The following is a 115,343-nucleotide window of genomic DNA, read 5'->3' as shown; positions in this document are numbered from 1 at the left end:
TTAATTCAACACTGTTCATTGCTATCTCTTCTTTGTTTATTGAAATGACACTTGTACTTTTATTTTATCTACATCAGCTAAAGGGAACCAAGTGGCCTCTTTTGCTATGATTTTTCTGTGTTTTACGGTTTTTTCCGTCAGGATTTCCACCGCATCATCTGTATGAGAAACTAAGGTTCCTTCTACGTTTTCTGGGTCTTTATTTTTCATCCAAACCTTCACCTTCCGGCCTGTATTCTTCTGAAATTGCCAGCCTTGACTTAAAGGAAAGTCTAAACCTGGCGAAGACACTTCTAAATTATACGCTTCCTCGATCAACACATTCTCCTCAATGAAATGAGCTAATTTGCGACTCATTAAGGCACATTGATCGATGGTTACTCCCTCTAGGGTATCCACTAGAATCGTAATTAAGGTTCTTTTAGCTCCTGGTGTAAATGAAAAATCGACTAACAACAAAGGGCCTTCGCCTATGTATTCTAGTGTCCAATCTTTCAGTTTACTCGATAAATCCATTTTAATCAGGGTTCCTTTAGGGCTATTAAAACAAAAAGAGGGATCAAAACCCCTCTTCTTTTCCTTAAATTCTTCACAAAGATACGCATAAATTTAAAAAAAACAAGATGAGGGCGCATTATAGAATGACTGAGCTAAATCAGATTGCGTTTTTTTTCGTTAATTGCGACGCAAAATGACAAAACCTAGCCCACTTGAAATTAGCGTCACTCCTTCTTTTGATTTCATTGCATTGCTTTGCAGGCGATCGCCTACCTGTGCCGCCTGAATCACCTATTCGACTATTTTTTATCCAACGAAGTACGAACATTAACGTGGCAGTGTATGATGCGAATTTGATGGGCGGAAAATTAAATCCAAAAGACCCGGTAAAAACCTATTGGTATAAATTCAACGAAAAACCACCGATTGAAGAATTAACAGCTATTCAAAGAACGCTAGCCTACGGTTTATATACCTCAGCCATCGCAGGCACTATAAATACCTACGAAGGACATTTTTTAGCCTACAGAAAACGCAAATTTATAGTAAAGCAAGATCCAACCGGAAACCCCATTGCACTATTTCAGATTAATGGTAAAATGCAGATTTTGAAACGGGTGTATGTCAAAGTTGATGAAACTAAATTTCTGACCACGGTGGACTACATTGAGCTTTTTGGCAAAGATCCGGTGACGGGCAGAGATGTGTATGAAAAATTCAAGCCATAAAGTAGAATAGAGATTAGAGAGTATAGAGAAGAGATAAAAATCTAATCTCTACTCTATAATCTATACTCTCTACTCTAAAAATTTCCCATAAGGGAAATTTGTCCGTTCCTCGGCTGCCCACTATACCCCGTAATCTCCGTAATTTCTTGATTCAGCGCATTTTTTAACATGGCTGAAATCGTCCATTTTTGATTGATTTGGTATTTTAGAGATACATCTGTCCAAAGATAAGCCTCCATCGGATTGGCCTTTACAGAATAACTGGATTCGTCGTAGAAGTAATCCGTTCTTTGGCCTACATACTGATTAGAAAAGCCTAATGACCACTTTTTAGACAGATTAGCTCTCAAATTCAGGTTCCAGCCATTCGCAGGTCGACGAATTAAGGAGGAATAAGTGGAATCGCGATCGATCATCTCCCCTTTTAGGTAGGTATAATTGAAATCGGCTTGAAATTTTTTGGACTGAAAACTAATCTCAAATTCAATTCCCTGCGTTTTTTGTTGTGTCACATTTTGGTATTTACCATAAGGTTCGACATCAATCGATTGAAATACTATACCCTGATTAACCTCGTTTTGAAAAGAAACTACACGCATTTTCCAGGATTTAATCTGTTTTTCAAATCCAAATTCGATCGTTTTACCTTGCTCCGGCTGCAAATCGAGATTGCCGTAAGGAGAGGCTAACTGGTAAATAGATGGGGTTTTGAAACTCGTATAATAATTCCCAAAAAGCTTCGCCGTCTGCGAAATAGCCCAGTAAGGGTTCAAATTATAGGTGAAATAATTTCCAAAAGTCGATTGCGCATTCCATCTCGCTCCTAGCTCATAGCCAAATTTCCCCCAGCTCTGCTGAAATGTAGCATAGGTTCCCATAATCTGTTGGGACTTTTGCTTTTCTGTTAAATCAGGGGACGAATAAGGTCCATAGTCACTGATGGAAAGGTCGGACTGTTCCGTTTTTTGGCGTCTATATTCAGAACCAACTAAAAGAGTACCATTCTCTTTCACCGGAATCTTTAAGAATACCTCGAGACCTTGATTCAATCCTGCATAAGTCGAGAGACTATATTTCGACCAGGCATTCGCCGCAATATTGGAGGAATCATTCAAAAATTCGCGGTGAATCAAATCCTGAAAAGCGCGAACCGTCCAATTTTTGACCTGGTATTGCGCCCTGAAAGAATGACTAGAAGCCTTAGAAGTATAATCACGATCATCGACAAATGGTCCATTATCTAAGTTTCCTTGATATAATTGGGTGGCATACGAAAAATCAACATAACCGTATTTCCCAAAATCGTGACCCCACTTGCCTCCCCAATTTTGTTGCTTAAATCCATCAGCCTCCGCCTTTCCTTGCGCAATTTTAGCGGAGGAAAAGCCATCTGTAGCCGAATTTTGGACCTGAATTTGAAGTCTATTATTGCCTTTCATTGTGGACCAAGAAATTTGCTCTTGATGTGTGCCTAAGCCTCCACCCTGAAGTAAAACTTGTACTCCTTTGGCATTTTTCTTAGTGACTAAATTGATGACAGCCACCATCGCATCAGAACCATACAAGGTCGATTGACCACCTTTTAAGATCTCAATTCGTTCAATAGTAGCTAAATTAATGAGGTTCCAATCCATGACCGACGTGATGTTAGACGGATCATTTACAGGAAATCCATCAATTAAAAGTAGCACGTGACCCGTATTCGCCCCCCGAACATAAATTTCCTGGTTTGTACCCGGCGCGCTGCGCGCGCCTACAACCGCGACACCTACACTTTGCTGGAGTAATTCTCCTAGACTTTTCCCCAGATTGGCCTGGATCATTTCGGCCGAAATGACCGAAACTACTTTCCCTGAGCGTGCCAATTTCTCCGGGTATTTAGGCGCGGAGATGGTGACCTCGGCGAGCGTGGAATCCCTTTCGAGAGTAGAGAGAGGAGATTGTAGAGTAGAGATAAGAGAGTATAGAGAGGAGATTTTTCCCTGACTACTGTTTACTGTATACTGACCACTGTCAAATGGTGAATGGTAAATGGTAAATGGTTCCTCCGGACTCTTTCCCTCCGGACTACTGTCTACTGTATACTGACTACTGTCTACTTTATACTGACTACTGTCTACTGTATACTGACTACTAGCGACTGCTGCAAAGCAGCAACTCGCTAAAAATACTAGCTTTAACATGTTTTTTTGCCCTTTCAGGCCTGTGAAATAAAAAGGTAATCGAACGCTCGACCTCGGATTATCCTCCGTAACGCAAGGTCAAGAATAGTAAAAGGCAGGTCTCCTGACTCATTTCCCTTGCTTTTCGGCCTTCCCAGCGACGCCAGTGACCCTAGATTGAAAAGCTTTTTGAAAATTTACAGTTGCGGGGACAGTTTCGGATTTACACCAAATTCCCTATTAATCAACGCCGTTCGAAGCGGCGCAGAACCTTTCGCTGAGACAAAGGTAACTCTATTTCTATTTTATCAATTTGTTGGGCCAAAGATTCGAAATATATTCTCCTATTTTGTAAAAAGAAACCCGAATAATGGACACAAAAATACGCTGCCGCTGGTGTGGTTCAGACGAATTATACCAAACCTACCACGACCTAGAATGGGGAATTCCCGAACACCGAGATGAAGCGCTTTTTGAGCTCCTCATCCTGGAAGGCTTCCAAGCAGGCCTCTCCTGGATCACTATTTTGAAGCGACGCGAAGCCTTCAGAGAAGCCTTTGCGCAATTCGACTATCATGTCCTTTCAAACTGGACCAATACTCAACTCGAAGCCCAAATGCAAAACGAGCAAATCATCCGAAATCGCTTAAAAATCAGCTCCGTTTGCACGAATGCTTTGGCTTTTATTAAAATTCAGGAAAAATTTGGTAGCTTTAACCAATATATTTGGGAGTTTGTGGGCCATGCGCCTATCCTAAACAAGTTTGCCCATCATGGAGAATTACCCGCTAGTACAGAAATTTCTGAATTACTGAGCAAATCTCTGAAGAAGAATGGTTTCCGATTTGTCGGACCTACCATTTGTTATGCCTTGATGCAAGCGGCTGGATTAGTAAACGATCACACAACCGAATGCTTTCGCCATCCTAACAATAGCTAAATGAACAAAAGGATAGTCATTATCCCCACTTTCAATGAGATTGAAAACATCGAAGCCATCCTGCAAAAGGTATTGAGCTTGGATCCGATTTTCGATGTCTTGATCGTAGATGATGGTTCTCCGGATGGGACAGCTCAGAAAGTAAAAGAGATCCAAAAACAAAATGCAGGTCGCGTCCATTTGCTAGAGAGAAAAGGCAAATTAGGATTAGGAACTGCCTATATTGAAGGATTTCACATCGCATTAGACAAGGGATACGATTTCATTTTTGAGATGGATGCGGACTTTTCCCATAATCCAGATGATTTAGTTCGACTTTATAAAGCTTGTGCTACACAGGCCGAATTAAAATCGGAAAACTTGCCGGCTGAAGATGCTGGAAACGGCGATATGTCTATCGGATCTCGTTATATCAATGGCGTCAACGTGGTCAATTGGCCTATGAGTCGCGTATTGATGTCCTATTTTGCTGGATTTTATGTGCGCTTTGTGACGGGAATAAAAGTGCAAGACGCGACAGCAGGATTTGTCTGCTACCGAAGAAATACGTTAAAAACGTTGCCTTTGGACCAAATAAAGTTCATCGGTTATGCCTTCCAAGTGGAGATGAAATTTACTGCCTGGAAATATGGTTTCAAGCTAGTTGAAGTTCCTATTATCTTCACGGACCGCACCAAAGGAACGAGTAAGATGTCTGCGAATATCTTTAAGGAAGCGATTTTTGGGGTGATTCAAATGAAAATTAATAGTTTGTTCAAGCGTTACCAAGCCTAAACATGAGCTATACGGTCTTAAAAGCACTTCATATCATATTCGTTGTCAGCTGGTTTGCAGGCTTGTTTTACTTGCCCCGTTTACTGGTTTATCAGGTAGAAGCTCAGGAGAAACAAGAACCAGAAAAAAGCATTCTATCGAAGCAATTTGAAAAGATGCAAAAATTGCTTTTCAATGCAATCATGATTCCTGCCATGTTCTTGACTTGGATCACGGGTTTGGGTCTTATTTATGTTGCTTGGTTAAGCAGCTTCGGAACACAAGGATGGTTGCACTTAAAATTAGCCTTTGTGGTAGCGATAACGATTTATCATTTTGTTTGCAGGCATTTGATTCTGCAATTCAGAAAAGGAAATTTTATTCTTTCAGGCATTCAATTGCGTTTGTTCAATGAAATTGCGACCATCTTATTAGTCGCGGTGGTCTTTTTAGTGGTGGCTAAAAATACCTTAGACTGGATGTATGGTTTGGGTGGTTTTGTGATTTTTGCCATTGTGATTATGGCGGCGGTGACGATCGTGAAAAAAATCCGCACGAAGTAAATTAGGACATAGAACGGTCCATATCGCGCTTTACATCTTTCTCTTTAATATCATCCCGTTTATCAAAGGTCTTCTTACCCTTAGCAAGAGCTATATTTAGCTTTGCATAGCCTTTGTCAGAAATAAATAATCGGGTGGGAATAATCGTCAAACCTACGTTCTTGAGTTCCTTTTGTAATTTCCCTAGCTCGCGTTTTGAAAGAAGTAGTTTCCGATCACGTAGAGGTTCGTGGTTATAGTGAGTTCCCTCTTCGTAGGCGGATATGTGCATATTGCGGACAAAGAGTTCGTCCTGAAAAAAGACACAATACCCATCTGTTAGATTGGCTTTCCCTTGGCGTATCGATTTGATTTCCGTACCCATTAATACCAAGCCCGCCGTAAAAGTATCAATGAATGTATATTCAAAGGATGCCCTGCGGTTCTTAATTTCAATAGTTTTTTGGATTTTCTCTTTTGCCATGACAATAAAAAAAGCCACACAGCTACAAACTGCGTGGCTAAATTTAGCTATTTGCTATTATTTATCTTCCTTTTGATCGCCTTTTGTTGCAGCGTACCCTTTGTTCAAGCCTTCAATTAATTTTTGAGTTACATCCACTGAAGCATCGGCAAATAAAATTCCGCCACCCACTTTAGAATAACCTAACACAAATTCATATTTGTTAGCCTTATTAGTTTTCGAGATGTAGTCACGAATGTTGTTGTACAACTCTTCGTTCTTCTTTGCTTGCTCTTGACCTAATTCAGCTTGCTTTTGTTGAGAATATTGTTGCAATTCAGCACCTTTTTTCTTCAAAGTCATGTCAGCAGCTTGCAACTCAGCTTGAGTCATAGCAGACGCACGTTGTTGAATCGCTTGTAATTCAGCTTGAAGAGATTGCTCTTTTTGACCTAAATCAACCTGCAAACGGTAGCCCTTATTTTCAAACTCTTTTTGAGCGTCTTTGTAAAACTGGTAATTCGTTAATAACGAATCCGAATTTACGAAAACGATACGCTTTCCATCTGCGGTAGAGGCACCTAAGCTCGTTGATCCAGTAGAGGAATTTTGGTAAAATAAAAAGGCAATTGCGATGGTTAAAACGCCCAACCAAGCATAAGGTAAATTTTTCACGTGTATTAATTTTGTTAATTGGATAGACGGCAAATATACAAGGTCTGTATCGTTTGTCCTAAAAAATTATTATTTCTGTCTTAATCTGGCCCCGGCCCAAGTCCAAATGCCACTAAATAAGCCTCCTAACACTCCAGTCAGGATAAATAAAGCGAACACATTCCCCTTCAAAGGAAATACTTGTGCCATTCGGCCAGGAAGTGTACTTGGATGTTGTAAGTCAAGCCATAAGGCAGAAATCACCCATAACAAGAATCCAGCGATGAATCCAGTCAAAAAACTAGACTTCAATGGCATATTCAAAGCAAAGGCGATCAAACCAAAAGCCACCCCCATCGCATACCAAGGCAAATAAATTCCCACCAAGGCTCCAACAACTACTAATATCAAACTATAGATTAATTTATTCATGAGCTTATTTAGATAAAGTGATTTTCTTGCGTAAACGATTCGACTTCTCATCTGGGCTGGCTAAATACAAGAGAGGTTTAAGCTCCCCTTTGGCCCATGTATCAATCAAATCATCGTAATGACTACTTCCCGGATTCCCCGATTGTCCACCAGGATAAACGCCATAAGCCTTCGGTTTGCCTTCTTTCGAAAGTTCGACGATTAAACGCCAAGATGGTCCTGTCTTCGTTGTAGTCGCATTCACGATGGTTCCACCCCCACCGATCGGGATATTCAGGCGAGACAAGGCATCCATACCCGGAATCAAGTGACGAACCCCAGTTTGTTTAATTTTATACCAAGCCCACTCAGGTCCCTGCGGACCATGATGTTTGACTAAAGAATCCACATTCGCTTGTAAGGATTTCATCACAATATCAGACATCGACTCTTTCTTAGGCGTCTTCACATCATCCCACCAGCGTGCGGCTGGTTCTGATTTAATCAACTGAATCGTACGATCCATTGCTGGACGATTCATTGGCACCTTTTCATCCGCTGAGAATTCATCATCCCAAAGACTAGCCTGCAAACTTATTACCCAATTTTCAAATATAGTCGCTCCTACAGACTCAGGACTATTGACTAAATTCCAGGATTTCAAAGCAGCTAAGGCTTTCGATTGAGCCGCGTTTGGCGATTTCACCTGAGCGAAAAGTAGAGGCAATAATTCGCGGGCACGGATGTTGACGTTATCATTTTGAAGACCTCGTAAGGAATCCATCGTAATTTTCTCCATTACCGCCAAACGCTCATTTATGCGACGCCCACGCTCAGCAGGAGCATATTGCCAACCTAAATAATACGGATAAGACGGATCCACCGAGAATTGATTCGCCGAACTCACGAAGCCGCGTTCGGGATTTTTCACATGGGGATTATGCGCCTGAGGAATAAATCCTTGCCAATCAGCCGCTGCATCCGTTCCATCTAATAAATACTTCCCTTGCAGTTTTGACTTTAATGGAAACTTGCCGTTTACCCATAAAGCGATATCGCCTTCGTTACTAGCAAATACAAAGTTTTGAGCGGGAGCAGAATAAAACGATAAGGCCTTTTTGTAGTCCTCGTAATTTTTCGCCCGATTTAATTGATAGAAAGTCGTTAGCTCCTGCGATTTTTCATGGGCAATCCAACGCAAAGCATGTCCCACCGGAATGTTCGAACGAAAGGCCTTTTCATGTGATAAATAAACGACAGGTCCGTGGTGTGTGAAGAGGATGGTATCGACCATGTCTTTCTTCCCTTTGATTTGAAACTTTTCGATGCGCATCGTCGTTTTCTTCCATTTCCCATCGTGCCAATACTCCTGTTTCGATGCATCTTTGAACTTCACTTGGTACCAATCCAAAACATCCGAACCTACGTTCGTTACACCCCACGCCACATCTTTATTAAATCCAATGATCACGTTAGGGGTTCCAGGCATGGTAGAACCATATACGTTCACGCCAGGTGCTACTAATTGCATTTGGTACCAAATAGAGGGCAATGACAAGGTCAAGTGCGGATCATTCGCTAAAATAGGTAAGCCAGAAACCGTCTTATTACCTGATACTGCCCAGTTATTAGAACCAATGTTTGGATCCTTTTCAGGTGTTGTCATCGAACTACCTAAACCGGTGAAGTCGGCAGCTGCTGCTGGAATAGGGACGGGTTTAAAATCTACTGGAGAACCTACCGGAATAATCGGGCTTTCTTGGAACGGATAGTTCGGAAAAAGATCCTCTGCTACCTCGCGGCCATATTTACGTAAGACGTTAGTCATCTTTAAATCATCTGTACCAGAGGCTAAAACGAAGGACATATTCTTTAAGAATAAAGCACTTTTAATAGGTGTCCACGTTTCTGGTTTATAATCCAATAATTTATATTCCAGCGGAAGCTGGCGGTCAGATAAAGAGGAAATATAGGCATTCACCCCATCTGAATAGGCCTGCAAAGCCGTATTCGCAGCAGGATCCTCTTTCATTCCCTCGAAGGATTTTTCGGCACCATATACCGAACCCATTCTACGTTGGAATTGATCGGAAGCTAATCCTTTCTCCCCTACAATTTCAGAAATACGACCGCCCGCAAAATGCGTTTGGAATTCCATTTGCCATAAACGGTCTTTGGCCGTTAAATAACCTTGCGCTAAAAAAAGATCATGGTCATCCTGAGCGAAAACGTGAGGAACGCCCATTTCGTCATACACAACCTGAACGGGTTGATGCAATCCTGCAATTTGTAAAGTTTCTTCTGTGGGTTCGCCTGATTCAGGGCTTTCGGCGTTCATCCAAAAGCCATGGAATGGACTAAATAATTTACCTAAAGGAGGCACAGTTCCCCAACTTTGGTTCATCGCATAAGTCAAAAAGAGGGCGATGGCCAAAGGAAAAGCAGATTTGATGATTTTCATTGATGAATAAAAGATAGATAAATGAAATATCCGAAGATTTTTTTCTATTTTAGAAAGACAATTTTACAAAATTGTTGCTTGACCCCCAAATAAATTATCTTTAAAGCTATATGAAAAGACGCACCTTCCTTCAAACATCCACTCTATTGGGCGCAGGCCTAAGTGCTTCCGCTAAAACGGTCGCCTCCGAACCCCTCATAATTGCCACTTGGAAAAATGAAAAAGCGACCATCGCAGGTTGGAATAAAATGATGGAAACAGGCAAGGCGCTAGATGGCGTCGAAGCTGGTGCTCGAATTCCAGAAGCGGACCCTAACGATACTTCCGTAGGCTATGGCGGATATCCAGATCGGGATGGTCATGTTACCTTAGATGCTTGCATTATGGATCATTTAGGCAATGCAGGTTCTGTGACATTCCTAGAGGGGATCATGCATCCTATTTCTGTGGCAAGAGCGGTGATGGAGAAGACTCCACACGTGATGCTTTCGGGGGCTGGTGCTTTGAAATTTGCCTTAGCTCAAGGATTCAAAACTGAAAACCTGTTAACCCAGAGTTCGAAAAAGGCGTGGGAAGAGTGGAAAAAGGAATCGAAATATGAACCGGTCATTAATATTGAACGTCATGACACGATCGGATTATTAGGCATAGGAAAGTCCGGAGAAATTGCTGGGGCCTGTACGACGAGTGGTTTGGCCTTTAAGATGCACGGCCGGGTGGGCGACTCCCCTATCATAGGTGGCGCTGTGTTTTGTGATGATGAAGTAGGTGGTGCTTGTGCCACAGGATTAGGGGAATTTGTGATGAAGACCTTGGGCTCTTTCTTAATTGTCGAATTAATGAGACAGGGCATGTCTCCTCAAAAAGCCTGTGAGGAAGCCGTGATGCGGATTGTAAAACGCTATAAATACAAGGAATTTCAAATAGGCTATTTGGCCCTCAATAAAAAAGGAGAATACGGCGCATATGCCATCCAAAAAGGATTTAATTACACCATTACTAAAAACGGGAAAACGCAAGTGATTGAAAGCGCGTCCTACATGTAATTTTTATGGCAGCAGAGAAGAAAAAATATTTATTTGAGATTGCCTGGGAAACCTGTAATCAAGTAGGTGGAATTTATACCGTTATCCGAACGAAAGTGCCGTCCATGGTCGAAAAATGGGGAGATGATTACGCCTTAATTGGGCCCTATTTTACCCAAACCGCGGCCGCTGAATTTGAGCCCATTACCGTGACGGATGAAACTCCGTTAGAGAGGGCGATCTTGAATCTGCGCAAAGCGGGCTTAGGGGTACATTATGGGTATTGGCTGATTACCGGCAAACCTAAAATCGTACTTTTTGAACTGGAAACGTTGATGGCGGAGGTAGATGTGATTAAAGGTAAGATTTGGGAAAACCACAAGATTTCCACTTTAGGCGTAGAAGATTTAGTGAACCAAACGATTGTTTTTGGGGAGATGATCCGCCTATTGCTAACTGAGGTCGCGGAAGAAAATAAGAACAAGACGCATATCGTGGCGCATTTCCACGAGTGGATGGCGTCGACTGGCTTACCGGATCTTAAGAAGGACAAGGTCAAAATTGCGACTGTTTTCACAACCCACGCTACGATGCTCGGTCGTTATTTAGCGGGTAATGTGCCTAATTTCTATGAGGTCATCGAGAACTTTGACTGGTATAAAGAGGCTAAACATTATGGCATAGAGGCGCAGGCTTGTTTCGAGAGAGCAGCCGCCCAAAAAGCAGATGTACTAACCACGGTCAGCGATATTACAGCCAAGGAATGCCAGTATTTCTTAGGCCGAATTCCGGAATTAATCCTTCCGAATGGTCTGAATATTCAGCGTTTTGCTGCCTTGCACGAACACCAGAATCTTCACACAAAATACAAACAGAGTATTTCGAACTTCGTAATGGGGCACTTCTTCCAAAGCCAGCCCTTTGACCTAGAGCAAACCTTATACTTATTTACTTCCGGTCGTTTTGAATATTCGAATAAAGGATACGATATTACCTTGGATGCTTTGGCAATTTTAAATCGCAAGATGAAAGAGGCGGGGTCTAAAAAAACGGTGGTGATGTTTTTTGTAACGAAGCAGCCCTACCATTCGATCGATCCAGAAGTCTTGCACTCCCGTGCAGTTTTGGATGAGATTCGAGAAAATTGCTATGCAATTGAGAAAAAAGTGGGCGAACTTTTATTCAATGCCTCCGCTTCTTCCAGCGATTTACAAATGCCTGACTTAAATGCCTTTGTCGATGAATATTGGCGGATGCGCTTGCGGAGAACGGTGCAAACTTGGAAAACGAAGGCTCGGCCAAAAGTCGTGACGCACTTATTAAAACAAGAGGATGATATCATTCGGAATTTGCATCGGACGAATCTGTTGAATAATCCAGAGGATAAGGTCAAAGTTGTTTACCACCCAGATTTTATTGTTTCGACGAATCCGCTTTTTGGACTAGATTATGGCCAATTTGTACGGGGTTGCCACTTAGGTGTCTTCCCTAGTTATTACGAACCTTGGGGCTATACGCCTTTAGAATGTATGGCGCGCGGGGTGCCTACGGTGACGTCGGATCTTTCTGGTTTTGGCGATTATATGATGCAGATTATGCGCGATTACGAACAATGGGGCGTAAGCGTGGTGAATCGCAAGACGCAGACCTACCAAGAATCGGCGGAACAATTAGCGAATCTATTGTTCAAATTTGTGCAGCAAACGCAACGTGATCGCATCACGCAGCGTAACCGGGTGGAGAGTATCGCAGACACCTTCGACTGGTCGAACCTGCGTTCCTATTACGATACGGCGCACGAACTAGCAATCATCAAAAAGAAAAGGTAAAATTATACATGCTTCAGGGCCTCGCGTTTACTCAGCGGGGCTAAAGCATTGTTTGCCACAAATTCACGTACCCAATCCGGGTCTGTTCTAGCGTATTGGCGCAGTGCCCAGCCGATCGCTTTTTGAATAAAAAATTCCTTCGAAGAACTCAATGCCTGAATATTTTTGGCCAGCAAAACGACATCCGTTTTGTCCTTGTAGCTTAAAGAGAAAACGAGGCAAAATCGTTGCAACCAAAAATTTCCTGAATTCATCCAACGCTGAATCCACACGTCGCGCTCTGCGGGGAATTGTAAGAAATAGGGTCCTAGAATCTGTGGAGCTAAAAAATCGACCACATCCCACCAAGATTCATCCCCTACCCATTGTTCAAACAAAGCAGGTAAACGAGTATCCCAAGATTTCTTAGCCTGTTTCACATATTCCATAGCTACATACTGAAACTCACGTTCCGGCATGGCAAAAAGCTCCGATGAAATATCAAACCAATCCTGACTCGAACCGTGGAGTTTACACAGGTGTTTAAAAACCTCCTGACGCTCTGGCTTATTCACCCCTAGAAACGGGTATTTATCGCGCATATACTTGCGCATCTTAAAGGCATTGTCAGCATCTGCTAAATCACGCAGGGCTTCAGTTATTGCTTTAACGAAGGGCTTCATCGATTCGTAAAATAGATTTTACCCTGCATTCCTCCTTCTTCTATTGCCCACTTCGAGGCATCAAATGGCTTGTACCGAATGTCCACAAAATTGATCTCATAAAAATTCTTCCACACCACCCCTTGTTGATCCATCTTCCGGATTCGATTCGCGGAATTCGAAACCACCTCAATCTCGACTTGATTTTGCTCTTGTAAAAGTCCAGCTGGAATGGCGATTTGGAAAGGAAGCGACCAAATCATCCCGATGTCTTTGCCATTAATTCGAACTTTAGCCATATCGCGCAATTCTGCTAAATGAAGTAATTTTGCGTTCGCTATTTGATCTGCTGATAAGCCTATATCAAAGGTGTACCGGGCTGATGGCGCGTCGGCTTGGGTCGTGTCTATTAACGTATAATAGCTGAAATCAGGTAAGGAAACTGACTTTGAACCTACACGCACTTGCAGGTTCTTAGGTTCGATATCTGTTTTGATTTTAACGGCTGCCGGTACCGGCGCTGATGGAATTTTTGCAATTGGCTGAATGATGACGCTTTGGCCAGGTGCTAAGGAAAGCCATGCGTCAGATCCTTTTTTACCATAGCTTCTTGTATCTGTCAATGGATCCCAAATCTCGTAATTACCAGTCAACTTCTTTAAAGAAATCGCACCCTCCGAAAATTGAGATTGTAAATTAGTTACAAAATAAGCCGCGCCAGCCGGCGTCTTCTTCCGAATAAAAGAAAGTCCTTTACTTGCCATGGGTTCTACTGAAACGCCCAAACGAGCGAGTTGATCCGCCGGATCTGAAAGTACACGCATTAATAAGGCGCTTCGAGCATTCTCCCACCGTTCTTTGGCCTCCTTCGTCTGACTAAACGTATTCAAATGCAAAGGCAAATGCTCTAAAAAATACACTGGATAACCCTGTTTCACCCATTTCGCCAGGAGCTCTAAGGTCTCCACCGACATATAATGCGCCGCCGGAATTAACAAGACTTTGTAATTTCCACCGCTTCGCGTTTTAAATGTTTTCCCCGGCTGAATAACCATATCTGACAACAAATCATCCGAAATATAATCGACCGAAAATCCCTTGTCCTGTAATAATCCGGCCCATTTTCCGAATGACGTATTTATCAGCCATTCCCGACTATTCGCGTGCAATTCAAGCGTATGCAATTTTGTGGATCCATTATTTGCATGCCAAACATCTTCCATCGGAAAATACAAAAGCGCATCGCTATCTGTCCGATTCGCTTGCAACATCGTCTGCACATTTTCGATGTATTTATTCAACGCAGGCATTGCCTCCCAAAAATGGCTTTGGGGATTAAAGTTCGTGCTCGCATAAAACAGCCAGCCCGGCCAAGCGATTTCTGGTGGAGAATAGGTGACTCCATGAAAGAATACGTGATTCACCCCTCCCACAAAAACCTGATCTACCACCGGTTTTACTTGAGCGATAGACACCTTAAAATGATTCCCTAACCAAGTGGCCGTTTCAGCAGCAACTAATTTCTTTCCGGTCAGGTTAGCGGCAGAACTCGCTAATTTCAAGGCCCGAATATCTGGAATCCCAAAAGTCGTAGAATCATAGTCTGGATCCACGCGATACCCGGGTATGTCAAAGGGTTTAGAACCAAAGAACTCGGCCTCCGGAATATCCGCCGCTGCATAAATATCTAACAAATTCCCCGGTGAACCGTGGGCTTGATTGCGCGATGTGAAGCCCATCGAATTAACCCAATGATCAAATGGCAACACAAAATTACGCTGCAATAAGGTGAACATGGTGCGATGGTAATCCGCAAAAATTTGATTTTCCTCTTCTGATTCCGCCTTTTTCTTCGAGAGTACATCAAAATGCTTTCGCAGATCATAGCCGTTCAATCGCTGAAATGCGGGAAATAATTCAGGCGTATAATTAGAACCATAAGCCTCATAAGAATCATTGTAAATGGCACGCAGCGGGGAATGTGCTTTCTTTAAAAGAGGCACAAAATTATTACTGTATTTTGCAAAAGCCTTCATGTCGAAATGGTCGAGCACGAGCCCTTCTCCGCCAGGTGCGGCGCGTTTAACTTTTTGGCCGGTTAACCCTGTCGTGAATACACCATCGACAAATTGGTATTTTTTTGCTGCCTCCTTCTCTGTAATGGAAGGACCGCCTTGTGGCCAGCCCGTCCCCATGGTCATGTCGATGCCCAGCCCTAAACGCTTGGCTTCTTTTAGGGTATAAAAGAATTTAGCTTGCCAGTCGGGACTTAAATAATTTTGGAATAAGGCTTCTGCCCCTTTTGCCCCGTAGATGGGAACGATGTGAAGGCCGCCAAAACCTGCTTTTTTAAAATTCTCTAAATTATACGTTATTCCCTTTTCTGTTACCGCACTCCCCGGCCACCACCAATAAGCCCAGGGTTTAGCGGTAGAAAAAACAGCAGGATCATCGGATGACCCTGCTGTCGCTATCAATCTAGAGGTAAATAACAGAAGGAATAAAAAGAATCTTTTCATACCTCGAATTACGTATTTTTAAACAAAACGGCCTAACAAATTCTCCAAGTATTCTTGCTTACCAGAGATCTGCGCAGGCTCCCCTACTTCGACCGCAATTTTATATAAATCTTCTAATTTCAATTTTCCAGCGGTATAATCAGCTCCTTTACCGGAGTTGAAAGTAGCATAACGCTCCGCTTTCAAACGATCCATTTCACCATGTTTCGACATTTTCTCTGCGATCAATAAAGAACGAGCGATGGTATCCATTCCGCCGATATGCGAATAGAATAAATCAGCCATATCAGTCGAATTACGACGACGTTTCGCATCAAAGTTAATTCCACCACCAGCTAATCCACCTTGCTTTAAAATAATGGCCATTGCCTCCGCCCATTCGTAAATGTCCGTCGGGAACTGATCTGTATCCCAACCATTTTGGGTATCACCACGATTCGCATCAATCGACGCGAGCATTCCTGCATCAGACGCCACTTGGCACTCATGCGCAAACGTATGTCCAGCTAAAGTGGCATGATTAACTTCTAGGTTTAGGCCAAATTCCGACAATAAATCAAACTCGCGTAAGAAACCAATCACCGTAGCCGCATCATAATCGTACTGGTGCTTGGTAGGCTCACAAGGCTTAGGTTCGATGAAGAATTTACCTTTGAAACCATTACGACGTGCATATTCTACACAAGTATGTAACATGCGAGCGAAATTTTCGCGCTCTAATTTCATATTCGTATTCAACAAGCTCATATAACCTTCGCGACCTCCCCAGAACACATAACCGCCTCCTCCTAAAGTAATTGTCGCATCGATAGCGCCTTTTAATTGAGCACCTGCGTGAGCAACTACCTCAAAATTAGGATTCGTAGACGCACCGTTCATGTAGCGTTCGTTCGAGAACAAGTTGGCTGTTCCCCACAAAAGTTTCACACCGCTTTCGGCTTGTTTTTTGGCAAAAATATCCGTGATAAATTTCACCCGATCTCCAAATTCCTTCGGATCATTATGCCCATCAATCGCATCTACATCGTGGAAGCAATAATAAGGAGCTCCTATTTTAGTAATGAATTCAAATGCCGCATCTGCTTTATCAGCTGCACGCTGACGTGCATCACTAGCGACATTCCAAGGATAATGTTGCGTTCCAGGACCAAAAGGATCCGATCCGTCACCGCAAAAAGAATGCCAATAGGCAATCGCAAAGCGAAGGTGCTCCTTCATGCTTTTCCCAGCAACGATACGATTCTCGTCGTAATAACGAAACGCTAATGGATTGTCTGATTCTGCACCTTCAAATTTGATTTGACCGATGCCTTTGAAATATTCTTTTTGACCAATGATTACACTCATGATATAGTATGGTAACAGATTTTAATTTAAAACCCTCAAAACTACATAATCATCCCATCATATACAAATAAATTTTAGCACAGATTAGCACAGCTACGCTTTCAAACAAAAATCACTACTTTGCATAAAATATAACCTTTTCAACATGTTAAAAAATCTACTAAAGCTTTTTGCACTAACAATCATTTTGTTACCCGCGAAAGCACAAACCTCTTTTAACGCAAATAACCGATTCGAACAATTAGAATCGACTTTGCCTACCCCCAATTCGTATCGTACCGCGAGTGGATCACCCGGTAAGGACTATTGGCAACAACGCGCTGATTATGACATCAAGGTGGAACTAGATGACATCAATCGCAAGATCATCGGATCAGAAATAATTACTTATTATAATAATTCTCCAGATGATTTACCGTATTTATGGATTCAATTAGACCAAAATCTATTTGAAAAAAACGCCCCAGGTAAAACCACAAAAACGGGTGAAATTAAGAATGGAATTAGTGCGGGTGCCTTCCAAGAATTAACCGATCCGAAAGATTACGGTTATAAAATCACCGCAGTGAAGGATATCAAGGGCAATCCCTTACCTCATACGATCAACCAAACGATGATGCGTATTGACTTGCCTACCCCATTGAAATCTGGCGCTTCAATTAGCTTCGGAATTGATTGGAATTATTTGATTACAGCCTATTATGGCCGTTCTGGCTATGAAGTTCTTGGCAAGGAGAACATAGCGAATTATTTTATCGCACACTGGTTTCCACGTTTAGCTGTTTATAATGATGTATACGGCTGGCAGCACAAGCAATTTATGGGCCAGGGTGAATTCACGTTAAATTTTGGCAATTATAAAGTAGCTATCACAGCACCTAATGACATCGTTGTGGGTGCGGGTGGAGAATTATTAAACCCAAATCAGGTAATGACTGCGACGCAATTAAAGCGTTGGGAGCAAGCGAAAACGGCCACACGTCCAGTGGAAATTGTAACACAAGATGAAGCAATTAAAGCGGAGAAGAGTATTCCCACAGGAAAGAAGACTTGGGTTTATAAAGCAGATAATGTGCGTGATTTTGCTTTCACGGCGTCCCGTAAATTCATTTGGGATGCGATGCAGGTAGATGTTGAGGGCAAAAAAGTGTGGGCGATGTCATATTATTCGAAAGAGGGAAATCCACTTTGGGGTAAATATTCCACCATGGTGGTAGCACACACGCTTCGTTCGTATTCTAAAAGAACGGTGGCATATCCTTATCCAGTGGCTATTTCTTGTCATTCTACCGCAGGTGGTGGAATGGAATATCCGATGATTTCCTTTAATGGAGGTCGTCCAGAACCGGATGGAACCTATACGGAGAACGTGAAAAATGGGATGATTGGGGTAATTATTCACGAAGTGGGACACAACTTCTTCCCTATGATCATTAACTCAGATGAGCGTCAATGGTCTTGGATGGATGAGGGCTTGAACACTTTCTGCCAGTATTTAGCGGAGCAAGAGTGGGATCGCAACTTCCCGGCACGTCGCGGCGAACCGCAATCCATCGTTCCTTATATGCGTTTAGATTCGAAGAACCAGGTGCCTATTATGGCGAACTCGGAGAATATTATGGATTTTGGGAATAATGCCTATGCTAAACCAGCTACGGCTTTAAATATCCTGCGTGAAACGGTGATGGGCCGTGAATTATTCGATTATGCCTTCAAAGAATATGCGCGTCGCTGGGCTTTCAAACAACCCTATCCAGCTGACTTCTTCCGAACTTTAGAAGATGCGTCTGGTGTAGATTTAGATTGGTTCTGGAGAGGTTGGTTCTATGGAACAGAGCCGGTGAATCAGTCGATCGAGACGGTTGAATGGTTTGGAATAGATACACAAGATCCAGCGATTAAAAAGGCAGGGGACAAAGCGGTTGCTGAGGCTAAAGCAAAAACCATGTCGTCGATTCGTAACAAAACAGATATCAAACGTACGGTGGTAGAGGAGAATCCAGACTTAACGGATTTCTACAATACCTACGATCGTTTCGCACCTACGGAGGCGGACAAGAAGAAATACCAAGACTATATGGCGTCATTAAATGACGATGAAAAGAAATTGGTTTCAGAAGGTAAGAACTTCTATGTTTTGAACTTCAAGAACAAAGGCGGTTTACCCATGCCCGTTATCGTTCGCTTGAATTACGAAGATGGCACTGAAGAGGTGTTACGTTTCCCTGCGGAGGTTTGGCGCTTAAACGATGTAACGGCGAAGAAGATCATTCCTACTTCGAAGAAAGTAGTGAAATGGACATTAGATCCTTTCTTTGAAATTGCAGATATCGACACGGAAGACAATGCCTTCCCTCGCGAACCAGCACAACCTACGAAGGTTCAATTGTTTAAGATGCAAGGTCGTACCTACAGCGGAGGGCCTAACCCGATGCAAGATGCGAAGAACGCAAAAGAGAAATCTGGAGCGGTCACCGGTTCGAAAAACAACTAAGCAAGAGAAAGCCCCTAGAGATAGGGACTTTTTTTATACGAAAAATAATTTCAGGGAGGCAATAATAAGCACCAAAGCCAAAATCCATTTCACCTTCACATTCGAAGCAATCGCTGCTCCCCAACGTGCCCCTAAAAAACCGCCCACTAAGGAGGCCGCTAACCAATACATCATTTGAGACTGATCCATCGGAATCCAAGTTTTTAAACCGGCTAATCCGGAGACTGAGTTCACGAAAATAAACAAGGCAGAAACGGCCGCCGCTTCCTTCAAAGAAGCCCAACGAAACAATAATAACAGCGGACTTAAAATAATTCCACCCCCTATACCAATCATTCCCGAAAGAACACCGATCGCGCCTCCGGTTAAAACTCCAAGCCCTAGGTTTAGCCTACGCGGTTCCGACTCCTTCAACGTTACCACCATACGAATCACAGCTAAGAAAAGACAAGCCCCTAAAATCTGTTTATAAGTTGAATCAGTCAAAGGAATACTTGCACCCAAAAAAGCTGCCGGAATGGAGCCGAGCGCGAAGGGCCAAAATAGGTTCCATTTGAAATACCCTTGGCGATAAAAGGCAATGAAAGACATCAATGAAACTCCTAGATTTAACAAAAGTGCCGTTTGTTTCATCAACGGAGGAGCAATCGCAAATATCGCCATTATAGCTAGATAGCCGCTCGCTCCACCGTGACCCACAGAGGCATACAAAAAGGCCATAATAGCTAATAACAGGATTAATTCCACGCTATTTTCGTAAGGCTAATTGGAAATAAATAAACATCTTTTCCCAGTCGGCTACTCGAATGCGTTCTTCTTTGATTCGAGAGGCTGGTAAAGATTTAATCTTTTCGAAAAGGCGAATGTAGTACTCATAGGCTAGCAAACAGCCTTTCCTAGCTACTTGAGGTAAGTTATGAATCCCGCGTAAACCCGCATCAAAGTCCAATTGAATGTCGGCTTCGATTTCTCTTTTTTCGGCATCTGTAAACGTATTGAAATCAATCCCAGGAAAATATACCCTTCCGCGTTCATCGTAATCAGAACGAATGTCGCGCAGGAAATTGATTTTTTGGAAAGCAGATCCTAAGGCGCAAGCATCTTCTTTTAAAGATTCATATTCGGCCTTATTTCCCTTACAAAAGACGCGCAAACACATCAAGCCCACCACTTCAGCAGAACCATAAATGTATTCTTTGTATTGTTCTGGATTATAATCCCGCTTCGTTAAATCAAGTTCCATCGAATACAAGAAGGCATCGATTAGTTCTCGCTCCATGTGGAATTTATTAACCGCCCACTGAAAGGAATGCAAGATGGGATTTAGGCTAATTTTCTCTTCGATCGCCCGATAGGTATCTTCTCTAAAACGCTGTAATAAGGCCGCTTTATCTTGGTCATGAAAGGTATCCACGATTTCGTCTGCCAAACGCACAAAACCATAAATCGCATAAATGGCGTCATGCACTTTTTCGTCCAAGGTGCGAATGCCTAAGGAGAAGGACGTAGAATAAGCCTTCGTCAACAGCTTGCTAGATGCCAGGGAAACTTGTAAGTATAAATCCATATTATCCATTTAATTCTTTGTCCACTTCGGTCGCTACCACAATTCCTGATATCAAGGATGGAGGAACTCCGGGTCCTGGAACCGTTAATTGCCCCGTATAGTACAGGTTATTTAGGTGTTTATTTTTCAAAGTCGGTTTCAAAATGGCTGTCTGCATCAGCGTATTGGCTAATCCATAGGCATTGCCTTTATAGGCATGGTAATCAGATTTGAAATCACGGTGTGCATAGGAACGTTTATAAACAATGGAATCGCGAATCGAAACACCACAATGCGCTTCTAATCGGTCCATCAATTGCTCGAAATAAATTTCCCGAACCTCCTCCGTATCCTCCAAATCTGGAGCCACCGGAATCAATAAAAATAAATTTTCGCTACCTGCTGGCGCCACGGATGAATCAGTCACAGACGGCGCTGAGGCATAAAACAAGGGGTCCGATGGCCATGCTGGATCGGTATAAATTTCGTGCGAATGAACCGTAAAATCACGGTCAAAAAACAGGTTATGATGCTTTAAATTAGGTAAACGCTTCGAGATGCCTAGATAAAACAGCAGAGAGGATGGCGCCATCACCCGCTTATCCCAATAGGCTTCGTCGTAGTTTCGCAATCCGTCCCCTAGCAGTTCTTCTACATGATGGTAATCTGCGCCTGCCACAAAAGCATCCGCTTCTAACAAACCTTGAGCCGTTTTAACTCCGACTACTTTACCATTCTTTATTTCAAACCCTTCCACCTCCGCATTATACTGAATTTTTACTCCTTTTTCCTCTGCGAGCGCTACCATTCCTTTGACGATATGGTGCATCCCTCCCATTGGATACCAGGTGCCTAATTTGATTTCCGCATAATTCATCAACGAATACATCGCGGGCGTATTTTGTGAAATTGCCCCTAAAAATAGAATGGGGAATTCCATTAATTTTAACAAGGTAGGCGAAGTGAAAAACTTGCGTATATGCGTATAGAAAGAGGAAAATACATCTATTCGAATCGCATCGACGAGTAATTTCAAACTTAAGAATTCCGTAATTTTTCGGGATGGTTTCCAAACAAACTCTTGAATCCCCACTTTGTATTTATAGGCAGCTTGCTCCATAAAGGCATCTAAAGACGCTCCCGCGCCGGCCTCATAGGATTCGAATAATTTCTTTAAATCCTGGTAATTAGCAGGCAAATCAATTTTTTCGGTATCGGACAGAATAACTGAATAGGATGGATCTAAGCGAATTAGCTCATAATAATCCGACGGCTTCTTTCCATAACGCCCAAAGTAGTTCTCGAAAATATCTGGCATCCAATACCAGGATGGCCCCATATCGAAAGTAAAACCATCCGACTGAAAAACGCGAGCTCTTCCTCCAGCATGATCATTCTTTTCCAAAATCTGAACTTGATAGCCTTTAGATGCTAACTCGGTGGCCGCTGAAAGACCCGAAAATCCTGCCCCTATGACGATTACTTTCTTCATAATATCTTCAAAATTTAACAAATATACCAATCTTTCTTGAGGGCAAATGACTAAAAAGAAAAAGCCAGATAAAATCCGGCTTTTTACTGTTCTGTTAACCAAAAAACTAATCAAAACCTATTAAAAAACTTTAGGCATACATGTGTAAATATGATTTCAAATCACGTCTTGCCATAAAAATTCTATTTTTCACCGTCCCAATAGGAAGGTCTAATTCCTCTGCTATCTCATGGTATTTAAACCCTTCAAAATACATCATAAATGGAACTCGGTAGGAATGATCTATTTTAGCAAGTGCAGATTGAATATCTTGATTGACGAAGGAGTTAATAGCTTCATTTTGTTGCAAGGACTCCATCGAATTAATGTAATGCAGATTATCTGTTGTGTCGATAAACGTATTACGACGTACCATTCTTTGGTATTGCGTAATAAACGTATTCTTCATGATCGTAAACAACCAAGCTTTCAGGTTTGTCCCGTCTTGGTATTTTTCGCGATTCGTAAACGCTTTTACTAAAGTGTCCTGAACTAAATCATTTGCATCATCTCCGTCTTTAGTCAAACGCATTGCGAAAGGGCGCAAAAACTTCGAAAATGTACCAATCTGATAAGTAAACTCTAAAGCTGTCATGTGTATGATCTGTTATTGTTTAACAAAATTATAAAAAGATTAAACAAAACAAATTATTTGTTTAAAAAATTTATAAAAAAGTTAAACAAAATTTAATAGCCATAATAAGCTCTTTCATCTACCAGGTAGATGCGTTAATCTTTTACCTGTCTAATAATTGGATAAAAAGGGCTGGTAGGCGTATATTTACACTCTTATATCCTTATGAAATACCTGTTCATTCTTCTCGCTTTACTTTCTTTCGCTGGCTTCGGGCAAACAAATTGCCATTGCACTTTGAAAGGCATCGTAGCTTCTAAGGAGAACAAGGAAAAAGTCCCAGGTGCTTATGTATACATTAAAGGCACAAATAAGGCGACTATAACGGATGCAAATGGATTATTCCTCATAAAGGACTTGTGCCCCGGAAAGTATATCCTAGTCTGCCAAATGGCGAGTTTTGATCCCATCGAAACGACTATTAATTTAACAGATGAGCACGAAGAAGACTTTATTTTGAGTTCGCATGAGGAACATTTACAAGAAGTTTTTGTGCAGGGAAGAAAACAAGAAATTACGTCGCAATTAAAGTCACAATTAAGCGCAGAGGAAAGATCCCAGAAAGATGGTTTATCATTAGGCGAAATGCTTAAAGGCCTCACCGGAATCCAAAGCCTTCAAACCGGAAGCACTGTTTCTAAGCCAGTTATTCATGGTTTGCATTCCAGTCGTGTCATTATTTTGAATCAAGGAGTAAGACAAGAAGGCCAAAACTGGGGAAGCGAACACGCCCCCGAAGTCGATCCTTTTGTCTCTAAAAACATTCAAGTGATTAAAGGTCCGGGCGGACTTCGCTATGGTGGCGATGCCATCGGCGGAATCGTCATGCTAGAGCCGAATGCCTTACCCGATACAGCTGCCTTACACGGATCCGTTCAAAGCATTTACTTCAGCAATGGTCGGCAGGGAGTTTTATCTGGACTTTTGGAAGGGGGAATTTCGAAATATGAAGGATGGGGGTGGCGGATTCAAGGAACATTGAAGGACGGGGGAAATATTCAGAGCGCCGACTATTATCTGAGTAATACAGGGGTTAAAGAAGAAAATTTCTCTGGGGCGATGGGTTACAAATCAGACCGCTTAGGTGCAGAATTTTTTTATAGCCGATTCCATTCATTAATTGGAATTTATGAAGGCTCTCACATTGGAAATATATCGGATTTAGAGCGATCAATTGCGAGAAATAGGCCATTAGACGTATTTACTCCAGATGAATTTATTCGCAAAATTGAGCGGCCAAACCAGGATGTTTGGCATGATTTGGCCAAAATAAAAGGCTTCTATCACCTACCCACGGATGCAATCCTTCGGGCGACAGTGGCGTGGCAATCGGATGAGCGCTGGGAACTAGATGTGCTTCGGGCGGGAAAAAACATTAATACACTCCGTTTTAATTTAGATACTTACAGCGGCGAATGGCTATATGACGAGTCCAGCACGAATAAAAAGTGGAAGGGGCAATTTGGAATGACCTTCCTTAACCAAGGAAATATCACGTCCGGAAATAAAGTTCAAAACCCGACTTTGACGACCAGTTTACTGCCTAATTATTCCCTCAAGAATACGGGAATATTTGCCATTGAACGAAGAGCAACTGAAAAGTGGGAACTGGATTTAGGGCTACGTTATGATAAAAAAGATATTGAAACCCATCGTCCTAAGGCCAATTTCTCCCCTACCATTATGCGAAATCATCAAATTTTCCACGGATTGTCTGGAAGTTTAGGATTTACCTACCATTGGAATTTTTTCACAGAATCTCAATTTACTCTTTCTCGTGCCTTTAGAGCACCAGGCGCAAATGAATTATTCTCGAATGGCGTTCACCATGGGGCCGGCGCTTTCGAGATAGGGGACCCTAATTTAAAAGGGGAATCGGCTGTAAACCTAAGTTTCAGTACGACGTATAAGCCAGAGCGTTGGGACATCGAATTAGGTCTGTATTCAAACCAAATACACAATTTTATCTATTTACGACCTGAGGTAATGAATGGAAATGCCGTTTATGCCACTACGGTTAGAGGGGTCTTCCCTATTTTCAGTTACCAACAAGTAGATGCGCGATTCCAAGGAATAGATTTTCAAGCCAGCTATCTACTTAGCCAACGATTATCTATTCAACAGAAGACGAGCCTAGTCAGGGCGTTTGACACAGAAAACGACCAATACCTAGTGGGTATTCCTTCGGATCGTTTTGATTACATCCTTCGCTATGCCTTTAAGAAAAACAATCACTACGTGAGTGGAGGAATTACCCAAGTTTCTACACAAACAAGGGTAGAAGACCGATCCGATTATTCAGCTCCCCCAGAAGGCTATTTTTTAGTGAATTTGAATTGGGGAATGAGCATTCGATCTTTCGATCTAAACCTCCGCGTTTCGAATGCGCTGAATGCTGCTTATCGAGACTACCTAAACCGTTTCCGTTATTATGCGGATGATCAGGGTAGAAATATCAGCTTGAAAGTCTTGTATAATTTCTAGCTTTTTAGCGACGAAGCCAGGACTCTGGGTTTTGGCGTACCGTATTTTTCCAAACCTGGAAGTTTATCTCTGCCGTCCCATCCTCATCTGAAGCCACTGAACCAATTCGTTGACCGGTTCTTACACGCGTCCCCACACTCACTGAAACATTCGCTAGTTTACTGTAAACCGTGAAATAATCCCCATGTTGAATCGCTACCACCATATTAATACCCGGAATATTCACCACCGATTGAACCACCCCATCGTATACCGAGTGAACCGGCGAACCTGGCGAAGTTTGAATATCAATTCCATTATTATTAATCATCACTCCTTTCAGCAAAGGGTGTTTGTGTACACCAAAGTGATCTGAAATAAATCCAGATGGCACCGGGAAAGGCATGCGTCCGCGCAAGGCCGCGAATGAACTCGCTAATTTTGCCTCATCCGCATTCATATAATAAGTATTGCTTTCTATCTTCTTTTCTTCGACTGGAGCAGGCGATGGCTCTATTTTCGTTTTCTTCGTCTCTACTAGAGCCTGCTTCTTCTCCTCCTTAGGCGTTTCTTTATCCGCTAATATCTTCGTTGTCTCCCCTCTTTTCAATTCAGGCAGTGCTGGCTTCGCCACTTCTACTTTCTTTACTTGGCGCGCTAAACGTAATTTACGTTCCCGGTCAATACTTTTTTGAATTTCTCGCTGAACAATTCCAGCAATCAAATTATCTAATTTACGAACCGCTAATTTTTTACGTTCTAATTCTATTTTCAGCTTTTTTTCTTGTTGGGTCAAAACCGTAACCACTTTATCCTCTTTCGTTTTTAATACCTCTAATTTCTTCTTCTCCCCCTCCTTTTCAACCAATACTTTTTTCTCTTCTTTTTTCTTGTAAACGACTTTTTGCTCCTGAGTCATTAAATCTTGACGCGTCTTAAAGATTAAGTCAGCCTGCTTTTTACGGTTTGAAGAATAGTGGCGGAGGTAATCAAAGCGCCTAACAAACTCGCCTAAATCCTTCGACAATAACAAGAAACTCATCTTATTATACACCGTGGAGGATTTCTGAGCCTCATAAATCATTAAGGCATATTCTCTCTTTAAACGAACTAATTTCGCTTTCAACATATCTCCTTCTTCGCGTAATTTTTGGGCTTCTTCTGCTAATATTTGTTGATTTTGCTCCAGTACAGTGATCTGCTTTTTTTGCACTCCGATTTGCTCCTTTAAGACGTTCAGCTTCCCAATGGAGGCTTTTTTCTTCTTGGACGTACGAGATATGATCGAATTAAGCTCTTTGATTTTAGATAAATTATCCTTTTTCTGCTGCTCTAAAGCTGCTTTCTTATCCGTCTGAGCGAAAGAATGGAACGTAAATAATAGACCTAGGATAAAAACGAAATATTTCAATAGTTTAATTCTTTAAAAGTTTAGCAGGCACTTTAAATGGAAATTCCAAAGGAGTTTCTAATAGCTCTACTTTGGAATATTTGATTGTAATCAACGTCTGATTAAATTGATTCTCTTTATTTTTTACGTCTAATGTAATCGAACTAGAAAGAGGAAAAATGGCCGAATTCAACGTCGCAAAATCCTGGTAGTCTAGCGTTAATTTGTTCGACGAAGGCAAATCACTCACTGATATTTTTTTCAATTTCCGATTAGGCCCCACCCAATTATTTACTTCCACATGACCCTCCTGCTGTTTTACTAAGAAGTTCTCATCTTCCCTTACGACCCGTCTCGTATTATTTTTCTTGTACGGCTGATTGCCTACAATCATGTTTTGGACCAAATCATAGTTAACCTTAAAACCTAAACTCGTACTTAAACTATCATAGGTTAAATTCGTGTATTCGTTATTAATCTTATGGTAAAATTGTATCCGATCTTTCGTAAATAAAACGGCAGCTGCCGAAATCATAGAAACAGAAATATTCGCCCAAATAATGCTATCCTTCTTCATTCGGATATCTACGATATAGGTGTCTGCATTATCTTTTGTCTTCCAAACCACCTTCGATTTAGCCTTCAAGTAAGTGAAATTTAAATCGTCCGAGGTAGCTTGTTGATCAACAATTTCCACGGGTTTAACTGTGGCCACGGGCGTAGAATCAATGCGAATGGTATCTAATTTAGGTTCTTGAATAGTCGTGACTGTCGCCTTAGGCGCACAGGCACCTAACAGAAACAAGAAAACAAGACTAAAAAAAATCCGCATATGGAAGTATTTTAATTTCAAAAATAGCTCAATTTTCGGGAATTTGACGCATTTGAATCTTTTTATCTACTGATTCACGCTTGGGATCTAGTCGTAGAGCTTCCTTCCACGCCTCCACGGCTTTATCGACCTGTCGTAAACGAAATAGCACATCACCATAATGTTCCCACAAAGTGGCTGATACATTTTCCCGATCTTTCAGCGCTGTCTCCATCGCCACTCGAGCCTCCGCATAGCGCTTTAATTCGAACAAGACCCAAGCGCGTGTATCTAAATAGGTTCCATTTCGGGGGTGATCTACTACTAAACGCGCAGAAAGCGAATCGGCTAAAGCCAGTTTCTCCTTTCTAATCGATAAAAAATAACTGTAATTATTTAGGACGTGATCATCCTTCGGATTTGTCGCTAACGCTTTTTCGAAGGCCTCATCAGACGCAGCATTATTTCCTAGCGCCTGGTAGGCATCCCCTAAGATGGGATAAACCCAGGGAGCCATTCGAGGATAATTATCGAGGGCTTCCAAAGCATGAGCTACCACTTGCTCTTTTCGATTTAATTCCCAATCTAGTTGGATGATGCGCACCCAAAGTTCCTCTTGAACGGGGCCTAAATCGGCCGCTTGCAGATAGAATTTGTTTTTATCAGCTAGTTCTTTAGCCTCATCGCCTTTAGACAAATACACAAATTGCTTCACCCGAATCATGTCGGGTTCATTATCGAAATGGTGGTCGTCGTAAGCTAAGAGCTTCTCGAAACAGTCTAAGGCTTTCTTATATTCCTTGTTCGCTAACAATAAGTCTCCGTAGAGTAGCCCATAATCGAAGGAATAGGGCGATAATAGATTTGCCTTTTCGGCATTTGATCGGGCTGAGGTGAGTTGTTTATCGGCGAGGTAGCTTTTGGCCAAATAATAAAAGACCGCCGGCTCCTGAGTTTGCACTTTAGCGAGTTTCTCGAAAACAAGAATCGCCTCGCCAAAATCCTCCCTCATATAGGCGCGCATCCCGTCCACCATCAATGATTCGGAGGACGATTCGGACTGCGCCTCTTTTTGCGCTGACACCTGCGCTGACACCTGCAAAAACCCACAAAGCAATAAGATCAAGCAAGTGAGTTTCCGCATATTGTTAGGCTACCGTGACATTCACGAACAAGTTAGACTCCTCAAAAGTAATTTCAGTCGATGCTGAATCCACCCATTCCAAACTCAAGGCCTGCACTTCTTGTGAAATATAGGTTTTAAATTCATTCAAGCTAGCCGTCCATTCCTCTTCCGAACGTTGTACTTGGATATTTATTTTGTCCGTCACATCGAATCCAGAATCTTTACGCAAGTTTTGGATACGATTCACGAATTCACGTGCGTTCCCCTCCCGAATTAATTCGGGAGTCAACGTATTATCTAAGGCAATCGTCAAACCACCCTCACTCGCCGTCAAATAACCCGGCATATCTTCTGTCAAGATTTCAATGTCCCCTAAGGCGATCTCAAAACCTTGAATTTTTGAAGACCCCGTAGACTCAATGGTAGCTAATTCTGAAGCAGACATTCCCGTGATCGCCTCCGCCACCACTTTCATATCTTTCCCAAACTTCGGCCCTAAAGCCTTGAAGTTAGGCTTCACTTTCTTGTTCAATACGCCAGACGCATCGTTCAAATAATTAACCTCCTTCACGTTGACCTCTGATTTGATCAGATCTTCTACCCGACGGATTTGGTCTCTCACCGACTCTTGCAATACCGGCACTAATACTTGCGCTAATGGCTGACGTACTTTTATGCGGTGTACCTTGCGAATCGAGTGAACTAGCGAACAAATGCCTTGTGCTAATTCCATCGAGGTTTCTAGTGCTGGGTTTTGTAGACTTGGATTCACTTTCGCAAAATGCGTTAAGTGAACCGATTCTTTGTCCGTCAAATTCTTAAATAGCCACTCGCCATAGAACGGCGCGATAGGCGACATTAATTGCGCCACCGTTTCTAAACAGTGGTATAAAGTCTCGTAAGCCGCTTGTTTATCTGCGTTTATCTCCTGATTAGCCGTTTCCGGATTCCAGAAGCGACGACGTGACAAACGAACATACCAGTTAGATAAATGATCGCAAACGAAATCTTGGATGGCACGACCTGCCTTTGTCGGCTCATAAGTCTCAAATGCCTCATCGACTTCAGCGATCAAATTCATTAATTTAGATAGAATCCAACGATCTAATTCCGTCAAATCCTCCTCTTTAATGCCCTTAGAAACGAATTCATCAAGATTCGCATATAAAGCGAAGAAATTATAGGTATTCGTTAATGTGCCAAAAAACTTGTTGCGCACCTCCGTAATCCCGGCTAAATCAAATTTCAAATTATCCCAAGGTTGCGCGTTGGTGATCATGTACCAGCGTGTTGGATCAGCACCATAGGTAGCGAGTGTGGAGAATGGGTCGATGGCGTTGCCTAGGCGTTTGGACATCTTATTTCCGTTTTTGTCCAAAACCAATCCCGTCGATACTACGTTTTTAAACGCTACCGAGTCTTCCAGCATACTCGAAATCGCGTTCAAAGTAAAGAACCAGCCACGCGTTTGATCCACCCCTTCCGAGATGAAATCCGCCGGATAACTCTGCTTAAATATGTCTTGATTTTCGAATGGATAGTGCCACTGCGCGAAAGGCATCGCACCTGAATCAAACCAAACATCGATCAAATCCAATTCCCTTGTCAACACATTTCCAGTGGCAGAAAGCAAGAACACCTCATCCACAAACGGACGGTGTAAATCGGCCTCTCCAGCCGCTAAAGCCTTTAAAAATGCCGCATTACCAGCTGTCTGTACCGCTGATAAAGCCCCTGAAGCCTGCGCCTTTTCAATCTCCGATTTCAGTTGCTCTAAAGAACCGATGCAGATTTCCTCTGAACCATCTTCGGTCCGCCAAATAGGCAAAGGTGTTCCCCAATAACGAGAACGAGACAAATTCCAGTCCACTAAATTTTCTAACCAATTACCGAAACGACCCGTTCCAGTCGACTCCGGTTTCCACTGAATCGTCTTATTTAAGGCGATTAATTTATCTTTTACCGCCGTCGTCTTGATAAACCAAGAATCCAATGGATAATACAAAACCGGCTTATCCGTTCTCCAGCAATGTGGATAGGAGTGATCAAATTTCTGTACATTAAACGCCTTATTCTCCGTCTTTAATTGAATCGCAATACGCTCGTCCACGGATAAATATTTGTCGCGGCCTTGCTTCACGCGCTCCGTCTCTTTCTCCTCGTCTGTTAAGTAGGCTTCTTTTACGGGTTCCAAAGCGTAGTCCGTCACCTGAGCCACAAAGCGGCCTTGGCGATTCACTAATGGCACCTCTTTTCCATTTTCATCTTGAATTAAAAGCGCTGGAATGCCGTTTTGAGCGGCTACTCTAAAGTCGTCTGCACCGAATGTAGGCGCGGTGTGCACCATTCCCGTTCCGTCTTCCGTCGTCACAAAGTCCCCTAAAATCACGCGGAAAGCAGGAGCCGATGGCTGCACATAGGGCATTAATTGCTCGTATTCCACTCCCTCTATATCCGAACCTTTGCAGGTGGCAACGATCTGGTAAGGTATCGCTTGAGGTTTTTTCTCTGCCGCTTCATAAGCCGCAAAATCGCCGTTTTCGGCGGCTGCTTGGAAGTAGTTTTTGATTAAGTCTTTGGCCAATACCACATGAACCGGAACAAACGTATACGGATTAAAGGTCTTAACGAGTACGTAGGAAATATTCTTTCCTGCCGTTAAAGCGGTATTCGATGGTAAAGTCCATGGCGTGGTCGTCCAAGCTAATAAATAGACCGAAGCGTCACCAGAAGCCTTAAATAAGAACTGCGATTTCGCATTATTGATTGCCTTAAATTGCGCCGTCAAAGACGTATCCTTCACATCGCGGTAGCAACCCGGCTGATTTAATTCGTGGGACGAAAGACCCGTTCCCGCCGCTGGCGAATAGGGTTGAATCGTATAGCCTTTGTATAATAAACCTTGATCGTATAAACGCTTTAATATATGCCAAACACTCTCAATATAGTTCGCCTGATAAGTCACATAGGGGTTTTCTAAATCCACCCAGTAACCCATTTTCTCCGTCAAATCATTCCACTGATCCGTGAACTTCATCACCGTTTCGCGGCATTTTTTATTGTATTCTTCGACCGAAATCGTCTTACCAATATCTTCTTTCGTAATGCCTAATTCCTTCTCTACTTGCAATTCAACGGGTAATCCGTGTGTATCCCAGCCCCCTTTACGTTTAACCTGCTTACCTTTTAAGGTTTGATACCGGCAAAAAATATCCTTAATCGCCCGCGCCATCACGTGGTGAATTCCTGGCGTTCCGTTCGCAGAAGGAGGTCCTTCAAAAAACGTAAACGTCGGCTGTCCCTCTCTAGTCGAGATGGATTTTTCAAAGATGTTATTCGCGTTCCAGAAATCTAGAATTTCATCTGCCAAAGCGGCGTAATCTAAATTTTTGTATTCCTTAAAGCTCACAGACGTGCGGGGTTAAATTAAAATAATCGGCAAAATTGAGGCAAAAATACAAAATTATACCGAACATCTCACGTGATGATTTGTATTCTGAAAGCAATTACCTAGGTTTGAATATGAAGAAGGCTGAGATTCGAAAAATAGTGGCGGCGCAACGGGTGCAATTGAGCGAAGACGAATTTGCTCTGTGCGAGAACGCCATCCTTTCTTATTTACCTCCCTTACTTAGTGCCGAGTCAATCGTTGCGAGTTTCAAAGCCATTCCTCACCGCAAAGAAATCAGTTTAGATCAGCTTTCCGGGACTTTTGCTTTTCCACGGGTAATTTCAACGGGTGGATCAATGGAAATGGTTTTGGCCTCGGAGTTCGCTATATCTGAATGGAGCATTCCAGAGCCCGTCGGTGGAATGATCATGGAACCAGCTTCATTCGATGTCATTTTAGTACCTCTTGTAGCCTTTGACAAAAATGGGCATCGCGTAGGTTACGGAAAAGGCTTTTATGATCGGTATTTAGCTTTATGCAGACCCGATTGTTTGAAAATAGGCATCAGCCTATTCGAGCCAGTAGAATTGATCGAGGACGTCGAAAGCCACGATATTCCACTAGATTTAGCCATTTGCCCCTCGCAGGTATACGATTTTCGTTGATTTTCCTTTCGATTCCATGATTTAAGCCCTAATTTTGCTGTCCAAAATCCCCGCTTTAAGTGAAAATCAGGATCATACTTTTCTTTTTGTTTGCATTCAGCTATTGCGCTTCTGCTCAAGAAAAAAAATTAATTCCGATTAAAGACATGCAGGGAGGATGGAGTAGAAAATTTATTTATGACAGGCAGATCATTGATCATCCTTTGGCCCTACAAATACCCTTAATGGAAGCCAGAGACCCAGAAATTAGTGTCGAATTCTTGAAATTCAAACGTCAACGAAAACTTTCTAACTGGTTAGCCGGCTTCTCTACGGTATTCGCTTTTTCTACCTATTTGAGTAAAGGAAGCATATCGGATGGCTTTTACTGGTCAGCGGTGGGAGGAGTTGCCATAGCAAACGTCTACATCGGAACTGTTAGTAATAAACATTTTAACAAGGCATTAAAACGATATAACGAATTAACAAAGGCCCAAATGGGCATTAAATTAGGTTCCACAGGGTCTGTGGGAATTGGAATTACCTATCCTTTATAAAATAAATAGAATGAAAGTTGCAGTTGTAGGCGCCACTGGGCTAGTAGGCGGAGAAATTTTAAAAGTATTAGCGGAAAGAAATTTCCCTGTCACCGAGTTGATCCCGGTCGCATCCGAGCGTTCCATTGGTAAAAAGATCCATTTCAAAGGCCAAGACTTCACGGTGGTGGGTTATGAAACTGCGATTTCCATGAAACCAAACGTAGCCATTTTCTCTGCAGGCGGAAGCAGCTCACTAGAAATGGCTCCTAAATTTGCCGCAGCTGGCATCACGGTAGTAGACAATTCATCTGCTTGGCGTATGGATGAAACAAAAAAATTAGTCGTTCCAGAAATCAACGCGAGCACCTTAACTGCGGAAGATAAAATCATTGCAAACCCGAATTGCTCGACCATCCAAATGGTAGTCGTGTTAAATCCTTTGCACAAAAAATACAAAATCAAGCGTGTAGTCGTTTCAACTTACCAATCCGTAACTGGAACGGGTAAGGCGGCAGTGGATCAATTATTTGATGAACGCGCTGGAAAAACGGATTATGCGATGGTGTATCCACACAAAATCGACTTAAACGTTTTGCCTCACATCGATGTATTCCTGGATAATGGCTACACGAAAGAGGAGATGAAGATGATTTTAGAGACGAACAAGATCATGATGGACGATTCTATCGCCGTTACTGCGACGACAGTTCGTATTCCTACGATCGGCGGTCACTCGGAGGCAGTCAATATCGAGTTCGAGAATGATTTTGATCTGGCTGAGGTGCGTGCGATTTTGGAAAAAGAAGAGGGAATTATCGTTCAAGATGATCCGAAAAACTTCCTGTATCCGATGCCGATTACGGCGCACGGGAAAGATGAGGTTTTTGTCGGTCGTATTCGTCGTGATGAATCCCAAAAGAATACTTTGAATCTGTGGATCGTTGCAGACAACTTACGTAAAGGTGCAGCAACGAATGCCGTTCAAATCGTAGAATACCTAGCAGCTCACCACCTGATCTAATGACCAGACTCAGCGTCAATATCAATAAAATTGCCACTTTGCGTAACTCGCGGGGTGGAAATAACCCGGATCTGATCCAGGTGGCTTTGGATTGTGAACGTTTTGGTGCACAAGGAATTACGGTTCACCCACGACCAGATGAGCGTCACATTCGCTACAGGGACGTGTACACGTTGAAAGAGAAGGTGACAACTGAGTTTAACATCGAAGGAAATCCGTTGGAAGCCTCTTTTGTGGAATTGGTTTTGGCGGTAAAACCGGAGCAGGTGACCTTAGTACCTGATGTATTAGGCCAAATCACCTCCAACCACGGCTGGGACACCATCAAACACCAAGAATTATTGAAGCGCTTAATTGCTACCTTTAAGGAAGCTGGTATTCGTACCTCCATATTCGTAGACCCTGTCCTCGAAATGGTCGAAGCGGCTGCCACCACAGGGACAGATCGCATTGAATTATATACGGAATCCTACGCAATAGAATTCCCAATAAACCCGACTCAAGCCGTAGCTCCTTACCGAAAAGCGGCTTTCAGAGCACAGCAAATCGGCCTAGGCATTAACGCCGGCCACGATTTAAGCCTGGAGAATTTAGCGTACTTCGCAGCGAATGTAAATCCATTAGATGAAGTTTCCATAGGACACGCTCTCATTTGCGATGCCCTGTATTACGGTTTAGAGAATACCATTCAACTCTACCGCAGGCAATTGAAATAAAAAAAAGGCTTCGTTTTCACGAAGCCCTTTTTTATGATTGTTAGTCGGTTTTTGGAACCAATTACTCTACCGTACCATTAAGCACTACCGCGCCACCAGCTACTGATAATTTAATCGTTTGCACTTTTCCAGCTGCACGACCGAATGTAATTTCAGCCTCATATCCTTGAATAGTAGTTGCAAATGTATCTGGAGTAGAAGCCGGCGTTAAAACCGCTCCCTCTGACGGGTTCGTATCTGAAGACATTAAAAGCTTACCGTCTTTCGAGGTAACTGTCATCTTTTTTACATACTCATTGTCTGCCATTTTAAATGTTGCAGCATATTCTGACACGCCTGCTGCTGCTACTGCTGCACCTGCTTTCACGCCTTCCAAAGTTTGACCTTGTGCTTCAATTTTTAATTTAGTCACTGCGCCAGCTACACGTGTGAATGAAATTTCTCCACCCATTCCACCTAGAACAAAAGCATCTGCTTTCGTACCAGCGGTTAATTCTGTATCAGGAAATCCTTCAGCAGTCATAATTAATTTACCGTCCTTATCTGATAGCTTTAAAACTTTCACATAAGGATTTTCGCTCATCGTATATTCACCCACATAGTCAGCGGCTTTTTGAGCATTAGAAATAAAGGCCAAACAAGTCAGGGCCAATGCTGACACAATAGAACGTAAGTTTTTCATTTTTTTAATTTTGAGTTTAGGAATCCAAAATTAAGAATTAAAATGAGCTTCCAAATTTTGTGACAATTTTTTATTCAAAAATTAATATGGTTTTGTTTTTAAAAAGATTTTTCTAATTTGCGAGAGAAAAACAATTCAATTCGCCCAAATAGACCCTATTGCATGAGATAAACCTCTACGTTAACCATTTTACTTTTTTATGAGCAAAATACCCGTTAACGATGCAGCGCTAATTTCCGCATACATCCAAGGTGATTCTAAAGCGTTCGAGACGCTACTGAATCGTAGTAAATCTAAAGTTTATACAACTATTTATCTGATTGTAAAGGACCGCTACATTGCGGAAGACCTTTTACAGGAGACTTATATAAAAGCGGTAGATGTCATCACAAATGGCAAATACAACGAAGAAGGAAAATTCCTGCCTTGGATCGTGCGCATAGCCCACAATATGGCCATCGATCACTTCCGTAAAGAGAAGCGTTATCCTAAAATTGTGTTGGATGATGGCTCCCCACTTTGGAATAGTTTTCAATTTTCTGAAGAAAGTTCAGAGGATAAACAATTAAAAGAAGATATGATCGTTAATATCAAGGACTTGATAAAAAAACTTCCTGATGAGCAGCGCGAAGTACTCGTTATGCGCCATTACGAAGAATTAAGCTTCCAAGAAATTGCTGATTTAACCCAAGTAAGTATTAATACCGCACTAGGCCGCATGCGTTATGCGCTCATTAACCTGCGAAAAATGTTAGAGAAACAAGACCTTGCCTATGACAAAAAGCTCTACCCCAAATGACCTGATTAAAAACCTTTATGAACCTGAAATAGGGTTCCAGCAAACATTAAATGAAGACGAGAAACTAGAATTAGCTCGTTTAAAACAGGTCCAAAATTTGCTGAACTCGGCTTATTTAGAGCCATCCGAAAGGAGTCTCGAGAAAATTCTCGAACATGCACGTAAAAGCAAAAAGCCCCTAGCACACTAGGGGCTTTTTTATTCAAAAAATCTAGTTAATTTTAGTAAAAATATGTTAAAGAAGGAGCGTTTTCAGGCATTTGTGGAGCATTTTTCGACTCGGTTTCCTGAGGCGGAGACGGAATTACAGTATACCAATCCCTTCGAATTATTAGTCGCCGTGGTGTTGTCAGCGCAATGCACGGATAAGCGTATAAATCAGGTCACTCCTGCCCTATTTAAGCGATTTCCTGATGCGAAATCACTCGCGGATTCTAGCGTAGAGGAGATTTTTTCCTATATCCGATCCGTATCTTATCCGAATAATAAGGCGAAACACCTTTTAGGTTTAGGCCAAAAAATCACCGACCTCTTCTCCGGCGAAGTCCCAGAGACAATGGACGATTTGCAGAGTTTACCTGGAGTAGGCCGCAAAACGGCGAATGTTATTGCTTCTGTGATCTACAACCAACCTGCGATGGCAGTGGATACCCACGTATTTCGAGTTTCCCAGCGATTGGGATTAGTACCTAAGACGGCTACTACTCCATTAAAAGTGGAGATGGCTTTGATTAAAAATTTACCTGATGAAGTGATTGCAACAGCACACCATTGGTTGATTTTGCATGGGCGCTACATTTGTTTAGCTAGAACGCCGCAATGCGCAAAATGTGAAATCACGCACTTCTGTGCCTTTTATCAGAAAAATCAACCTAAGGTATGAGCATTGTCGAAATTTTGGCCATAATAGCTTCCTTAGGCGGAGTGCTCTTAAGTATGTCAAAAAACAGCTTGGCCTGGGTATTCAATAGTATTGCCTCTGGACTTTATGGGATCGTATTTTGGCAGAATAGCCTTTATTCCGACATGGAATTACAAGGCTTTTTCATCTTAATGGCGGTATATGGATGGTGGAATTGGTCACGATCTGAACAGGATTGGAAGCCGGAGAAATCGACTATTGCGCAACTGTCCGCCGGATTAGCCGTCGCTTTGCTTTTCGGTGTTGGGTCTGGATTTTTACATGTGAACTATTTCCCCGAGGTTAGCTTTCCTTTTTTAGACGCAACGCTAACCGGGTTAAGTATATACGGAACTTGGTTAGCCACACAACAAAAAATTGAAAACTGGCTTGTTTGGATAGGTGCGGATATTATCTACATCGTAATGTATCTGCAAAAAGGTTTGTGGGCTACGGCTGCGCTATATTTTGTTTTCACTATTTTGGCCATAATAGGCTATCAAGACTGGCTTAAACCCTTGAAAAACAGGGCTTAAAAAATTTGTCAGAGATTTTATCCGTTTCATTACCTTATTCCAATCGAGCTAATTATATTTGCGCTCTATTATAAAGAATACATTTTAAGAAGTTTTATGGCGAATGAAGAAAAACAAAGATACTCTGCTGAAGATTTAAATGAGTTTGAGGGGATTATCAAAGGAAAATTAGAGGATACAAACGCAGAATTAAAGTATTTAAGAGAAGCGCTAAATAGAAAAAACGACACTGGCACTGACGCTACATCCGGAAACTCGAAAGTGATGGAAGATGGGGCGGAAACAGCTGAGAAGGAAAATTTAAATCAGTTAGCAGTTCGCCAAATGAAGTTCGCTCAGAACCTGGAAAATGCCTTAATGCGCATCAAAAATGGTACTTATGGCGTTTGCATTGATTCTGGTAAATTGATTTCAAAAGAACGTTTACGTTTAGTTCCGCATACGCAACACTCGATCGAAGCGAAGTTAAAGCAAAAATAAACCATGGGTTTTTTCGAAAATAACCGCCTAGTTGAATTAATCACTGGATATCTCAAGACACAATTTGAGATCATCAAGTTAGATATTCAGGAAAAACTAGAGGAGACTTTTATTCGAATTTTCAAACTGTTTTTAGTCGCTACAGGATTCGGAATTACCTTGTTTTTCCTTCTTTTAGGAGGCTCAGAGTGGATCAATCAGGCTTTAGAAAGTCGTTTCATTGGTTATTTCATCGTAGCATTAATTAGTGGCCTAGTTAGTCTGTTTCTTTTTTTATCCCTAAAACCGCGCGAAAATGAGTCAGAATAAAGAGAAAAGGGAGGAATTAGAAAGCCAAGCGGCGGCCATTCAAGAACAACTAACTAAAACCGTAACCGAATATAAGAAGGTGGGTAATCAGATGCTGATTGCTGGTGGAATTTTGGCAGGTGGCTATTTGCTTTATTCTGTATTCTCAGGATCTAAGAAAAAAGGCTCTTTCGTGGGCGATGCGATTAAATCCTATGCCCTAGCATTAGCCCTTTCGTATGCAAAAGATTTATTACTCGATTACCTAGCATCGCTAGAGCAAGAAACCGAATCAGCGGTAGTAGTGGAAGAATCCACAGTCAACCCCTGATTACTAGTTACTGACCACTGTCTACTGGATACTGACTACTGTCTACTGGATACTGACCACTGTCTACTGTTTTAGTTTTCCATCAAATAAGCCTTAATAAACTCATTAATCTCCCCGTCTAACACCGCATCGGTATTCGATGTTTGGTAATTCGTGCGGTGATCTTTCACGCGGCGATCGTCTAATACATAAGATCTGATCTGCGAACCCCATTCGATTTTCTTCTTCCCCGCTTCTACTTCAGCACGAGCTGCGTTGCGTTTATCGATTTCGATTTGGTATAATTTGGACTTCAAAAGTCGTAAGGCCACCTCTTTGTTCATTAATTGCGAACGTTCTTGCTGGCAAGCGATGATGATTCCGGAGGGTCTGTGAGTTAAGCGAACGGCAGTTTCGACTTTGTTGACGTTTTGGCCCCCAGCTCCACCGGAACGGAAGGTATCCCAATCAATATCCGCCGGATTAATTTCGATTTCAATCGTGTCATCCACTAAAGGGCAAATGTAAACAGATGCAAAAGAGGTGTGGCGACGGGCATTCGAGTCAAACGGGGAAATACGCACTAAACGATGCACCCCATTCTCCGATTTTAAATTACCGTAGGCAAATTCACCATCTACTTCGATGGTTACTGATTTTATACCCGCTACGTCCCCTGGATTTTCATCTACTAAACGCACCTTGAAACCATTTTTTTCTGCCCACATGTGGTACATACGCAAAAGCATCGCAGCCCAGTCTTGTGATTCTGTTCCACCGGCCCCAGCATTGATCTCTAACACGGCGCTCATATTATCGCCTTCCTCAGACATCATCTTGCGGAACTCTAAAGCCTCCAGGTTTAATTCCAGCTTCTCGCCTTCTGCATCCACTTCCGCTTCGGTCGCTTCGCCCATTTCGTAAAATTCCCAGATGGTTTCTAAATCGTCTTGTGCGTTCGCGAGTTTATCGAATCCATCCGTCCAAAACTTCAGCCCACGCATTTCCTGCATCGTGCTTTCTGCTTTAGCTGGATTATTCCAAAACTCGGGATCCAAGGTCACCGTCTCTAGTTCAGAGATTAAATATTTCTTGTGATCGTAGTCAAAGATACCTCCTTAAAGCCTCTATTCTGGCTTTCAGGTCATTGAACCTGTCTCTAGTCATGTGTTTTTCTACTTAATAAAGTGCAAATATACCCGATTTTGTGCTAAATTGCGGCCTCATTCATTTAAATCAAGTAATAAAATGGCGCAACAATACGATTTGATCGTGGTAGGCTCAGGCCCAGGAGGTTATGTAGCAGCTATCCGAGCTTCTCAATTAGGTTTAAAATGTGCAGTCGTGGAAAAAGAATCCTTAGGCGGCATTTGCCTTAACTGGGGATGTATTCCTACGAAAGCCCTTTTGAAATCTGCCCAAGTTTTCGAATATATTAAGCACGCATCAGATTACGGTATCACCGTAAAAGGCGCTGAAGCTGATTTCTCTGCGGTTATCGCCCGTTCTCGTGGCGTGGCTGATAGCATGAGCAAAGGCGTTCAATTTTTGATGAAGAAAAATAAGATTGACGTAATTATGGGTTTTGGAAAAATCCAACCTGGTAAGAAAGTCGAAGTAACCGACGCGGACGGCAAGAAAACCGTTTACGACGGAAAAAATATCATGATTGCAACGGGTTCTCGTGCACGTGCTTTACCTAATATTCCGATTGATGGTGAAAAAGTCATCGAATACCGCAAGGCGATGAGTTTGGAAAAACGTCCTGATTCGTTAGTAATTATCGGTTCTGGTGCGATTGGCGTTGAATTTGCCTATGTGTATGCGGCGATGGGAACGAAAGTGACGATCGTTGAATTCCTTCCAAACATCGTTCCTATAGAGGATGAAGATGTTTCTAAAGAATTAGCGAAGCAATACAAGAAAATGGGAATCGACATCTTGACGTCTTCTAGCGTGGAGTCAGTGGATACGAAAGGAAAAGGTTGCAAAGTGAGCATCAAAACTCCAACCGGAAATCAAGAGATTCAATGCGATATCGTGCTTTCAGCGGCAGGTGTTATCTGTAATTTAGAGAACATTGGTTTAGAAGAAGTGGGTATTATCGTAGACAAAGGTCGTATCCCTGTGAATGCTTGGTACGAAACAAATATGCCAGGTTACTATGCGATTGGCGATGTGACTCCTGGTCCGGCTTTAGCACACGTAGCTACAGCAGAAGGAATTATCTGTGTAGAGAAAATTGCGGGTCATAAAACCGAGGCATTAGACTACTCAAATATCCCAGGCTGTACCTATTGCACGCCAGAAATCTCGTCTGTAGGTATGACAGAAAAGAAAGCGAAAGAGGCAGGACACGATATCAAAGTGGGTAAATTCCCGTTCGTAGCCTCTGGAAAAGCAACCGCTGCGGGTGCTCGCGAAGGTTTCGTTAAAGTAATTTATGATGCCAAATACGGTGAATTATTAGGCGCGCACATGATCGGTTACAACGTAACGGAATTGATTGCTGAAGCGGTGGTGGTTCGCAAATTAGAAAGCACGGCTTACGAGATTATGAAATCAGTTCACCCGCATCCAACGATGTCGGAAGCCTTCAAAGGCGCGACAGAAGCGGCTTACGGAGAAGCAGTGGATTTGTAATCTGTATTTTAGATAAAAAAAAGAGGAGCTCGAAAAAGCTCCTCTTTTTTTTAGTTCAATTTTACCTGAACGCTTTTATAAGCGATCCTGCTTTTAGGATCATGGGCCTGTATGGCGATGGTTCCTGGTTGAATTCGTCTATTATCAGTTCTTCCAGCTGGTTCTACAAAATCGACTACCGTTCTTCCGTTGATTTTCGTGGTTATGTGATTTCCTTCCACTTTCACATATAATTCAAACCATTCTTCATCGTGCACTAATTTTTCAGCGGTGTCTACAATACCATAAAGGCTTGCGGTTCTACGCCAATCGGTGTGTGAATTGTTGACTTGGATTTCGTATCCTTGAGAAGGCCAGTTGTTTTCTAAGAACGCCGTACAAACATACAAGCCAGAGTTTGCACCAGGGTATGTTTTCACGATTGCTTTTACTTCGAAGTTTTGGAAATTCTGATTGCCCACGGGACCGTCATAAAAAAGATGCCCGCGTGGTCCTGCGACTACTAGTTCGCCATTTTGCACTTGGAATGAGTTGGGATTCTCACTCGTTTTCCAGCCGGATAAGTCGCGACCATTTAATAGTTCGACCCATTGTGCGTTCGCAGAGAAGTTTAATAGGAGGAAGAAGATGATGAGGTTTTTCATATTAACTTATAGGTTTATTTATTTTAGGTAAATATTAACCTAAAAGTTTAAAAATGAAAGGTAAATTATAAATCTAATGCGATAAATGTTTCGGGATTTACTACCTGGATGTTTGCCTTTTTAAAGTCCTTCAAATTTCTAGTCACGATGATTGTTAGGTGATTTTCCAAGGCACAACAATATTGTATCGCGTCTTCAAAATCAATAAAATAGGAGGCTATGGCTAAGTCAATGGTCTTGCTATCAACCGGCAAAACATGAACAAGTGTTTTAAATTTCAACAAAGTAAGCCGAGATTGATTACTTGAATATTGAGACCGTAAAACATAATCGATATTGGAGAAAGTAAGAGAGGATACATACACTTTTATCTTACCTAGATCGGCAAGTGAAAATAAAATTTCAGCCGGTTTAGCAAATGGCTGCCTTCCAGACAAAAGGTCAATACATACATCCGTGTCAACAAATACGTTTGTCATTTTATTGCGAATATTTGTTTTGGATATATTTTTTGTATGCTTCTTTTGAATCAAAATTCTCCGGCAGGTTGACTACGCCTGATAAACTTTTCACAAAAGGGGTAACTTCAAGAATTGGTCGAGGCTCCACTAACATCCCTAGATAAGACTCAATTAGCTGAGAAAGACTTGTATTTTTCATTTTAGCGTAATTTTTAGCTTGCTCAATTACATCTTGATCCAGCTTTAAAGTTAGTTTAGCATCCATAGCTTTTAGATTTTATACGTGCAAATATAATTAATTTATACGTATAATTTTCAAAAGACGATCTTTTTAAAGGTTAAATTAATCTGCTATGAAAGTAGCCGATGAGATCACTAACTACAAGAATAGAGATGATAACTAATAAAGATTATCAGTTACTTGATATCAACAACAGGGAGTGACAGCTCCATTCAACTCCGCTGTCAGCCCGCAGGGCATCTTGCACAAAGCCTGTCACCATTCTCTTCGCGAATAGTGCCGCCTTTTTATTTTTATCCGCTCGCCCAAGCAAGCTTGGCTCGCATTGAAAATAAAAAAGCCTCTCAGCTAACGCTGAGAGGCTTCGTAGAGGGGAAGGGATTCGAACCCTCGGTAAGCTTGAGACCTACACACGCTTTCCAAGCGTGCTCCTTAAACCACTCGGACACCCCTCTATAAGCGCCCGTGGGGTTGCAAAAATAGCAAATTATTTCGACGAATCGAAAAAGGAATCAATATCCTTCTTGAATTGGATCAAGGATGGTTTGTGGATATAGTACATGTGGCCTGATTCGTAGTATTTTATGTCTACGCGGGCACGTTGTTCTGGACGCAAGAACATATGCTCGATGTCGTAAACTGCCGTAAAATACGGAGTTGCGAAATCGTAGTAGCCGCAGCCGAGGTAGACTTTAAGGTTCGGGTTTTTGGCCATTGCATCACGAAGACTCTCAGCCACGTTCAAGTATTTGTTCTGTACGTTCTTATAAGACCAAGGGTATACTTCGCCGAAGACGTTATAGCCTTTCTCCTCTGTGAACTTCAATTCTTTGGATAAATAATCATTGATGGTGGCGGTGAAAGGCCCGTCGATATTCGCGAAAGAGGGATCGAAATCCACATATTCGCCCGCATCATCTAGGTTACGACCGGTGAAGCGCGCATCTAAACGACCTACTGAAAGTCCGTCCGCGCGGCGCAAGGCTTTGTAAAAGCGGTTCTCCTCTACGCGCAAGTTGGCTTGAAGGCAAAGCTCTTTGGAGAGGCCCGTATAATAGGCCATCTTTTCAGCGATGGCCGATTTTTCTGCGTCAGACATCCAGCCACCTTTGATTAACGCAGTGGCGTAGGGTCCGATCGCCCATTGCTCGGATTCCTTTAATACGTCTGCAATAGGTCTCGCTAGTAAAGCAGGAGCTAATTTTTTGTGGTACCAGGCAGCAGCGGTATACGATGGAATATAAAGGGCGCGAGGTAGGTCATTTCCGATGTTATAATCGTTCGTGCCAAAGTTTAAGACTGCAGAAATTAAGATTACCCCATTAATATAGATGCGGTGCTCGTCTTGCAAGAATTTCGATAATCCTGCGGCGCGGGTAGTTCCGTAGCTTTCGCCGGCTAGGAATTTAGGCGAGGCCCAGCGGTCATAGCGACCTAAGAAGTTGCGTACGAAATCGCCTACGGATTTGATATCCTCCACGTAACCGTGGTATTTGCTTGCGGGTTCGCCCACGGCGCGGGAATAACCGGTCGAAACGGGGTCGATGAAGACTAAATCCGTTTTGTCTAACCAGGAGAATTCGTTCGGAATGTAGTAATAAGGAGCTGCTGTGGCGGTGCCGTCGTCCTTCAAGACAACACGCTTAGGGCCTACGCCGCCCATGTGTAACCATAAAGAGGCGGAGCCTGGGCCACCGTTGAAGGTAAAAGTGACGGGGCGTTTGGCTCCGTCTTCGTCGTCTTTGGAATAGTAGGTGAAGAAGATTTTGGCCAAAACCTTACCCGTATCTGCCTTCATATGCATGTAACCGGTGGTCGCCGTGTAATTAATCACCTTTCCGGCGATCGTAATGGCATGTTTCGTCTTCACGACTTGCACGCCAGCCGGGTCTTTCCCGATTTGTGCCGTAAGTGAAAGAGTTAAAGCGCAAAAAAGAATCGTTAATAATTTTTTCATGGTTTAAAGATTTATGAAAACGAATATAAAAATTCTTTGGCAATAAAAGGTAATTTCGTAGATTTGCACCTACTCTATATATTATATAGACTTTATGCACCTTTCTAGATTTAATTATGCAAAGTTTCCGCTCTGAGTTAGAAAACCCCGTTGTTGAAAAAGACATCCTGGATTTAGCGAAAAAAATCGCTCAATTCAAGGCTGGCGAGATTCACGAGGAGAAGTTCAGAAGTCTTCGTCTCGCGCGCGGTGTCTACGGACAACGCCAACAAGGGGTGCAGATGATCCGCATTAAATTGCCCTATGGCAAGATTCAATTTCGCCAATGGAAGCGGATTTCGGACATTTCAGACGAATATTCGACCGGAAATTTGCATTTAACGACGCGTCAAGATATCCAGATTCACTATGTGTCGCTGGACCGTACGCCGGAACTTTGGGCAAAATTAGAACAGGACGATATTACCTTACGCGAAGCTTGTGGAAACACGGTGCGTAACATTACGGCCTCCCCTACTTCTGGAATCGACCCGAAGGAATTATTTGACGTGAGCCCACACGCAGACGCGGCATTTCGTTACTTTTTGCGCAACCCGATCTGCCAAGAAATGGGGCGCAAGATCAAGATATCCTTTTCGAACACGGATGAAGATACGTCTTTGGCCTATTTACACGACCTGGGTTTTATTCCCAAAATCGTCAACAGCGAACGTGGGTTCAAAGTAGTCGTGGGCGGTGGATTAGGCGCACAACCGATGCTCGCTCACGTGGCACACGAATTCTTAGCGGAAGACAAAGTTATCCCCTTCATCGAAGCAATTTTACGCGTTTTCGATCGCCACGGCGAACGCAATTCCCGCCACAAGGCACGCATGAAATTCTTGATCCAAAAGATCGGTTTCGAAACCTTTATGGATCTGGTACAAGCAGAAACTAAAGCCTTAAAAAATCATTCAGTTGCCATTCCTTCAGCATCTGCCTGGGAAGTGGAAGCGCCTACATTAGTTGCCTCTGTGGCTACTCCTACCACTGAAGCTTACGCAACTTGGTTAGCAACGAATACCTTTGAACAAAAGCAAAAAGGATTCCATGCGGTTTACGTAAGAATCCTGAATGGTAATATTGGAAGTGTTACGTCTCGCTCTTTAATCGAGGCTTTAACTGGTTATATCGGCGACGATGTTCGCATCACGATTAATCAAGGTTTGATGTTGAAATATGTGCCATCTGAGAATTTGGCCTATGTATATTCCGTATTAGACGCGCACGAATTAGCCGCGCCGGGAGCGAATTCCATCGCGAACATCACGGCCTGCCCAGGAACAGACACGTGTAATTTAGCGATCTCGGATTCGACGAATATCACCTCAAAATTAGAGGCGGTCATCACCGAAGAATTCCCGTCCTTGATCCACGACAGTGCGATGAAAATCAAAATTTCCGGCTGCATGAACGCCTGCGGACAACACAGCATGGCGTCCATCGGTTTCCACGGTTCTTCATTGAAAGCCGCTGACAAACGCGTTTTACCGGCTTTGCAAGTCCTATTAGGCGGGGCGACTTTGGGAAATGGCGAAGGAAAAATCGCTGATAAAGTAATAAAAGTTCCTTCTAAAAGAGGACCGAAAGTATTGCGCACGCTATTGAATAACTTCGAGGAGAACGCCAATGCTGACGAATATTTCCACAGCTATTACGATCGCCAAGGCGAGAAATATTTCTACGATTTATTAAAGCCGATTGCCGATTTAAGCACTTTAGTGAATGATGATTTCATCGACTGGGGCGCATCAGAAAACTTCGCTACCGAAATCGGTGTGGGAGAATGTGCGGGTGTCGTGATCGACTTAGTGGCGACTTTATTATTTGAGTCGGACGAGAAATACGAATGGACGGCAGCGGCTTTAGAAGACAAACGTTACGCGGATGCCATCTACCATGCCTATAGCGTATATATTTCAGCGGCGAAAGCACTCTTATTAGATAAATCGATTTCGGTTCCCACCCAAACTTCCGTGATCAATAAGTTCGATGAAAACTTCGTGGCAACGGGAGAATTTGCCATTGAGGCTGCCACTTTCTCTGAATTAGTTTTGCAGATAAACCAAAACGAACCTTCAGCCGAGTTTGCCACAAGCTATACCGCTCAAGCACACGCCTTTTTACAATCCGCTAAAGTAGCCCGCTCTTAATCCTATGAAGAATTTAAGTCATTTCAGAAAATTAGAACCCCACCCGACATTAACCGTGGTGGGCGCTGGCCCGGGTGATCCGGAGTTGATAACCTTGAAGGCTATCAAAGCAATCGCGTCTGCGCAAGCGGTTTTATATGATGCTTTGGTCGACAAAACCTTATTAGAACATTGCTCCCCTGCTTGCGAACAAATTTACGTGGGTAAGCGTGCGGGAGAAAGTCATTCACAAGACGCCATTAATAAATTGATCGTGGAAAAAGCATACGCTTTAGGACACGTGGTTCGACTGAAAGGTGGCGATCCTTTTGTCTTTGGACGTGGTCAAGAAGAAATCGAATTTGCTCGTGGCTTCGGACTTTTAACAGATTATATTCCAGGCATTTCCTCGTCTTATGCGGCGGTGGGTGCTGCCGAAATTCCCTTAACGATTCGCGGGGTGAACGAGAGCTTTTGGGTGATGACGGGGACGAAATCCGATGGTTCTTTGACCGCTGACCTGACGTTAGGATTGCAGTCATCTGCGACTTTGGTCATCCTCATGGGGATGAATAAACTGAAAGAGATTGCGGATTTATGCCAAAGCCAAGGCAAAGGCGACATCTCCGCCGCGATCATCCAAAACGGCACGATGAAAAATCAGCGCGTCGGTATATCTACCGCAGCAGAATTAGCCTCTATGGCTTCGAAAGAAGGTTTAACTAATCCAGCCGTCATCGTGATAGGCGAGGTCGTGCGTCACGCGAAGCCAGAATTATGGAAACAGATTTCGAAAATTAGCAAGGGAAACGAGTAAAGAATTAAATCTTTGCCGCCTCTTTTTTCAGTAATTCCACATCAATCGGAACTACGCCCAAAGACTCGCAGACTAAGCCTCCGCCTAAATTAGCGAGCTCGGCGATTTGCTTTGCGGATCCTCCTGCGGCAAGAACACAAGCCGCGATGGAAATAACGGTATCTCCAGCACCAGAAACATCGGCGATTTGGCGAATATGGGCTGGGATTTGAATTTGGTCTTCCTTGAAATCCATATAAACACCGCGCTCTGACATGGTCACGAACAGACCAGTGAAGGATTGTGCCGCTTTGAAATCGGCTACTGTTTTCGCGATATTCTCCGGCTTTATTGCTGATGCCTCTAAGCCTAACCCATCCCGCAATTCGTGTAAATTAGGCTTGAATAAGGTCGCACCCGTATAGGCGAAAAAGTTCTTTTTCTTCGGATCAACAACTGTGGGAATATTCTGCGCCTTAGCTAAGGCGATAATCTCTTGAATCAGCCCCTCGCTTAAAACTCCTTTGTCATAATCTTCAAAAAGAATGACATCGACATCAGCTAACCACGTTTTCACTTGAGCTAATAAAGCTTGAGACGACACAGCCGAAATGGGTGCCTCGGTTTCCGAATCTACTCGAATTAATTGTTGTGATCCGGCGATAACGCGTTCCTTAATCGTGGTAGGACGACCCTTTTCCACAATAATACCAGCTGTCGATAAACCTGCTTCTTGTAGGATTCCTTGCAAAGTTTCACCCGTAGCATCATCCCCGATGACCGAGCAAACATAGGCTTTTGCCCCTAAGCTAGCGATATTTAGTACTACGTTTCCGGCGCCACCTAAGCGAGATTCTCGCTTACTAACATTCACCACAGGAACGGGGGCTTCTGGCGAAATGCGATTTACCTTTCCCCAGGTATAGGCATCGACCATTAAATCGCCAATCACGAGAACGCGCAGGCTAGAAAATTTATCAATACATTTTGATAATGAGCTCATATTTATCGTCCTATTTTATCCTCCGATAGTAGTCATCGATTCCTTGATGACTCCTTTTCTATTTTTTTCTGCTTCAAATCCGTCCAAAGAACGCGCCTTAAACAAGGTCATTAATTGTGTTTTAATCTCTTCGTCGCTCACTCCGCCACGAAGATACGCCTTCAAATCAAATACGCCATCATCGTAAAGACAGGTCTTCACCTGACCTTTAGCCGTTAAACGAATTCGATTACAGGTCCCGCAAAATGTCCGGCTAAAGGCAGCGATAATACCAAAATTTCCTTTAAAACCAGGGATATCATAGGTTTTCGCTGTTTCTCCAAACAAAAATGGCCTTGCCTTCAAATCCGGAAATTGCGAGCGAATACGCTCTAAAATACGCACATAGTCCCAAAACAATTTCTCTTCCACCAGCCCAGAACCATTGAACGGCATCTCTTCGATGAATCTCACGGAGACTGGGTGTGTTCTAGCAAACTCTGTTAAAGCAATGATGTCTTCCTCGTTTTTGCCTTGCATCACGACCGCATTGATCTTGACTTGGAAACCAGCATCGATTAAGCAGATTAGGTTTTCATATACTTTGGCAAAATCATCTCTACGCGTAATCTGATGAAAGCGATCGCGGTCCAGGGAATCTAAACTCAAATTAATGTGACGAACACCTAGCTTTTTCAGCGCTTCTATGTACTCGCCGATGAACACGCCATTCGTCGTCAAACAAATTTCTAAATCTGACAATCCGGCTAATTCGGTTAAAAACTCTACTAATCCATTTCGAACAAAGGGTTCTCCACCCGTAATGCGAACCTTTTTGATCCCCATTTCGTGCATAATCCGAGTCAAACGAAACATCTCCTCCCAGCTCAATAACTCACGTTCCGGTAGATAGTTAATCCCCTCCGCCGGCATACAATAAGTGCAGCGCAGATTGCAACGATCCGTCACCGCGAGTCGTAAATAACTCAATTCGCGGCCGTGATTATCAAAAAGCTGAGGATTATCCAATATATTTGCTTAATTCTTTTCAAAGGTACAAAAAACGATGTCAACCTACCACATTCTTCTCTTCGGTATTTGCCGCGATTTATTAAAGTCGTCCACGATTTCGATCGAAAAAGAGGGAACATGCACCGTAGAGGATCTTTTACAAATAGTGCGATCGATGCATCCTGCTTTGGAAAAACTACCCTCCTTACGTCTAGCCGCCGAGCATCGCTTTCCAGAACCGGATTTTATCCTCTCAGAAAGTATGGAAATCGCCTTAATTCCTCCCGTGAGTGGCGGATAATCCGTATATTTGTTATTAAATCTTTACAAAGTCTATGGGATTAAATCTCCTGTTTCTTGGAGTGCTATTGCTGCCTTGGGCGTCCGCTCTGTTAGTGGCCATTTTTCCCAAACCCATCCTATCGATTTCCCTTTCTGCTTTATTTAGCCTTTCAGCTATTTATTTTTGCGCGCAAGCTTCAGTTGATTTAAAAATTGCCTTTACCTGGTTTAATCTGGGCGGGAAAGAAATGAATGCCAGTTTTTGGGCGAATACCTCAGCACAATTAGTGCTAGGACTAGTAGCTTTCGTGTCCTTCTGTGTGCAGTTATTTTCCAAATCCTATCTAGCAAAAGACCCCTCCATCGGACGCTACTACTTGTATTTGCACCTATTCGTGGGTGCGATGACGCTTTTAGTCTTAACGGATTCCATTCTACTATTTTATGGTGCTTGGGAATTAGTAGGAGCGGGATCGTATTTGCTGATTAGTTTTTGGCATCAAAAATCGGCCGCTACACAAGCGGCTAAAAAAGCCTTTTTGATTAACCGCTTCGGAGATATCGCCCTTTTATTCGGTTTAATCGGACTAGGTCTTCATTTCAATACTTGGCAATTTTCCGCGATGCACGGCATCGCGCCTACCCTCATCGGAATCGCCATTATCACCGGTGGAATAGCTAAATCAGCCCAATTCCCCTTCATGTCTTGGCTACCTGACGCGATGGAAGGGCCTACCCCCGCATCTGCCTTGATTCACGCGGCCACGATGGTAGCGGCTGGTGTGTATGTAGGAGTACGTGTTTTCGACATCACGAGTCCAGAAACCCATCTATTTATGGGCATCATCGGTGCGATCTCCTTTTTATCGGGTGCTATCTTTGCGATTTTCCAAAACGACATCAAAAAGACCCTCGCCTATTCCACCATCTCCCAGCTAGGTTTAATGTGGATGGGGATGGGTTCTGATGCGTCCTTATTTCATCTATTGACCCACGGCATTTTCAAAGCCGGCCTATTTTTAGCGGCCGGAGCCGTCATTCACACGGTTCATTCCCAAAGCCTCAACGACATGGGTGGCTTGCGAAAGAAGGCGCCAGTGGCCGCTTTCGCCTACCTCATTTTCGGTGCTGGGTTAATGGGATTACCACTTACAGGAGGATTTTTTAGCAAAGAAAACATTGCTGGATATTTATATACAAACGACCAATTCGAATTCTTAGGCGTTCTGGGCGTGGGCATGGTGTTAACGAGTTTCTACATCAGTCGACAGTTCTATTTGATCTTTATGGGGCCGGTGAAGGACGGTTCTGCCAGAAAGGATTATTCCCTTTCCATACCGATTCAGGTATTGATTGTAGCGAGTTTTATTAGTTGGCTTTCCTTTTATCCTTTAGAAATGCGAACCTATCCCTATTTGAATAGGTATGTGTTGACCTATTTCCACATTCCATCCTTTTGGCTATACATCACGGCGGGGACTTGGGTGTTAGGAATTACCGGAGCGTATCTTACCAGAAACTGGATTCCATCCGGAAATTATCAATTTCTACCCCGCTTTTGGCCTAGCTTATTTAATCTCATCCGCTGGAAAAGTAGATCTGCACAAGTTTTTGAAAAGCAATTTATTGATCGATTCGTGAATGGAATCGCTGGCTTGCAAGTCATTATTGCACATCTGCTAGCCTGGGTAGACCGTCACCTCGTGGATGGTATTTTAGTGGGAGGAAGCGCCAGCCTAAGTGCAGGAACAGGAAAACTTTTAAGTCGCTGGCAATCAGCCAAAGTCCAAAATTATTGGACTATGATTATTGTGACATTTGCCTTATTTTTACTTTACGCTCTATTTATTAAATGACGAATTTACCCCTCTTATCGCTATTAATTGGATTGCCTCTGTTAGGTGCTTTCGTCCTGGGAATGGGGCAACTAAAGGAGCAGGCAAGAACACTGGCGATCGGACTTTCCACCCTTCAGCTTGGAATTTTAGGTTATCTATATACCGCCTTCGATAAGTCGTCCGGCATATTTCAATTCAATGAATCGCATAATTGGTTCTCGATTTCTTTAGGATCGATGGGCTCTTTTATGTCCAAATATACCCTAGGAGTCGATGGATTAAGTATTTCCTTGATTCTATTGACTGGATTAATTACCTGGGTGGCGCTTTGGAATTCCACCGAAATCAAGGAAAAATTAGGTGCCTATTATGCCCTAGTCTTACTTTTAAATGCCTCATTAATGGGATGTTTCCTAGCCAAAGACCTCTTCTTATTTTATGTTTTCTTCGAGTTCATGCTTTTACCGATGTATTTCTTGATCGGAATTTGGGGTGGACCACGCCGAAATTATGCCTCTTTAAAGTTCTTTATCTATACTCTGGTGGGCTCGCTTTTCATCCTCATCGTGATGTTGGGAATGGGTTTGGCCTACGTAGATCCCTACGAAACGGCTTTATTGAATGGTCTGATTCGCCCAGAACAGGGCTTTAATATCGATGCATTAAAAGCCGTCCAGCTGATGATTCAGTCACAGGAATTAGCGACCTCTTCGCTCGTTCATAGTTTTGATATGCAGGCATTAATGGACTATAATAATTGCCAAATAACGAGCATCCTACACCCTAGCTCAGGCTGGCTTCTAGGTGGCTTGAGCGCAAGAGAATGGGGATTTTGGCTCTTATTCATCGGATTCGCCATCAAATTACCGATGGTTCCCTTGCACACCTGGTTACCCGATGCACACGTCGAAGCGCCTACACCTATCTCGGTTTTATTAGCCGGAGTTCTATTAAAAATAGGAGCCTATGGTTGGTTGAGAATCACCATTCCATTCTTCCTGCCAGAGGCTCTGATAGCCGCTCCGATTTTAGCCGGACTAGGTGCCTTATCCATCATCTATGGCGCCTATAATGCCCTAGCGATGAAAGACTTGAAGAAATTAGTGGCCTACTCTTCGGTATCCCACATGGGCTTCGTGCTATTAGGAATCGCTGCTTTCACGGCGGAAGGCTGGCAAGGAGCTATTTTCCAAACCATCTCCCACGGTATTTTATCCGCCCTTTTATTCCTGCTCGTGGGCGTTCTTTATTCTCGGACAGGCGATCGCGAAATTGACTCCTATTCCGGAATAGTTACGATGATGCCACGCTTCACCGTTATCTCGGGAATCGCCATTTTTGCCTCTTTAGGCATGCCTGGATTCTCTGGATTTATTGGGGAATTCTTTAGTTTGATGGGTGCCTTCACGAGTCCATTTTTGCATCCTGCCTATGCTATCATCGGAGCTTTGGGCTTATTATTAGGTGCAGGTTATTTGCTATGGACTTTCCAAAAAATCTATTTGGGAAAACTCTACCTAAAAAACGCAGACTGGTCTTTACCTGATTTGAATAAATTAGAAATGATTAGTCTTTTTGGTCTAGGAATAATCAGTATCTTGCTAGGCATTTATCCCGGCTTACTATTCGAGCTCAGTGAAAAATTCGTGACTACCCTACTAAAATAAACCTATTAAATTTATACCCCTATGGAAAACAAATTCAGCCGCAGAGACATCCTAAAAAACTCTGCAGGTTTCGCTGGTCTAGGCATGATGGGCCATCGGTTCACGGAAGCAGACAAACAAGTGGGCCTTGACCTAAAAGGAAAAGTACAACACTCCGCTTGCCGCTGGTGCTATAATGATATTCCTTTTGAGGAACTTGTCATCAACGCAAAGAAAATCGGCTTAAGCTCTATCGAATTAACCGGTCCCGAAGAATGGGAAATCCTTAAAAAGCATGACATGACAGCCGCGATAGGCTGGGGAAAATACCCAGAAGGCATGAACCTGACTAACTTTTTCAATAAGGTTGCTAATCATGATGCGCTTGTAACTTTCTACGAAGATCTAATTCCACGCGCAGCAAAAGCAGGCGTTAAAAACCTGATCACCTTCTCTGGAAATCGCAATGGGATGAGTGATGAGCAAGGTTTGATGAACTGTAAAAAAGGGATTCAGCGCATCATGAAAACGGCAGAACGCCACGATATCACTATTTCGATGGAGTTATTGAATTCCAAAGTAAACCACAAAGATTACCAAGCTGATCATACCGAATGGGGTGCCGTACTTTGTGAAATGGTAGGTTCCAATAAATTCAAATTACTGTACGATATCTACCACATGCAAATCATGGAAGGGGACGTAATCGCTACCATCAAGAAAAACCACGACTACATCTCGCATTACCATACGGGCGGAGTTCCAGGTCGTAATGAGATTGATGAAACCCAAGAATTACAATATGCCGCCATCGTTAAAGCGATCTACGACACGGGCTACAAAGGCTATATAGGACAAGAGTTCGTCCCAGCCCGCAAAGACAAAATGGCTTCCTTAGAACAAGCGGTTAAAATCTGCGATATCTAAAATTATCTAGTCATTGATAAAAACGCAAACTACTCCGCGTGAGTGGTTTGCGTTTTTTATTTATCAAGTTCTTGGTAATCGATTTATTCGAGTTGTTTCGCTGCAGTTTTGTCCCCTATTTCGGGGCATGAAAACGCTCTTTTTCCTTTTCTGGACCTTCTTTTCTTTCGCACAATGCGCTAGCATTAGCACGCAACCGCTCGCCCAAATCACCTGCGAAGGCGATTCCATTCGTCTCTTCTGCACTAATTCCGGCGGCACCTTTCAATGGGAAAAACGCAGACCCTCAGACACTAAATTCGCCAGTATTACGAACGCGCGCGCGACCCGATTTTCCTTTCTTTCTGGCGGATCCGCCTATCCGTCTGGGACTTATTACCGATTAAAGATCACCTTAGGCAAGTGCATTAATTATTCTGATTCGGTCCTTGTGGTTTTACGCAAAGCCCCGGTCATTTCAGCGATGACCGTTTGTGAAAAGGCGCTTGTTCCTCTTTCATCTTCCTTTTCCTGGACAGCGAATGGGTTGCTAGTTGATTCAGTTATAGCTGCTCCCTCATTTAATGGCACTAAACTGAAAGCCTTTGCTCGTTTCGCTAGGCTACCTGCAGGAACCTGTGTTCTCGCTTCGAACGAAGTCATCCTTAGTGTTACCTCACTGCCTGCTGCCCCCAACCATGTGGTCAAACTCGTCAAAGCCTGCGTAGAACTCCCCTTCTCCTTAAATGCCACGGGATGCTCGCCGTCGGTAACATTTTGGTACAATGCTGCCGGCAATAAAGTAGGCGAAGGCAGCCGCCTCTCATTAATCAGCACGGATAGTTCCTTTTTCCGAGCCTCTTGTGTTAAATCCGGCTGTGAAGGGCCCTTGTCTGCTGGTGTAAAAACAGCTATTTATCCCATACCGCTACCACCCTTAAATACTTCCCCCACGTATTTTTGCTCAGGCATACCCTTCTCTTTGCTAGCTAGTGGCGGTTTAAATACTATATGGTATGAAACCGAATCTACGAAATCGAGCCTCAGTACAGCGACCGCTTTATCTATGAAGGCCATCCAAAATACGCGTTCGGAAGATTCCCTATTCGTCCGATTCGCATCTGTCAAAATAAACGATTGTGAGAGTGCACGAACAAGTATTCCGATTCGTATAAAACCACAGCTGGAAATCACTCCCGCTGCTACGCTTACTATAACGGGCGAAAAAACACTAATGCCGCCAATGATTCTAATCCGAAAAGGAAATCCGCCCTTCCAAATCTCTTATAGCTCAACGGCTAAAAGCACGTTCGGTCCTTTTAGCTCTAGCGGATTTCTCTTTCGTAACGTCATCGATTCCCTCGGCTGCAGCGCAAAGGACACCCTACTTGTTTCTTATCTACGCAACGGTCCTATCATTCACCACCTGTCAGCTCATTCAGAAACAAATTGCCTATCGAATACTTACCGCATTCGGATCAATGGATGTCCCTTGAAAACCTCCGCACTTAGTTCGAGCAAACGCTTTGAATCCAGCACAGCCGATTTTATCTTACCTGGAGATACGTACCGCTTTCTCTGCAATGACGGCGAAACAGATACGCTACTTCTGAATTTACCCATTCTAAAACAGCCTATCTCACTGATTCGAAAATCCTTTACGGGGATGATCTGTGATAAAGATAGTGCGGCAATAAGTTTAGATATAGCCTCTAATCTGCACTTTATTGGATGGGAGAAAGACGGGCATCTGTTTTCCGTGGAAAAAGCAATGAGAGGAATGCTGCCAGCAGGAGAATACGGGAGCGTCATCGAAGAAAATGGCTGCTTTTACCGATCGGAGAAAATAATCCTTGAAAGAAGACCAAATCCCCCTGCCCCCTATTTAGAAAAAGTGGGCGCCTATTTTTTAAAAGTTAGCTCTGTAGGAATCCCAGAATGGCTTATCGACCAAAAACGCTCCAGTGACACAAATTCCTTTCGGAAAATCACCGTAGGCCGCGAATTCTATGTTAGAGCAAAATACCGCTATCCTACCCGCGAATGTTTCTCTAACTATTCCAATGTCTATTATGTGGATCAGCCTCCCTCGTACGAATTCGCAGCTTACCCAAATCCAAATAAAGGATTCCTTTCCATCGAAATCGCTTATGAAACAGAACAGGCAATAATTCAATTATATGATTTGAAGGGGAAATTACTGGACACGTCTGAAATAAAAAATTCCAGCAGGAAGATGATCTGGGATATATCCCGTTTCCCTGCTGGAACCTATGTATTAAAGCTGATCTCTGATGGAATCAGTCAAGAAAAAACTATTCGTAAATCCCTTTAGCAATTTTTTCAGAAATTGCTTTAGGGGCAAGCCAAGCTAAGAAGGCACCTAATTTATTTATAAAGCCCGTAATTACCTCTTGCTTCTTAGCAAACATACCATCCACTGCAAGCTTAGCCACTTGTTCTGGACTCATCGTAATCTTCTCCGCTGCTTTACTTGCTTTCTCTGGCAAGTTTGCGCGATCATTAAAGTTTGTCGTGGTAGCACCTGGGCTTACGGATGTTACCGAAATTCCTTTTGCTTTCCACTCATGAAACAAACCGCGAGAAAAATTCAAAACAAAAACTTTAGACGCTGCATAAACGCTCATTAAAGGAATCGCCTGATAAGCCGTTGAACTAGCAATATTCAACACATAGGCCTGACCTTTACCGCTTAACATCGGATAGAAGCGATAGCAGGCTTCCACTAAGGCATTCATGTTTACTTGCATCATTTTTTGGGTCTCTTCGAAGGAATACTTTTCAAACTCCCCCACTAAACCATAGCCCGCATTATTGACCAAAATCCGAAGATCAATCTGCTTTTCTAAAACCCATTCATATAGAGTCGAAACAGCCGACGAATCAGCTAAATCCACCACTAAATAATCCACCTCTAAAGAATACTTTTTCTGAATCGCTTCTTTCACCATTTGCAACTCATAAGAATTACGAGCAACCAGTAAAAGATTATATCCTCTTTCTGCTAACTGAAAGGCAATCTCTTTGCCTATCCCTTTACTTCCTCCTGTAATTAATGCGTATGACATAGCTGTATTGAAAATGAAAAAAGCCGCCCGATGAGCAGCTTTTTTCGTTGTTTAATTCATCTTACTTTTTAGGAGCTACCGCCGCTGGAGCTGGATTTAAATAGTCATTGACATCTTTATCATCCGTTTTTATTTCTTGCGCCTTGGTGAAATATTCTCTCACTTTCGTATCATCCTTCGTCACTGTTAAGTGATAACCACCTAAGTACTTAAATGCCTCAAATAACTGATTCTTATCTTCTTTTAAAGCAGTAGATTTTTCTTCTCTTAACTTAATCACCGTTTCTAAGAATTTCTCATAATGAGGAACTCCTAACCACTTAGTACCTGAATAATCAATTAAGTTATTAGCACGAGCGCGGTTAATGTAGAATGGAGGCCATTTATCATTTACTGCAATTGCCTTAGCAAATAAGGTATCTGATTTCATGGCAATTAATGGGCGATTCAAGGTATCTGCTCTAGGAATAAAGGCAGAAACAAAATAATAATCCATGGCAGCCTTGAAATAATCTCCAGAACCTACAGCTTGGCTTTTCTTTTGCTTCCATTCGATACTTTTCAATGCTGCATTTGCTGCGTCATTATAACGCTTTTGTTTGTAGCGAATATCGTGAATAATGTTGTATACATTATTGTTAGTATCTAACGGAGCGGCACGCTCTAAATAATTTAAAGCAACCGAATCTTTACCTAAACCTTGATACCCTTTTCCAAAATACAAATCATCCATATAATATGGCTTCACACCTGAACGAACCATACCTTCCAAGTTATCAATACCTTGTTGGTAATTTTTCATTTCGACATGCGAATAACCACGCATACGGAAGATATCATTATCTTTCACACCCTTTTTATCTGCCTCATCTGTGTACTTCATCGCGCCTTCATAATCTTGAGATAAGAATAATAGTTTAGCCGTTTCCAAAGTCACCTCAGGTGTAGCCTCCGCTTTCTCTAAATACTTTCTGAAATAACGTGATGCATTTTTATACTGGGCACCTACGATCAAATACTCGCCATAACGCTTGTGCGCTGGAGCATAATTTGAATCTAAATCAATCGCCTCTTTATAACGTGATTGAGTCTCGCGGTAGTTTTTACCACGTAAGAAAACCGTTCCGATCTTCACTTTTGCTTTCACATTTCTAGGGTCTTGCATTAAGGCCTGCTCATAAGATGAAACTGCGTTACCACCATCATTCTTGATCAAAAATGCATCTCCACGAACAATCATTTGCTCCGCGTTAGGACCTTTCTTCGTTTTCTCTAACATTAAGTCGATTAAACGAATCGCTTCCGCCGGATCATTGTTATTGGCATTGAATTCTACATCTCGTCCTAATTTATGGAACATTTCATACGCTTCCGCGATACGGTGAATGACATCGCCATTCTTGTATTTAGTCTCTTGTAAAATACGGTCAAAATCCACTTTCGCATCATTCACCTTATTTTGGCCTACTTTAATCGTAGCCAAACCTACTTGATTTAAATAGTTCTTAGGATCTGCTGCTAAGCCTTTTTTGAAAGCATCTTCAGCTCCAGACCAATCTCTGCGAGATAAGAAATAATAGCCTAAATAATAGTAGTTTTCACCCGTAGGAGAAGCAGTAACTAAGCCTTCAAAAACTTGCTTTGCTCTGCTAGGTTGATCGCGATCGATTAAGTGTAATCCTTCCGCGATAGTTTGTCCCATTGCCATATTGGTAATCAATAAACTAATTACCAATACCCACGATTTCATTTTCTTCATTTTGTTTTTATAATTAATAGCTTTCGATACTTATACTAGGCCTCGAACATCGAAATGTCCAATTTTATACACTTAAATTAAAATCAATAGAATAACAAAAATAAAACTATTCTTCTATTTTCCCTAACCTGAGCTAGATAAAAATGGACTATTGACTAATTTGATAGGTTCGAATCGTGATAGGTCGGGTCAAAGGAATTAATCCTGCCTTCAAAACAATCAATTGGCCTAAGTCCCCGGAGACATAATTCAAGAAACCGGTTCCTAATCCCTGGTGTGCTTCCTTAATAATATATTTGATTTCCCTGCGCAGAGGGTATTTTTTCAAAGCCAAATTATAGCCAAAGGGTTGCGAATAAGGCATCCCCTTCCCTTCTGCCACGGACATTACGTGAATAGAACGAATGAATCCGAGTGAAGTCGGATTATCTCCATCGCTAATCCAATTAGAACCAACAATTCCAATCGAATTAGGATTATTTCTCACCTGATTAATCACTTCTGGATTAGAACCAGCTGCCACCACGTGTAATTTCTCCGCACTCGAAATCTTTAATTTGTCTAGTAAAAATTTCAAATTACTGGAATTAGCTTTATCCACAACTACGGTGAATTTAGTAGAGGTTCCCACGATCAATTCCCGTAAATCACCTAATGTAATTAGCGTGTCTGTATTTGACTTATTAGCTAATAAGGCAATGCCATCAGCGGCTATATTAAAACTACGGTAGGTAATAGCTTCGCGAGTAAAAATCTCCTTTTCTGTAGTCGTTAAGTCCCGGGTAACTACGACACCGCGAATCTTGTCATTTAGCATATCTGCAATGACCTCGTTTTCAGGACTGAATTTATAATTGATTTTAGCATAGTGGTACTGCTCTTCAAAAGCCGTCTTCTCTGCTTTCATCAAAGGCTCAAAAGATTCATCCACCCCTAGAGTAATTTCCCCTATCGTTGCAGAATCTTTTGGCCCCTCCTTTTTATCGGAGGAACATTGGAACATACATAGTCCTAAAAGAACTACAATACTATTTTTGATATTCTTCATCCTCATCATCTGTTGAGTTAAAATAGGCATAAGCTCTCCAAATCCGGAAACACCCATAGGCCATAAAAAGTATTCCAAATAAAACGATGGTAGGCACACCAAAAGTCGTACCTAAGTCAAATTCCGAATAAAATGCGACATACATGCCTACTAAAAAATAAGCAAATGCTACAATTATTCGAAAAGTAACATTAATCCAAATAGCCACAGGTCTTTTCATATTCTTTAAAAAAACAGACCTGCTAAAAATACATTCAGCAGGTCTGTCTATGATTAAGCGTTTCTATCTTACTCAGATAAAACGAACGTAATTGGTTGAGTAAAACGAGATCTAACTGCACGTCCAGACTGTTTACCAGGATTCCATCTTGGCATAGACTTAATTACGCGAACAGCTTCCTCATCGCAACCGAAACCAACTCCCTTCAAAACTTGTACATCTTGAACAGAGCCGTCCGTATTTACAACGAAAGAGACGAATACTCTACCGCCCACGTTTGCACGTTGCGCAGGAGATGGGTATTTCAAAGTTTTACCTAAGAAACGTGCCCAGGCACCCGATCCTCCAGGGAATTCAGCTTGCTGCTCCACAGCTGTAAAGATTTCATCTTCAGCTGGTCTAGGTGGCTCAACAGGTGCTGCTTTACCCGCATCTGGATCTACTGGTGGTTCATACGATTCCGTCTCACCTTTCACCGTTTCCGATGCGGTATTTCCTTTCACCTCTTCAGGTGGAGGCTCCGGCTTCGTTACCTCTTCGTCATGTTTGATTTCAGGAGGTAAGAATTTAGTCGTAGTCACCTTAGGAATTTCCTTGGGTGGTGGCGGTGGTGGCGGTGGAGGCAACTCAACCTTTTTAGGAGGAGCAGGCTTGTCCAATTTCATTACTTCAGCAGTCACCTCAGTCTTATTTTCTGCAGCGGCAGTTAACTGTTTCCAGAAAGCTGCTAACAAAAGAGCACCGACAAAGAGTGCAGAGCCTAGTAACACGGACCGCTTCATTACCTTAGGATATCTCGTTCTAAGATCGAAGGCACCGTATTCACGGTTCTTGTTTCTGAAGATAATATCGTCTAAAGTAGCATCTTGGCTTATTACTTGTGACATAATATTCGTTTAATTTAAAATTAATTTATACCCTTATTTTCCTGATCGTTTAATCAATGCCTCCGTATCCGGATCGATTTCTAACAAAGCATAACGTTTGTTGTTAGTAATCGCACATTCATCAAGCATGTCAATCATGTTGCGATACTTCGCACCTTTGGTTGGCTTGATCACGATAGTAAAATTATTACCCACTTTCGCTTTCAGATCCGCGATAACCTTGCGAATTCCTGTCTCCGAATAGTTAGTAAGTTGCATTACTGTACCTGCTTCAGTAGGGATACCTTGGTAATAATACACCTTGTTAGCATCTGGACACACAGTAAGTGTTTCCGATAATTTAACAGGGGATGTTTCCTTCGTATCCGTTTTATCAGGCATGTTTAATTGCATGGTAACGGGCTTTGCTAACGTCGTTGTTAACATAAAGAAAGTAATCAAAAGGAAGCCTAAGTCCACCATAGGTGTCATGTCGATTTTAGTCGACATTTTCTTACTGCGCTTCTTTCCGCCTTTCTTCCCGCCACCGGAGCTATCTATTTCTGCCATTTCTTTTCGTAATTAAAAATGAAAACTTATTTCGGTTTATTTTCCGGTCCAGTTACTAATTGGAAGATATTGATATTCTGAGCTTGCAAAGTCCCGATAATATCGGCAAACACTTTGTAGTTAGATTCTTTATCTCCTTTGATAGCAACTTTCAACTCTGGATTAGACAATTTCGCATAACCCACCCAATACGAAAGCTCGTTATTAGATGAATCAAGTGGAATCCCCTTGCTTAGCGCTTTCGCTTCTGAAGGTTTCATATTTAACACCTGACGCATTGCACCTAGAGGATAGCCGACGATTTCTGAAGCCATAAAGTTCTTCTTCATCTCAGCTGTTACAGCGATACCATAGCGATTAGCCATGCGCTCTAACATAAACTCCCGTGCCATTTGATCATCAGTTGCTAAATAAACGCCACCTTCAGGTGAAACACTAACCATCAGCATACCATCTTTTATGTTCAGAGGTTTCTCTGAGATAGAAGATGGAGGCGTGATTGTAACTGCCTCTTCTGGACGGAACTTCGCGGTTAACATGAAGAACGTCAAAAGAAGGAAAGCCACATCACACATCGCTGTCATGTCGAGTGAGACACTATGTCGTTTAGCTTTAACTTTTGGCATAACAATTATTTTTTTGAACGGTGAATAAAATTGAATGAAAGGGCTGAAGCCCCTAAATCAGTTCAAATATTAATTGTGGTGCGTAGCGTAGTTTTGGTTAACACTTAAGCCGATTTCGTCGATACTATAAGTTAACTCATCAATTTTCGCTGTAAATACGTTGTATGCAATGATACAGATAGCCGAAGTACCGATACCTAATGCCGTATTGATAAGAGCCTCAGAGATACCATTTGCTAAAGCGGATGAATCAGTTGATCCACCTGAATTACCTAATGATGCGAAGGCCTTAATCATACCGATTACCGTTCCTAAAAGACCGATCAAAGTTGATACCGATGCTAAAGTTGCGATGATAGTTAAGTTTTTCTCTAACATGGGCAATTCTAATGAAGTAGCTTCTTCCACTTCTTTGCTCAATGCAGCTAATTTTTGCTCTTTATCTAAAGCTTTTTCCGTAGTTAAAGCCTTGTATTTATTGATTGCAGCTAAAGTTACATTACCTACAGATCCTTCTTGTACTTTACAAGCTTTCAAAGCAGCTTCTACATCATCTTTATCTAAAGATGCTTGAACTAAACGTACGAATGCATTTACATCACCTTTTCCTTTTGCTTTACCGATTGTTAATAAACGCTCGATAGAGAAAGTTAATGCAGTTAAAAAACAAGTCATTAAAACTGGTACAATAACACCACCTTTGTAAACTACACCAAAGTAGTCTCCAGGAAGTGGGTGACCTTCATTAGTTCCACCTTCAAAGTGAGAGCCATCTCCCATTACAAAGGTGTAAATTGCAATTGCAATAACGAATAGAATAATTAGAATTAAACCTGCAGACAAACCGCCAGATTTTTTTTCGGTTGCAGCTGGCTTACCAGCTGGCTTTGGTTGTTGTGTACTCATTAGTTTGGTAATTTGGGGTTAAAGAATTATTTTTTTGATAAAACTTGCAGAAAATGGGGCGATCATAGTTTTCATATTGTAGACTTTCGCTTTATTTTTCATTAAAGGCAAAAGTAATAGAATTCTAATATAATTTTCATCCTTTAAATAATCATTGCAGGGTTGTGAGCAGGTCAGAGACTAGGGACTATTGTACTAAACCGATATTTTCTTCAAATAACAGATATTTTTAGGGTACTATTTGGGGATTACGGAATTATAAATAAATTAAAAAAAAATTAAATTTTGTTGAGAATTTCCTGATTAAGCGTAATTAATGGTTTAATTTTGGCAGTCAAAAATAATATAATGATCGATTCACCCTTCAATCCGACAGGTCCCAGAGCTTCTACTAGAAGTAAGGATAATATGAGCCTGAAGGAGGCGATCGAATCCCTTTTGCGCGTTTATAAGCTGCAGAATAAATACGATGAAACGTATATCGTCGCTCATTGGGAAGAAATTATGGGAAAACCCATTGCGGCGCGTACCACTAAAATCTACATTAAAGATAAAAAACTCTTTTTAGGGTTAGATTCTGCCCCTTTGAAGAAAGAGCTTTTGATGGCCAAACAAAAAATGATCGAGCTATTGAATAAATCGGCTCAGCAGGACATTATAGCTGAGGTTGTTTTTCTCTAAACAGATCCCACGCTAGCCAAATCCATACCCCGAATAAAGGCAAAATCATTAAGGCCAAAGGATTAATAAATTCATTCCTTATATAGGCCGGAAATAAATCCGTAGGCGAAAAACTAGAAATCAGCAAGGTGAAAATCAACATCGCCCAACGAGCTTTGGTTTTTTCCCCTAAAACAAACCAGATTCCAACGGCAGGAAATGCCATCACTAAGGTAGGGGATTCGGTACCTGTGCTTGCTAGCATAATATATAGAAGCACGAAAGCTAAAATACGAAGTCTGAAATCGGGATCAGACCACTTTTTTGTTTGGAAGAACAAATAGACATTGAGAATCATGGAAGGAATTAAGAACCAAAGATTCGAGATGTTCGGGTCACCTGTCCAACGGCGAATCATCCCCATCACGCAAACGTCCGTGCGAATATTTTTAATGTTCTCGTTTAACTCATTTTTATGAGCTAAAATTCCCATCCAATCTCGGTAGGATTGCATGCCGTAATCGAATCCGCCTAAGACCAAAGGAATAAAACCGATCACCAGCATCCAGAAAACGAAGTAGGCGGCGAAACGGAGGCGGTCTTTAGCAAAGAAGAAAAAGGCTAATCCGACTACCCCATACAACTTAATGTAGATGCCTAAAACGATCCAGAGCGTCGCCCAAAAATAGTTTTTCTTCTCCACACAGATGTAGGACCAGAGTATTAAGGCCAAACAAATCGCATGAAATTGTGTGTTCAAGAGAGCGGTAATCAATGAATTTAATACAATCCAAGTGATGGCCACCCGCTTAGTTGAGACGATAGGTAGGTGCCAAAGCGTCACAAACAAGACCACCGAATTCACTATATTCCACAAAATTACGCTAGGGCCATCGGACAGCAGGGAAAATGGCGCCATTAAAATGGAGAACACTGGGCCATATAGGTAGAGGTCGAAATATTCTTTCGGATACTCTAAATAGAGCGGCAAGCGGTGCAAGAAATGGCCGAAACTCGCCTTGAAAATCTGAAAATTATTGATGTGGGAATGAACGGCGCTCAGCGAAAACTGCTTCCAGCCAGTGGCCAAACCTGCTAAGGCCCAAATAATCAATAAAGTGGATTTCTTATTCATGGTTTTCCAGCATTTGGGCCATCGTCGTAAAATTCCCCTCCCCTTTCATTTGACCTAAAAAAGAACGCAATTTATCTCGCAAAGGACCATTGTGCCCGCGCTTAACGTGTCCTGGCAATGGATATTTACTTAAATCTGCAAATTCCCAAGGATGAAAATAGATATTCAAAAAGCCTTGTTTACGCAAAGTTCGCTTCGCTAACAACGTGTAGATCCACAGGGGAAAATTTTTAAATGCGAGCCAAAACAGGGGAATCCGCAACCAAGGGCTTACTGATGCAGGCACATTCCACAATCCTTTTTCGAAAAATGGCTGGGTGGGTTTATCTCTATTATCGTAGCGCCCAGGAATCCACGTCGGATTCAAGGAGGAATGGTAGGTATAACCTGCCTTCAAAATTTCACTTTCCTCCACATAGTGCATACGAGCCATTCGGAAGCCGGTGATGGGCTTTCCACTCAATTTTTGTAATAGATTTTTAGAGTTTTTTAAATCCTTTTTCGCATCAAAATGACCATGAAAATAGCCGTGTGAGGCTAATTCGTGCATCGGATTCAACTCTTTTATCCATGCTTCGTTATTTTCCGCATACACTCCCGTACAAAAAATAGTTACCGGAACGCCTGCCTCCTCCACTATCTGCATAAAATGCGCTAAGCCCTCACGAGATATGGCTAATTGCTCTTCCAAAGGAATCACGATTCCATATTCCAATGGAATATCGCATTCTTCTACATCAATCGTGATCAAAATTGGGTTCATCCGTTGCTGCGAAATAGAATGGTGGTGAAATTAACTAATTCCGTCAAAATCGTCTTCGCGCGCATCGTCGAAAAAACGATGCCTTTTCTTGCCTGAACGTAGATCCACTGGATGCGGATATCTGGGTTTTTGGAAGCCAAAACTAAAAATTCCATATCAAAAAGAAAGGCCGGGATCCGCGTCTTCAGGAAGATCTCTTTCCCCTTTTGATTAAACCCTTTCAAACCCGACTGCGTATCTTTTACTTTCAGTTGAGGGAAAAACAAATAATTCATCACCTTCAATGAAAGGGAAAATATTTTACGCCCTAAAGGCAATTGATCATAATATTGCTCATCGCGAACCCCTACAACTATATCAGCCGCGTCCGAAGAAAGCAGGCGAAACATATCCACCGCATTCTGAATTAAATAAGGATAATCTGCGTCAGTATAAATGACCCATTTACCCGTGGTTTGGCGAACCGCATCGCGTAAAGCTCCTCCTTTTCCTTGATTCACAGGAGAATCAATATAGGTGAAACTGTTTATTTCACGCGCTAAAAGCGCTATGTCTTCCGGCCGAATACCTGTCTTGCTTCCATCATTCACTAAATACATGTGTATCGAAGTTTCGGCGGGAATTGCCTCCTTGAACAGGGTATAATACTGCAGCAATTCCTCCGCCCATCCCGGATGTGGGTTGTAAATAGGATGAACAAGATTTAAATCTGCAGGTGCGATAGGAATAGTTTTTTACAATATTACAAAATTTAGCCCTTGAGGATCCTAAAAAAAAGCAGATATTTACAGCATGACTCGGATAATTCCCCCGTATTTACAAGCTGGTGACGAAGTAGCTATTTTGTCCCCCGCCTCTTTCCCTACAACCGAAAACTGGAAAAAGGGTGTAGAGGTATTGGAAAGCTGGGGGCTTCGGGTGCGCTATGCGCCTAATTATTTAGCTCGTTACCACGGCCTAGGAGGAACAGATGAGGAGCGCTTATCCGATCTTCAACAAATGTTAGACGACCCTTCGATTAAGGCCATTTTTCCCATTCGTGGTGGATATGGATCCTCTCGTTTGCTGGATTCGCTGGATTTTTCGGGTTTTATTTCGTCTCCCAAATGGATCGTTGGCTTTTCCGATATTACAGCACTTTTATGCGAGGTAGATCGCCTAGGATTCGCGAGTATTCACGGACCTATGCCGCATAATTTTTGCCAAAAAGGCGGAGAATCCGCCTTGCAAAACTTGCATTCCTTATTATTCAAGGGGGAGCTTTCTTTGTCAGCTGGAGCACATCCTTTGAAGCGATTTGGCGAAGCCTCCGCGGAAATCATAGGTGGAAATTTATCCCTTTTATGTCACTTGGTGGGCTCACCCACCTTCGCTTCGACGGATGGTAAAATTTTATTCATCGAAGAAATAGGCGAACGTTTGTACCATGTAGATCGCCTATTATTGCAATTAAAAAGGGCAGGATTTTTCCAAAACCTAGCCGGCTTAATCCTAGGTGGATTTACTGATTGCAACGAGGCGAGTTTAAACATCGGCAAAACAGCCTACGAATTAGTGGCAGAACATACTGCAGGGACTTCATTCCCTATAGCCTTCGATTTTCCAGCTGGACATATTCCGAATAACCAGCCTTTGGTTTTTGGGGTAAAAACCAAGCTCTTGGTAAATTTAGACGGTATCCAATTAACTGATATTTAATTCGGGATCGTTCGGTTAACATTGTGTCTTAAACGACCACTATGTTAGCGAAAACTTTTGGCAGTGCCCTCGTGGGCATTCATGCCTCCATTATCACCATCGAAACCCATGTAGGACAAGGCTCTAAATGTTATTTAGTCGGCCTGCCCGATTCCACCATTAAAGAATCTATTCAACGCGTTGAATCTGCCATCAAGCAAATCGGCTATTTCTTCCCGCGCAGAAAAGTCGTCATCAATCTGGCCCCAGCAGACGTCAGAAAAGAAGGATCGGGCTACGACCTCCCCATTGCCCTCGGACTGCTTCAAGCGTCTGAACAGACCAAAATGTCTAGCCTTTCTGACTATTTAATCATGGGAGAACTGTCCTTAACGGGTGAAATTAGGCCGATTAAAGGGGCTTTGTCCATGGCCATCGAAGCCAAAAAACAAGGCATCAAATCCCTCATTCTTCCGAGGGAGAATGCCATCGAAGCCGCTTTGATAGAAGGTTTAAGCATCTATGCGATGGATAATCTGCGGGATACGATTCGTTTCTTGCACGGACGGACTCAAGCAGCTGTAAAAGCTCCTCCAGCTCAGCCAAAAACACGGCATTATGCAGACGATTTTGCCCAAATAAAAGGTCAGGAAAAAGCCAAGAGAGCCATTGAAATCGCTGTGGCGGGCGGTCATAATCTAATCCTCGTAGGGCCACCCGGTGCCGGCAAAACGATGATGGCTAAACGAATCCCCTCCATCATGCCACCCATGAGTCTTAGCGAGATTATCGAAACTACTCAGATTCACTCAATCGTAGGAAAGTTAAGTTCTGAAAATCCACTCATTACTGAAAGACCCTTTCGGGCACTTCACCACAGTATATCACCCACCGCTCTCATCGGAGGCCGTGCAAACCCTCAGCCAGGAGAAATTTCCCTAGCCCACCAGGGTGTTTTATTCCTAGATGAACTACCTGAATTTCAACGTAACGTGTTAGAATTATTAAGGCAACCTTTGGAGGAAAGAAAGGTGCCTATTTCTCGTGCCCATGGTACGGTAGAATTCCCCGCTAATTTTTTGCTGATTTCTGCTATGAATCCGTGTCCTTGTGGTTATTTCCATCACCCCGAAAAGCCCTGTACATGCAAGCCTTACCAAGTAGATAGATACCTGCATCGAATATCTGGTCCTTTACTTGATCGAATCGGCATGCATTTAGAGGTCTTCCCTTTGAAATACCCAGAAATGTTTAATGCGAAAACCAGTGAACCGAGTTCAAGCATACGAGAACGCGTAATTATGGCAAGAGATAAGCAAAATGAACGATTTCAAAAACAGAATTCCATCCGAACTAATGCAGAGATGAATTCCGAACAAGTTAAGGCGCTATGTCAGCTAGACCCTATTTCCTCGTCTTTACTTCAAAATGCTATTGAGAGACTACAATTATCTGCCCGTGCCCACGATCGAATTTTAAAAATGGCTAGAACGATTGCTGATTTGGCCCAATCCACTGACATCCAAAGCAAGCATCTAGCGGAAGCAATTACCTACCGAAATTTAGATCGGGAAAATTGGTCAGGCTGATTGTGATTTTACGCGAAAAAAGCTAAATTTAAAGAGTTATTTAAAAATCCCACATGAGAAAATTAACCCTTGGAATTTTAGCGCTCTCCGTTTCTCTTTTTAGCTCTTCCTTCGTGTCAGTTGAAGGAGAGGATGATTTGAAAGATGTTTTCAAAAAGATTAAAGTAGAAGTAGAATTGCATTCAAAAGCCTATAGCTCTCTTGAAGACGCATGCAAGACCATAGGACATAGATTAACAGGGAGCGAGAAAGGAAAAAAGGCAGAAGAATATGCTTTTCGTTTGCTAAAAGAATATGGATTCAAGGATACTAAATTCCAAGGATTTCAAGTAGAAGCGTGGGCGCGAGATACGGTTACTTTGTCTATCGCTCCGCCTAAATCAGATGATTTTAGGGAGGTACCAGTCGTTTCTTTAGCTATGACTCCGGTGGATGCCAATATTCAAGGGACGATTATCGATTTAGGAAACGGATTAGATGCCGATTATACGGGCAAAGAGGTGGCAGGCAAAGTCGTTTTAGCTAACATCGGCTTATTAGAGGCCACAGCCGGAACAAAAAATCTACACCGTTCAGAAAAAACAGCATTGGCCATTCAGCATGGTGCGATGGGAGTGATTTTTGTCAATACGGTTAAAGGCCAAGTACTACTTACAGGTACAGCCTCCGTAACGGGAAATTTAATTAGCATCCCTGCCGTATGTATTTCATTAGAAAATGGAACTGAAATAAGAAAATGGATGAAGGATCAACCAGGCTTATTAAGTTTGATTGAAATGCATAATGTGAGTAAACCGATCAAAGCACGCAATGTGGTAGCGACATTAAAAGGGACAAGCTCTAAATTAAGAAATGAGAAAATTGTGATTGGGGGCCATTTGGATTCTTGGGATTTAGCCACGGGTGCGATTGATAATGGTATTGGATCCTTTTCTGTACTAGATGTAGCCAGAACCTTTAAGGCTTTAGGATTAAGCAGTAAGCGTACGATTGAGTTTGTTGCCTTCATGGGAGAAGAAGAAGGTTTATTAGGCTCGAAGGCCTATGTGGAGCGCGCGAAAAAATTAGGTGAACTAGATGACGTCGTTTATATGATTAATTTAGACATGACTAATGATGTGCATGGATTTAATGGGGGTGGACGCGATGAAATGATGTCTATATTGAAATCAATTGGAGATCAGATTAAGTCAATTGATGGGGATTTTGGCAATCATTTAACGAATTCTCCAGGGCTACATTCTGACAATCAAACGTTCTTAATGGAGGGAATTCCAGCGGCGGATCCCATGGGGAAATTGGCCCGAAATGTATTAGATTGTTACCATGCTAATTGCGACGATTTCAGTTTAGTCAATAAAAAAGAGATGGAGAATACCGTGAAATATACCACGATGCTGCTGTATGGTTTAGCCAATGCGGAACAAATTCCAGCTAAGAAATTAGATTTCTATTCGACTAAAGAATTCTTTATCAAACATAACCTACGCCATGAACTAGAATTAGGGAATGAATGGCGCTGGGGAAATGACTAAAATATTTGCAGATTTCTATTATTTTTACATTTAAGAACAATTGACCTTACACAATGAGTAGCGAAAATCCCTCCTTTTTTGACCATCAAATCGAAGTAGTACCAGAAACATCCTTTAAGTCCATCATAAAAGTGATCGGAATCGGGGGTGGCGGATCCAATGCGGTGAAGCACATGGATAACCTGAAGATTAAAGGCGCTGATTTGATTATCTGCAATACAGATTCTCAAGCTTTGGCATCTAGTTCAGTTAAAACTAAAATTAAATTAGGGGAACAGGGTTTAGGTGCAGGGACTGACCCAGAGGTGGGAAAGCAAGCGGCTATGGAAAGTCAAGAAAAAATCAAGGCTGTTCTTTCTAATGAGACTAAAATGGTTTTCATCACGGCTGGTATGGGTGGTGGAACAGGGACGGGTGCTGCACCGGTTGTTGCAGAGATCGCTAGAGACCGCGATTTATTAACCGTTGCCGTGGTTTCATTCCCCTACAATTGGGAAGGGAAAGAGAAAATTCAATATGCAAGAGACGGGATTGAAGAACTGAAAGAGTATTGCGATACGGTTTTAGTGATCATGAACGATAAAATATCAGAACATTACAAGGATTTAGCTGTAAAACACGCCTTTGCGAAAGCGGATGATGTATTAGCAAAAGCAGTTAAATCAGTGGTCGATGTAATTGCAAAACCTGGTGATATCAACACGGACTTTATGGACGTGAAAAAGGTTTTGACAAAAGCAGGTCAAGCCATGATGAGTTCTGCCTTAGGAAGCGGTGAAGAGAGAGCAAAAGCGGCTATCGTAGAGGCTTTGAATTCGCCACTATTAAACTCCCAAGAAATCAAAGGTGCTAAGCGTATTCTAGTGACTGTTTCGACGAGTAGTGCAAAAGATTTGTTGATTTGGGAAAAAGATGCGATCATCGAATACCTTAATGAGCGAATAGATGCGCAAGCAGATATGGTTAAGTTCGGTTTCTCTACGGATGAAGAGTTAGGGGATGATCTTTATCTAACTGTGATTGCAGCTGGATTCGAACAAGATTCGAGTGGAATGGATGGTGGCATGCGCAAAGTAGTGAAGCGAATGACTCCCGTCTACTTAAATCCAGGAGATAGCGTCGAACTAGATGGCGATTTAGATAGCTTGGCGACTGTTTCTCCTGATTCTGAAGAAGCTCGTTTTGCTCAAATGATCGAGAAGTTCAAACATAGTATGATGTCTGATGCCGAATTTAAAATACCTACTTACAAGCGTACAGAAGTAGGTTTATACGATATATCGACCATGCCAGAGAAAGCATGGCAAACCACGGATTTATTCGCTGAATAAATTCTGAATTTTAGAGATAGCCGCTCGAATGATTTCTTCGCTCGAGTAAGCTACCTCAAATTCCGAAATCTCCGCTATACCTCCCATGGATATTCCTGGACGTCGGTATTCCATTTCAGAATTCCGGACGGTTCTGGCGCTTAAATGAATAGCATCTACCCCGATTTGAACAAAGTCCAAGCAATTCACTGGATTTACCCCACTTCCTGCCATAATTTGAATTCGACCTTTAGAGGCGGCTACCATTTCAGCTAGATTTTCGATTCCATCTAAGGCTTTATTTTTGCCTCCAGACGTCAAAATACGATCAAATCCAATCGAAATCAATTCCTCCATCACGACCAAAGGTTCACGCGACACGTCAATAGCACGATGACAAGTCAATTCCCGATCACCGGTAATTTTTCTAATCTCCCGTAAGAATTCCACATCCAAATCCCCCGATGGCAATAAGGCACCTGTAACGATCCCGTGTACTCCTTGTGCTATTAAAGAGTGAGCCTCCGCTAGCATCGTTTGCTTCTCAACTGCGTCGTATACAAAATCTCCCCCTCTAGGACGAACCATGGCATGAATCTCTAAGGAAGTCGACAATAAGGCTTGTTCGACTAATCCAGCACTCGGAGTTGTTCCTCCTTCCCAAGGGGACGCACATAGTTCCACTCGCTGGGCACCTGCTCTATCTGCCGCTAAACAAGAAAATAAAGAATAAGCACAAACTTCGACAGAAACAGGGGTTGAATTAGGCATATAAGCTAGATTAAATCAAGGTTTTGATAATTAATGAAAATTTAAAAAATAAATCTTTCATAAATACATTTTTATTTTACTTTTGCACTTAGGAAGGGTTTAAAAAACTAATGCCCCTCTTTTATTACGCAAAATATTATTAGCTATAAATTATGTATTGGACACTAGAACTTGCCTCCTATTTAGAAGATGCGCCTTGGCCAGCCTCTAAAGATGAATTAATTGACTTTGCAATCCGTACGGGTTCTCCTTTAGAAGTAGTCGAAAACCTACAAGAATTGGAAGATGATGGTCAACCTTTTGAAAGTATTGAAGAGATTTGGCCAGATTACCCGACCAAAGACGACTTCTTCTTTAACGAGGACGAATATTAAAATCAAGAGGCGAAAGCCTCTTTTTTTATGGCCTTTAATCGCTCTGCCAGTGCTTCATCCCGCATGGAAATACCCCAACGGCGGGCTAAAACATCTTCCCAAGTCACTGCCATTTCTTGCTCTTTTACATAGTTGAGTTCCCCCACCAGGTAAGGTTCGTCCGCTAATAAACGTTCTGAACCGCACGCATAGACGTCGCCGGCTTTGGGTCCGTATAGGTCGGTTAAATGTTTCCGAATATCTGGGGCAATATGTGCAGGTAAAACGACTAAAGACTCAGGAACTAAGACATGATTCTTCGTTACGCAAGGCTTCACCGCAACGCGTAAAACCTCCCTTTCAAGAACATCTAGTGTATCGGAGGCCATCACGCGATAGGTCGTCCATTTCCCACCCATGATACTAACTAATTTCGAACGACCATCCACTTCCACCTCATGATCGCGCACTAAGGATTTCGTATCGGAGTTCATGGCAGAATCGAGCTGCACTTGGAGTAATGGCCTTTGGCCTACAAACGTAGCACTGATATTCTCTAACGAAGCTTTCTTAGATGAATAGCGATTAAAATACGAAATAAGGTATTCCTTTTCCAAATCTAAAATGCGAGGTGTTTCCGACAAGGTATCCGGATCATCCGTCGTTCCCACCAGCACATAATCTCTCCACGGAATCACAAATATGACCCTGCCATCATCCGTTTTAGGAATTAATAGGGCGGTTTCGCCTTGCCAAAACTCAGCAGGCAACACGATATGGGCCCCGCGACTCACCTTCATTCGAGGCTTCAATCGCGGATTTGCAAGCACCCGCACCGAATCCGTAAAAGGTCCTGTGGCATTTATCACTGCTTTGACCGCAATGGTGTAGGACTCCTGAGAAAGTAAATCACTGAATACTACTTTCTTGATCTTTAAACTCTTTTGGCCTAATTCAAACGAATTCAAACAGGCATAATTCAAAATACAAGCCCCTAAACGTTCCGCCTCTTTCAAAATAGCTAAGGCATAGCGCGCGTCATTCATCTGTCCATCATAATACAAAACGCCACCTCTTAAGTACTGTGATTCGATGGAAGGAAACTCGTGTTGAATTTCTTTTTTGCTTAAGCCGCGACTTGATTTCAAGTTCGTGCTGCCAGAAATTTTATCGTAAAGCCACATCCCTATCCGGTAATACCAGCGTTCCCAGTGTGTATAACAAGGAGTTAATAATCCCAAAGGATGAGCGAGGTGGGGTGCATTTTGCAATAGCGTTTTGCGTTCGTGCAAAGCTTTATACACCATTCTGAATTGATGCCAGTCGAGATTTCGGACGGCCTGCTCGAGGTAACGAACTCCTCCATGTACTAACTTCGTCGACTTAGAGGAGGTTTGACTGGAGAAATCGCCTTTTTCAATCAATAAAACTTTGTACCCCCTTAACGTTGCATCGAGCGCTACGCCTGCCCCTGTCGCACCACCACCGATAATACAAATATCGAATGTTTCCTTGAGTTTGTGGATTTGATCTAGGCGATTAAAGGACATACAGGTTTATTTACTTCAAATTTGAAAAATAAAATGCAAAAGATTCCATTAATGTGGATAAAAATGAAAGAGATTTTATAATTTTGCAGTCCTTTGGCACCTAATAATAATCTGCCAAACGAATTAATGACCTTATGGCAAAGAAAGAAAAAGTAGAATCGATTGAAATCATTGAGAGCCCAGAAGCTCTTCAACAAGAAGTTTCTAAAGTTGCTGAACTAGTAGACAAGAATAAATCTAGCATTGCAACTATCTTAGGCGGCTTAGTCTTAGTCGTTGCCGCTTATTTCGGTTACCAATGGTATACTGCGACACAAGACGCAGAAGGCGAGAAGAAATTATTCAAAGCTGTTTATGCTTTTGAATCAGATTCATCAGCTGCTGCTGCGAAAGAATTAGCGAAAGTTTCGGATGAGTTTGGTGGAAATACACAAAACTTAGCTGATTTGTATTTAGGAATTACCTTGTTAAAGCAGGGGAAATTCGATCAGTCAATCGAAAAATTGAAAAACTTTTCGAGCTCGGATTTATTAGTGCAAGCACGTGCTTATTCTTTAATCGGGGATGCGTATTCAGAGAAGAAATCTTTATCTGATGCCATTGATTACTACAAGAAAGCAGCGGAAAATAAGCCCAATAAATTCTTTACTCCTACGTATTTGCTAAAATTAGCGAATGCCTACGAAGCAAATAAACAAACAAAAGAGGCAGTAGATACGTATTCCATCATTGTGGAGAAATACGGCCAATCGGCTGAATCGATTCCAGCAAAGAAATACAAAGCGATTTTAGAAAGCACTATCTCTGAATAATTTATAGAACAGATTATGTGATGAGGGATAAGAGCTTGAGCTTTTATCCCTTGTTTTTTTAACCCCATCCCATGGCATCAGCACTTAAAAACTTAAGCGATTTTACGACAGACCATTTGCCAGATGTTTCGAACAAAACATTTGCCATCGTGGTGTCAGAATGGAACACGGACGTAACGCATGCCTTGTATACGGGTGCTTATGATACGCTGTTGAAATTGGGGGTGAAAGAAGAAAATATTACGAGTGTTAAGGTTCCTGGTAGCTTTGAATTAAGTTTAGGGGCGCAAAAAATGGCGCAAAAACCAAACATTGATGCGGTCATTTGTTTAGGCTGTGTGATTCAAGGTGAAACTAGGCACTTCGATTTTATCTGCCAAGCGGTGGCGGATGGAATCACGAATGTCAGTTTGAAGTTTGACAAACCGGTGATTTTTGGGGTTTTAACTCCGAATACGCAAGAACAAGCGATGGATCGCGCGGGAGGCAAACATGGAAATAAAGGCGATGAGGCGGCCATAACAGCCATCAAAATGTTAGGACTATAATACGAGAAGACATGCAAGTTTGGAAATTTGGAGGTACCTCCGTCGGAAAACCAGAGCGAATGAAATCAATCCGTCAGCTAATTACGGAGGATGGTCAACCGAAAATCGTTGTACTTTCTGCCCTTTCTGGCAGTACGAATACCTTGCTTTCTATTTCAGCATCTTTGAATGCAGGAAACGCGGCGGAGGCAAAAGAGAAGGCGAATGAATTACGCGCGCATTACGAACAATTTTTAACCGAATTATATTCCACCCCTGCTGGATTAGGTAAGGGTCAAGCCATCATAGAGAAGGAATTTGCCTTTATTGATGGATTAATTGCTACAGCACCCTGTACCCTAAAGCAGGAAAAGGAAATGGTGGCTTTGGGCGAATTACTTTCCACTCAAATTTTCGAGGCTTTCTTAGAAGAAGAGGGCGTCAGCTCCACCTTGTTGCCCGCCTTAGATTTTATGGTCATCGATGAGGATAACGAACCCATTTTAGCCCTTATCGAACAAAAATTAGCTGCGATTTTAGCCCCAGTAAAAGACAAGCAAATTTTAGTGACGCAAGGGTTTATCTGCCGCAACCCAGCGGGTGAAGTAGATAATTTAAAGCGAGGAGGATCGGATTATACAGCGTCCCTAGTTGGTGGAGCCGTTCAGGCGGAGGAAATTCAGATTTGGACGGATATCGACGGAATGCATAATAATGATCCGCGCATCGTTAAGAACACCTTCCCTATCCGGGAGCTTTCTTTCGCTGAGGCAGCAGAATTGGCTTATTTTGGGGCCAAAATCCTGCATCCAAGTACCATTACGCCAGCAAAATTAAAAGGAGTACCGGTTCGATTGAAAAATACGATGGAGCCTCTTGCTTTTGGAACCTTGATCTCTGAAAAATCGACCGATATAGAAATCAAAGCGATTGCCGCGAAAGACAATATCACGGCTATATACATCCATTCAACGCGTATGTTGAACGCCTATGGATTTTTAAAGCGCGTATTCGAAGTGTTTGAAAAATACAAGACTCCGGTGGACATGATTACCACTTCCGAGGTTTCTGTCAGCGTAACTATTGATCAAACGACAAATTTGGATGCGATTATGAGCGAACTTCGTGAATTTGCAGAATTGGAAGATCCCGATATGAACCAAGTAATTATCTGTATTGTGGGTAATTTCTGGGCCGATAAAGAAGGTATTGCCATCAAGGTATTAGATGCCATCAAAAGCATTCCAATTCGAATGATTTCGTATGGTGCCTCAGAACATAATATTTCTTTATTAGTGGATGCAACACACAAAAATGATGCATTAAATGCGTTAAACGAAGGACTTTTCTAAAAATCACGCTATGTTAACTTTACCATTCATTCGGGCGAATCAAGAAACCACGATCGCAGGTTTACAAAAGAAACATGTTGCGAATGCCGCTGAAATCGTGGCTAAGTTGATCATGCAAGACGATCAACGCAAAACCCTCTTACAACAAGCCGAGGCCGCCTTAGAAAAATCGAATGCGGCAGCTAAAGAAATCGGGGCATTGATGCAATCAGGCCAAAAAGAACTAGCCGAAGGGAAACGCGCCGAAACAGCTGCGCTGAAAGCTTCGATTAAAGAAATGGAAGAGGCGGCGAAAGCGGCGGATAAAGAATTAACAGATTTGTTAGTGACCTTGCCTAACCTTCCTCACAGCTCAGTTCCTGAAGGAAAAACGGCAGATGATAACGAGGTAGTGTTGACTTGGGGCTCGGTTCCCGTGCTCCCAGCGGATGCTCAGCCTCACTGGGATTTGATCAAGAAATATGATATCATCGATTTCGATTTAGGGAATAAAATTACAGGTGCTGGCTTCCCGGTTTACAAAGGGAAAGGGGCTCGTTTACAACGCGCTTTGATTAATTTCTTCTTAGATGAGGCGATCAAAGTAGGATATTACGAGATTCAGCCGCCCATTTTAATTAATGAGGAATCGGGTTTTGGGACAGGGCAATTGCCAGATAAAGAAGGCCAAATGTATGTAACGAAAGAAGAAGGTTTGTTCTTAATCCCTACAGCTGAGGTGCCTATTACGAACTTATACCGCGATGTGATCGTGAATGAGAAAGAATTACCGATCAAAAATGTAGGGCACACGCCCTGTTTCCGTCGCGAAGCTGGATCTTGGGGTGCACACGTACGTGGTTTGAATCGCTTACATCAATTTGATAAAATTGAAATCGTTCAGATTCACAAACCGGAATCATCTTATGCCGCTTTAGAGGAAATGTCCTTACACGTGCAAGGTCTTTTGCAAAAATTAGGCTTGCATTACCGCGTCCTGCGCCTTTGTGGGGGCGATATGGGATTTGCCTCTGCGCTAACCTACGATATGGAAGCCTGGTCAGGCGCACAAAACCGCTGGTTAGAAGTTAGTTCGGTAAGTAATTTTGAAACTTTCCAAGCGAATCGCTTGAAGTTGAGAACAAAAGTGGATGGGAAATCAATCCTTTGTCATACCTTGAATGGATCCGCTTTAGCATTACCACGTATCGTGGCTTCTATTTTAGAAAATAACCAAGGTCCAGATGGAATTAAGATTCCGGAAGCATTAGTTCCTTATACGGGCTTTACCCACATTAACTAGAGCCCTTCTACACTCAATCGGAAACCCTCGCCGTGCAGATTCAACAGCTGGACGCGAGGGTCTTCTTTTAGCATTTTGCGCAACTTCGTCATATACACGTCCATACTGCGCGCATTGAAATAGGTATCATCTCCCCAAATTAATTTCAAAGCATAGCTTCTGCTCACCGGACGACCTAAATTTTCGCACAAGAGCTTCATTAATTCGTTCTCTTTAGGCGTAAACTTCAATTCCATGTCTCCTATGGTTAAACTCATTTTAGCAGGAATATAGGTGTAATTTCCTAAGGCGATTTCGTCCGCTAAACTAGGTACGGATTTATCGGAATGGCTCCTGCGAAGAATGGCTTCCATTCTTGCGACGAGTACTTCCATCGAGAAAGGTTTGGTCAAATAATCATCGGCTCCTACTTTAAAACCGTGAAGGGTGTCTTCCTCCATCGATTTCGCGGTTAGGAATATGATGGGTACTTGTTGGTGGTTTGCCCGAATGTCTTTGGCCAAAGAAAACCCATCCTTTTTCGGCATCATCACGTCTAAAAGACATAAATCGAAGGAGCCTTTGACAAAAAGATCTAATGCTTCATCCCCATTCTGAGCCCAGGCAACGTGGTATCCCTTCTTTTTCAAGAATTCGGTTAATAATAATCCCAAATTGGGATCATCTTCCGCGACTAAAATTTCAGGCGTTTTTGACATAGGGTAAATAGATTTCAAATGTACTTCCTTCTCCTAATTTACTTTTCACTTGCACTTTCCCTCCATGGGCCTCCACAATTTTTTTCACATAACTTAAGCCTAGTCCAAAGCCCTTCACATTATGCACATTGCCCGTAGGCACGCGATAGAACGCATCAAAAATATTGCTTAAAGCCTCTTTAGGCATTCCTATTCCCTGATCTTTAACTTGGATGGAAATACCTTGACCTTGTTCTGTGACCTCGATTTCAATGTGCGGATTAGTAGGACTGTATTTAACCGCATTGTCGATTAAATTATTCAACACATTCGAAATATGTACCTCATCTACTACCACGATGGCAGGATGCTCCCCTAAAGAAAGCTGCAAAGTCCCATTCACTGATTCAATCAACGGCCCATTAATTTCAACCACTTGATGAATTAAAGCCGCCATATCCACCTTCTTCCGTTTCAATGCAATCTCTTCGCGTTCCATTTGAGCGGTTTGTAAGACACGCTCCACTTGCTGGCCTAAGCGGGTATTTTCATCTTTAATAATGCCCAAATAACGTAATATCGACTCATTTTTTCCCGGTTTCAATTCCTCTTGCAGCAATTGCGTCGCCAACGAAATGGACGTAATCGGGGTTTTAAACTCGTGCGTCATATTATTAATGAAATCATTCTTCACTATCGCTAATTTCTTTTGTCTTAAAATGGTGAGCACCGCGAAGTAAAAACAGCCAATCATGACGAGCAATAATAAGCCTGACCCAGCTAAACTCAAACCCATCGTTTGCCAGATAAAGGCCCCACTATCAGGGAAATAAATCTTCAATATGTTCTTAGACGGATGTAAATCATTAGGAAATAAGTCAGCTTCAAACAAAGCTTTTTGTTGCTTAATTTCAGGGGAGGACGTATAAGTCCAATTTTTAGGAGCACTTTGAATCCCAAAAGAATAGCCCAAATTCACTCCTTTATCAGCTAATTCTTTGCGAATCAAGCTGTCGAGATAGGCCGGTTGAATTCTTTGCAGAATGGGTCTTTCTTTGAACAAAAAGTCCGAGAATACTTCTTTCGCTAATTGCGTCTTCTGTAATACTTTTTCTAAATCTTGTCGCTCGGATTTTTCCTTGGCTAATTGTGCTTGTGATTGCGCATTGCGATCCCCAAAATTTTGACTAGGGCGATTAGGGCGACGACGCATTTTATTAATGAACTTTTGCTGCTCTCTCTTCAGCATGCGATTCATCTCTTTTTCAACACGCATTCGTTGCCTAAACTCCTCTGGATCTTCATCCACCGTATATTCCTCGGTGACCTCCGCTAATTGTCCATTAGGGAGCATAAATGATTTACGAACAAAAATGACATCTTGGCGGGGTGGTGTCAAAACCGGATGCTCCTCCTGCATGGCTGGTTCAATGAAAACAGGTGCTGGTTTTACTTTCGGTTTAGGGGCAGCGGCTATACTTTCGAATTTTTTTTGTCTTTCGGCTAAAACAACGAGTTCTTGTTTTTCTAATTTTCTAACCACCTGGTCGAGACTAGTGCGCACGTCTTTGGCAAAATTCTCCTGCTTCGTCTCCAGCATAAAACGCAACCAATACGCCTGAAACCCAATTAATCCTAAGAGGGCAAAAGACATCAAGGCAATCAATAAGCGTATTTTACGTTTCGACATAGGGTAAATAATTCCCTACAAATGTAAGGGATAAATAGCGGCCGCTCATCACATTAACACTCTTTAACATTTACGATTACAATGCTTTTAGTAAGTTTGCACCGGATCAAAAACCAAAAATCATGAAATACCTATTCACCACCGCTTTAGCCATTTGTATATCCACAGCTGCTTTTGCTCAAGAGAAACAAGAAGCTACTGTTAAAATTGTCGTCATAGAGAACGGCATAGAACGCATCATAGAGAAGAAATTTTCTGACTCAGATAAGGCAGATGCGGAAGTTAAAAAATTTAGTGACTCCTTAGAAATCAACGTAAATGCCTCGGGTGGTAAGAGAAAAATCATTCGCATGGATGTGAACAAAAGCCATTCACGCATGTCAGATCAACCGGGCAATGTCATCATCGAAAGAATTGAAGGTGGTGCGGAAGGTGGACCAGACAAACGTGTGATTATTCGCCGTGGCGGTCCAGGAATGGCGCCAGATAATGAAATCATGACTTTCTTAGGGAAGCAATCACCAATGCCTAACCAATTCAATATTGAATTAGATGGCCCAATGGGCAGACCGGGCATGAAAATGAAAGGCATGAGAAAAATGATGCAAGAGAAAGGATCTAAAACCATCCAAGGTCTTTCAGGCAAGCAAAACCAACCATTTAATGGTAAATTAAATGTTCGCTTCAATGCGCCTTCAAAAGGAAATGTAAGCATTGCCGTATCCGATGTCAACGGAAAAGAAATCGCAACAGAATCCGTAAAAGATTTTCAAGGCAATTACTTAGGTCAAATCGATCTAAAGAAAGCTGCAACAGGCGTGTATTTCTTACGTGTTACGCAAGGAAATGACGGCGCTGTTAGACGTGTAGAAATTAAATAATCCGCCTACCATTTGAGAACGAAAAAGCCTGGAGATTTTCCAGGCTTTTTTTATTTTATTTCCCTCCCATATTATAGAGAACAAAGGCGTAAGAATCTGCCGTCAATTCAATTAGTTTAGCGGTATTCGATGATCCGTGTCCGCTGTTGGTGTCGATTCGAATAATCATCGGCTTAGCAGCTGTATTCTTCTCTTGAAGAGTGGCTGCATATTTAAACGAGTGCGCTGGTACTACGCGATCATCGTGATCTGAAGTGAAGACCATCGTGGCAGGGTAATTCATCGACTTGATATTTTGCAATGGAGAATAGGCATAAAGTGCCTTAAATTCGTCCGCATTATCGCTGCTACCGTAATCGGCTACCCAGTTCCAGCCGATAGTGAATTTTTGGAAACGTAACATATCCATTACACCTACGCCTGGCAAAGCTGCCGCAAATAAATCAGGGCGCTGGTTAATCGCTGCTCCTACTAATAAGCCTCCATTCGAACGTCCGGATGCAGCTAAATAAGCAGGCGAGGTATATTTCTCGCGAATTAAATATTCTGCTCCAGCGATGAAATCATCAAACACATTTTGCTTTTTCAATTTCATCCCCGCCTCGTGCCATTTCTCTCCATACTCACTGCCGCCACGTAAATTCGCCACCACATAGATTCCGCCCTTTTCTAACCAAGGAATTAAACTAGCGGAGAAGGAAGGAGTAGAACTGATGTTAAATCCACCGTAACCATATAAGATGGTTGGATTTTTGCCGTTCAATTGAATCCCCTTTTTGCTTACGATGAACATGGGAACTTGGGTTCCATCTTTCGAAGGATAGAACTTTTGAACTACGGTATAATCCGAGGGATCGAAGGCTAGGTTTGGTTTTTGGAAAACAGATGACTTATTCGTTACCAGATCATAGCGGTAAATCGTCGGTGGAAAATTAAATGAAGAATAGGTGTAGAAGGTAAATTTGTCTTCTTTTTCACCACCAAAACCACCCGCATTTCCTAAGCCCGGTAAACTAACCGAACCCAAGGATTTCCCTTGGTAATCAAAGATCGTTACGCGAGAGGTCACGTCTTTTGAATAATTCAAAAACAGGCGTTTGCCCACGGTATTCACCCCTTGCAAAGGCTCCGGCTTTTCCGCTACAATCGTTTTCCAATTGGCCTTTTCAGGATGCATTGGATCAATGCGAACAATTTTTTTATTGGGTGCGCCTTCGTTCGTCTCCAAAATCAACACTTCACCATCGTTATCCACGATACTGAAATCATATTTTCCTGGTTCAGCCACTATAGGTTTGAACTTCGTTTCTTTCTTCAAAGCATCTAAAATCCACAGCGCATTTCCATCTAAACCTTTACCCCGATCCGAAATCGTCAAAAAGGCAAAGCGCTCATCATCCGACGTGCTAACTGTATGGAAACGTTGTGGGTTTTTCGCGTCCTCGTAAATCAATTGATCCTGGGATTGCGCTGTTCCCACCGTGTGAAACCAAACTTGGTGATTTTCATTCTTCGTGCTTAATTCCTTCCCTTTCCCTGGTTCTGGATAACGAGAATAATAGAATCCATTGCCTTTCCAAGCCACACCGCTCACTTTCACCCAACTTAACTCATCGGCTAGGTTTTTGCCGGTTTCCATATCACGCACATAATACGTTTGCCAATCGCTTCCGCTTAAGCTAAGTCCTACACAAGCATATTTGCCTGTTTTGTTCAAAGAGAATACCGTAAGACGTGTTGTTCCGTCTTTTGATAAGGTGTTCGGGTCGATGACCTGCTCGGGTTTTCCTTGCAGGCCTTTTTGACGATATAAAACCGATTGATTCTGTAAACCGGAATTCTTGTAGAAATAATACCATTCTCCTTTGCGAGAGGGGGCTGAAATTTTTTCGTAATTACTTAAAGCCTCGATTCGCTTTTTGAATTCCTCGCGTAAGGGAATTTGCTTTAGATAGCCAAAGCTCACTTCATTTTGTGCCTTCACCCACGCCTTCGTCTCCTCGCTATTATCATCTTCTAGCCAACGATAAGGGTCCGCGACTTGCGTTCCGTGGTAATTATCGACGTGATCGATTTTCTTAGTGACGGGGTATTTCATTTGGGCCAAAGCAGACGCAGAAACGAGCATCATCGCTGCGATTAGGTTAGTTTTTGTTGACATAGGTGTAATTTAAAAAAGAGATCCTGTCTCGGCTCTAGGTGCGATCCCCACGTGGCGATACGCTTTTTCTGTAGCCTCACGCCCCCGAGAGGTGCGCTTTAAAAATCCCTCTTGTATTAAAAAAGGTTCATAAACTTCTTCGATTGTTTCGGCCTCCTCACCACAAGCCGTGGCGATGGTCGTTAAGCCGACTGGGCCTCCTTTGAATTTCTCAATAATGGTTAAAAGTATGCGATTATCCATTTCATCTAGCCCATTTTGGTCTACATCCAAGGCATTCAAAGCAATTTCGGCGATCTTTACATCGATGGTACCGTCACCCTTCATTTGGGCAAAATCACGGGTCCGTCTCAATAAATTATTCGCAATACGCGGTGTCCCTCGGCTTCGTCTAGCAATCTCATAAGCACCCGATTCGTCGATGGGCATATCTAATATGGAAGCAGATCGCTTTACGATTTTAGTTAATAAAGCTGCGTCATAATACTCTAGACGCGCATTTATGCCAAAACGAGCGCGCAAAGGGGAGGTCAATAATCCCGCTCTTGTCGTAGCGCCAATCAAGGTAAAAGGATTCAATCCGATCTGAATGCTACGCGCATTAGGACCCGAATCTAGCATAATATCAATCTTGTAATCCTCCATCGCAGAATACAAATATTCTTCCACTATGGGATTCAAACGGTGAATTTCATCAATAAATAGCACATCGAAGGGCTGCAAATTCGTCAGCAAACCAGCTAAATCGGAGGGTTTGTCTAAAACAGGCCCTGAGGTAATTTTCAAAGTAGAACCTAATTCGTTCGCAATAATGTGCGACAAAGTTGTTTTACCTAAGCCCGGAGGCCCATGCAATAATACGTGATCAAGAGCTTCTTCGCGCGCTTTAGCCGCGTCGACGAAAATTTGCAGGTTATCTACAATTTTTCCTTGACCCGAAAAGTCCAAAAAGCTCAAAGGACGCAATGCCTTATCGAACTCCTTCTCTTGCGGGTTCAGTGATTCGGCATCCCCGGTTAAATAATCTTCACGCATCTTTCGAATTATCAAATTGAAATCAAAGATAATTTTTTTATTGAGAAGATTTTATAGTTTTGGAAAACCAAAATAACAACCTCAACCTATGTCATCAATTTTCATCGGCGAACTCGCCGGAACTGCGACCCTATTATACCTCGGAAATGGCGTTGTGGCCAATATGTTATTAAAAGACACGAAAGGAAATGGCACTGGATTATTAGCCATTGCGGCAGCTTGGGCTTTCGCGGTAACCATTGCCATCTTTGTTTCTACTTATTTCGGTAGCTCGGGTGCGCACCTTAATCCGATTGTCACTATTGCAGGTTGTGTGAAATCAGGCGATTGGAGTTTATTCCCCACCTTTATCGGTGCTCAGCTTTTAGGGGCTATGTTAGGGCAATTATTAGTTTGGCTACATTATAAGCCGCATTACGATGTTACAGAGGACAAAGGAGCTATTCGTGCGTCATTCTGCACGGATCCGGCAATTAAAAATACTCCCTTTAATTTTATTTCTGAAGCATTTGCCTCAGCAATTGCGGTGGTGGCTTTAGGAACGTTTTCAACTATTGAAACGGGTTTAGGACCCTTCATGGTAGGTATTTTAGTCTGGGCTGTCGGCCTTGGATTAGGTGGTACCACGGGTTATGCGATTAATCCGGCTCGTGATTTAGGACCTAGAATTATGCACGCCATTTTGCCTATCCCTTATAAAGGGGATTCCGGCTGGGAATACGCTTGGATTCCGGTTCTGGGCCCTGCGGCTGGAGCGGTATTAGGTGCCTTTATTTTGACCCTAAACTAATTCACTATGTACGTAGGTTCTATCGATCAGGGGACGACGAGTTCCCGTTTTATCATCTTTAATAAGGCTGGAGAGATTATTTCTGTAGGCCAAAAAGAGCACAAACAGATCTATCCCCAAGCGGGATGGGTGGAGCATGACTCGCACGAGATTTGGAAAAATACCCAAGAAGTGATCGGTTTAGCGCTGGGAAAAGCCAACTTGTCTGCAAAGGATTTAGTAGCTGTGGGAATAACGAATCAACGGGAGACTACGGTAGTTTGGAACAAGAAAACGGGCAAAGCATATTATAATGCGATTGTTTGGCAAGATACGCGGGTGGGTTCTGAGCTCGCAGAATTAGCGAAAGACGGCGGAATGGATCGTTTCAGAGCAAAAACCGGGCTTCCCTTAGCGACTTATTTCAGCGGGTTAAAATTGCGCTGGTTATTGAATAATATCGACGGTTTGCGGGCAGATGCAGAAAAAGGCGATGCGCTTTTTGGCACGATGGATTCGTTCATTGCCTGGCATTTAACAGGTGGAGTAGAGGGCGGAATTCACATCACCGATGTGACCAATGCAAGTCGCACTCAACTGATGGATTTGCAAACCTGTGCTTGGGACGACGAAATCCTACACGTATTAAGCATCCCGAAAGCGATGCTACCGGAAATCAAATCGAGCTCCCTCGTTTATGCGAAAGCAAAAGGGGTGCTGGGTGGAGTTCCGTTAGCAGGAATTTTAGGAGATCAGCAAGCGGCTTTGGTAGGCCAAACCTGCTTCAATCCCGGCCAAGGTAAAAATACCTACGGAACTGGCTGTTTCTTATTAATGAATACGGGAACGAAAGCGATTCCATCCCAATTTGGCCTATTAACAACCGTCGCCTATCAATTAGGCAACGATCCAGTGCATTACGCCCTAGAGGGATCTGTAGCGATTACTGGTGCATTAGTGCAATGGTTACGGGATAATCTGGGCATCATCAAGAACAGCCCGGATATCGAGAAATTAGCTAAGCTAGTGGACGACAATGGAGGATGCTACTTTGTTCCCGCTTTCTCTGGATTATATGCGCCCTATTGGAAACAAGATGCCCGTGGCGCCTTAGTCGGCCTAACACGCTATATAAATAAATCGCATATCGCGCGCGCCGCGTTAGAAGCGACTGCTTTTCAAACCTGGGAAGTATTAGAAGCCATGGAAAAAGATGCCGGAATCCCGATTGCATCTCTTCGGGTAGACGGAGGAATGGTCGTCAATCAATTATTAATGCAGTTCCAGTCGGATATTATAGGCGAAGAGGTGATCTGCCCTAAGATAATCGAAACGACAGCTCTAGGCGCAGCCTATGCGGCTGGACTTGCCGTAGGATACTGGGCGAACTTAGATGATCTTAGAAAAAATTGGGGAATTGCGCATACCTGGAAACCAGCGATGGATTCCGATAAGCGAGCGCATTATCGCAAGCAATGGAAGAAAGCGGTGACTAAAACCTTTGACTGGGAGGATTAGTATTCGCACGAGTCATCCCGTAGGCTGGACAGGCGGCTTGTCTCGAACATGAGGCAAGCGCGCTAGCTACAACCAGGAATAAAATCCATTTTTTCATATTATACCGAAGCTAACTTCGCTTTCGTAGGCGTTTCCTTTTTTGCAATGGGTTCCGCTGTTTGCTGATAACCAAGAATATCTAGCATCGGTGCACTTGTTTGTTCCTCAGAGAACAAGCGAGTTGTAATCGTTCCATCTTCCAGACGATCTACAATTACATGTTTAGGCGCGGGAATTAAACAATGTTGAATTCCGCCATAGCCGCCTAAGGATTCTTGGTAAGCTCCTGTGTGGAAGAATCCAACATATTGGCGTTCTGATTCCTCTTCAAAAATAGGCAAGTATAAATCGGAACTGTGGGCTTCTGTGTTGTAGAAATCCATCGAATCGCAAGTTAAACCTCCTAGGTTTACCTTTTGGTATGGTAAACCCCAATTATTCACAGGCAACATGATGTATTTTTGATTCATACCCCATGAATCTGGTAATTGAGTAATGAATGAACCATCAATCATATACCAAAGCTCCTTATCATTTTGCAGTTTTTGGTCAATAATCTCATACAAAACGGCCCCACTTTCTCCCACCGTATACGAACCAAACTCCGTGAAAATATTCGGAACTGGCACATTATTTTTATTACAGATCCACGAGATTGATTCCACAATTTCGTCGACCATCGCCTGGTAATCATAATTAAACTGCAAGGAAGTTTGGATAGGTAAGCCACCCCCTAAATCGATTGAATCCAATTCAGGACAAATCTTCTTCATCTCACAATATTTGTAAATGAAGCGGCTTAATTCAGACCAATAATAGGCGGAATCCTTGATACCTGTATTAATGAAGAAGTGCAACATCTTCAAATTAAAACGCGGATTAGGCTTAATCTTCTCGGTATAAAGTGTATTTACATCGGAATAACGTAGACCCAAACGGGAAGTATAGAACGCGAAATCCGGCTCCTCATCTGTCGCAATACGAATAGCCAAATTCACTTTTTCAGCCGTCACCGATTTCTCGTAAAAATCAATTTCCTTTAAATTATCTAGAACGGGAATACAATTGAATCCGTCATTAATCAGCTCAGAAATATATTGCGTGTACAAAGGTTGTTTGTAGCCATTGCAAAGAATATAAGTTGATTTAGAGATTTTACCTTGGTTGTACATATCGCGAATGATCGATATATCAAAGGCGCTAGAGGTCTCTAAATGTACATTTTGTTTTAATACTTCTTCTAAAATGAAAGAGAAGTGAGACGATTTCGTACAATAACAATAGGTATAGTTTCCTTTATAATTATACTTTTTAATCGCATTACGAAACAAAAGCTTCGCATTCTCGATATGTTCGGAAATCTTAGGCAAATAGGAAACCTTTAAAGGCGTACCATATTGCTTGATAATCTCCATAATAGGCACATTATTAAACAATAATTCATTGTTCTCATTGATATTGAACTCGCGAGTAGGAAACTCGATGGTTTGATCAATTAGATCGATGTAATTTTTCATCTCTATGTTTAAATGCACCCGAGTTCACCTCGAGTTTGTTGAAAAACGTGCAAAACTGCAACAAAAGTATGTACTTTGCAAGCTAAATACATATTAAGTTATTATGTCCAAAATTCATTTTATCGCCATCGGTGGTGCCGCAATGCATAACTTAGCCCTAGCCCTTTTAGCTCAAGGTCATCAAATAACGGGTTCTGACGATGAAATATATGAACCTTCTAAAAGTCTTCTAGAAAAAAATGGCCTTCTTCCGGCTGAATTTGGTTGGTTTCCTGAGAAAATTACAGCGGACATTGACACCATTGTTTTAGGAATGCACGCTCGGGCAGACAATCCGGAGCTTTTAAAAGCAAAAGAATTAGGATTAAAAATCGAATCCTATCCCTCCTTCATTTACGAACAAAGCAAAAACAAGCAACGTATTGTGATCGCCGGAAGCCATGGAAAAACCAGTATTACCTCCATGATTCTCCATGTATTGAAGCGACTGAACCGTAAATTTGATTATTTAGTGGGAGCACGAATCGAAGGATTTGATCTAATGGCCTCTCTTTCAGACGCCCCTATTATGATCATCGAAGGGGATGAATACTTAGCCTCCCCCATCGACAGAAGGGCTAAATTCCTATTATACCAGCCACATATAACCTTGATTTCTGGAATTGCATGGGATCACATTAATGTGTATCCGACCTTCGAATCCTATACTACGGCCTTTGAAAATTTAGTCAAAGAAATGCCAAAAGCGGGTCACCTGTTTTTTGATAAAACAGATAAAACCTTAGAAGCTATCGCGGAAGGATGTCCAGAACATTGTCATTCTGAAGGATATAATGCGCATGATTCGGTAATTCGCAACAGTCAAACTTTCATCAAAGGAAATGATGGGACAGAATATGGCTTGCAGGTTTTTGGAGATCATACCCTTAAAAACTTACAAGGTGCGATGCATATTTGTCAACAATTAGGGGTGAAAGAACGTGAGTTCTACACTGCCATTCAATCTTTTAAGGGTGCCGCTAAGCGCTTAGAATGGGTGGGCGAATCAGATTCCCAATTACTTTATAAGGATTTTGCGCACGCACCCTCTAAGGTTAAAGCAACTACCCAAGCACTTAAGGCTCAATTCCCCAATCGTAAATTAATCGCAGTTGTAGAATTACATACCTTCAGCAGCTTGAATCCAGCTTTCCTTCCAGAATACAAATCAACCCTAGCGGATGCCGATGTAGCCATCATCTATCTAAGCGAGCACGCCCGCGCCATTAAACGCATGGACAAGATGGAAGAGGAAACGGTTCGTACTTATTTCAAACATCCAAACCTAGTGGTGATTAGAGATCAAGCAGAATTAGTTCAAATCCTCTTGAAACAAAATCAGGAAAACCAAAACCTGTTGATGATGTCGTCTGGCACCTTCGATGGTCTTGATTTTCCTGGATTAGCCTCCGAACTCGGATTACGAATTCAATAATACGTCTAATTCTTCTTTAAATCCTGCTAGTAAAATCTCCTTCATCGAGATTTTGCGTTTCTGCGTATTGATTTTACTTAAGGTAATTTTATCCTCCATCATTCGAGCTGATTCTGATTCAGCAATAAAGGATTCTAATTCGCCTCGCTCCTTCTTAGCCATGTAATCCATTTGATTAATCATGATCTTCAACTGCTCAATGCGTGGCTTTTCATTCAAGTTTGCATGGCGATAGGAGATCACCCGCAATAAATAATTCATCTCAAAGATCTTATCGCAAATCGTCCGGAATCGTTCAGCTAGTGAGCGATCCATATTTTTTATTTGTGCTGAAATTTCCTTCCACTTCACTAGGTTCGCTTTTGCTAGATCAGCAGTGGCAACGATATTCTCTTGATCTTTTAATCTGATTTCTAAATCCCCCGTCATCGACGTTAATTCCAAAATGCGTGGATCAACCCGAGGCTTATAATCAATTCCTTTTATTCGATTATACTTCTCGAAGAACATATCATTTGCTTTCTTGAAGTTCTTCCAAAGCATCGATTGCTTCTTAGGAGGTAATCCAATCACATTCTTCCACTCCTTCTGAATCTCCTTCACCTTAATCACCGAATCATCAATATCCTCGGCTTTTCGCAATTGGTGAACATTGTCAATATATCCTTGTAAGATTAAAATTTTCTCATCTATCTGGCGATTCTTCTCCTCAAAGTAAAAACGACGCTTCAAGAAGAATTCATCCATCACTTCTTGAAATTCGACCGATAACTGATCTTGAAATTGCTTATCAACGGGACCCGTCTTTACCCACTTCATTTTCACTTCCATCAACTTATCTGTCGCCTCGACTACATCCTCCTCAATACTGATTTCCCTTGCATCTTGAATCAAGGCACGCTTTATTTCTAAATTCTTGACTTGATTAGCCTGAATTAATTCTTTTAAAAAAGCCTCATGCTTCTCTAAGTCGACTAGCAAGGGCTTGAAATCTCCTAAACCATCGAATTCGATGAGGTAGGTTTTCATTTGCAAGACTTTGGTTAGAAAAGACCCCTTATTCTGTGCCGCCTCAATTTCTGCAGATAACCCTTTCACCTTGCTTAAAGCTAGGTCAAATCGTTTCACAAAATAGGCTAGGGCTTCTTCCTCTGAACCTCGCACGAAACCAATTTCGCGCTCAGGGTAGGTTAAATAGGCGTTGATGAAAACTTTGCCGTCGCGGCAAAATCCAAATTCGTTTGATGTAGGCTGGCTCATATATTTTAAAGAAAGAGCTTCAAGTATGTACTTTGGCTCAAATGTTAATCCTAATTCTTATTTCACCTCTAATTTATTTAAAAAATTGCGATATTTGTGGGTTAGATAAAAATAAAATTCATGAGTAACGAAACTATCATCTTTTCGATGGAGCGTGTGTCGAAAGTCATTCCTCCTCAAAAGACCATTATAAAAAACATTTACCTATCCTTTTTCTACGGTGCTAAAATCGGGGTCTTGGGTCTAAACGGCTCTGGAAAGTCCACTTTATTGCGTATTATCGCTGGAATCGACAAATCTTATACCGGTGATGTCGTGTTTTCTCCCGGCTATACAGTAGGATTATTAGAGCAAGAACCGCAATTAGATCCGAATAAAACGGTGATCGAAGTCGTGGAAGAGGCGGTCGTAGAAATCAAGAACCTGTTAAAGGAATTCGATGAGATTAATGAGGCATTTGGTGACCCAGATGCTGATTTTGATAAATTATTAGGCCGTCAAGGCGAAGTACAGGAGAAATTAGATCATTTCAACGCTTGGGAATTAGATACCCGTTTAGAGAAGGCGATGGATGCGCTGCGTTGTCCTCCATCTGATGCGTTGGTAAGTACCCTATCGGGTGGTGAGAAACGCCGTGTGGCACTTTGTCGCTTATTATTACAAGAGCCAGATGTCCTTTTGTTGGATGAGCCGACTAACCACTTGGATGCAGAATCCGTGGATTGGTTAGAGCAACATTTACGTCAATACAAGGGAACAGTAATCGCAGTAACCCACGATAGGTACTTCCTAGATAACGTGGCGGGATGGATTCTAGAATTAGACCGCGGTGAAGGTATTCCTTGGAAAGGAAACTATTCGTCTTGGTTAGAGCAAAAACACGATCGATTAGCAAAGGAAGAGAAGACAGAGTCCCGTCGTCAAAAGACCTTGCAACGTGAATTAGAGTGGGTTCGAATGGCCCCAAAAGCCCGTCAAGCGAAGTCTAAAGCGCGTATTGGAGCTTACGAAAAACTCCTTTCCGAAGAAAACAGACAGAAGGAAGACAAGTTGGAATTGTTCATTCCAGCAGGTCCTCGTTTAGGAAATAAGGTGATTGAAGTTCAGGGGGTATCGAAATCTTTTGGAGATAAATTACTGTATGAAAACCTCAGTTTCTCCCTTCCACCCGCTGGAATCGTAGGAATTATCGGACCAAACGGTGCGGGTAAAACGACCCTATTTAATCTGATTACGGATAAATTACAGCCGGATTCGGGAACTTTCGAGGTGGGTGAAACCGTGAAATTAGCCTATGTTGACCAAGAGCACAACCAATTGCAAGCGGATAAATCCGTATTTGAAACGATTTCAGATGGCAATGATTGGGTGATGCTGGGTGGCAAACAATCAAACGCGCGTGCTTATGTTAGTAAGTTCAACTTTAATGGGGCGGATCAAGAGAAAAAAATCGGGATATTATCGGGTGGAGAACGTAACCGCGTTCATTTAGCCATGATGTTGAAGGAAGGGGCGAATGTGCTTTTACTCGATGAGCCTACAAATGATTTAGACGTCAATACGCTGCGTGCTTTAGAGGAAGGATTAGAGAATTTTGCGGGTTGTGCGGTAGTCATCTCCCACGATCGTTGGTTCTTAGACCGCATTGCAACACATATTTTGGCTTTTGAAGGAGATTCGCAAGTGGTTTGGTTTGAAGGTAATTATTCGGAATATGATGAGTCCCGTAAAAAACGTTTAGGGGATGTCACGCCAAAACGTATTCGTTACAAGAAATTGCAATAATATGAACTCGAGACAAAAAATTCAGGCTGTCATTGACGAAATGGGCAAAGTGGTCATCGGCCAGGAACGCCTTATTAATCGCTTATTAGTTGGTCTTTTCACGGGCGGTCACGTCTTGTTAGAAGGGGTGCCTGGATTAGCTAAGACTTTGACAATTAATACCTTAGCTAAAATTCTCGACTTGCATTTCCACCGCATTCAGTTTACGCCGGATTTATTGCCAGCGGACTTAGTGGGGACGATGATTTATAATCCCAAAAAATCAGAATTCGAGGTAAAGAAAGGACCAATTTTTGCTCAAATCATCCTCGCAGATGAAATCAACCGCGCCCCGGCTAAAGTGCAATCTGCTCTTTTAGAAGCGATGGCGGAGAAGCAAGTAACTATCGGTGATACGACTTACCCATTAGACAAACCGTTCTTAGTTTTAGCAACCCAAAATCCGGTCGAGCAAGAAGGCACTTTCCCTCTTCCTGAGGCGCAAGTAGACCGTTTTATGCTGAAAGTGTATTTAAACTACCTCGATAAAGATCAAGAATTAGCCGTAATGCGCCAAAAGTCGAATATGGACTTTAATTACGAGCCTAAAACCGTTTTAACCGCAGAGGATATCGCTAAAATCCGCAAAGAGATTAACGAAATAACGATCTCGGAGACCTTGGAGAAATACATCATCGAACTAGTTTTTGCAACAAGAAATCCAGCCGAATATGGCTTAACACAAGAGGCAGGATACATTCAATTCGGGGCATCGCCGCGTGCAAGTATTCAATTGAATTTAGCCGCAAAAGTGATGGCCTATTTAGAGGGACGCGATTATGTGCTTCCTGAGGACATCAAAGAAATGGCACCAGATATCCTGAATCACCGTATTATCTTGAACTATGTGGCCGAAGCAGATAATATTACAACGCTGCAAATTATCCAATCCATCTTAAGTAGCGTGGCAATTAATCGCTAATTTTTTGGGTAAAAATGGGGTCTTTTTTGCTTTCATAGCAAATTAGAACTTATGAAATACCTTCTTATTCTTTGCCTCTTCTTCTTCAGTTTCACTTCCTCGGAACCGATGCGCGTATTCCTAATTGGAGATTCGACGATGGCGGATAAGGTGTCGGCAGATTTTCCGGAGACGGGTTGGGGAATGCCTTTTGCTGCGTTTTTTAACGAAGCAGTTGAGGTCCAAAACCACGCGTATAATGGACGCAGTACAAAAAGTTTCCGTCGAGAAGGTCGCTGGGCTAAGGTCTTTAACCAGATCAAAAAGGGAGATTATGTGTTGATTCAGTTTGGCCATAATGATGCCAAAGCTTCTGATACCAGCCGCTACGCCCCTGCTCAAACCGATTTCCGCGAAAACTTAATCCGCTATGTGCGTGAAACCCGTTCTAAGGGCGGAATTCCCCTGTTATTAACCCCCACCCAACGCAGAAAATTCGATTCCTCTGGCGTTTTCGTGGATCAGCATGCCGATTATCCTTCCGTTGTTCGAGAAGTGGCCTCCGCTGAAAAGGTGCTTTTAATCGATATCGAAAAGGAAAGTAAGAAATACATTTCGGCTGAAGGCGCAGAAGGTGCTAAGAAGATGTTCTTGCATTACCCATCAGGTATCTTCAAAAAATTCAGTAAAGGCGTGGCGGATGATACCCACTTCTCTCCTTTTGGAGCTAGAAAGATTGCCAGCCTTGTTGCTGAAGCCATTTTAGCCTCAAATGAGCACTTGCGTAGCTTCTTAAAAAAATCATCTTTCTCTCAGAAATATGTGTTCGAATTACCGAACGTGGCGACGACTGCGTTTAAAAAAGACACGTTCAATATCGTTGCCTCCGGTGCCTTTTCATCAGCTAGCTCTCTGAACACATTGGCGATTCAGCAAGCCATCGACATCGCTGCGAAGCAAGGCGGTGGCGTGGTGCGCGTGCCGGCTGGGTTTTGGCTGACTGGTGCAATTACCTTACGCTCTAATATCAACTTCCACTTAGATGCTGGTGCGGTGTTGCAGTTCAGCGCGGATGCAGCGCAATATCCATTGGTGCGTACCAACTGGGAAGGGGTAGATGCGATCAGAGCGCAATCCCCAATTACGGCGATAGGCGAACGAAATATCGCCATCACGGGGTTTGGGTATCATCGATGGGGCAGGCGAGGCCTGGAGACCGGTGAAAAAAGGAAAATTAACACCAGGGGAATGGGATAAACTGGTTCGTACTGGTGGAGCGTTAGATGAGAAGAAAGATACCTGGTATCCAACTGAACGTGCTTTAAAAGGTTCTAAGATGGATCAGCCAGGCGTCATAGCGGCAGGTTTCAATGAGGCCAAAGCCGAAGAAATCAAAGAATTCCTTCGTCCTAATATGATTTCCCTACGTGAATGCGAACAAATTTTATTAGAAGGAGTCACCTTCCAGAACTCCCCTGCCTGGAACATTCACCCACTACTATGCAAACACCTAACGGTAGAAAATATCACGGTTAAAAACCCCTGGTTCGCTCAAAACGGCGATGGGATCGACATCGAATCCTGTGAATATGTTTCTGTGCGTAGTTCTAAATTTGACGTAGGTGACGACGGTATTTGTTTAAAATCGGGCAAAGATGCGGAAGGCAGAAAAAGAGGTCGCCCAAGTGCGCACATCACCATCGAAAATTATGTGGTATTCCATGGACACGGAGGCGTGGTAGTAGGTAGTGAAATGTCGGGTGGCGTACATGATCTTTTCGTCTCTAACTGCCAGTTTTTAGGAACCGATGTGGGTCTACGTTTTAAAACAGCCCGAGGTCGCGGTGGTGTCGTAGAGAATGTCTACATCCAAGACATCAGTATGAAAAACATTTCAGGTGAAGCCATCTTGTTTGATATGTATTACCAAGGAAAAGATCCGGTGGCGACTTTTGGAAATGGTAGTGAAACTCCAAAAATCGAAAGCAAACCCGTCGATGCAGGGACTCCACAATTCAAAAACATCTTCGTGGATCGCGTGGTGGCGAAAGGAGCAGAAACCGGATTATTAGTGCGTGGATTACCGGAAATGCCGATTCACCATATTTATTTGTCTAATCTAGATATCGAGGCGAAACAAACCTACCGCGTCATCGAAGCCACTGATATTCAATTAACAAACGTTAATTTTACCCAAACCGGTGACAAAAAACCGGAGTTGATTAATGTCAAACGCTGGAAACTTAACGCTCAATAATAATACTCGGATCAACCACATAACGACCTGATTGATCACCATACAGCGATAATCCACCTTCTGTGCCCTCGAATCGCAAAATTAATTTCCCCGTCTTGGCGGCCTGTTGCCAAGCGGCTGCAGGAATCACCCCTTGCACTAAATAACCATAGGTTCCTGCCTCGTCTAATTTATTATTGTGCGCCTGGTAATGCCAGGATAAGATGCCTTGGTGATCCGCTGGATCATCCGCTAATATAGTTTCAGAAGCAACGACACCATTTGCACTCACTTTCAGTTTCGCAGGACTAGCATATCGATCCGTTTGTGGATAAGCATTGGGGTTTACGCCTGGGTCAAAAGTCCCTTTTCCTAACATATAATCCCCATCCATTTTCCCGGCATCATCCCGATCTTTCCCTAAGATGGGTTTAGAAGAAGCCTCCACTAAGAAACGAACTTGTTTGATACCTTCAGCGCCAGCGGTAGGAAAAGGAATTTCGTATTCAAAATAACCAGCGCCTGCCCCGTTTAATTTATGACCTAAAACGCCTGTCCACTGTTTCTTCGGCCAGCTAGATGAACTGTAACGTTCTACTGGCACCGAAATTAATTGACCTTTAGCGGGTTGCATGTTTCCGTCTTCCACGATTAAATGAACAAAGTTGCGATGAACCACTTTTCCGGATGGATCCGATAATTGAAACGCTAAGGTATTGATGGATTTATCCGCAGGTAGTTCAATGACAAGCGAATCAAGGGCCTTCACGTCCCAAGGGGCAAAAGTTAAAGCCTGCGTTTTCACCCAACGGTTCAATTTCTCTCCAGCTGCATTCGTCCCTGATAAAGTCATTTGTAAAGAGAGCGATCCCGCTTTCTCCGTCAATGAAGAAAGGTGGAGAGGAATCTTGATTTTTTGGCCCGCCTTGCCTGCCCAAGTTATTTCCTGGCCTGTCGAAAGGTAAAAAGGACTGTGGAAATCTAAAAGGGACATGCCTGGAACAATGGCGTTTAAACCTGTTTCCTTTTCAGTTCTGTCAAATTTATAATAGCCGTTCCACTCATTAATCACATCGTGGTGCTCGGTATACAGCCAACCAGCCATTTTAGGGTGGTTACGGAAGGAATTCATCGCCTTGTGGTAATCGAAGGTATAATCCACATCGCCTGTACTTCCTTGATAGCCCCACACATTCCCAAACTCAGAATTAATCATCGGTTGGGCTCCCTGCTGGTAACCTTTCTCGAAATTCCAGGTACTTCCTGGATAGGTTTTAGCCGAATATTCTGCTAGCATTTTATCCCATTCATAGCCCGCCTGGTAGGCGTGCCAAGAGTTAATATCGGTTTCTGTATGACCTCTGCCGCAGCAAACGGAATTGTCTTCGACGAGGCGAGTGGGGTCTAAGGTTTTGGCCAAATGATAGACCGACGCCACCCACTTCTGTGTTTCAGGAGTATAAATCGACTTTTTATCTTTATGCGTAAATAATCCCCAGGTCTCATTGAACGTAATCCAGGAGAAAATCGCCGGATGATTATAATCGCGTTTGATCATCTCATGCAAGGTATATTCCGACTCTTTTTGCATTTCCGCCTCTGGGTCACCCCATGAATTAGGCAAATCAGACATCACCAAAAGTCCTAATTTATCAGCCCAATACAGCTTGCGCGGCACATCCACTTTAATGTGCGTTCGGATGCCATTCAACCCAATGCGCTTGCTGCGCACAATCTCCTCCTTCATAAATTGATCCGACGGGAAGGTATAAAATCCAGTAGGATGATAACTTTGGTCCAAAGCCAACTGCACATAAATCGGCTTATTATTCAAACCGATATACGGAATTTTCGAGCCTGGCAAATTCACCACCGAAATCTTCCGCATCCCGAAATATCCGTTCACTAGATCCGATCCTGTTTGAATTTTTAATCCATACAAAAAGGGGTCTTCTAAAGACCACAGATGCATGGTTTTTATTGGTATTTCCACGCTACCCTCCTGCTTACCAGCAGCAATCTGTAGGGAGGCTGTTTGCCCATTGGACAACGTAATTTTCACCTCTTGATTCTTCGTAACAGGTGCCCCTAAATAAACCTTAACCTGCGCCTTTTTCGCATCAATATCTGGATTCACCGCATAATGATCGACAAAATTTTGGCCACGAGCCTCTAAATAAACTGTCTGCCAAATTCCCCGCGCATTCCCATAGCCTTGCTTTCCATAAAGCGTGAACATTCGTCTCTTATCATCTGCTCTCACCGCGATTTGATGCACCGAACCTGGTTTGACGCCTTTTAATTCTGCGTCGAATGGGGTATAACCTCCTTGATGTTTGCCGATTTGCACCCCATCTAAAAAGATCGATGTCTCCCAATCTGAGGCACCAATGTTAATGAAAATACGTTTCCCTGTCCAAGTCGCTGGTATCTTGATTTCCTTGTGATACCAGGCCACATCTGCTTCATCTTTCACTTCTGAAAGTGGAGAACCCCAAGGAAAGGGCACTAGAATTTTTTTCGCATACCGTGCTGGGGCTGTTAAAGAGGAATCAAAAGTAAAATCCCAATAGCCATTTAAATTCAACCATTGATCCCTTTGTAAGTCGGGTCTAGGGTGTTCAGCAAGAGGTTGTTTGTTTTGTGCTTGCGCATAGAAACACAGGCCCGCCAGCAGGAGGATATAGAATTTTTTCATAGGTTTAGATTTCTGCACCAGGCTGGCACAGATACAAATTTGGCAAAAAATCCGGTATATTTATCAAATAAGCGTAATTTTACAGAATGAGTGAATTAGCGGAATTAAAGAAAAAGATCCCTACCCAGATAGCGGTCTTAGGCGGAGGTAGCTGGGCCACGGCTTTAGTGAAAATACTTTCTGAAAATAATGTAAAAATCAAATGGTGGATCCGCCGTAAATCAGACGTCGAATTCATTCGTAAATACAATCACAATCCGAGCTATTTAACGGATGTGGCCATTAATCCTCGAAGAGTAAAGACTTACAGCAAGATGGTGGATGCCCTAGCCGGCGTCGAATATATCATTTTAGCGGTTCCTGCGGCTTTCATCCCCAGTACTTTAAAAGACCTTAATAAGAAGCATTTCGAAGGAAAAAAAGTAGTTTCTGCCATCAAGGGCATGATTCCAGAGGAAAATCTCTTGGTGACAGACTGGATGGAGCGTGCGTTTAATTTGCCTTTGGGCCAAACCTGTGTCATCGCTGGCCCCTGCCACGCCGAAGAAGTGGCATTAGAAAAACAATCGTATTTAACGATTGCATCGCCTGATTTGGGTTTAGCGCAATCTTTTGCCAATCTGTTAAATGGCCGTTTTTTACAGGCGCATGCCATTCAGGATCTGTACGGAGTGGAATATTGTGCGGTTATCAAAAATATTGTGGCGATGGCCTGTGGTATTACGCGTGGCTTGGGTTTTGGGGATAACTTCCAGGCCGTGCTTGTGAGCAATGCGATGCAGGAAATCAAGATATTTTTAGACGTGGTCTATCCGGAGAAAAATCGTGATTTAAATAGTTCAGGCTATTTAGGGGATTTATTAGTGACGGCCTATTCGCAGTTTTCAAGGAATAGAACTTTTGGGAATATGATCGGTCGTGGATATTCTGTGAAATCTGCCCAAATCGAAATGAACATGATCGCGGAAGGTTATTATGCGGTGCGTAGTATTTATAGCATCTCGCGCCAGCATAATATTCAACTACCTATCATCGAGGCGGTGTATAATATCGTATACGATAAAGCAAATCCGATGGTGGAGATGAATAAATTAAAGGGTTTCTTAAAGTAAGAAGGAGCGAATTAATTCAGCCGTTTTTGCCAAAGATTCCGCCGACGGCTTCATCTTCTCCTGCAAGAAATTAATATCTAACATCCGGTTCATCGGAACCAAATGCACGTGCGCGTGAGGCACTTCTAAGCCAATAACAGCCACCCCCACCTTTTTACAAGGAATTGCTTTCTTAATCGCTGGCGCAATCGTCTGAGCAAACTTCATTAAGTCCCCAAGCAATTCAGGGTCTAAATCGAAGAGGTAGTCTACCTCCTGTTTCGGTATCACAAGCACGTGACCTTCCACTAAAGGCATTACATCTAAGAAGGCTAAGAAGCGATCGTCTTCCTTGATCAAATGACAAGGAATTTCTTTGTTGACAATTTTGGTAAATATCGTGCTCATATTAATCTATTCGCTTCAAATTACATTTCGTAATCGGCTTAATAATCAAAGGTACTTTCTCTAATTTCACTGCATCGGAATCTAAGCCAAAATACTTATCCTCCGAATGCGTAAACTGCTTCACGAAGAAATATGCCTTCATAACCAATCTGTCTAATAGAGGCAATTCATTATCAAATGACAAGAATTTCTCCAAAACAACGAAACGGAAATCCCCGATTACATTCTGTTCATTCAAAGACTTATATCGGGACGTGATATCCACTTCACCACGAGAAACCATCTCTTCTACCACCTTGCGGAAGTATAAGTTAATGCGCTGCTCAACGCGGAAACCTAATTTAAAATTCACTTTGATGATATCATCTCGTTCGATAACCGTCACCTTATAATCCATAGTATATGGCTCATCCAAGGTATCCACGTGGACGAACCAATAGATGTCCGCACGCTTCGGGCGTCTTTGAAAAATAGAATAAATAATTTTCGATTCAATATCTGTCACACGACCCGCATTCGACATAAAGACTAAGTGCGTCGCATATTTAGGAATGGTTTCGTCTTGACTAAGTTCTTTCAACGGTTCGATATAATCCGATAATTTCTCATACTCGGTTAATTTCTTCTTGATTTTCGTAGCTCTATGCCAAATCCACATGATGAAGATAATTACGCCTGCGATAAACAAGGAAACATACCCTCCATGCCAGAATTTCTGCAAGTTAGCGACTAAGAAGGATCCTTCTAGGGATACATAAACGACAAGGAATAAGACAATCCACCACATGTCTATTTTTCGCATGTGTAAATAATAGGCCATCAAAGAAGTCGTCATTAACATGGTCATGGTGATGGCAAGTCCATAAGCTGCCTCCATGTTCGCTGATTCTTTAAACCATAATACAACTCCCACACAGCCCATCCATAATAAAATATTGATGGAAGGAACGTATAATTGTCCTTTTTGATCTGATGGATAAACTAAACGTACACGAGGCCAGAAGTTCAATCGAATAGCCTCCGAAATCAAGGTAAATGAACCTGAAATTAAGGCCTGCGAAGCAATAACTGCAGCAGCAGTTGCAATCATAATACCGGTGAAAAGAAACTCCCGAGGCAATAATTCAAAAATCGGTTTGCGAACACCCAACAAATCTCCTTGATGGGCTAATAACCAAGCCCCTTGTCCGAAATATTGTAAAACCAATGCAATCTTCACGAAAATCCAGCTCACGCGAATATTCTCTCTCCCGCAGTGACCTAAATCAGAATACAAGGCTTCTGCTCCCGTAGTACATAAAAAGACTGCTCCCAAGGTCCAGAATCCTGCCGTTCCCGATTGATGTGTGGTCAATAATTCCCACGCATATACGGGGGATAAGGCTCTAAAAATGGTCCAATCTTGACCTATCCATATAATACCTGTAAGAGCTAACATAGAAAACCATACCAGCATTATAGGACCAAAAAGCTTACCTACGACCTTTGTTCCGAAGATTTGGAAGACAAATAGCGCCGTTAAAATTACGATAACAATAGGTACCGTATCCGTGACGTAAGGAGTTCCATCTGGATGATGCAACATTTTTAATCCTTCAATCGCAGAAGAAACCGAGATGGGAGGTGTGATAATTCCATCGGCTAATAAGGTCGCACCACCGATAATGGCTGGAAAAGTTAACCATTTCGCATGACGTCTAACTAATGCAAAAAGGGCAAAGATCCCGCCTTCACCCTTATTATCCGCCTGTAAAATTAATATCACATACTTTAACGTAGTCTGTAATGTCAAAGTCCAAAAAATACAAGATAAGGCGCCTAACACGGTTAATGAATTGATGGGATTATCTCCAATAACTGATTGCATTACATACAGGGGAGAGGTTCCAATATCCCCGTATATGATCCCCATTGCCACTAATAAACCGGCGGCAGTGGCTTTACTTTTGTGTTTGTGTTCCATTTTTAATCTCTAGGGAGTAAAAGTCTTATCAAGCGGCTTTGTTTATAATAAATATTAAATGCAATAAATGCTAAAAATTGTACTATTTTTATCTGTTTTCTTGAAATATTCCAAGAAACGGACGCAAATATAATTCAATGTTTTAGATATCAAATAGCTTTGGAAAACTTTTCAAGAAAACGCTGAATGCTTGCGAATTAACGCTCATAATAATACCCAAAAATGATATCCATTTCATCTTCAGAGGTCAAACCAAATCCAATATTTTTAGCGGTATCATTTACATAGGTCGCAACTGATGTTAAACCCTCCCCCGCTTGTAACAGAATGGGCGTATCGTAATTGATTACTTTCGGATGTGCCCAATCCGTATTTTCATAAATAACCTCTCCATCACGCGCGCCACCTTTAATTTTAATTTGGAATAATTTTCCCCTAGCATGGTAATGAGACGTCAGGGAGACTACTGCCACCGGCTTATCAAATTTAAAATCGCGTACAATCGTGGTTGTCTGGTTCGCGGGTAAGTTAAAACTGGTGACATTGAAATCGATCATTTGAACGACCTTCTTTACCTGATCAGCGGGTAACGTATAAAGATTCACATAATTTTCCCCATATAAATTACCGGTCGTCTTATTAAAATAATGGGGATTCAAATCAATGGATGCATTAGCAGGCAGCTGTAAAGCTATCCCTGCAGGAAAAGTATAATCCGAATTAGGATCTGTCCCGCCACCTAAAAAAATATGATTTGACATTTGAATAACTGTTGCAATATTCAGAGAGTTGTCTAAATTTCGTAGATCGCGCACATCATCGAGCGCAGGCAGTGTGGATTTAGACCGAAAGTCATAGAGCACCATGTGGTGGCTATTAGCCCTGGATTTCAATTTTATGCGTGACACATAAATGGGCGCGGAATTACTAAGAGGGCGACGAATAAATAATTCTCGCTCGAAATTAGGCGGAATGACAAAACGATCTACCTTCAGCTGGATGCCTGTTTTCCCTTCCTCTACTGGCGATGCCAAAGGAGCAAAATTCGCATCCTCCACATAACTCGGCGTCGTATCATCGAGCAAACTTGCGTCAGCAACGGATCCTGTCATAGGTGCCCCTGCGTCAATCCACTTTTGAACGAAGGCCAAAACCCCTTTACTGAGCGGCTTACCCCCTAAAGGCATCGGAGTACCATAATTGGCTAGGCCATGATGACTTAAATCCCAATTTAGTTTGTGATAAAATAAGCTTTCTCCGGATGCATATTTCCGAACCCGCAGGACTGAATTCTTGAGTGCAACCGGGTTAACGGAGGCTACTCCCACTAAATTCGCATATGAACTTCCTTTCGTGAGCACTAAGCCATGCTGTGGAAAACTGGCATCCTTATTGGATAAATGACATCCCGAACTAGCACAACTAGGTGTCAATAGTTTATCTTGTAATAGATCAAATGACGATGTCATCGTGATTTGTGGTGCGGGCGTAATGCTTTGATCGTTTGCCTCTTTAGAACAGGCAAGTGGCAAGGCAGCCAACAATAATATCCATTTTTTCATCGCAAGGAATACTGATCTTGATTTTCTCCTGGTTCAATTTTAAGTACCCTACTTAAAACAAGCAGTACTAATTTACGTGAAGCTAACCAAACTGGCAAATTACATAGTAACGCAAATTCGGAAAGGGAAATTTGGTCGTTCGAACGCAAATATTCCATCAACCAGCGCTCCGGATCTCCATAGGCAAAAGACATTCCCTCTTCATTTTCTCTCCGAAGAATTTGCTTCATTTCTTTGCTGGCTTGAATCGTCCGATCTTTAACACGAACATAACAAACAGGATTAGGATCCGTATTTAATTGGACAAAATGGGGCTTATCCACACTTTCAAAAACGTGATAAACTAATACCGAACGTCCGTTTTCTATAGGTATTTGATACACATGGTAGGTAAATGAAGGAAAGCAATAGGAGGAAATTGCTTTTTCTAACAAGAATTGATCTTCGTCCACAAACTTAGAGCCCTCGATTTTTCCTTCGTCCGAAACACCTATAAACAGATGACCTCCGTCCGAATTAGCAAATGCAACCAACTCCTTGACAATTTTTTCAGGAAACTTGACTTTCATCTTAAACTCCAGTCGTTGGCCTTCTCCATGACGCACTAAATGCTTTAGATTTCGTAAATCCAAAAACATTTCTGCATCCTCTCCGGCAGATTGATCCAACAAAATTTCGTCTTGCGCTCGCATAGCTTCTAAACTCTTTTAAATTTAATAAATTTTAATTCAAATGCTTAAAATTTTATTTATTAGTATAGTTATTCAATAGACATTGTGTACCTTTGTAAAAATCCTTTTTTTTATGGTTCCCGAAACCCTCGAAATAGAACTACTTTCTAAAAATCTCTCCGAGCGAATTCAGTTCATTACAAGCTATTTTGCAGGAGAAAAAATCGTTTTTTCCACCTCTTTTGGGCAAGAAGATCAGGCGATTACCCATGCGATCGCTAGTACAAATTCAGCTATTGAAATCTTTACTCTCGACACGGGTCGTCAATTTAAAGAGTCCTATGAGTTGATGGATTTAACCATAAAAAAATATTCGCTTTCTTTAAAAACCTATTTTCCCTCCACTCCGGCGGTGGAGAAGCTTGTTGCGGAGAAAGGTTTCAATTCGTTTTATACCTCTGTGGAGAACCGAAAAGAGTGTTGTTTTGTTCGAAAAATGGAGCCTTTAAATCGAGCACTACAGGGAGCGAAGGTTTGGATCACTGGATTAAGAGCCGAACAATCTGAAAATAGGGCGGATATGCCGATTGTAGAGTGGGATGAAAACCGTCAATTATTTAAGATCAATCCGCTGATTGATTGGTCATTTGAAACTTTAGAAAAATACCTAGTAGAACATAAAATTCCCCAAAACCCTTTGCACAAAAAAGGATTCATTTCGATCGGATGCGCACCATGTACCCGTGCCATCGCTGAAGGCGAACATCCGCGTGCTGGTCGTTGGTGGTGGGAGAATTCACAAAAAGAATGTGGTTTACACGCCTAAGTTATGCAAACAATACAAGACAAAATCGGTCATTTCCCTAGACAACTAGAGGATGAATCCATCTACATCCTGCGGGAAGTGGCGGCGCAATTTGAGCGTCCAGCTTTACTTTTCTCGGGTGGAAAGGATTCAATTACCTTAGTTCGTTTAGCCCAAAAAGCATTTTTTCCAGGTAAAATTCCTTTTCCTTTGGTTCATATCGATACCGGACATAATTTTCCCGAGACGATTGAATTTAGAGATTGGTTAGCGAAGGAAACGGGAGCGGAATTGATTGTTCGGTATGTGCAGGATTCCATCAACCAAGGAAAAGCAACGGAGGAGTCCGGGAAATATGCCTCACGCAATGTGTTACAAACCGTCACCTTATTAGATACCATTGAAGAATTCAAATTTGATGCCTGTATCGGTGGAGCGAGACGTGATGAGGAAAAGGCGAGAGCCAAGGAACGGATTTTTTCTGTGAGGGATGATTTTGGTCAGTGGGATGCAAAGCGCCAAAGACCTGAATTATTCGATATGCTAAATGGCCGCATCGCCGTGGGCGAAAACGTTCGCGTGTTCCCGATTTCGAATTGGACGGAACTGGATGTTTGGAACTACATTAAAGAAGAAAAAATGGACATCCCGAGCATCTATTATTCGCACCAACGCCAGGTGATTGAGCGCGACGGAATGCTTTGGGCTGATTCCGAATACCTTAATAAAGAGGCAGATGAGATTCCATTCGAGGCTACTGTTCGATTTAGAACGGTAGGCGATATGACTTGTACAGCTGCCGTCGCATCCGATGCGATCGATATTGATGTGATCATTGAGGAGATTCTTTCTGCCGAAATTTCGGAACGTGGCGCGCGTATTGACGATAAGCGTTCAGAGGCCGCGATGGAAAAAAGAAAACAACAAGGGTATTTTTAATTCAATCTCAGACAAGAACACATGGATATTTTACGCATAGCTACCGCAGGTTCCGTTGATGATGGAAAAAGTACCTTGATCGGTCGCCTACTTTACGAGACTAATTCGATTACAAAAGATAAAATTGAGGCTTTGGAAACTGCTTCCAAACGCAAAGGATTAGATTTTTTAGATCTTTCATTATTAACGGATGGTTTAATTGCTGAGCGCGAGCAAGGTATTACCATCGACGTGGCACACATTTATTTCTCTACACCCACTCGCAAGTATATTATTGCCGATACACCGGGACACGTAGAATACACGCGCAATATGGTGACGGGGGCTTCGAACGTGAAGGTTTCCCTCATCTTAGTGGATGCGCGCCAAGGTGTGGTGGAACAAACTGCCCGTCACTTATCGATCGCCGCGATGCTGCGAATTCCGAAGGTCATTATTTGTGTCAACAAGATGGACTTGGTTCAATACCAGGAGTCGACCTTTAATTCGATCAAAGATAGTTTGGCGGAATTAGTCGCACAGACTACGTTCGAAGGACAAGAAATCAGTTTCCTACCGATCTCCTCTTTATATGGCCAAAACATCACGCAAAAAGCCAGCGAAATGCCTTGGTTTAGCGGAAATACGTTATTAGGCGAGTTAGAAGCCTTCGAATATGCTTCTACCCTAGCACACGCACCCGCTCGTTTTCCGGTTCAATTTGTCGTTAGGCCGATGACCGAAGCTTACCATGATTACCGGGGTTATGCCGGAAAAATTAGTTCGGGTACTTTCCAAGTGGGCGATGCGATTCGCGTCTTGCCTACAGGTCAAGAAAGTACGATTGCCACGATTGAGAAATTTGAAAGCAAATTGTCGCAGGCCATCGCAGGGGATTCGATAACCATTACCTTGACAACAGATATTGATATTTCACGTGGAAATACGCTTGTATTAGCTTCGGAAGATCAGCCACCGCAGCTTAAAGATTTTTCTGCACAGATTTGCTGGTTAGATCACGCGGCCTTGAGCCCGGGAAAAACCTATTTATTGCAGCATGGCATCAATATAACAAAGGCCAAAATCTCACAAATCACCGAGCGCCTGGATGTCGCGACACAGAGCGCCACTGAAGGGGTCTCGAATTTGCAACTCAATGAAATCGGAACGATTGCCTTGCGCACGGCGCAACCGATTAGTGCAGATAAATATGCTGCTAATCCGTCCAACGGCGCCTTTATCCTCATCGATGAATTTACTAATTCAACGGTGGGTGTAGGATTCGTAAAATAAAATTATTGGTATTTTTTAGGAGCGTAGAGGAAGCCAAAAGCCTCTGCGCCTTTTTTTGTGTGCACTTCGTGGTGCACATAATGCGCTTTCATGATGCGCTTCATATAGGCTGAACCTGCCTTGTACTTGATTTTGATGCGGCGATGCACGATGATATCGTGAAAGATAAAATAGAATATACCATAGGTCGCGATGCCTAAACCGATGTAAAACAAGGGCCAATATTCCGGAATCTCCGCACCTATAATAATCGTCAAAGTAGAAGAAACGCCAAAAACGACGGAAAAAAGATCATTTTTCTCTAACGCATTCTTGTGGTGAACGTGGTGCGACTCATGCCAATTCCACATAATTCCGTGCATAATATATTTATGCGTAAACCAAGCCACTCCTTCCATTCCCAGAAAAGTTCCTAACCAAAGTAAAATTCCCATAATTGCTATTTAAACTTCGAACCAAAATTACGGTGAATTGTTTTAAAATTCCACCCTCACCTTTGGCCTAAATCAATTATCTTTGTAGGCTTAGATTACACATATGATAGATAAGAATTACGCTCCGCAGGAAATTGAACAAAAATGGTATGCCTACTGGTTAGAAAACAAGCTTTTCGCTTCGAAACCTAATCCAGAAAAAGAGGCTTACACCATCGTTATTCCTCCTCCTAACGTCACTGGAGTGCTACATATGGGCCATATGCTGAATAATACGATTCAAGATGTCTTGATTCGTAAAGCGCGTATGGAAGGTAAAGAAGCGTGTTGGGTACCGGGAACTGACCATGCCTCTATTGCGACTGAAGCGAAAGTGGTGGCGATGCTGAAAGAAAAAGGCATCTCTAAAGCCGATATTACTCGCGAGGAATTCCTAAAATATGCCTTCGAATGGAAGGACAAATACGGCGGAATTATCCTCGATCAATTGAAAAAAATAGGTGCCTCTTGTGATTGGGATCGTACCCGATTCACGATGGAACCCTCTCTATATCAAGCTGTAATCGATACGTTTGTTCGTTTATATAACAAAGGTTTAATCTACCGCGGCGTGCGGATGGTGAACTGGGATCCGCAAGGAAAAACAGCGGTATCAGATGAAGAAGTAATTCATAAAGATGTTCAGGCTAAATTATACCACATCCAATATCCCCTCGTGGATGGCAGTGGATCGGTTACGATTGCAACAACACGTCCTGAAACCATCATGGCGGATGCGGCCATCTGCGTGAATCCTGCGGATGAACGCTATGTTCATTTACATGGAAAGAAAGTGCGCATACCCTTAATCGATCGTGAAATCAGCATTATTGCGGACGAATACGTGACATTGGATTTTGGAACGGGTTGCCTAAAGGTGACACCTGCCCACGATTTGAATGACTACGAATTAGGCTTAAAACATAAATTACCCGTTATCGACATCTTAAGTGATGATGGCACCTTGAATGAGAAAGCCATTTTATTCGTGGGGGTGGATCGTTTCGAAGCGCGCAAACGCATTGTGAAGCAATTAACGGAGGAAGGGTATTTAAGCAAAACGGACGAATACAAATCGACCGTGGGAACCTCAGAGAGAACGGGTGCGGTCATCGAGCCAAAGCTGTCCTTGCAGTGGTTCATGAAAATGGAGGAAATGGCGAAGCCGGCTTTGGATAACGTCATGAATGACAACATACAACTACACCCGGCGAAATTCAAAAATACCTACCGTTCTTGGATGGAAAATGTGCGCGATTGGTGTATTTCCCGTCAATTGTGGTGGGGCCAACAAATTCCTGCTTTCTACTTAGAAGACGGAACGTTGATCGTAGCAAAAGATAAAAAAGAGGCCTTGCGCATCGCTCGAGATAAATACCAATTATATGCTTTAGTGGAAGATGATTTGACGCAAGATCCGGATGTATTAGACACCTGGTTCTCGTCTTGGTTGTGGCCCATTTCGGTTTTTGATGGTATCAAAAATCCTGATAACGAGGAAATTAAGTATTATTATCCAACCAATGACCTCGTAACGGGTCCAGATATTTTGTTCTTCTGGGTTGCGCGTATGATTATGGCGGGTTACGAATGGAGAGGTGAATTGCCCTTTAAAAATGTGTATTTAACCGGAATTGTGCGCGATAAACAGGGACGTAAGATGTCCAAATCATTAGGCAACTCGCCTGATCCTGTGGAACTGATTGAACGCTTTGGCGCTGATGGGGTTCGTTCTGGGTTATTATTCTCAGCACCTGCAGGCAATGATTTATTATTCGATGATAAATTATGCGAACAAGGACGTAACTTCTCGAATAAGATTTGGAATGCCTTCCGTCTATTGCGAGGCCTAGAAGTTGTTCCTGGTACCTCTTTACCTGAACACGTATTAGCTACTGCTTGGTTTGAGTCTAAGTTAAACCAAACCATTATCGATGTTCAAGACCATTTCAGCAAATTCCGAATTTCCGATGCCTTATTAAGCATTTATGAATTAGTTTGGGATGATTTCTGTGGCAAATATTTAGAGATCATTAAGCCGGCTTACCAAAGTCCAATACAGGCAGACACCTTGCAAGCCGCTTTAGGTTTATTTGATTCATTGATGCGCTTAATGCATCCGTATATGCCGTTTATAACGGAGGAAATATGGCAAGCGATCGATACGCGCGCTGAGAAGGAGTCCATCTGCAAGGCGGAATTCCCTAGGGCTGGTGTCGTGAACGCTGCATTAATCGCTCAATTCGATGTAGTTTTCGAGGTGGTGACGAAGATTCGGGAGATTCGCAATTCGAAGCAATTATCGCCTAAATTGGCTTTGGCCCTATGTATAAAAGCAGACAATAAGGCGGCTTATGCGCATGTAGAGGCTATAATGGTGAAGCTAGCGAATTTAGAATCCATCACTTTTGTAGCGGATGCCGTAGCCGATGCACAAACATTCGTGGTGAAAGCAGATCAATTCTTTGTTCCCTTAGCGAATGATGAAGATCCAGCTGTCGTGAAAGCAGAATCTGAGAAAGAATTGGTTTACCTGTTAGGTTTCAAAAAATCAGTCGAATCGAAATTAGCGAACGAGAAATTCGTCGCGAATGCGAAAGCAGATTTAGTGGAGCGTGAAAGACAGAAATTAGCGGATACAGAGACGAAGATTCAGTCTTTACAAGAATTATTAGCTCGTTTAGGATAATGAAAATTCTTTACGCACTAGGTATTGGATTTCTACTGTGGTCTTGTTCCTCTTCCACTGAAAAAGCAGCACCTACTATTGATTGGGATTTTGTTCGAGTGGAACGCTCCATAGCAGCAGTAAAAACCGATGCAGAGGTGAGTGCTTTACTGAATAAATACCCAGAAATCAAGGTAGGATACTTCAGTGCTACATCAAAAAATAGCCCATATTTAGCGCAAGATTTATTTCGATTGTATGCGAACCCTGCGCTGCGTAAATTCTATGATCAAAGTCAAGAGGCTGCTTTTTTCGGAGGTGATGCGCTAGAAAAAGAATTGAAAGAGGCCTTTACAAAGATTCAACAAGAATTTCCAGGGGTGAAAACGCCTAAGATTAGAACCATTTTTTCCGGTTTTGGCGGAATAGGTGGAGGTGAATTTACGGCACAGAATTTAGTGGTTTCTGATTCCCTCATTATCGTAGGACTTGACTTTTTTATGGGTTCTCGCGGACTTTACAAGGCGCCTAATGTGTACGAATACCAGCTGCGCAAACTAGAACCGAAAGCATTAGTGGCTCAAATTATCCTACAATATTCCGCTTATCTCATCAAACAAACAGATAATGATGTCAGTTTATTAAGTGACATGATTTGGTATGGAAAGGGCTATGTATTCACGAAAACGATTTTACCCTCCGTTCCGGATAGTCTGCTTTTCGGCTATACACAGCAAGAAATAGCCGAAACGAATGCCTTCCAAAGGGAGGTTTGGGAACATTTTATCGACAATAAATTGTTATTCAGTGGCGATAAAATTCTCAAGGCTAAATACTTAGATGAACGTCCAAAAACAACTGAAATAGGTCCGGCTTGCCCTGGCGGCATCGGCCGTTGGTTAGGCTGGAGAATAGTAGATACCTATTGGAAACAAAAGCCCAAAATTAGTTTGGCAAAAATAGTGACCGACCCGGAAGCAAATCGAATCTTTTTAGATTCAGGCTACCGCGGCGAAGCAGAAGAAAAATAAGATGGCAAAAAAGCAACATGGTGATATAGGCGGGGGAATAGATCCAAAAGATGCCGTTAAAGTAAGCAAACAAGGCTTATCCAAGGCCTTCAAAATTTTCCAATTCGTTATTCCCTATAAATGGACTTTCATCATAGGGATGATGTTCCTATTACTTTCGAATTTAACGACGTTAAGCTTTCCCCTTTTAATTGGTGAAATGACTAAGGTCATCGAAGGAAAATCTAACTACAAAATCAACGAAGTAACCATTTTCTTCTTCGCTATTTTGATCGTTCAGTCCATCCTGTCTTTTTTCCGCATCTATACTTTCGCACAGGTATCGGAAAAAGCCATGCGAGATGTTCGCCAAACGCTTTATGCTAAAATCATTACCCTACCCATTTTCCATTTCGAAAAAAGACGTGTAGGGGAATTAATGAGCCGCATTACCTCGGATATTACGCAATTACAAGATGTATTGTCTATCACTTTGGCTGAATTTTTCCGTCAAGTATTTACTCTCGTAGGAGGTGTCGCCTTGATCACCTATATTTCTTGGAAGCTCACCTTATTTATGCTGGCAACCTTCCCCGTTCTCGTGATTTCAGCCATCGTATTCGGTAAATTTATTCGGAAGATTTCCAAAAAAGCCCAGGATGAACTCGCTAATACAAACATTATTGTAGAAGAAACCTTGACATCCATTCAAGCCGTCAAAGCATTTACGAACGAAAAATACGAAGTCGACCGCTACACTTCATCCCTCAATAAAGTTTTAGGTGAAGCCTTGAAAGCAGCAACACTACGCGGTGGATTTGTCAGCTTCATCATTTTTGCCTTGTTTGGCGGCATTGTGGGCGTGGTTTGGTATGGTGCATCCCTAGTCGCTCAAGGTGAATTAATTCTAGCAGACTTATTGACCTTCATCTTTTACACGGCCTTCATCGGAGGATCCGTGGGAGGATTAGGCGATATTTATGCACAGTTACAAAAGACAATTGGCGCTTCAGATCGAATTCTAGAAATCTTAGAAGATCCATCGGAGATTGATTTAACACGTGATTCCACTGCTTCTGCGGTCACATTTGGACAAATAAAGGTACAAGACCTCGAGTTCTCTTACCCATCTCGCCCCTCCGTTAAGATCATCAAAGGGATCAACTTTACTATCGAACCAGGTCACAAGGTTGCCATCGTAGGAACGTCTGGAACGGGAAAATCAACATTAGCGCAATTATTTATGCGTTTCTACGAGCCGTCAGCCGGCACTATCTCATTAGGCGAACGTCCCATCACAGCCATTGATATCACCGAATGGCGTAAAATGGTAGCCCTGGTACCTCAGGAAGTGCTACTTTTCGGAGGAACCATCCGCGGAAATATTGCCTATGGAAAACCAGGGGCAACGCAAGAAGAAATTGAATCTGCCGCTGAACTAGCTTACGCAAAAGAATTTATCGAATCATTTCCAGAAAAATGGGATACGCTCGTAGGCGAAAGAGGCGTAAAATTATCAGGTGGCCAAAGACAACGCATCGCCATCGCCCGCGCCATCTTGAAAAATCCCAAATTCTTACTTTTAGACGAAGCAACTAGCGCCCTAGATTCAGAATCTGAAAAATGGGTTCAATCCGCTCTCGAAGAGTTAATGAAAAACCGAACTAGCTTAATAATCGCTCACCGATTATCAACTATTCGTTCAGCCGATTTAATCCTTGTCATGGAAGAAGGCAAAATAGTTGAATCTGGCTCACATGAGGAATTAATGAAAAAGAAATCAGGTATTTACCAAAATATGGTCAAATTGCAAACTGAACATTTAGGCTAAATGAGTTCATCCTATTCACTTTCCGACTTCGATTTAAGACCAACACCATGTAGGTTAGACGTATTGTCTACCTTTCAAGGCTTTGATTATGCCTTAAGTCAAGGTGACATAGAACAAAAACTAAGTGATAAATACGACCGCGTAACCATTTACCGAACCTTAAAAACCTTTTTAACACAAGGTCTACTCCACAAAGTACTAGATGATAATGGTGGAGTAAAGTATGCCTTATGCAAAGAACTTTGCCATCAAGGTGATCATCAACACCAACACGACCATGTGCATTTCAAGTGCAATCAATGTGGTCAAACCACCTGTTTAGAAACAGTTCATATCCCCAGCATCGTCCTTCCCGCTGGCTTTAGCAAACAAGAGAGCAATTTATTGATTCAAGGGACTTGCTCAATGTGTAGAGTATAGATAATAGAGTAGGGAGAGGAGATAAGTCCGAAGGGAGGGAGTCCGGAGGGAATGAGTCCGGAGGGAATGAGTCCGGAGGGAATTAGTCCGGAGGGAGTCCGGAGGGAGGGAGTCCGGAGGAAATTAGTCCGGAGGGAATTAGTCCGGAGGGAATGAGTCCGAAGGGAATGAGTCCGAAGTCGATAGGCAAAGTTCAAAGAGCAAAGTTTAAAGAGCAAAGTTTAAAGAGCGCGGGCAAATATTTCAAGAATGAATAATAAACGAGGCGGAAGCCTCTTTTTTATGCCGTATCTCTAC

Annotated in this window: 103 protein-coding genes, 1 tRNA gene and 1 riboswitch (1 of these 105 running past the window's edge); of the genes, 52 read left to right on the top strand and 52 right to left on the bottom strand. The window is 42.4% G+C overall.

Translation table 11 applies throughout. The features are described from left to right. Both nusA and ACST13_RS10185 read right to left on the bottom strand, forming a co-directional pair. Positions 1 to 19, bottom strand: partial view of a transcription termination factor NusA gene (gene nusA, locus ACST13_RS10190; protein WP_459523093.1) — the beginning only. The gene continues 1,229 nt to the left of window position 1, outside the view; the window shows 19 of its 1,248 coding nt (coding positions 1-19); it begins with the start codon at positions 17 to 19; its stop codon lies beyond the left edge, outside the window. 17 nt (positions 20 to 36) lie between these two features. After that, the gene (locus ACST13_RS10185; protein WP_459523092.1) at positions 37 to 516 is read right to left on the bottom strand and encodes a ribosome maturation factor RimP; all 480 of its coding nucleotides are present in this window, start codon (positions 514 to 516) and stop codon (positions 37 to 39) included. Positions 517 to 710: 194 nt separating this feature from the next. On the opposite strand from ACST13_RS10185, the gene ACST13_RS10180 reads away from it, so the two are divergent. Then, the gene (locus ACST13_RS10180) at positions 711 to 1,226 is read left to right on the top strand and encodes a DUF4833 domain-containing protein (RefSeq protein WP_459523091.1); all 516 of its coding nucleotides are present in this window, start codon (positions 711 to 713) and stop codon (positions 1,224 to 1,226) included. A gap of 74 nt (positions 1,227 to 1,300) precedes the next feature. On the opposite strand, the gene ACST13_RS10175 is transcribed toward ACST13_RS10180, so the two are convergent. Beyond that, positions 1,301 to 3,409: a TonB-dependent receptor plug domain-containing protein gene (locus tag ACST13_RS10175; RefSeq protein WP_459523090.1), complete on the bottom strand. Its 2,109-nt coding sequence runs from the start codon at positions 3,407 to 3,409 to the stop codon at positions 1,301 to 1,303. A 76-nt stretch (positions 3,410 to 3,485) separates the two neighbouring features. Next, positions 3,486 to 3,678, bottom strand: a riboswitch (cobalamin riboswitch). Positions 3,679 to 3,758: 80 nt separating this feature from the next. On the opposite strand from ACST13_RS10175, the gene ACST13_RS10170 reads away from it, so the two are divergent. Genes ACST13_RS10170 through ACST13_RS10160 form a run of 3 tightly spaced genes read left to right on the top strand, consistent with a single transcriptional unit; the run spans position 3,759 to position 5,644 of the window. Continuing rightward, entirely contained in the window at positions 3,759 to 4,328 is a 570-nt protein-coding gene (locus ACST13_RS10170) for a DNA-3-methyladenine glycosylase I (protein WP_459523089.1), read from the top strand. Then, complete coding sequence (locus ACST13_RS10165) at positions 4,329 to 5,102, top strand: polyprenol monophosphomannose synthase (RefSeq protein ID WP_459523088.1); 774 nt, start codon at positions 4,329 to 4,331, stop codon at positions 5,100 to 5,102. Between the two features lie 2 nt (positions 5,103 to 5,104). Then, the gene (locus tag ACST13_RS10160) at positions 5,105 to 5,644 is read left to right on the top strand and encodes a CopD family protein (protein WP_459523087.1); all 540 of its coding nucleotides are present in this window, start codon (positions 5,105 to 5,107) and stop codon (positions 5,642 to 5,644) included. Position 5,645: 1 nt separating this feature from the next. Here ACST13_RS10160 and smpB read toward each other — a convergent pair whose 3' ends face one another. The 4 genes from smpB to ACST13_RS10140 all read right to left on the bottom strand — a co-directional run bounded on the left by smpB (position 5,646) and on the right by ACST13_RS10140 (position 9,612). After that, positions 5,646 to 6,107 (bottom strand): SsrA-binding protein SmpB, encoded by a 462-nt coding sequence (gene smpB, locus ACST13_RS10155; RefSeq protein ID WP_459523086.1) that lies wholly within the window; start codon positions 6,105 to 6,107, stop codon positions 5,646 to 5,648. A 57-nt stretch (positions 6,108 to 6,164) separates the two neighbouring features. Beyond that, a complete protein-coding gene (locus tag ACST13_RS10150) occupies positions 6,165 to 6,761 on the bottom strand; it encodes an OmpH/Skp family outer membrane protein (protein WP_459523085.1) in 597 nt (198 codons plus the stop codon). A gap of 69 nt (positions 6,762 to 6,830) precedes the next feature. Beyond that, complete coding sequence (locus ACST13_RS10145) at positions 6,831 to 7,172, bottom strand: hypothetical protein (RefSeq protein WP_459523084.1); 342 nt, start codon at positions 7,170 to 7,172, stop codon at positions 6,831 to 6,833. 4 nt (positions 7,173 to 7,176) lie between these two features. After that, a complete protein-coding gene (locus ACST13_RS10140) occupies positions 7,177 to 9,612 on the bottom strand; it encodes a penicillin acylase family protein (protein ID WP_459523083.1) in 2,436 nt (811 codons plus the stop codon). Positions 9,613 to 9,722: 110 nt separating this feature from the next. On the opposite strand from ACST13_RS10140, the gene ACST13_RS10135 reads away from it, so the two are divergent. Both ACST13_RS10135 and ACST13_RS10130 read left to right on the top strand, forming a co-directional pair. After that, the gene (locus tag ACST13_RS10135; RefSeq protein WP_459523082.1) at positions 9,723 to 10,658 is read left to right on the top strand and encodes a N(4)-(beta-N-acetylglucosaminyl)-L-asparaginase; all 936 of its coding nucleotides are present in this window, start codon (positions 9,723 to 9,725) and stop codon (positions 10,656 to 10,658) included. A gap of 5 nt (positions 10,659 to 10,663) precedes the next feature. Further along, complete coding sequence (locus ACST13_RS10130; RefSeq protein ID WP_459523081.1) at positions 10,664 to 12,466, top strand: glycosyltransferase; 1,803 nt, start codon at positions 10,664 to 10,666, stop codon at positions 12,464 to 12,466. Between the two features lie 2 nt (positions 12,467 to 12,468). Here the strand turns inward: ACST13_RS10130 and ACST13_RS10125 are convergent, their stop codons facing one another. Genes ACST13_RS10125 through xylA form a run of 3 tightly spaced genes read right to left on the bottom strand, consistent with a single transcriptional unit; the run spans position 12,469 to position 16,973 of the window. Continuing rightward, a complete protein-coding gene (locus ACST13_RS10125; protein ID WP_459523080.1) occupies positions 12,469 to 13,128 on the bottom strand; it encodes a DNA alkylation repair protein in 660 nt (219 codons plus the stop codon). Continuing rightward, positions 13,125 to 15,626, bottom strand: coding sequence for a glycosyl hydrolase (locus ACST13_RS10120; RefSeq protein WP_459523079.1), 2,502 nt, complete (start codon positions 15,624 to 15,626; stop codon positions 13,125 to 13,127). Before ACST13_RS10120 ends, ACST13_RS10125 begins: the two co-directional genes overlap by 4 nt. Positions 15,627 to 15,644: 18 nt before the next feature. Continuing rightward, on the bottom strand, positions 15,645 to 16,973 hold the full coding sequence (gene xylA / locus ACST13_RS10115; RefSeq protein WP_459523078.1) for a xylose isomerase: 1,329 nt from the start codon (positions 16,971 to 16,973) through the stop codon (positions 15,645 to 15,647). 145 nt (positions 16,974 to 17,118) lie between these two features. On the opposite strand from xylA, the gene ACST13_RS10110 reads away from it, so the two are divergent. Further along, the gene (locus tag ACST13_RS10110; protein ID WP_459523077.1) at positions 17,119 to 19,467 is read left to right on the top strand and encodes a M1 family metallopeptidase; all 2,349 of its coding nucleotides are present in this window, start codon (positions 17,119 to 17,121) and stop codon (positions 19,465 to 19,467) included. A 33-nt stretch (positions 19,468 to 19,500) separates the two neighbouring features. Here ACST13_RS10110 and ACST13_RS10105 read toward each other — a convergent pair whose 3' ends face one another. The 4 genes from ACST13_RS10105 to ACST13_RS10090 form a co-directional block, all read right to left on the bottom strand. Beyond that, positions 19,501 to 20,214, bottom strand: a complete 714-nt coding sequence (locus ACST13_RS10105) for a sulfite exporter TauE/SafE family protein (RefSeq protein WP_459523076.1) — start codon at positions 20,212 to 20,214, stop codon at positions 19,501 to 19,503. 1 nt (position 20,215) lies between these two features. Then, on the bottom strand, positions 20,216 to 21,043 hold the full coding sequence (locus tag ACST13_RS10100; protein ID WP_459523075.1) for a phytoene/squalene synthase family protein: 828 nt from the start codon (positions 21,041 to 21,043) through the stop codon (positions 20,216 to 20,218). Then, positions 21,036 to 22,505 carry a phytoene desaturase family protein gene (locus tag ACST13_RS10095; RefSeq protein WP_459523074.1) on the bottom strand — a complete coding sequence of 490 codons (1,470 nt, stop codon included), beginning with the start codon at positions 22,503 to 22,505 and terminating at the stop codon, positions 21,036 to 21,038. The genes ACST13_RS10100 and ACST13_RS10095 overlap by 8 nt, the downstream gene beginning before the upstream one ends. 130 nt (positions 22,506 to 22,635) lie before the next feature. Beyond that, complete coding sequence (locus ACST13_RS10090) at positions 22,636 to 23,139, bottom strand: RNA polymerase sigma factor (protein ID WP_459523073.1); 504 nt, start codon at positions 23,137 to 23,139, stop codon at positions 22,636 to 22,638. Positions 23,140 to 23,343: 204 nt separating this feature from the next. Here ACST13_RS10090 and ACST13_RS10085 point away from each other — a divergent pair, with 204 nt between their 5' ends. Continuing rightward, positions 23,344 to 25,662 (top strand): TonB-dependent receptor, encoded by a 2,319-nt coding sequence (locus ACST13_RS10085; RefSeq protein WP_459523072.1) that lies wholly within the window; start codon positions 23,344 to 23,346, stop codon positions 25,660 to 25,662. A 4-nt stretch (positions 25,663 to 25,666) separates the two neighbouring features. Here the strand turns inward: ACST13_RS10085 and ACST13_RS10080 are convergent, their stop codons facing one another. From ACST13_RS10080 to ileS, 4 genes are read right to left on the bottom strand one after another with little or no spacing between them, the layout of a single operon-like run. Next, on the bottom strand, positions 25,667 to 27,052 hold the full coding sequence (locus ACST13_RS10080; protein WP_459523071.1) for a murein hydrolase activator EnvC family protein: 1,386 nt from the start codon (positions 27,050 to 27,052) through the stop codon (positions 25,667 to 25,669). Between the two features lie 4 nt (positions 27,053 to 27,056). Next, positions 27,057 to 27,863 (bottom strand): DUF4292 domain-containing protein, encoded by an 807-nt coding sequence (locus tag ACST13_RS10075; protein ID WP_459523070.1) that lies wholly within the window; start codon positions 27,861 to 27,863, stop codon positions 27,057 to 27,059. Positions 27,864 to 27,891: 28 nt separating this feature from the next. Then, positions 27,892 to 28,986, bottom strand: coding sequence for a tetratricopeptide repeat protein (locus ACST13_RS10070; RefSeq protein ID WP_459523069.1), 1,095 nt, complete (start codon positions 28,984 to 28,986; stop codon positions 27,892 to 27,894). Positions 28,987 to 28,990: 4 nt separating this feature from the next. Then, positions 28,991 to 32,377 (bottom strand): isoleucine--tRNA ligase, encoded by a 3,387-nt coding sequence (gene ileS / locus ACST13_RS10065; RefSeq protein WP_459523068.1) that lies wholly within the window; start codon positions 32,375 to 32,377, stop codon positions 28,991 to 28,993. Between the two features lie 35 nt (positions 32,378 to 32,412). Between ileS and ACST13_RS10060 the strand changes: the two genes are divergently transcribed. Genes ACST13_RS10060 through ACST13_RS10045 form a run of 4 tightly spaced genes read left to right on the top strand, consistent with a single transcriptional unit; the run spans position 32,413 to position 35,279 of the window. Next, positions 32,413 to 33,024: a 5-formyltetrahydrofolate cyclo-ligase gene (locus tag ACST13_RS10060; RefSeq protein ID WP_459523067.1), complete on the top strand. Its 612-nt coding sequence runs from the start codon at positions 32,413 to 32,415 to the stop codon at positions 33,022 to 33,024. Positions 33,025 to 33,083: 59 nt separating this feature from the next. Beyond that, positions 33,084 to 33,560: a hypothetical protein gene (locus ACST13_RS10055; protein WP_459523066.1), complete on the top strand. Its 477-nt coding sequence runs from the start codon at positions 33,084 to 33,086 to the stop codon at positions 33,558 to 33,560. A gap of 10 nt (positions 33,561 to 33,570) precedes the next feature. After that, positions 33,571 to 34,563 (top strand): aspartate-semialdehyde dehydrogenase, encoded by a 993-nt coding sequence (locus ACST13_RS10050; protein ID WP_459523065.1) that lies wholly within the window; start codon positions 33,571 to 33,573, stop codon positions 34,561 to 34,563. Continuing rightward, entirely contained in the window at positions 34,563 to 35,279 is a 717-nt protein-coding gene (locus ACST13_RS10045) for a pyridoxine 5'-phosphate synthase (RefSeq protein WP_459523064.1), read from the top strand. The genes ACST13_RS10050 and ACST13_RS10045 overlap by 1 nt, the downstream gene beginning before the upstream one ends. A gap of 61 nt (positions 35,280 to 35,340) precedes the next feature. On the opposite strand, the gene ACST13_RS10040 is transcribed toward ACST13_RS10045, so the two are convergent. Further along, positions 35,341 to 35,961, bottom strand: coding sequence for a hypothetical protein (locus ACST13_RS10040; RefSeq protein ID WP_459523063.1), 621 nt, complete (start codon positions 35,959 to 35,961; stop codon positions 35,341 to 35,343). A gap of 199 nt (positions 35,962 to 36,160) precedes the next feature. On the opposite strand from ACST13_RS10040, the gene ACST13_RS10035 reads away from it, so the two are divergent. From ACST13_RS10035 to ACST13_RS10010, 6 genes are all read left to right on the top strand, one after another. After that, positions 36,161 to 36,760: an RNA polymerase sigma factor gene (locus ACST13_RS10035; protein ID WP_459523062.1), complete on the top strand. Its 600-nt coding sequence runs from the start codon at positions 36,161 to 36,163 to the stop codon at positions 36,758 to 36,760. 232 nt (positions 36,761 to 36,992) lie between these two features. Continuing rightward, the gene (gene nth, locus ACST13_RS10030; protein WP_459523061.1) at positions 36,993 to 37,643 is read left to right on the top strand and encodes an endonuclease III; all 651 of its coding nucleotides are present in this window, start codon (positions 36,993 to 36,995) and stop codon (positions 37,641 to 37,643) included. Further along, positions 37,640 to 38,197, top strand: coding sequence for a nicotinamide riboside transporter PnuC (gene pnuC, locus ACST13_RS10025; protein WP_459523060.1), 558 nt, complete (start codon positions 37,640 to 37,642; stop codon positions 38,195 to 38,197). The genes nth and pnuC overlap by 4 nt, the downstream gene beginning before the upstream one ends. Before the next feature lie 96 nt (positions 38,198 to 38,293). Next, complete coding sequence (locus ACST13_RS10020) at positions 38,294 to 38,677, top strand: TraR/DksA family transcriptional regulator (RefSeq protein ID WP_459523059.1); 384 nt, start codon at positions 38,294 to 38,296, stop codon at positions 38,675 to 38,677. 3 nt (positions 38,678 to 38,680) lie between these two features. Continuing rightward, positions 38,681 to 38,986: a hypothetical protein gene (locus ACST13_RS10015; protein ID WP_459523058.1), complete on the top strand. Its 306-nt coding sequence runs from the start codon at positions 38,681 to 38,683 to the stop codon at positions 38,984 to 38,986. Further along, positions 38,973 to 39,296 (top strand): hypothetical protein, encoded by a 324-nt coding sequence (locus ACST13_RS10010; protein WP_459523057.1) that lies wholly within the window; start codon positions 38,973 to 38,975, stop codon positions 39,294 to 39,296. Before ACST13_RS10015 ends, ACST13_RS10010 begins: the two co-directional genes overlap by 14 nt. Positions 39,297 to 39,367: 71 nt before the next feature. Here the strand turns inward: ACST13_RS10010 and prfB are convergent. Next, a protein-coding gene (prfB, locus tag ACST13_RS10005) for a peptide chain release factor 2 (RefSeq protein WP_459523056.1) occupies positions 39,368 to 40,442 on the bottom strand; the annotation gives its coding sequence in 2 pieces (ribosomal slippage) (positions 39,368 to 40,390 and positions 40,392 to 40,442; 1,074 coding nt in all). An 81-nt stretch (positions 40,443 to 40,523) separates the two neighbouring features. Here prfB and lpdA point away from each other — a divergent pair. Further along, complete coding sequence (gene lpdA / locus ACST13_RS10000; RefSeq protein ID WP_459523055.1) at positions 40,524 to 41,918, top strand: dihydrolipoyl dehydrogenase; 1,395 nt, start codon at positions 40,524 to 40,526, stop codon at positions 41,916 to 41,918. 50 nt (positions 41,919 to 41,968) lie between these two features. Here lpdA and ACST13_RS09995 read toward each other — a convergent pair whose 3' ends face one another. The 5 genes from ACST13_RS09995 to ACST13_RS09975 form a co-directional block, all read right to left on the bottom strand. Then, complete coding sequence (locus ACST13_RS09995) at positions 41,969 to 42,562, bottom strand: 3-keto-disaccharide hydrolase (RefSeq protein WP_459523054.1); 594 nt, start codon at positions 42,560 to 42,562, stop codon at positions 41,969 to 41,971. A 65-nt stretch (positions 42,563 to 42,627) separates the two neighbouring features. Further along, the gene (locus ACST13_RS09990) at positions 42,628 to 43,041 is read right to left on the bottom strand and encodes a type II toxin-antitoxin system VapC family toxin (RefSeq protein ID WP_459523053.1); all 414 of its coding nucleotides are present in this window, start codon (positions 43,039 to 43,041) and stop codon (positions 42,628 to 42,630) included. Between the two features lies 1 nt (position 43,042). Continuing rightward, entirely contained in the window at positions 43,043 to 43,288 is a 246-nt protein-coding gene (locus ACST13_RS09985) for a DUF6364 family protein (RefSeq protein WP_459523052.1), read from the bottom strand. Positions 43,289 to 43,631: 343 nt separating this feature from the next. After that, positions 43,632 to 43,719 (bottom strand) — tRNA-Ser (locus tag ACST13_RS09980). A gap of 32 nt (positions 43,720 to 43,751) precedes the next feature. Continuing rightward, positions 43,752 to 45,221 (bottom strand): S10 family peptidase, encoded by a 1,470-nt coding sequence (locus tag ACST13_RS09975; protein ID WP_459523051.1) that lies wholly within the window; start codon positions 45,219 to 45,221, stop codon positions 43,752 to 43,754. Between the two features lie 116 nt (positions 45,222 to 45,337). Here ACST13_RS09975 and ACST13_RS09970 point away from each other — a divergent pair, with 116 nt between their 5' ends. Beyond that, positions 45,338 to 47,413: a nitrite reductase gene (locus ACST13_RS09970; RefSeq protein WP_459523050.1), complete on the top strand. Its 2,076-nt coding sequence runs from the start codon at positions 45,338 to 45,340 to the stop codon at positions 47,411 to 47,413. Between the two features lie 4 nt (positions 47,414 to 47,417). Further along, positions 47,418 to 48,209 carry a uroporphyrinogen-III C-methyltransferase gene (gene cobA / locus ACST13_RS09965; RefSeq protein WP_459523049.1) on the top strand — a complete coding sequence of 264 codons (792 nt, stop codon included), beginning with the start codon at positions 47,418 to 47,420 and terminating at the stop codon, positions 48,207 to 48,209. A gap of 4 nt (positions 48,210 to 48,213) precedes the next feature. Here the strand turns inward: cobA and ACST13_RS09960 are convergent, their stop codons facing one another. Further along, the gene (locus tag ACST13_RS09960; protein WP_459523048.1) at positions 48,214 to 49,191 is read right to left on the bottom strand and encodes a bifunctional heptose 7-phosphate kinase/heptose 1-phosphate adenyltransferase; all 978 of its coding nucleotides are present in this window, start codon (positions 49,189 to 49,191) and stop codon (positions 48,214 to 48,216) included. A gap of 15 nt (positions 49,192 to 49,206) precedes the next feature. After that, a complete protein-coding gene (gene moaA, locus ACST13_RS09955; protein WP_459523047.1) occupies positions 49,207 to 50,199 on the bottom strand; it encodes a GTP 3',8-cyclase MoaA in 993 nt (330 codons plus the stop codon). 37 nt (positions 50,200 to 50,236) lie between these two features. On the opposite strand from moaA, the gene ACST13_RS09950 reads away from it, so the two are divergent. The 5 genes from ACST13_RS09950 (at position 50,237) to ACST13_RS09930 (ending at position 57,188) form a co-directional block, all read left to right on the top strand. Beyond that, the gene (locus ACST13_RS09950) at positions 50,237 to 50,482 is read left to right on the top strand and encodes a MoaD/ThiS family protein (protein WP_459523046.1); all 246 of its coding nucleotides are present in this window, start codon (positions 50,237 to 50,239) and stop codon (positions 50,480 to 50,482) included. 34 nt (positions 50,483 to 50,516) lie between these two features. Then, on the top strand, positions 50,517 to 52,319 hold the full coding sequence (locus ACST13_RS09945; RefSeq protein ID WP_459523045.1) for an NADH-quinone oxidoreductase subunit 5 family protein: 1,803 nt from the start codon (positions 50,517 to 50,519) through the stop codon (positions 52,317 to 52,319). Continuing rightward, positions 52,316 to 53,968: a complex I subunit 4 family protein gene (locus tag ACST13_RS09940; protein WP_459523044.1), complete on the top strand. Its 1,653-nt coding sequence runs from the start codon at positions 52,316 to 52,318 to the stop codon at positions 53,966 to 53,968. The genes ACST13_RS09945 and ACST13_RS09940 overlap by 4 nt, the downstream gene beginning before the upstream one ends. A 21-nt stretch (positions 53,969 to 53,989) precedes the next feature. Beyond that, positions 53,990 to 54,874: a hydroxypyruvate isomerase family protein gene (locus ACST13_RS09935; RefSeq protein WP_459523043.1), complete on the top strand. Its 885-nt coding sequence runs from the start codon at positions 53,990 to 53,992 to the stop codon at positions 54,872 to 54,874. A 127-nt stretch (positions 54,875 to 55,001) separates the two neighbouring features. Beyond that, entirely contained in the window at positions 55,002 to 57,188 is a 2,187-nt protein-coding gene (locus ACST13_RS09930; RefSeq protein ID WP_459523042.1) for a T9SS type A sorting domain-containing protein, read from the top strand. Here ACST13_RS09930 and ACST13_RS09925 read toward each other — a convergent pair. The 8 genes from ACST13_RS09925 to ACST13_RS09890 form a co-directional block, all read right to left on the bottom strand. After that, positions 57,169 to 57,942, bottom strand: a complete 774-nt coding sequence (locus tag ACST13_RS09925) for an SDR family NAD(P)-dependent oxidoreductase (RefSeq protein WP_459523041.1) — start codon at positions 57,940 to 57,942, stop codon at positions 57,169 to 57,171. The two genes, ACST13_RS09930 and ACST13_RS09925, sit on opposite strands and share 20 nt — an antisense overlap. 61 nt (positions 57,943 to 58,003) lie before the next feature. Beyond that, on the bottom strand, positions 58,004 to 59,701 hold the full coding sequence (locus tag ACST13_RS09920) for a tetratricopeptide repeat protein (RefSeq protein ID WP_459523040.1): 1,698 nt from the start codon (positions 59,699 to 59,701) through the stop codon (positions 58,004 to 58,006). A 148-nt stretch (positions 59,702 to 59,849) separates the two neighbouring features. Then, on the bottom strand, positions 59,850 to 60,749 hold the full coding sequence (locus ACST13_RS09915) for a PstS family phosphate ABC transporter substrate-binding protein (protein WP_459523039.1): 900 nt from the start codon (positions 60,747 to 60,749) through the stop codon (positions 59,850 to 59,852). Further along, positions 60,730 to 60,969 carry a hypothetical protein gene (locus tag ACST13_RS09910; RefSeq protein WP_459523038.1) on the bottom strand — a complete coding sequence of 80 codons (240 nt, stop codon included), beginning with the start codon at positions 60,967 to 60,969 and terminating at the stop codon, positions 60,730 to 60,732. Before ACST13_RS09910 ends, ACST13_RS09915 begins: the two co-directional genes overlap by 20 nt. A gap of 68 nt (positions 60,970 to 61,037) precedes the next feature. After that, positions 61,038 to 61,856, bottom strand: coding sequence for an energy transducer TonB (locus ACST13_RS09905; RefSeq protein ID WP_459523037.1), 819 nt, complete (start codon positions 61,854 to 61,856; stop codon positions 61,038 to 61,040). Positions 61,857 to 61,889: 33 nt separating this feature from the next. Beyond that, positions 61,890 to 62,405: an ExbD/TolR family protein gene (locus tag ACST13_RS09900; protein ID WP_459523036.1), complete on the bottom strand. Its 516-nt coding sequence runs from the start codon at positions 62,403 to 62,405 to the stop codon at positions 61,890 to 61,892. Positions 62,406 to 62,431: 26 nt separating this feature from the next. Beyond that, on the bottom strand, positions 62,432 to 63,031 hold the full coding sequence (locus tag ACST13_RS09895) for an ExbD/TolR family protein (RefSeq protein ID WP_459523035.1): 600 nt from the start codon (positions 63,029 to 63,031) through the stop codon (positions 62,432 to 62,434). Positions 63,032 to 63,100: 69 nt separating this feature from the next. Continuing rightward, the gene (locus ACST13_RS09890; RefSeq protein ID WP_459523034.1) at positions 63,101 to 63,937 is read right to left on the bottom strand and encodes a MotA/TolQ/ExbB proton channel family protein; all 837 of its coding nucleotides are present in this window, start codon (positions 63,935 to 63,937) and stop codon (positions 63,101 to 63,103) included. 348 nt (positions 63,938 to 64,285) lie between these two features. Here ACST13_RS09890 and ACST13_RS09885 point away from each other — a divergent pair, with 348 nt between their 5' ends. Further along, on the top strand, positions 64,286 to 64,618 hold the full coding sequence (locus tag ACST13_RS09885; RefSeq protein WP_459523033.1) for a DciA family protein: 333 nt from the start codon (positions 64,286 to 64,288) through the stop codon (positions 64,616 to 64,618). Here ACST13_RS09885 and ACST13_RS09880 read toward each other — a convergent pair. The 3 genes from ACST13_RS09880 to ACST13_RS09870 are packed head-to-tail and all read right to left on the bottom strand — an operon-like array spanning position 64,593 to position 67,151. After that, positions 64,593 to 65,732 (bottom strand): glycosyltransferase family 87 protein, encoded by a 1,140-nt coding sequence (locus ACST13_RS09880; RefSeq protein ID WP_459523032.1) that lies wholly within the window; start codon positions 65,730 to 65,732, stop codon positions 64,593 to 64,595. The two genes, ACST13_RS09885 and ACST13_RS09880, sit on opposite strands and share 26 nt — an antisense overlap. Continuing rightward, positions 65,725 to 66,495, bottom strand: a complete 771-nt coding sequence (locus ACST13_RS09875) for a polysaccharide deacetylase family protein (RefSeq protein ID WP_459523031.1) — start codon at positions 66,493 to 66,495, stop codon at positions 65,725 to 65,727. The genes ACST13_RS09880 and ACST13_RS09875 overlap by 8 nt, the downstream gene beginning before the upstream one ends. After that, complete coding sequence (locus tag ACST13_RS09870) at positions 66,492 to 67,151, bottom strand: glycosyltransferase (protein ID WP_459523030.1); 660 nt, start codon at positions 67,149 to 67,151, stop codon at positions 66,492 to 66,494. Before ACST13_RS09870 ends, ACST13_RS09875 begins: the two co-directional genes overlap by 4 nt. A 136-nt stretch (positions 67,152 to 67,287) precedes the next feature. Here ACST13_RS09870 and ACST13_RS09865 point away from each other — a divergent pair, with 136 nt between their 5' ends. From ACST13_RS09865 to ftsZ, 4 genes are read left to right on the top strand one after another with little or no spacing between them, the layout of a single operon-like run. Further along, positions 67,288 to 68,193: a S66 peptidase family protein gene (locus ACST13_RS09865; protein ID WP_459523029.1), complete on the top strand. Its 906-nt coding sequence runs from the start codon at positions 67,288 to 67,290 to the stop codon at positions 68,191 to 68,193. 41 nt (positions 68,194 to 68,234) lie between these two features. Next, the gene (locus tag ACST13_RS09860; RefSeq protein ID WP_459523028.1) at positions 68,235 to 69,761 is read left to right on the top strand and encodes a YifB family Mg chelatase-like AAA ATPase; all 1,527 of its coding nucleotides are present in this window, start codon (positions 68,235 to 68,237) and stop codon (positions 69,759 to 69,761) included. Positions 69,762 to 69,814: 53 nt separating this feature from the next. Beyond that, the gene (locus ACST13_RS09855; protein WP_459523027.1) at positions 69,815 to 71,296 is read left to right on the top strand and encodes a M20/M25/M40 family metallo-hydrolase; all 1,482 of its coding nucleotides are present in this window, start codon (positions 69,815 to 69,817) and stop codon (positions 71,294 to 71,296) included. A gap of 53 nt (positions 71,297 to 71,349) precedes the next feature. After that, positions 71,350 to 72,627: a cell division protein FtsZ gene (gene ftsZ, locus ACST13_RS09850; protein WP_459523026.1), complete on the top strand. Its 1,278-nt coding sequence runs from the start codon at positions 71,350 to 71,352 to the stop codon at positions 72,625 to 72,627. On the opposite strand, the gene ACST13_RS09845 is transcribed toward ftsZ, so the two are convergent. Beyond that, positions 72,613 to 73,377, bottom strand: a complete 765-nt coding sequence (locus ACST13_RS09845) for a copper homeostasis protein CutC (protein WP_459523025.1) — start codon at positions 73,375 to 73,377, stop codon at positions 72,613 to 72,615. The genes ftsZ and ACST13_RS09845 overlap by 15 nt on opposite strands. A gap of 152 nt (positions 73,378 to 73,529) precedes the next feature. Here ACST13_RS09845 and ACST13_RS09840 point away from each other — a divergent pair, with 152 nt between their 5' ends. Beyond that, entirely contained in the window at positions 73,530 to 73,751 is a 222-nt protein-coding gene (locus tag ACST13_RS09840; protein WP_130895915.1) for a DUF2795 domain-containing protein, read from the top strand. A gap of 2 nt (positions 73,752 to 73,753) precedes the next feature. On the opposite strand, the gene ACST13_RS09835 is transcribed toward ACST13_RS09840, so the two are convergent. Continuing rightward, entirely contained in the window at positions 73,754 to 75,280 is a 1,527-nt protein-coding gene (locus ACST13_RS09835) for a glycerol-3-phosphate dehydrogenase/oxidase (protein WP_459523024.1), read from the bottom strand. Positions 75,281 to 75,414: 134 nt separating this feature from the next. Between ACST13_RS09835 and ACST13_RS09830 the strand changes: the two genes are divergently transcribed. From ACST13_RS09830 to serS, 4 genes are all read left to right on the top strand, one after another. Next, positions 75,415 to 76,092, top strand: a complete 678-nt coding sequence (locus tag ACST13_RS09830; RefSeq protein WP_459523023.1) for a tetratricopeptide repeat protein — start codon at positions 75,415 to 75,417, stop codon at positions 76,090 to 76,092. A 71-nt stretch (positions 76,093 to 76,163) separates the two neighbouring features. Continuing rightward, positions 76,164 to 76,640: a 6,7-dimethyl-8-ribityllumazine synthase gene (ribH, locus tag ACST13_RS09825; protein WP_459523022.1), complete on the top strand. Its 477-nt coding sequence runs from the start codon at positions 76,164 to 76,166 to the stop codon at positions 76,638 to 76,640. A gap of 11 nt (positions 76,641 to 76,651) precedes the next feature. Continuing rightward, on the top strand, positions 76,652 to 77,971 hold the full coding sequence (locus ACST13_RS09820; protein WP_459523021.1) for an aspartate kinase: 1,320 nt from the start codon (positions 76,652 to 76,654) through the stop codon (positions 77,969 to 77,971). A 10-nt stretch (positions 77,972 to 77,981) separates the two neighbouring features. Continuing rightward, positions 77,982 to 79,253 carry a serine--tRNA ligase gene (gene serS / locus ACST13_RS09815; RefSeq protein WP_459523020.1) on the top strand — a complete coding sequence of 424 codons (1,272 nt, stop codon included), beginning with the start codon at positions 77,982 to 77,984 and terminating at the stop codon, positions 79,251 to 79,253. Here serS and ACST13_RS09810 read toward each other — a convergent pair. Then, positions 79,250 to 79,951, bottom strand: coding sequence for a response regulator transcription factor (locus ACST13_RS09810; protein ID WP_459523019.1), 702 nt, complete (start codon positions 79,949 to 79,951; stop codon positions 79,250 to 79,252). The genes serS and ACST13_RS09810 overlap by 4 nt on opposite strands. After that, positions 79,935 to 81,620 (bottom strand): sensor histidine kinase, encoded by a 1,686-nt coding sequence (locus ACST13_RS09805; protein ID WP_459523018.1) that lies wholly within the window; start codon positions 81,618 to 81,620, stop codon positions 79,935 to 79,937. Before ACST13_RS09805 ends, ACST13_RS09810 begins: the two co-directional genes overlap by 17 nt. 122 nt (positions 81,621 to 81,742) lie before the next feature. On the opposite strand from ACST13_RS09805, the gene ACST13_RS09800 reads away from it, so the two are divergent. After that, positions 81,743 to 82,501, top strand: coding sequence for a T9SS type A sorting domain-containing protein (locus tag ACST13_RS09800; RefSeq protein WP_459523017.1), 759 nt, complete (start codon positions 81,743 to 81,745; stop codon positions 82,499 to 82,501). 55 nt (positions 82,502 to 82,556) lie between these two features. Here the strand turns inward: ACST13_RS09800 and ACST13_RS09795 are convergent, their stop codons facing one another. Continuing rightward, a complete protein-coding gene (locus ACST13_RS09795) occupies positions 82,557 to 84,662 on the bottom strand; it encodes a prolyl oligopeptidase family serine peptidase (RefSeq protein ID WP_459523016.1) in 2,106 nt (701 codons plus the stop codon). Positions 84,663 to 84,671: 9 nt separating this feature from the next. After that, complete coding sequence (ruvB, locus tag ACST13_RS09790; RefSeq protein WP_459523015.1) at positions 84,672 to 85,697, bottom strand: Holliday junction branch migration DNA helicase RuvB; 1,026 nt, start codon at positions 85,695 to 85,697, stop codon at positions 84,672 to 84,674. 88 nt (positions 85,698 to 85,785) lie between these two features. Here ruvB and ACST13_RS09785 point away from each other — a divergent pair, with 88 nt between their 5' ends. Together ACST13_RS09785 and glpK are read left to right on the top strand one after the other, a co-directional pair. Then, entirely contained in the window at positions 85,786 to 86,487 is a 702-nt protein-coding gene (locus ACST13_RS09785; RefSeq protein ID WP_459523014.1) for an MIP/aquaporin family protein, read from the top strand. A gap of 6 nt (positions 86,488 to 86,493) precedes the next feature. Beyond that, entirely contained in the window at positions 86,494 to 87,984 is a 1,491-nt protein-coding gene (glpK, locus tag ACST13_RS09780) for a glycerol kinase GlpK (protein WP_459523013.1), read from the top strand. A 98-nt stretch (positions 87,985 to 88,082) separates the two neighbouring features. Here the strand turns inward: glpK and ACST13_RS09775 are convergent, their stop codons facing one another. Further along, entirely contained in the window at positions 88,083 to 89,540 is a 1,458-nt protein-coding gene (locus ACST13_RS09775; protein ID WP_459523012.1) for a type III PLP-dependent enzyme domain-containing protein, read from the bottom strand. Between the two features lie 103 nt (positions 89,541 to 89,643). Between ACST13_RS09775 and ACST13_RS09770 the strand changes: the two genes are divergently transcribed. Continuing rightward, the gene (locus ACST13_RS09770) at positions 89,644 to 91,014 is read left to right on the top strand and encodes a UDP-N-acetylmuramate--L-alanine ligase (RefSeq protein ID WP_459523011.1); all 1,371 of its coding nucleotides are present in this window, start codon (positions 89,644 to 89,646) and stop codon (positions 91,012 to 91,014) included. On the opposite strand, the gene ACST13_RS09765 is transcribed toward ACST13_RS09770, so the two are convergent. After that, positions 91,000 to 92,274, bottom strand: coding sequence for a DUF349 domain-containing protein (locus tag ACST13_RS09765; protein ID WP_459523010.1), 1,275 nt, complete (start codon positions 92,272 to 92,274; stop codon positions 91,000 to 91,002). The genes ACST13_RS09770 and ACST13_RS09765 overlap by 15 nt on opposite strands. A 120-nt stretch (positions 92,275 to 92,394) precedes the next feature. Here ACST13_RS09765 and ettA point away from each other — a divergent pair, with 120 nt between their 5' ends. The 4 genes from ettA to ACST13_RS09745 are packed head-to-tail and all read left to right on the top strand — an operon-like array spanning position 92,395 to position 97,256. Next, entirely contained in the window at positions 92,395 to 94,059 is a 1,665-nt protein-coding gene (gene ettA, locus ACST13_RS09760; RefSeq protein ID WP_459523009.1) for an energy-dependent translational throttle protein EttA, read from the top strand. A 1-nt stretch (position 94,060) separates the two neighbouring features. Continuing rightward, positions 94,061 to 95,020, top strand: a complete 960-nt coding sequence (locus ACST13_RS09755) for an AAA family ATPase (protein ID WP_459523008.1) — start codon at positions 94,061 to 94,063, stop codon at positions 95,018 to 95,020. Positions 95,021 to 95,071: 51 nt separating this feature from the next. Then, positions 95,072 to 96,256, top strand: a complete 1,185-nt coding sequence (locus ACST13_RS09750) for a rhamnogalacturonan acetylesterase (protein ID WP_459523007.1) — start codon at positions 95,072 to 95,074, stop codon at positions 96,254 to 96,256. After that, complete coding sequence (locus ACST13_RS09745) at positions 96,180 to 97,256, top strand: glycoside hydrolase family 28 protein (RefSeq protein ID WP_459523006.1); 1,077 nt, start codon at positions 96,180 to 96,182, stop codon at positions 97,254 to 97,256. The genes ACST13_RS09750 and ACST13_RS09745 overlap by 77 nt, the downstream gene beginning before the upstream one ends. Here the strand turns inward: ACST13_RS09745 and ACST13_RS09740 are convergent. After that, entirely contained in the window at positions 97,243 to 99,933 is a 2,691-nt protein-coding gene (locus ACST13_RS09740; RefSeq protein ID WP_459523005.1) for a glycoside hydrolase family 2 protein, read from the bottom strand. The genes ACST13_RS09745 and ACST13_RS09740 overlap by 14 nt on opposite strands. A gap of 86 nt (positions 99,934 to 100,019) precedes the next feature. Here ACST13_RS09740 and ACST13_RS09735 point away from each other — a divergent pair, with 86 nt between their 5' ends. After that, a complete protein-coding gene (locus ACST13_RS09735) occupies positions 100,020 to 101,045 on the top strand; it encodes an NAD(P)H-dependent glycerol-3-phosphate dehydrogenase (protein ID WP_459523004.1) in 1,026 nt (341 codons plus the stop codon). Here the strand turns inward: ACST13_RS09735 and ACST13_RS09730 are convergent. The 4 genes from ACST13_RS09730 to ACST13_RS09715 form a co-directional block, all read right to left on the bottom strand. Next, positions 101,037 to 101,432 (bottom strand): HIT family protein, encoded by a 396-nt coding sequence (locus ACST13_RS09730; protein WP_459523003.1) that lies wholly within the window; start codon positions 101,430 to 101,432, stop codon positions 101,037 to 101,039. The two genes, ACST13_RS09735 and ACST13_RS09730, sit on opposite strands and share 9 nt — an antisense overlap. A 1-nt stretch (position 101,433) precedes the next feature. After that, positions 101,434 to 103,395: a KUP/HAK/KT family potassium transporter gene (locus ACST13_RS09725; RefSeq protein ID WP_459523002.1), complete on the bottom strand. Its 1,962-nt coding sequence runs from the start codon at positions 103,393 to 103,395 to the stop codon at positions 101,434 to 101,436. A gap of 197 nt (positions 103,396 to 103,592) precedes the next feature. After that, positions 103,593 to 104,957: a hypothetical protein gene (locus ACST13_RS09720; RefSeq protein WP_459523001.1), complete on the bottom strand. Its 1,365-nt coding sequence runs from the start codon at positions 104,955 to 104,957 to the stop codon at positions 103,593 to 103,595. Continuing rightward, positions 104,954 to 105,649 (bottom strand): AlbA family DNA-binding domain-containing protein, encoded by a 696-nt coding sequence (locus ACST13_RS09715; RefSeq protein ID WP_459523000.1) that lies wholly within the window; start codon positions 105,647 to 105,649, stop codon positions 104,954 to 104,956. The genes ACST13_RS09720 and ACST13_RS09715 overlap by 4 nt, the downstream gene beginning before the upstream one ends. A 112-nt stretch (positions 105,650 to 105,761) precedes the next feature. On the opposite strand from ACST13_RS09715, the gene ACST13_RS09710 reads away from it, so the two are divergent. The 3 genes from ACST13_RS09710 to ACST13_RS09700 are packed head-to-tail and all read left to right on the top strand — an operon-like array spanning position 105,762 to position 108,644. Continuing rightward, on the top strand, positions 105,762 to 106,454 hold the full coding sequence (locus tag ACST13_RS09710; protein WP_459522999.1) for a phosphoadenylyl-sulfate reductase: 693 nt from the start codon (positions 105,762 to 105,764) through the stop codon (positions 106,452 to 106,454). Positions 106,455 to 106,457: 3 nt separating this feature from the next. After that, the gene (cysD, locus tag ACST13_RS09705) at positions 106,458 to 107,372 is read left to right on the top strand and encodes a sulfate adenylyltransferase subunit CysD (protein ID WP_459522998.1); all 915 of its coding nucleotides are present in this window, start codon (positions 106,458 to 106,460) and stop codon (positions 107,370 to 107,372) included. Between the two features lie 21 nt (positions 107,373 to 107,393). Beyond that, on the top strand, positions 107,394 to 108,644 hold the full coding sequence (locus ACST13_RS09700; RefSeq protein WP_459522997.1) for a sulfate adenylyltransferase subunit 1: 1,251 nt from the start codon (positions 107,394 to 107,396) through the stop codon (positions 108,642 to 108,644). A 2-nt stretch (positions 108,645 to 108,646) separates the two neighbouring features. Here the strand turns inward: ACST13_RS09700 and ACST13_RS09695 are convergent, their stop codons facing one another. After that, on the bottom strand, positions 108,647 to 109,078 hold the full coding sequence (locus tag ACST13_RS09695; RefSeq protein WP_459522996.1) for a sterol desaturase family protein: 432 nt from the start codon (positions 109,076 to 109,078) through the stop codon (positions 108,647 to 108,649). Positions 109,079 to 109,181: 103 nt separating this feature from the next. On the opposite strand from ACST13_RS09695, the gene ACST13_RS09690 reads away from it, so the two are divergent. Genes ACST13_RS09690 through ACST13_RS09675 form a run of 4 tightly spaced genes read left to right on the top strand, consistent with a single transcriptional unit; the run spans position 109,182 to position 115,046 of the window. Then, positions 109,182 to 111,806: a valine--tRNA ligase gene (locus ACST13_RS09690; protein WP_459522995.1), complete on the top strand. Its 2,625-nt coding sequence runs from the start codon at positions 109,182 to 109,184 to the stop codon at positions 111,804 to 111,806. Further along, entirely contained in the window at positions 111,806 to 112,816 is a 1,011-nt protein-coding gene (locus ACST13_RS09685) for a gliding motility protein GldB-related protein (RefSeq protein WP_459522994.1), read from the top strand. The genes ACST13_RS09690 and ACST13_RS09685 overlap by 1 nt, the downstream gene beginning before the upstream one ends. Position 112,817: 1 nt before the next feature. Continuing rightward, the gene (locus ACST13_RS09680; protein ID WP_459522993.1) at positions 112,818 to 114,626 is read left to right on the top strand and encodes an ABC transporter ATP-binding protein; all 1,809 of its coding nucleotides are present in this window, start codon (positions 112,818 to 112,820) and stop codon (positions 114,624 to 114,626) included. After that, positions 114,627 to 115,046 (top strand): Fur family transcriptional regulator, encoded by a 420-nt coding sequence (locus ACST13_RS09675; RefSeq protein WP_459522992.1) that lies wholly within the window; start codon positions 114,627 to 114,629, stop codon positions 115,044 to 115,046. Positions 115,047 to 115,343 lie beyond the last annotated feature (297 nt).

This window comes from Aquirufa sp. A-Brett2-W8, assembly GCF_054558755.1.
Note: the sequence above shows the minus strand (reverse complement) of the source record. Positions and strands in the feature narration are given on the sequence as shown.

What these genes read in the sequence shown, in the direction of transcription:
- ACST13_RS09830 (WP_459523023.1), top strand. Translation starts at nt 75,415, where the DNA reads ATGGCAAAGAAAGAAAAAGTAGAATCGATTGAAATCATTGAGAGCCCA.
- ACST13_RS09990 (WP_459523053.1), bottom strand. Translation starts at nt 43,041, where the DNA reads ATGACAAACGTATTTGTTGACACGGATGTATGTATTGACCTTTTGTCT.
- ACST13_RS09765 (WP_459523010.1), bottom strand. Translation starts at nt 92,274, where the DNA reads ATGAGCCAGCCTACATCAAACGAATTTGGATTTTGCCGCGACGGCAAA.
- ACST13_RS10070 (WP_459523069.1), bottom strand. Translation starts at nt 28,986, where the DNA reads ATGCGGAAACTCACTTGCTTGATCTTATTGCTTTGTGGGTTTTTGCAG.
- ACST13_RS09820 (WP_459523021.1), top strand. Translation starts at nt 76,652, where the DNA reads ATGCAAGTTTGGAAATTTGGAGGTACCTCCGTCGGAAAACCAGAGCGA.
- ACST13_RS09755 (WP_459523008.1), top strand. Translation starts at nt 94,061, where the DNA reads ATGAACTCGAGACAAAAAATTCAGGCTGTCATTGACGAAATGGGCAAA.
- ACST13_RS09685 (WP_459522994.1), top strand. Translation starts at nt 111,806, where the DNA reads ATGAAAATTCTTTACGCACTAGGTATTGGATTTCTACTGTGGTCTTGT.
- ACST13_RS09810 (WP_459523019.1), bottom strand. Translation starts at nt 79,951, where the DNA reads ATGTCAAAAACGCCTGAAATTTTAGTCGCGGAAGATGATCCCAATTTG.
- ACST13_RS09970 (WP_459523050.1), top strand. Translation starts at nt 45,338, where the DNA reads ATGCAAAGTTTCCGCTCTGAGTTAGAAAACCCCGTTGTTGAAAAAGAC.
- ACST13_RS09750 (WP_459523007.1), top strand. Translation starts at nt 95,072, where the DNA reads ATGAAATACCTTCTTATTCTTTGCCTCTTCTTCTTCAGTTTCACTTCC.
- lpdA (WP_459523055.1), top strand. Translation starts at nt 40,524, where the DNA reads ATGGCGCAACAATACGATTTGATCGTGGTAGGCTCAGGCCCAGGAGGT.
- ACST13_RS09985 (WP_459523052.1), bottom strand. Translation starts at nt 43,288, where the DNA reads ATGGATGCTAAACTAACTTTAAAGCTGGATCAAGATGTAATTGAGCAA.
- cobA (WP_459523049.1), top strand. Translation starts at nt 47,418, where the DNA reads ATGAAGAATTTAAGTCATTTCAGAAAATTAGAACCCCACCCGACATTA.
- ftsZ (WP_459523026.1), top strand. Translation starts at nt 71,350, where the DNA reads ATGAGTAGCGAAAATCCCTCCTTTTTTGACCATCAAATCGAAGTAGTA.
- ACST13_RS10145 (WP_459523084.1), bottom strand. Translation starts at nt 7,172, where the DNA reads ATGAATAAATTAATCTATAGTTTGATATTAGTAGTTGTTGGAGCCTTG.
- ACST13_RS09975 (WP_459523051.1), bottom strand. Translation starts at nt 45,221, where the DNA reads ATGAAAAAATTATTAACGATTCTTTTTTGCGCTTTAACTCTTTCACTT.
- ACST13_RS09875 (WP_459523031.1), bottom strand. Translation starts at nt 66,495, where the DNA reads ATGAACCCAATTTTGATCACGATTGATGTAGAAGAATGCGATATTCCA.
- ACST13_RS10100 (WP_459523075.1), bottom strand. Translation starts at nt 21,043, where the DNA reads ATGGATAATATGGATTTATACTTACAAGTTTCCCTGGCATCTAGCAAG.
- ACST13_RS09890 (WP_459523034.1), bottom strand. Translation starts at nt 63,937, where the DNA reads ATGAGTACACAACAACCAAAGCCAGCTGGTAAGCCAGCTGCAACCGAA.
- ACST13_RS09675 (WP_459522992.1), top strand. Translation starts at nt 114,627, where the DNA reads ATGAGTTCATCCTATTCACTTTCCGACTTCGATTTAAGACCAACACCA.
- ACST13_RS09795 (WP_459523016.1), bottom strand. Translation starts at nt 84,662, where the DNA reads ATGTCAACAAAAACTAACCTAATCGCAGCGATGATGCTCGTTTCTGCG.
- ACST13_RS09905 (WP_459523037.1), bottom strand. Translation starts at nt 61,856, where the DNA reads ATGTCACAAGTAATAAGCCAAGATGCTACTTTAGACGATATTATCTTC.
- pnuC (WP_459523060.1), top strand. Translation starts at nt 37,640, where the DNA reads ATGAGCATTGTCGAAATTTTGGCCATAATAGCTTCCTTAGGCGGAGTG.
- ACST13_RS10170 (WP_459523089.1), top strand. Translation starts at nt 3,759, where the DNA reads ATGGACACAAAAATACGCTGCCGCTGGTGTGGTTCAGACGAATTATAC.
- ACST13_RS10090 (WP_459523073.1), bottom strand. Translation starts at nt 23,139, where the DNA reads ATGACAGCTTTAGAGTTTACTTATCAGATTGGTACATTTTCGAAGTTT.
- ACST13_RS09700 (WP_459522997.1), top strand. Translation starts at nt 107,394, where the DNA reads ATGGATATTTTACGCATAGCTACCGCAGGTTCCGTTGATGATGGAAAA.
- ACST13_RS10050 (WP_459523065.1), top strand. Translation starts at nt 33,571, where the DNA reads ATGAAAGTTGCAGTTGTAGGCGCCACTGGGCTAGTAGGCGGAGAAATT.
- ACST13_RS10130 (WP_459523081.1), top strand. Translation starts at nt 10,664, where the DNA reads ATGGCAGCAGAGAAGAAAAAATATTTATTTGAGATTGCCTGGGAAACC.
- ACST13_RS09690 (WP_459522995.1), top strand. Translation starts at nt 109,182, where the DNA reads ATGATAGATAAGAATTACGCTCCGCAGGAAATTGAACAAAAATGGTAT.
- ACST13_RS10040 (WP_459523063.1), bottom strand. Translation starts at nt 35,961, where the DNA reads ATGAAAAACTTACGTTCTATTGTGTCAGCATTGGCCCTGACTTGTTTG.
- ACST13_RS10120 (WP_459523079.1), bottom strand. Translation starts at nt 15,626, where the DNA reads ATGAAAAGATTCTTTTTATTCCTTCTGTTATTTACCTCTAGATTGATA.
- ACST13_RS09995 (WP_459523054.1), bottom strand. Translation starts at nt 42,562, where the DNA reads ATGAAAAACCTCATCATCTTCTTCCTCCTATTAAACTTCTCTGCGAAC.
- ACST13_RS09695 (WP_459522996.1), bottom strand. Translation starts at nt 109,078, where the DNA reads ATGGGAATTTTACTTTGGTTAGGAACTTTTCTGGGAATGGAAGGAGTG.
- ACST13_RS09740 (WP_459523005.1), bottom strand. Translation starts at nt 99,933, where the DNA reads ATGAAAAAATTCTATATCCTCCTGCTGGCGGGCCTGTGTTTCTATGCG.
- ruvB (WP_459523015.1), bottom strand. Translation starts at nt 85,697, where the DNA reads ATGCGTGAAGATTATTTAACCGGGGATGCCGAATCACTGAACCCGCAA.
- ACST13_RS09800 (WP_459523017.1), top strand. Translation starts at nt 81,743, where the DNA reads ATGAAATACCTATTCACCACCGCTTTAGCCATTTGTATATCCACAGCT.
- ACST13_RS09885 (WP_459523033.1), top strand. Translation starts at nt 64,286, where the DNA reads ATGATCGATTCACCCTTCAATCCGACAGGTCCCAGAGCTTCTACTAGA.
- ACST13_RS09845 (WP_459523025.1), bottom strand. Translation starts at nt 73,377, where the DNA reads ATGCCTAATTCAACCCCTGTTTCTGTCGAAGTTTGTGCTTATTCTTTA.
- ACST13_RS09725 (WP_459523002.1), bottom strand. Translation starts at nt 103,395, where the DNA reads ATGGAACACAAACACAAAAGTAAAGCCACTGCCGCCGGTTTATTAGTG.
- ACST13_RS09900 (WP_459523036.1), bottom strand. Translation starts at nt 62,405, where the DNA reads ATGGCAGAAATAGATAGCTCCGGTGGCGGGAAGAAAGGCGGAAAGAAG.
- ACST13_RS10140 (WP_459523083.1), bottom strand. Translation starts at nt 9,612, where the DNA reads ATGAAAATCATCAAATCTGCTTTTCCTTTGGCCATCGCCCTCTTTTTG.
- ACST13_RS09865 (WP_459523029.1), top strand. Translation starts at nt 67,288, where the DNA reads ATGACTCGGATAATTCCCCCGTATTTACAAGCTGGTGACGAAGTAGCT.
- ACST13_RS09860 (WP_459523028.1), top strand. Translation starts at nt 68,235, where the DNA reads ATGTTAGCGAAAACTTTTGGCAGTGCCCTCGTGGGCATTCATGCCTCC.
- ACST13_RS09950 (WP_459523046.1), top strand. Translation starts at nt 50,237, where the DNA reads ATGTCAACCTACCACATTCTTCTCTTCGGTATTTGCCGCGATTTATTA.
- ACST13_RS09925 (WP_459523041.1), bottom strand. Translation starts at nt 57,942, where the DNA reads ATGTCATACGCATTAATTACAGGAGGAAGTAAAGGGATAGGCAAAGAG.
- ACST13_RS09720 (WP_459523001.1), bottom strand. Translation starts at nt 104,957, where the DNA reads ATGAAAAAATGGATATTATTGTTGGCTGCCTTGCCACTTGCCTGTTCT.
- ACST13_RS09935 (WP_459523043.1), top strand. Translation starts at nt 53,990, where the DNA reads ATGGAAAACAAATTCAGCCGCAGAGACATCCTAAAAAACTCTGCAGGT.
- ACST13_RS10035 (WP_459523062.1), top strand. Translation starts at nt 36,161, where the DNA reads ATGAGCAAAATACCCGTTAACGATGCAGCGCTAATTTCCGCATACATC.
- ACST13_RS10010 (WP_459523057.1), top strand. Translation starts at nt 38,973, where the DNA reads ATGAGTCAGAATAAAGAGAAAAGGGAGGAATTAGAAAGCCAAGCGGCG.
- ACST13_RS09785 (WP_459523014.1), top strand. Translation starts at nt 85,786, where the DNA reads ATGTCATCAATTTTCATCGGCGAACTCGCCGGAACTGCGACCCTATTA.
- ACST13_RS09895 (WP_459523035.1), bottom strand. Translation starts at nt 63,031, where the DNA reads ATGCCAAAAGTTAAAGCTAAACGACATAGTGTCTCACTCGACATGACA.
- ACST13_RS10015 (WP_459523058.1), top strand. Translation starts at nt 38,681, where the DNA reads ATGGGTTTTTTCGAAAATAACCGCCTAGTTGAATTAATCACTGGATAT.
- ACST13_RS09775 (WP_459523012.1), bottom strand. Translation starts at nt 89,540, where the DNA reads ATGAAAAATTACATCGATCTAATTGATCAAACCATCGAGTTTCCTACT.
- ACST13_RS10020 (WP_459523059.1), top strand. Translation starts at nt 38,294, where the DNA reads ATGGCGAATGAAGAAAAACAAAGATACTCTGCTGAAGATTTAAATGAG.
- ACST13_RS10110 (WP_459523077.1), top strand. Translation starts at nt 17,119, where the DNA reads ATGTTAAAAAATCTACTAAAGCTTTTTGCACTAACAATCATTTTGTTA.
- ACST13_RS10175 (WP_459523090.1), bottom strand. Translation starts at nt 3,409, where the DNA reads ATGTTAAAGCTAGTATTTTTAGCGAGTTGCTGCTTTGCAGCAGTCGCT.
- ACST13_RS10160 (WP_459523087.1), top strand. Translation starts at nt 5,105, where the DNA reads ATGAGCTATACGGTCTTAAAAGCACTTCATATCATATTCGTTGTCAGC.
- ACST13_RS09680 (WP_459522993.1), top strand. Translation starts at nt 112,818, where the DNA reads ATGGCAAAAAAGCAACATGGTGATATAGGCGGGGGAATAGATCCAAAA.
- ACST13_RS10095 (WP_459523074.1), bottom strand. Translation starts at nt 22,505, where the DNA reads ATGAAGAAAGTAATCGTCATAGGGGCAGGATTTTCGGGTCTTTCAGCG.
- ribH (WP_459523022.1), top strand. Translation starts at nt 76,164, where the DNA reads ATGGCATCAGCACTTAAAAACTTAAGCGATTTTACGACAGACCATTTG.
- ACST13_RS09930 (WP_459523042.1), top strand. Translation starts at nt 55,002, where the DNA reads ATGAAAACGCTCTTTTTCCTTTTCTGGACCTTCTTTTCTTTCGCACAA.
- ACST13_RS09710 (WP_459522999.1), top strand. Translation starts at nt 105,762, where the DNA reads ATGGTTCCCGAAACCCTCGAAATAGAACTACTTTCTAAAAATCTCTCC.
- serS (WP_459523020.1), top strand. Translation starts at nt 77,982, where the DNA reads ATGTTAACTTTACCATTCATTCGGGCGAATCAAGAAACCACGATCGCA.
- ACST13_RS09855 (WP_459523027.1), top strand. Translation starts at nt 69,815, where the DNA reads ATGAGAAAATTAACCCTTGGAATTTTAGCGCTCTCCGTTTCTCTTTTT.
- ACST13_RS10125 (WP_459523080.1), bottom strand. Translation starts at nt 13,128, where the DNA reads ATGAAGCCCTTCGTTAAAGCAATAACTGAAGCCCTGCGTGATTTAGCA.
- ACST13_RS09840 (WP_130895915.1), top strand. Translation starts at nt 73,530, where the DNA reads ATGTATTGGACACTAGAACTTGCCTCCTATTTAGAAGATGCGCCTTGG.
- smpB (WP_459523086.1), bottom strand. Translation starts at nt 6,107, where the DNA reads ATGGCAAAAGAGAAAATCCAAAAAACTATTGAAATTAAGAACCGCAGG.
- cysD (WP_459522998.1), top strand. Translation starts at nt 106,458, where the DNA reads ATGCAAACAATACAAGACAAAATCGGTCATTTCCCTAGACAACTAGAG.
- ACST13_RS10165 (WP_459523088.1), top strand. Translation starts at nt 4,329, where the DNA reads ATGAACAAAAGGATAGTCATTATCCCCACTTTCAATGAGATTGAAAAC.
- ACST13_RS10085 (WP_459523072.1), top strand. Translation starts at nt 23,344, where the DNA reads ATGAAATACCTGTTCATTCTTCTCGCTTTACTTTCTTTCGCTGGCTTC.
- ACST13_RS09805 (WP_459523018.1), bottom strand. Translation starts at nt 81,620, where the DNA reads ATGTCGAAACGTAAAATACGCTTATTGATTGCCTTGATGTCTTTTGCC.
- ACST13_RS09910 (WP_459523038.1), bottom strand. Translation starts at nt 60,969, where the DNA reads ATGAAAAGACCTGTGGCTATTTGGATTAATGTTACTTTTCGAATAATT.
- ACST13_RS09960 (WP_459523048.1), bottom strand. Translation starts at nt 49,191, where the DNA reads ATGAGCTCATTATCAAAATGTATTGATAAATTTTCTAGCCTGCGCGTT.
- ACST13_RS09915 (WP_459523039.1), bottom strand. Translation starts at nt 60,749, where the DNA reads ATGAAGAATATCAAAAATAGTATTGTAGTTCTTTTAGGACTATGTATG.
- xylA (WP_459523078.1), bottom strand. Translation starts at nt 16,973, where the DNA reads ATGAGTGTAATCATTGGTCAAAAAGAATATTTCAAAGGCATCGGTCAA.
- ACST13_RS10135 (WP_459523082.1), top strand. Translation starts at nt 9,723, where the DNA reads ATGAAAAGACGCACCTTCCTTCAAACATCCACTCTATTGGGCGCAGGC.
- ACST13_RS09835 (WP_459523024.1), bottom strand. Translation starts at nt 75,280, where the DNA reads ATGTCCTTTAATCGCCTAGATCAAATCCACAAACTCAAGGAAACATTC.
- ACST13_RS10045 (WP_459523064.1), top strand. Translation starts at nt 34,563, where the DNA reads ATGACCAGACTCAGCGTCAATATCAATAAAATTGCCACTTTGCGTAAC.
- glpK (WP_459523013.1), top strand. Translation starts at nt 86,494, where the DNA reads ATGTACGTAGGTTCTATCGATCAGGGGACGACGAGTTCCCGTTTTATC.
- ACST13_RS09735 (WP_459523004.1), top strand. Translation starts at nt 100,020, where the DNA reads ATGAGTGAATTAGCGGAATTAAAGAAAAAGATCCCTACCCAGATAGCG.
- ACST13_RS10185 (WP_459523092.1), bottom strand. Translation starts at nt 516, where the DNA reads ATGGATTTATCGAGTAAACTGAAAGATTGGACACTAGAATACATAGGC.
- ettA (WP_459523009.1), top strand. Translation starts at nt 92,395, where the DNA reads ATGAGTAACGAAACTATCATCTTTTCGATGGAGCGTGTGTCGAAAGTC.
- ACST13_RS10075 (WP_459523070.1), bottom strand. Translation starts at nt 27,863, where the DNA reads ATGCGGATTTTTTTTAGTCTTGTTTTCTTGTTTCTGTTAGGTGCCTGT.
- ACST13_RS09770 (WP_459523011.1), top strand. Translation starts at nt 89,644, where the DNA reads ATGTCCAAAATTCATTTTATCGCCATCGGTGGTGCCGCAATGCATAAC.
- ACST13_RS09730 (WP_459523003.1), bottom strand. Translation starts at nt 101,432, where the DNA reads ATGAGCACGATATTTACCAAAATTGTCAACAAAGAAATTCCTTGTCAT.
- ACST13_RS09880 (WP_459523032.1), bottom strand. Translation starts at nt 65,732, where the DNA reads ATGAATAAGAAATCCACTTTATTGATTATTTGGGCCTTAGCAGGTTTG.
- ACST13_RS09945 (WP_459523045.1), top strand. Translation starts at nt 50,517, where the DNA reads ATGGGATTAAATCTCCTGTTTCTTGGAGTGCTATTGCTGCCTTGGGCG.
- ACST13_RS09920 (WP_459523040.1), bottom strand. Translation starts at nt 59,701, where the DNA reads ATGAAGAAAATGAAATCGTGGGTATTGGTAATTAGTTTATTGATTACC.
- ACST13_RS09715 (WP_459523000.1), bottom strand. Translation starts at nt 105,649, where the DNA reads ATGCGAGCGCAAGACGAAATTTTGTTGGATCAATCTGCCGGAGAGGAT.
- nth (WP_459523061.1), top strand. Translation starts at nt 36,993, where the DNA reads ATGTTAAAGAAGGAGCGTTTTCAGGCATTTGTGGAGCATTTTTCGACT.
- ACST13_RS09940 (WP_459523044.1), top strand. Translation starts at nt 52,316, where the DNA reads ATGACGAATTTACCCCTCTTATCGCTATTAATTGGATTGCCTCTGTTA.